The following is a 113,636-nucleotide window of genomic DNA, read 5'->3' as shown; positions in this document are numbered from 1 at the left end:
GGTGGCTCACTCCTCCGGCGCAGCGCACGAAGAGCATGCCGATCTCGGTGAGGTGCGCCACGGCCATCGCGTCGTGTCCGGCCATCGAGAGCAGCTCCAGAGGCGCCGGCCCGTCGTCAGAGCGGTCCGCGGCACGGATGCCCGCGGCTATGACGCCGCGCAACCGGTCGCTGCAGTGCGCCGCCGGTGCCGCGTGCGTCTGGTGCACGGCGACGTGCAGTCCACGCGTGCTGCAGATCTCCTCGAGCAGGGCCTCGATCCGCTGCCAGGCCGCGTCGCGGTCCGCATCGAAGCGGCCACGCAGGTCGAGGCTGAATTCGGCCCGGCCGGCGATCACGTTGACGGCGTCCGGGAACACCTCGAGGTGCCCGACGGTGGCGATCAGGTCGGCATCGCGGGCGAGCCGTTCGATGGCCACGATGGCCTCGCTGGCCCCGGCGAGGGCGTCGCGGCGGTGCGTCCACGGGGTACCGGAGTGTCCGGCCTTGCCGGTGATGGTGATCTGAAAGCGCCGCGCGCCGGCAATCGACGAGACGATGCCCAGCGGCAGGTCGTTCTCCTCGAGCACCGGGCCCTGTTCGATGTGGGTCTCGAGGTAGCCGACGAAGTCGTTGGAGGTGCGGGCGGCGGCGGTGACGGCGGCCGGGTCGAGGCCGAAGGCCACGAACGCGTCGTGCAGGGTGGTTCCCGCCTCGTCGGTGAGCTCCCACCAGGCATCCAACCAGGTGCCGGCCAGCGCCCGGCTGCCCAGCAGCGCGGTGCCGAACCGGGTGCCCTCCTCGTCGCCGAAGGCCACGACCTCGAGGGCGAACGGCAGGCTGCGGCCGTCGGCGTTGATGCGCTCGACCACGGCGATGGCGGTGAGCACCCCGAGGATGCCGTCGTACCGGCCGGCCGAGGGCACCGTGTCCAGGTGAGAGCCGAGCAGGAGCGCGGGCAGGCCGGGGGTGGCTCCCTCGAGCCGGCCGCACTGGTTGCCCGCGGCGTCCTGCCAGGTGGCCATGCCGGCGTCCCGCATCCAGCCGGCGGCGAGAGCGTTCACCGCAGCGTGCTCCGGCGACAGGTAGACCCGTTCGATCAGGCCGTCGGGCAGGCTGGAGTGGCTGGCGAGTTCGTCGCAGCGTTCGAGCACGGCGGCGGCGGTGAGCGGTTTCGACGGATCAGGCGTCGTCATGCGCCCGCGGCATCCTGATAGACCTCGTAGGCGGCGCCGACGCCGCCCCCGCCGGTTACGCTCGCGCCGGCGCGACGCAGCACCTGCTCGAGGGCGGCCAGGGTGGTCAGCACGGTGTCCTTGCGGGCGTTGTAGCCCATGGTGCCGATGCGCCAGACCAAGCCGCGCAGCGGCCCGAACGAGGTGCCGATCTCGATGCCGAAGTCGTTCAGCAGCTCCCCGCGCACGGCGTCGTCGGTGACACCGTCGGGGATGTGCACGGCCACGACGTTGTTCATCCGGTGTTCCAGGTCGCCGAAGACGTTCAGGCCCAGGCCCTGCACGCCGGCCAGCATCGCCGCGCCGTGCAGCCGGTGCCGTTCCACGGCCGTGTCCATACCTTCGTCAACGAGCAGCCGGGCGCATTCGCGGGCCCCGTAGAGCATGGTGGTGGCCTCGGTGTGGTGGTTCAGGCGTTTGGGTCCCCAGTAGTCGAAGACCATCGACAGGTCGAAGTAGTTGGAGCGGATCGGGTGGGCGTTCACGGCGTCGCCGGCCTCGCGGATGCCCGCTTCGATGCTCTTGCGGGCATTGATCACCTCGACGGCCCGCGGGGAGAAGGTGGCCGGTGCCGAGCCGGAGGGGCCGCCCAGGCACTTCTGCAGGCCGGCGGTCACGGCGTCCAGCCCCCAGGCATCCGCCTGGAAGGTGTTGCCGGCCAGCGACGCGGTCACGTCGGTGTAGAACAGCACGCCGTGCCTGGCGCAGATGTCGCCGAGCTCGTCGAGCGGCTGGGCCACGGTGGTGGAGGTGTCGCCGTGCACGATCGCCAGCAGCGCCGGCTTGGTCTCGCGGATGGCCTGCTCGATCTGGGCGGGGGTGAACACGGTGCCCCACTCGATCTCCCGCGCGTGCACCTCGGCGCCGGCGCGCTCGGCGATCTCGCGCAACAGGTGGCCGAACCGGCCGAAGATGGGCACCAGCACCCGGTCACCGGGGCTGATCAGCGAAACCAACGCCGCCTCTATCCCGGCGCGGGAGGTGCCGTCGATGAGCAGGGTCTGCTCATTCGTGGTCTTGAAGACGCCGCGGTAGAGCGCCATGGTCTCGTTCATGTACGCCGTCATGGACGGGTCGTACTGGCCGACGAGCTGGGCGGACATGGCACGCAGCACCCGGGGGTCGGCGTTCACCGGGCCGGGGCCCATCAGCAGGCGGGGCGGCGGATTGATCGGCAGACTGGAAATGACTGTTTCACCCTTCGGCAATTCTGAATCATCTGTTTCAGATGCCCAGTCTACGCAACAGGTGTTTCAGTCGTGTTTCGAGTGATTACCTCCCGGCGGCCAGCTTCGCCCCGATGTCGATGAGGGCGAGGTCGGTGTGCCGCGGTCCCACCAGGCAGAGCCCCACCGGTTTGCCTCGCGACTCGAACAGCGGCACGGACAGCGCCGGGTAGCCGCCGATCCCGGCCAGGCTGGTCAGGGTGAGCGTGGCTGTGCGGGTCGCATCGATCGCGGCCGGGTTCGCGTGCCGCGACGGGGCGGTCGACGACGCCGAGGGCAGCAGCAGGATGCGTCCGTCCAGCACAGCGTCCAACCGCTCGCGGGCGGCGGCCAGCGCGACGCGAGCCTTGGCCTCGGCGGCCGGGTCGGTGCGGGACGCGATCTCGAACCGGCCCGCGACGGCGGCACCGAGGGCACCGGGGTGAGCGGTGACCCAGTCCCCGTTGGACTTCCACGCCTCGGCCATCTGAATCGCGCGGAAGATGCGCAGCGCCTCGGCGAGGTCGCCGACATCGACGAGGTCGGGTGCGGGCAGCAGCCCGGCCCGGGTGAGCCTGTCGAGTCCGGCCACGAATACGTCTTGCACGTCGTCGTCGCAGGCGAAGACCAGCGCGCTCGACACGGCGAAACGGGTGGGGGCATCCGCCTGGGCAGCGCTGGTCTGTTGCGAGGGGTCGAGCGAGGCGGCAGCGGCGGCCCGCAGCACGCCCGGTGTGCGGGTGAGCCAGCCGACGGTGTCGAACGAGGGCGCCAGCGGCAGCAGACCGGCCCTGTCGACGGCGCCGTGCGTGCTGCGCAGTCCCCAGAGGCCCTGGTACGAGGCGGGCACCCGGATGGACCCCGCCGTGTCGGTGGCCAGGCCGATGCTGGCCTGACCCAGCGCCACGGCGGCGGCCGGTCCGCTCGACGAGCCACCGGGCAGCCCGCCGGGCACCCGCACGTTCGGCGGGGTGCCGTAGTGCTCGTTGTCGCCGGCGATACTGTAGGCGAACTCATCGGTCTGGGCGATACCGCGCACGCTCGCGCCGGCGCCCAGCAGCGCGGCGACGGCAGCAGCCGTCTCGGTGGCGGCAGTGGCCTCGCGCAGGTAGGCGGGGTTTCCGGCGCCGACGGTGAAGCCGATGATGTCGTAGAGGTCCTTCACGGCGATGGTCTCGCCGGCCAGAGCACCCGAGGCGGCCGCGGCCATCAGTGGGTTGCCCACCAGACGCCACACCGTGGGATTGATCGCGGCCGGCGGCGCGGCCACCTGGGCTACCTCCACCTGCCAATCCCCCGCCGCCGAAAGCGACCAGAGCTGGGTGAGAAGGCCGGCGCCGCCGGCATCCGGGGCGTTCACCGACACGATCACGGCGTGCCGCGGGTCGATCACGCGTACGTGCAGCGACCGGATGCCCCTGGCCACCGTGCCGCTGCGGGCGCCGCGGAAGCCGCTGATCGCGTCGTGGCCCACCAGCAGACCTGCGGCGTCGCCGCGCAAGGTGTTCTCGCCGGGCGCGAACCAGGCGTCGAGCGCCGCGAGGTCGTTGGTGGCCAGCGCGTCCTCATAGCCGGCGAAGGCGGTCAGGAGCCCATCGGGCAGCGCGCCCGTGACCGACGTGGGTGTCGGGACAACCAGCGGCTCAGGCATTGAAGTCCGCCACCCGGATGCGGGCGTGCACGCCGGCGACGAGGTCGACCACCTGGGAGATGTTGAAGTCGGTCGCGGCGCTCAGGTAGGCGTAGGCGAGGGTGCGGTCCATGCCGTACCGGGCGGCGAGCAGGTCGATGGCGGCGCGCACGCACTTGCGCACGGCCTCGTCGAGGTCGGCGTCCAGGCCGGTCGGTACCAGGAATTCGCCGGTCTCGGCGAGAGGTCCGACCAGTTCGCCGAAGGCCGCGATAGCGTCGGCCTGGCTCACCACGTCGAAGCGGATGGTCACCCGCAGGGACGCCTCCATGGCCGTGAGCGCCACCTCGCCGTCGCCCTGCGCGAAGTGCGGGTCGCCCACGTAGGCCAGCGCGCCGTCCACCTGCACCGGCAGGTAGAGGGCCGAGCCCACCGTGAGCAGGTTGATGTCGATGTTGCCGCCGTGCGCGCCGGGCGGCACCGAGTGCGGGCGGGTGTCACCGGCGACGGCGACGCCCATGATGCCCAGGAACGGCCGGAGCGGAAAGTGCACGCTCCGCGCCCCGCCCGGCACCAGCGGCAGGGTGCCGACCTGGCCGGTCTCGGTGTCCGCCAGCGCGGCGAACACACTCACATTGCCCTCGCCGAGCGGGTACTCGCCGGGCAGGGCGCCGCGGCCGTGCCGGTTGGAGATCACGCCGTACGGCACCCGCGGGGTGGCCTCGATCACGGTCATCTTGAGCAGGTCGCCCGGCCGGGCGCCGCGCACGTGGATCGGGCCGGTGACCAGGTGTGGTCCGTCCACGCCGGGGTCCCGGGTCGTGTTCGAGGCGGCCAGCAGCACGGCGTCGTCGAGCACCAAGGCGCGGTCGACACCGTGGCCGGCGAAAAAGGCCGCCGGGTCGCGGCCCTGGTCTTCGAGCACGCCCTCGTGGCTGATCGTGTCGATGGTGACCTCGGTGCCGGCATCGATCACGAGCACCGGCGCATCCGTGGCACAGGGCAGCCGGCCCCAGAGCACGGTGGCCGGGGTGGCGGCCAGGTACTGCGCGGCGCGGATGGGCCCGGTGCCGGGCTGCAGGATGTCGAATGGCGTGACGTCGAATGGCATGGATGCGCCTTTTCCGTTGTGGGTCGGGAGCCGGCTCGACGCCGGCCGGCGCATCCCCGTTGGTCGAGAGTAGCGCCAGTTTTGCGGCTGGGACGACCAGCCACTACCGTGACAATTCCGAGCCGATAGGACACCCGTGCCCTCCACCCCAGTCATCCACCGTCTGCGCAGCAAGCCCGACCACCTGCACCTCGGCCTGATGCTGGCCCTCACTTTCTCCACCGGGGTGGCGGATGCGGTGGGTTACCTCGGCCTGGACAAGGTGTTCACCGGCAACATGACCGGCAACGTCGTCATCCTGGGCATGGCCATCGCCGGCGCCGACGACCTGCCCGTGGTGGGCCCGCTGATCGCGCTGTTCACCTTCATGGTCGGTGCCGCGATCGGCGGCCGGGTGCTGCGCCACGTCAAGGTCGGCTGGACAACCGAGTCGACGGTGCTGTTCGGCGCGGTCGGCGTGGTGATGGCCGCGCTGTCGATCGTCCTGTTCGTGGTGGACGGCACTCCCCCGGCCCCGTTCGACCTGATCGTGACCGGGCTGCTGGCGGCCGTGATGGGCCTGCAGGCCGCGGTGGCCCGGCACATCGCCGTGAAGGATGTCACCACCGTCGTCGTCACCTCCACCATTACCGGCTTCGCCGCCGATTCCCGTTTCGGCGGCGCCAAGAACCAGCCCTGGTTCCGCCGCTTCGCCGCGATCGTGCTGATCCTGGCCGGAGCCGGCGTCGGCGCCCTGCTGCTCATGGTGCACATCGGCTGGGGCATCGCCCTCACAGCCGTGATCACCCTCGTGGTGACCGCCATCGGCCATGCCGCGGGCCGCCCGCACCACGCCCCCGTGCCCCAGGCCTGATCCTCTGGCCCGCGGTCAGCACTGGGCTGAACGGAATCGCGGCTGTCAGGCTCAGGCGTCGCAGGTGCTGAGCACGGCCGTCATCGCCGCGCGGTCCTCCGGGGTGAGCCCGAGGTCGTAGGCGACGAAGACCGGCACCAGTTTGTCGATGTACCAGCACTGCAGGCCGGTGTCCTCCGGCAGGTCGTCCCAGACCACGCGCTGGCCCAGGTCGTGCCGGTCGGATACGTCGGGGTAGAAACCGGGCAGCCATTCACTCGGCAGCGAATCGGACTTGGAGGAGTTCTCGGTGCCCTTCACCGCCAGCAGGTTGACCGGGTCGTTGGCCAGCGCCTCCCGCTTCTCGGCCGGCCAGGCCTCTCCGCCGGTGGCGTACACGGCCTTCAGCGGCAGCAGGTGGTCGATCTGCACGTCGGCCGAGGTGTCCTGCCCGCGCACAAAATCGATGGTCTCGCCCGTGTACGGGTCGGTGAGGATGCCCGTGTACACCCGGCAGGTTGCCGGATCGATGTCGGTGCCGGTGAGGTCCCGGGTGAGGATGTCGTTGCGGGTGTCGCAGCCGTTCTGGTCGAAATCGAAGGCCCAGGCATCGCCGAACAGCTCTTCCCGGTTGCCGGCATAGCTGCCGTTGTCGGTGTAGACGGCGTCGGGCAGCGCGGCGACCAGCGCGAGCGCCTCTGCGCTGGTGAGCCCGGAGGGCGGGACAGGTATCGGCGCGGTCGACGAGGCGCCGGGTGGGACCGTCGCCTGGGTCGTGGGCCGGTCGACCAGGTCGGTGGAGAAGTAGCTGACGCCCGCGACGATACCGCCGATCACGAGCAGGGTCAGCAGGAGGCGTGGGCTCTGGCCCCGGGTGCCCCGTCGACGGGGGAAGAGGGACGGATCGGGTCGGCGGCGGCTCATGCGGGTGTCTCAGGGTGCTGGTGTCTCACGATCTCCCCATCTTGCCATGCGCCGCTTCTCCCCCGGTGGTGGCAGGATCGGCGCGGGCGTGTGAGGCTTAACCGGTGCCCCAGATCGATGAATCCACCCGAGTCCGAGAGGCGATCTCCCTCGACCGCCCCTGGGTGACCGTGGTGTGGGACGACCCGGTGAACCTGATGTCCTATGTGGCCTACGTGTTCCGCAGCTACTTCGGCGTGACCGCGGCAGAGGCCGAGCGCCTCATGCTGCAGGTGCACAACAACGGCCGCGCGATTGTGGCCACTGGTGACCGCGAGTCGATGGAACGGCACGTCGAGGCGATGCACGGCTACGGGCTCTGGGCCACCCTGGACCGTGCCGAAGAATGAGCGCCGAAGCGTGATGGAATTCCGCCGTGAAGACTCCGGCACGGTCTCGGCCATGTTCGAACCCATCGAGGTCGACCTGCTGCGCAACGTGACGTCCCAGCTGCTGCAGATGCTCGGCTCCGTCGACGCCGACGGCGCGGCCATGCTCGCCCAACCGGCGATCCGGCGACTACTGCCCGACGCCTACCCGAACGACCCGGAGGCCGCCGAGGAGTTCCGCCGCTTCACGGCCGACGGGCTGCTCGAGGGCAAGCTCGCCAACGCCACCACGGTGCTCGCCGCCCTCGGCGACGACGAGCCGGCGGATGCCTCAGCGGACGCCTCCCTGGACGCCCCGGCGCACGACCCGCTGCCGGTGCCGATCGTGCTCACCGAGCAGCAGGTGCAGTCCTGGCTCCGCACCCTCACGGACCTGCGCCTGGTCCTGGCGGACCGCCTGCAGATCGACCCGAACGGCACTCCGCAGCTCGTCGACGAACAGGCGCACGTGGTCAACGACGTCTACAACTGGCTGGGCATGATGCAGGAGTCGCTGGTCTACGCGATCGACGCGTAGCCGCGCCGTGCGGCGGGTCAGGCCGCCGGTCGGGCGTCGCTGGACTCCCCCTGCAGTGCCGCGTAGGCCCGCTGCGGCCCCGCGCCGTCGGCGAGCGACGCGCTGAGCGCCCGCAGCCGTTGGCGCGGTTCATCGCTCAACCCGAGCAGCGTCGCGGCGGCCTGCCGCAGCGCATCCGCACCCGCCGTGTTGGGGTCAAGGGAGATGCCGAAGCCGGCTTCGTCGAGTGCTGCGGCGCCGGCGAACTGGTCCGTCGAGAACGGCAGCACCAGCAGAGGCACCCCGGCCGTCATGGCCTCGGTGACCGAGTTGTTGCCGCCATGGGTGACGGCCAGGGCCGCGTGGCCGAGTACCGTCACCTGGGGCAGGAACGATCGCACCAGCCAGGACTCCGGGATGGGCCCGAGCTCGGCGGCGTCGGTGGACCCGACCGCGATCGCCACCCGCACGTCGAGGCCGCGCAGGGCCTCGGCCACCCGGGCGAGTACATCGCCGCGCACCGACAGGAAGCTGCCGAAGCTCACGTAGACGAGGGGACGCTCGTCGGCGTCGGCCAGCCAGCGGGTCACCTGGGGGTCGTCGGCCTCGCTCCGCACCGCCGAACCGAGGAAGGCGTGCTCGGGCAGTAGCGCCGTGCGCGCCACCGGGTGCAGCTCGGCCGGGTAGTTGAGCAGCAGCACGTCGCCGGTCTCGGTGAAGGCGTCGCCGCTGGGCGGCGCGGTCGGATCCAGCTGCAGCAGCGCATCGTTCCACGCCAGGGTGAAGTCGTCCCGTACCCGCTCGCAGAGCAGTCGCAGCTGCACCAGTTCCTGGGGGTCAGGGGTGAACGCGGCGGGCCAGGCGCCCGGGTACCCGTAGACCTCGTCGCCAACGGGCAGTGCCGACGGATGCCCGAGAACCACATCCGCGTGCCGCACCCCGGCGCTGATCAGGGCCAGGCGGGCGCTGAAGGCGAGGTGGTCGACGATCACCTGGTCCGGCCGGATCTCGGCGACGATGCGCTGCACCTCGCGGGCCACGATCACGGGGTTCCAGAGCAGGTCGGTGCTGCGCGCCTCGGCCTGGAACCTCAGCGTTTCGACGAGGCCGACCCTGGTGGCGTCGAAAAAGCCGCGCAGGGCGTCGTCCTCGCCGGTGGGCTGGTCTTCGGCGCGGATGGTGCCGGGGTTGGACCCGCGGCCGAGCTGCAGGTTCACCCGTTCGAAGCCGAAGTCGGCGACGATGCCGGCCGTGGCCGGTCCGCTGGCCACGACGACCCGTTCGCCGGCGGCCTGCCAGGCACTGCCGAGGGTCGCGAGCGGGAACAGGTGGGAGGCGTAGTCCGGGCTGATGATCAGGAGGGTCATGAGACGCTCAACGCCCAGTTGAGTGCTTCCTGGGCCTCGGCGACGGAGGTGTAGACGCCCCCGAGGGTTCCGGCCATGGCCTGGATGGCGAAGGTCGACGAGACCATGTCGGCGGCGCGTTGGGCGAACTCGTCGCCGAACGGGCTGGAGGCCAGGTCGAGAGCCGCAGTGATCCCGCCGGCGAGGCTGCGGGCATCCGCCGTGTTCACCAGGAACCCCGTGGTGCCGTCCTCGACGTAGGTCGCCGGCCCGCCGGCGTCGGGGGCCACCACCGTGAGCCCGCTCGCCATGGCCTCGAGCAGGGCGATGCCGAATTCTTCCTTCATGCTTGCGCAGACGTACACGCCGCGCGGAGCGGCCAGGCCGGGCCGGCCGTGCCGGGCGGCGGCCAGCCAGCGGGCGACGGCGTCGTTGGCACGGTGGCCGGCCAGCAGCAGGCCGTGTTCGGCGGCGGCGTCCAGCGGCACCGCGGTGCCGATCAGGTCCAGCTGACGGCGTTCGTCGACCGACGGGGTGAGCAGGTCTCCCCCGACGATCAGCAGGTTGCACCGTTCCCGCAGGGCGGCGTCATCGGCCCAGGCGTGCACGAGCGTGGCCATGCCCTTCACCCTGTGCAACCGGCCCACCGTGACCGCCAGCGGCAGGTGGCGCCGGGACGCCGGCAGGGTCTCCAGCAGGGAGTCGAGGTCGGTGAAGTCGGCGGGGTCGGCCTGCAGCGCGGCCTGCGCGGAGCGTTCGATCACGGTCAGGTCGATGCCCTCCGCGACGACCGAGTGCCGCTCGGGGTGCGCGGTGATGTCGATACCGACGAGGTCGCGCATGTCCCGCTCCAGCTCGGGGCGGGGGAAGAGCACGGTGTGCGCGGCATCGGCCGCGATCCGCTGAACGAGTCGGGCCCGGAACCAGAAGTGCTCGACCTCGTCGACGGTGCCGAAGTTGGCCCGGGTGAGGGCGCCGGAGGCGTCCATGGCGTTGATGACGCTGTGCGGGTCTGGGGCGACGGTGAAGACGATGGGGATCTCGAGCTCGCGGGCGACGGTTGATGCCGCGAGGGTGCCGACGTCGGCCATCCGCAGGTGCATGACGTCGACGGTGCCTGCGGCTCGCAGAATCCGGCGGATGCCGCGCTGCACGGCCACCCGGCGGGGCCACGCGTCGGCGGAGGAGATCGGGGCGCCCAGGAACGGCACCGTCGCGAAGGCGTGCCCGGAGAGGGTCGAACTGACCTCCGGCAGGCAGGCCAGGGCGGCGGCGGGTCCGCCACGTGACAGGGTGAGCACCCTGTCGACGGCCGGTGAGCCGTCGTCACCGGCCACGAGGGCGTCGCCCAGCCGCACCAGGAGGGTGGCGATGCCGCCGTTGTCGCCGGACCCCACCTGGCTGAGCTCACGGTCGATGTCAGCGTGCAGGAACAGCTGGGCCACGGTCTGGCCCCGGCTCCACGGCGCACGCGGGTAGGCGGGCACGGTCAGGTCGAGCAGGGCGAGCCTGGCCACGTCGGCCAGGTCGTCGTCGCCGCGGGCGAGGACCGTCACCAGGCTGATGGCGGCGTCGGTGGCCGGTCGATCGCCGAGGGCGGCCACGGCCGCCGCCCGGGGGTCGAGGCCTTCGCCGGCGTCCCCGGCGATGCGTCGCAGCATCCGCTCCGGGATCCGCCCGGAGATCAGGCCCAGGGTTTCGACGAGGCGGGCGCGGGCGGCCGGGTCGGCAATGCCGAGCATGGCGCCTTCGGTGGCCAGTGCCACGTGTTCGGGGACGGATGCCGCCCACTGCTCGAGGGTGCGCTGGGCGATCATGCCGGAAAAGCCGCCGGCGACGACCATCTGCAACAGGCCTCCGATGGCATCGAAGCGCGGGAGCCTGGTGCCGAACGCCCAGGCGGCGTGTTCGCGCAGGTAGGCCGAGTCGTGCTCGAGCAGCGACACCAGGACGTCGTCGGCTGACTCGTCGAACACCTGGGCGAGCGAGTGCACGGCCGCTATGGCGGTGAGCTGGTCGGTGGGGTCGAGCGCGGCCTGGGTGAGCAGGCGAACGGCGCGGTTACCGCCGTCCCGGCTGGCGGCGATGGTCAGGTCGTCTGCAGAGCGGATGCCGGCCAGGATGCTGTCGGCCTGGCGCATCTCGTCCAGCGTCGTGTGAGTCCCCACGGTGTCTCCCTCGCGGCGGATGCGTCCGCCTCTCGTGGCGGAGCGGACTCCGCGCTGGTACTTCGGTGCCGATCCGGTAAGAGTTTGCCCCGGAGCGACATTCTGCCATGTGGATCATTCGCTCCGTGGGCCGCGGGTATTTGGTCAGGGCATTCGCAGGTTTGTCGGCCGCTCTCGCTTCAGAACACGAGCCCGGCGGATGCCGTCAGCCCGCCGTCGACGGCGAGGGTGGTGCCCGTCACATAGGACGCTGCCGGGGAGATCAGAAAAGCTATCACCGCCGCGATCTCCGATGGCTGGGCGAGCCTGAAGAGTGGGATCCGGCGGGAGAAATCCCGGCCGAAGGTCTGAGTAGCCGGGGTGTCATTCGGTTCGTCCGCCCGCATCAGGCCGGAGGCCACATTGTTCACCCGGATTCCCCTGGCCGCATAGGTCAGGGCTGTGGAGCGCACGAGGTCGATCATGGCGACCTTCGAGGCGTGGTAGGCCCAATTGCCAGGGTCGGCCAATAGTCCCGCTACGGACGCCGTCGCCACGATGCTCCGGTGCCCGTCGATCGAGAGTCCCTCGACAGCGGCCTGAATGCCCAGGGCGATGCTGTTCAGATTGCGGGCAAGGAGGCGCTCCCCCTCGGCCTCCGTTCCGGGCATGTGCAAAGTGCTGGACGCGCCGATATCGGCCAGCAACACGGCGGCGTCGAGCCGGCCGAAGGTGTCGATGGCTTGCGAGACCGCCAGCCTGGAACCGTGCTCGGTGCTCATGTCGCCGACGAGCACCAGGTGCTGATCGCCGGCGAGGTCGGTGGGTTTGGCGTCGACGCCGGCGACCGCGTAGCCGTTTTCCAGGAGTTTCCGGACGACCGCCCGCCCCATCGCCGAGCCGGCTCCGGTGACCAGCGCAACCGGGCTCGGGGCCTTCACGACCTCCGCGGCCTGGTCCTCAATCGTCTGGGGCCTCATGCCGTGAGACCGCGTCGCGGGAGGCTCCGTTTCCCGGGATTCCGATGTCCGAGTTTCCGTTCGAAGCGACTCCGCTTTCCGCGGCTCTGTCTTCAAAGACTCTGTTGTCAACGACTCTGCTTTTGGAGACTCCGCCGGCCGAACCTCCACCGATTCTTGAGACTCCACTTTGAGTGTCATGAGTACCTTCTAACGCGGGCGCCTATGTCAATGCGCCCCAAGCAAATGCTACGCTCGGCCGGCTCGGAATAGGGAGGATTGCCGGTCATTCCAATCGAGCACTCAGACCGGGCACTCAGACAGGGCACTCAGTTCGGGCGCTCAGTTCGGGCGCTCAGTGGGTGAAGCCCGGATGGTGTTTCTCCGCCGGCATCGCACCCTCCAGCCTGTCGAGGTATGCGGTCTCCTCGGTGATCGCGGTCAATAGCCGCGAGGCGAGATCAAGGCTGAGTCCGTTGCGCACCACGATCCTCTGCACCGTTTGGTCGGACAGGTTGTCCGGCATCGGATACGCCGGCACCAGCCAGCCCCTGGCCCGGAGGCGGTCGGACAGGTGGTACAGGTTCCACTTGTCGGTGTGCCCGGCCTTGAGACTCCAGGCGAACACCGGGATGTCGGATCCATCGCTGATGAGGGTGAAGGCGCCGTGTTCCGCGATGGCGCTGGACAGGAACAGCGCGACATTCTGCGAGGTCTGCTGCACGAGCCGATAGCCCTCGAAGCCGAGCCTGAGGAATAGGAAGTACTGCAGAAGCACCTGGGCGCCGGGCCTGGAGAAGTTCAGGGCCAGCGTCGGCATGTCTCCGCCGAGATAACTCACGTTGAAGACCAGCTCCTCTGGCATCAGGTCGCGGCTGCGCCAGACCACCCAGCCCAGCCCCGGGTAGACCAGGCCGTATTTGTGCGCCGAGGTGCTGATCGAATGCACCCGCTCCAATTTGAAGTCCCAGATCAGCTCGGGCTGCAGGAACGGCGCGACCATGCCGCCCGACGCCGCGTCGACGTGGATCGGAACATCCAACCCGGTCGCGGCCTGGATGGCGTCGAGTGCGGCGGCAATCTCCTGTACCGGCTCGTAGATCCCCGTGTAGGTGACGCCCATGATGGCCACGACACCGATGGTGTTCTCGTCGACGTAGGCGGCCAGGTCGTGCCCGTCCAGGCACGGATGTTCGTCGGTCACCGGCACCAGACGCGCCTCGACCTCCCAGTAGTTGCAGAACTTCTCCCAGCAGACCTGCACGGCGCTGCTCATCACCAGATTGGGCTTGTCGGTGGGCAGCCCGGCCGCGCGACGGGACTGCTGCCAGCGACGCTTGAAGGCCAGTCCGCCGAGCATGCAGGCTTCGGACGACCCGATGGTCGATGTGCCGATGGTCGCCCGCGGTTCCGGCGCGTGCCAGAGGTCGGCGATGATGTGCCAGCAGTAGTCCTCGATGGCCGCGGTCTGCGGGTACTCGTCCTTGTCGATCATGTTCTTGTCGAAGGACTCGGCGTAGAGCCTGCGGGCGTAGTCGTCCATCCAGGTGCCCACGAAGGTCGCCAGGTTGAGCCGGGAATTGCCGTCGAGCATGATCTCGTCGTGAATGATCTGGTAGGCCGTTTCCGGCCCCATCGGGCCGGCCGCCAACGTGTGGCGGGGGGCGCGGGAATCTTCACCGGGCCGGGCGAAGAGCGGATTGATCTGCGTGAATTCCGGATTCGTCGACATGGAACACCAGAGTGCCCCCGCGCCGGTCCGTGGGCTACCCCCGCGCGCCACCCACCGACCGCGCGCTCCATCCGCTGGCGTCTGTCGGAGGCGTGACGTACACTTTCGAATATCGAACATCTGTTCGAAGTAACGCGGAAGGTGGGCCCATGACCCAGATTGTCGACGCCCCTCAGTTCGAAGACACCGCCGTGATCATAGACAAAGCAGTGCAGGTCGAGCTTTCCGCCGACGGCGACCCCCGGGCCTTCGTGTGGGACCGATTCGAACACACTGTCATCGGGCAACCCCAGGCCGTCTTCACGCGCACCCGATGGTGGGAGCACAGCGGTACGCCCACCCGCATCGACACCGAACTGTGGCGGCTGGATGCCGCCAAGGGCGGCGAGGACCAGCACCGGTACGACCTGCGCCACGACGCCGACGGCACCTGGGTGCTCGCGCTCGACTGGGGGTGACGCCGCGATGAGTTTTCCGCACCTGCACGTCGCCAGCGCCTACTCGACCCACTATGGCGTGACCCTGCCGGAGGCCCTCGCCGGGCAGGCGGCCGCCGACGGGGCGACCTTCCTGGCTGTCACCGATCGGAACGGACTGTACGGGGCCGTCAAGCACGTGCGTGCCTGTGTGGCCGCCGGAATTCGCCCGGGGCTCGGCGCCGATCTCGAGGTGCACGACGGCGACACCCTCGCACCTCTCGGCCGGGTGGTGGTGCTGGCGCACGGCGGCAGTGCTGGTGAGGGCGGTGCCGGCCGCGGCTACGCGGCGCTCTGCCGGGCCGTCTCCAGCGCCCACGAGACCACGGTGCGCGTGCCCGGCCACCCGCCGAGCATCCCGCGCAGCCGCCTCGCCGAGCTGGCCGGCCTGAACTCGTTGACGGTGCTGCTCGGCCCGGCCTCCGATGTCGGCCACGCGATTGAGCGCCGGGACAACCCGCTGGCCCGCGCGACCCTCGCCGAGTGGCAACGGATCATGCCGCCCCAGTCGCTCGCTCTCGAGGTCGTCTGCCATCTCACCGAACCGGGCATGCCGGGCAGCGTCGCCCCGGCCACGCGCATGCTCGCCCTCGCCGAGTACGCCCGGCTGCCCGCCGTACTCAGCAACGCGGTGCGCTATGGCACCGCCGAGGAGGCGGTGACCGCCGACCTCGCCGATGCGGCCAGGCACCTCATGCCGCTCGCGCAGCTCGCCCAGCCAGCACAGGCCCAGCCGCCGAACACCCAAACCGAAGCCCGTCCCCTGCAGGTCAACGGCCAAGCGTGGTTGAAGCCGGCGGCCGCCATGCGGCAGGTGGCCCGCATGGTGGTCGACGCCGGGCAGCACAGCGACGGAGCGCTGGCCCGGCTGCTGCGCGACACCCACGACCTCGCGGAACGCTGTGCGCTCGACCCTGTCGGTGACATCGGGCTCGGCCGGCCGCGGATGCCGGAGGCGAGCGTGATCGGGGTCACCCGCGACCCGCTCGCCGAGCTGTGGGCCCGCGCCCGTCACGGCATCGACGAGCGCTACGCCGACGCCGGGCGCCGCGGGCTCACGGCGGCCCACGACAGGCTCGCCCACGAGATGGCGACGGTTGAATCGCTCGGCTTCGCCAGCTACTTCCTCACCGTGGCCACCGTCGCCGACCTCGTGCGCGACATGGGCATCCGCATCCAGGCCCGCGGCTCCGGGGTCGGTTCGGTGCTCAACTACGCCCTGCACACCTCGTCGGTGGAACCGATCGGCAACGGCCTGCTCTGGGAACGCTTCCTCTCCCCCGAACGACAGACTCTGCCTGACATCGACCTCGATGTGGAGTCGGCCAGGCGACACGACATCTATCGGAAGGTCTTCGAGACGTTCGGCGCCAGCCGGGTCTCGCTGATGTCGATGACCAACGCCTACCGGGGTCGGGGCGCCGTGCGGGACGCGGGCCTCGCCCTGGGCATGCCGGACGCCCAGGTCGCCACGATCGCCAAGCAGATGTGGCGGTTCAACGCCCGCGACTTTCGTGCGGCCCTGGCCGAGAAGCCGGAACTGGAGGAGCTGGCCGCCGAGGTGCGGGAGTCCTCGCAGCTCGACCTGCTCGTGGACCTCACCGCCAGGCTCGACAGGTTGCCCAGGCACATCTCGGTGCACCCCTGCGGCGTCATCCTCTCCGATGCCTCGTTGCTGGATCGCACCCCGGTGCAGGCCTCGGGGATGGGCCTGCCGATGTCCCAATTCGACAAGCACGACATGGACCCGATGGGCCTGATCAAGCTCGACATCCTCGGTGTGCGCATGCAGTCGGCCATGGCGCACGCCGTGGAGGAACACCACCGGCTCACCGGCGAACACATCGACCTGGACCGGGTGCCGTTGGATGACCCGGCCACTTTCGAGCTCATCCGCTCCACCCGCACCTTAGGCATCTTCCAGATCGAGTCCCCCGGCCAGATGGAGCTGGTGGGCAAGCTGCAGCCGGAGGTGTTCAACGACCTCACCGTGGAGATCTCGCTGTTCCGCCCCGGGCCGATGAAGAACAACATGCCGCTGCGCTACCTCGAGGCTCGGCACGGTGAGGTCGCACCCGACTACATCCATCCGCGATTCGAACCGATCCTGCGCGAGACCAATGGCGTCGTCATCTTCCACGAACAGGTGATGCGCCTCTTCGACGAGCTCACCGGCTGCGGTCTCGGTCACGCCGACGTGCTGCGCCGGCACTTGGGCCGGCCGGATCAGCTGAGCGTGATCGAGGCGTACGTGCGCGAGAACGCCCTCGGCCGTGGCTTCGATGCCGGCACCATCGACAGGGTCTGGACCGTGCTGGCCGGGTTCGGCAGCTTCGGCTTCGCCAAAGCGCACGGGGCGGCGTTCGCCCTGCCCACCTACCAGTCCGCCTGGTTGAAGACCCACCACCCGGCGGCGTTCCTGGCCGGACTGCTCACGCACGATCCGGGCATGTGGCCCAAAGACCTGCTCGTGGCCGAAGCCCGGGTGCTCGGCGTGCCGGTTCTGGGCCTCGACGTACAGCACAGCGCCCTCGACTACAGGGTGGAGTCCGTCGGTGAGGGCCAGGGCATCCGGATGCCGCTGCCGGAGCTCTCCGGATCGAGCGACGCCGAGCGCGCCCGCATCGTGCGGCACCAGCCGTTCACGTCGCTGCAGGACTTTCGGGACCGGGTGCACCCCCGTCGGCGTACCTTCGAGGCCCTCGCCCGCGTCGGCGCGTTGGACAGCTTCATCGATCACGATCGCACCCGCCGGCACGAGCTGCTCGCGCACATCCAGTCGCTGCGGGGCACGGCCATCACCATCGCCGATGACCAGCTCGCCTTCGAGGTTCCGTTGCCGGTGCTCGACTACGAGGGTGCGCGCTTCGACACCGTCACCTCGCTGCAGCTGCGCGGGCGCACCCAGTCCGACCTCGAGCTGCTCGACACCGGTCTGGCCGTCGCCGGCCACCGGATGCGCAAGTACTACCCGCTGTTCGCCGAACTCGGCGTCACCCCGGCCGCCCAGCTGGCCACCCTGCCCGGCGGCACCGATGTGCTCCTGGCCGGCGTGCGCCGGGCCACGAACACCCCGCCGATGCGTGACGGGCGCCGGGTGGTGTTCGTCAGCCTCGACGACGGCACCGGTCCGGTGGCCAACGTGGTGTTCTTCCACGACGCCCAGGAACGCATCGGCGGCGGCGTCTTCCAGACCGAACTGATGCTGGTGCGTGGCCGCACCCGGCGCTCGGGTGCCCGCGGGGTCTCGGTGACGGGTGAGGGCATGTGGGACCTCGTCACGGTGGCCAGGGACCGGGCCAGGGCACAGGCCAAGGCTCTCAAGGCGGCCAGGGCGGCGGCGCTGGACGCCGAACCGTCCGTCGCCGAGGCAACGGCGGCCGCGGCGGCCCGGCCGCCGATGCGGCGGGCGGCCGGCTCCGGTACGACTGAATTCGACCTGTGGTCGACGCAGAGCGCGTGATCTCTAGTCGGTCCCCTCGGGAACGTCAGGTGCCGGATCGTTCTGCTCGGTGTCGTCGCCCCCGAGATCCTGGTCTGCATCGACGTCTTCGTCGACGTCCACATCCACGTCTTCCTCCTCCGCGACCGCCGGTGGAGTGACGAACACCCCGGGGAACGGATCGCCACCGTACTTCGCGTTCGCCACCGACATCACGGCCGGCCACATCCGGTGCCGCGCGGTGGCGGCGGGCCCGCTCTCGAAGTTGATTGCGCGCTGATTGGCGTTCCCCGTGACGGTGACGACGCCGACGACGGTGGCCACCTTGCTGCTCGCTCCGCTCATCCAGGTGTCCTTGGCGTTGTCGGTGGTTCCGGTTTTGCCGAACATCGGCACCCAGGGCACCGTGCCGGTGTTCGACTGCACGGCGGTTCCCCTCGACATCACCTGACTGAGAGCGGCCACCATCTGACGTTGGGTTTCCGGCAGCACTGAGTCCTCGCACCGCGAGACGGGGATGGGCACCTCGGTGCCGTCGGCGCCGATCATCCGGTCGATCACGATCGAGCTGCAGGTTGTCCCGTCGTTGGCGATGCCGGCGAAGGCGACGGCCATGCTCAACGGGGCGATCTCGTTCGTGCCGATCACGGATGCCGCGCTCTGGCTCAGCGGTTCGCCGTCGGCGCGGTGCACTCCGAAGGCCTCGGCCATCTTCCGGATCCCGCAGAGGTCGAGCCGCTTGGCCATGGCGATGAACCCCGTGTTGATCGACCCGATGGTGGCCTCCAGCGCGCTGTAGTTGCGACCGGCTTCGTTGGCGTCGTTCTTGGGGCTCCAGCCCTCCGAATCGTAGTTCTGTGGGCCGAAACAGCTGTCGTTGAAGGTTCCCCATTGTGATCTGGGCGCGGAGTCGACGCGCTCGTCCAGGGAATGGCCGGTGTTCAGCCAGTCCGCGAGGGTGAAGACCTTGTAGGTGGAGCCGGGCTGGAACCCGCGGGATCCCCCGGCGACGAAGTCGGTGTTGTAGTTCACGCTGCTCCAGTTGCTCCCGGTGGCCTGCACCTCGGGGTCCTGGCTGTAGTCCTTGTTCTGCGTCATGGCGAGCACTCGGCCGGTGCCGACCTCGACGCTCGAGATGACACCGCCCACGTCCCAGCCGGCGCGGGTCTTCGGCACGTTCTCGTTCATCGTCGCGACTGCGGCGTTCTGAAGGTCGAGGTCGAGGGTGGTGTACACGTCGAAGCCGCCCCGGCGGATGTTCTTGATCCGCGCATCCTCGTCGTCGCCGAAGACCGGGTCGTTCGCCAGGACATGGATCACGTAGTCGCAGAAGTACGCGTTTGCCCCGGCGGTCTGGCATCCGGTGCTGGGCTCGTGGATGGTCGGTTCGATGGGGGCCGCCATGGCCTCATCGAACTCGACCTGGGTGATCTTGCCGTATCTGAGCATCTCCCCAAGGATGTAGTCGCGGCGCTGCCGGTTGTCCAGGTAGCCATTGGCCACGCCATTGGTCTCGCTCGCCGGCCGGTCGAGCCTGAACTTGCCGGGATTGTTGACGATGGCCACGAGGCTGGCCGCCTGCGCCACCGTGAGATCGGCCGCCGTGCTCCCGTAGTAATAGGCGGCCGCGGCCTCGATGCCGTACACGCGGCCGCCGAAGCCGGCGATATTGAGGTACTGGCGCAGGATGTCGTTTTTTGCGTATTTCTTTTCCACGCCGATCGCCAGTCGCATCTCCTTGAGCTTGCGCGATGCCGTCGTCACCGTGGCCGCCGCGTAGCAGTCCGAGATCTCCTCCTCGGTGGGGAGCATCTCGCACTTCTGCACGAGCACGTTCTTGACGTACTGCTGGGTGATCGACGATCCGCCCTGCACGCTTCCCCGGAACGCCGTCGTCAACGCGCCGCGCATGGTTCCCTGCAGGTCGACGCCGCCGTGGTCGTAGAAGCGCGGGTCTTCCCCGGCGATCGCGGCGTCCTTCACGTTCTGGCCGATGTCGTCCCAACCGACCTCGACCCGGTTTTGGTCGTACAGGGTCGCGAGCAGGATCGGCGTTCCGTCCGGGCCGGTGGCATAGATGTTGCTGCGTTGGGCGAGCGGCTCGATCTCGAGGTAGTTCGGCAGGGTCTCGAAGACGTTGATCGTGCTGGTCGCCGCCACGCCGGTGAGCGCAACGACCGGTGTCAGGCTCACAGTGACCAACAGCCCGGCAATGGCGCTCGTCCCGGCCAGACCGATCAGGCCGCCGACCACACCTCCGAAGGATCGCGGTGGGGTGACTCCGGTTCCGTTCATCCCGTTTGTGCCGTTGCTCACCATTCTGTGCTCACCATGGTTCCGCCGTCCGCCCCTCCACACACCAGGCACGCCCAATCGCGCCAGTAGTCATCCACTCAATGCCGCTCGGGATCGCTTCGCTAGGGGCTTGCCGAACCCCTCGAACAGGGGCAGTGCGCCGCTGGACGGACGGCGCGGGTTTCGGGCGGCGTTAGAGTTGCGTGTCACGTTCTCTGGAGGAAAGATGGCCGGACCGGCAATGCCCAATGTGCCCAGCAGGCGCAACGTCAAGGTGCTCACGGATGCGATCGCCGCCCTCGAATCCGGAACCGGCGTGTCCGCCAAGTTCCTGACCAAGCGCTACGGCGCCTTCACGATCGACGGCACCGCATTCATCTCCGCGTCGGTCAAGACGCTCACCGTCGGCGGCCGCTCCATCGAGCAGAATCTCAAGCCGCACAAGTCCCTGCAGGCACTGCGCGCCCTTGAGCCGAGCGACGGTGAGACGGCGGATGAGGCGCCGGGCATCGAACAGGACCTCACAGCACCCGCCGTGGCACACGGCGACCTGATCTCGGTGCTCTTCGTCGACCCGGCCTACGGGCCGTTCACCGTCACCGGGGTGGCTGTCGCGTCGACGGTGAGCGATGTGGTGCTCGTCGGCGGTTGGTTTGTGACCCGGGCCGGCACCACGGCTCCCCGCGTGGTGAGTGTTGAGGTGTTGGCCGCCAGCGGCACCCACGAGTACCCGTTGCCGGCGCGCATCGTGAGTTGGGGCGAAGACACCGAGGGCGCGACCGAGTACTGAGCTCCAGAGCGAGCCAACCCCCTTAAACCCGAAACGACCCGGCAGCGAAAGCTGCCGGGTCGTTCGTGAAGCGGGTACGACTACGCGCGAACGCCCGTGGCCGTGGTCTTCTTGGGCCAGGCCGGAGCGAGGGTCAGGATGGCCCAACCGAACAGGCCGGACAGGACGCCCATGCCGATGGCGAAGGCCGAGACACCGAACGACACCACGGAGGTGAAGAGCGAGGTGCGCAGGAACGACGCGTTCATGACCGTCGCACGCAGCGGGTCTTCCTTGTCGAGTTCGGCGTAGGTCTTGCCCTCGGCCATGTCCAGCGCGTGGTGGTTGATGATGTCGGCCTGGGCGAATGCGGAGAACGGTCCGACGACCGGGGCGCCGGCGAGGAACGCGGCGTCTTCGGAGACGGTGATCTTCTCGGCGGAGAGCTGCGAGCTGACAACGCCCCAGACCACACCTCCACCGATGATCATGACGACGGCGCCGAGAATTCCGGCCCAGCCGATGAGCTTGAGGACCTTGACCTTGGTGGCTCCCAGGGTGGTGGCCGGAACGGTTGCTGTTGACACGATGTTGCCTTTCGTTGCGATTCTGAAGATGCTCACAGTCTGGCAGCATCCGGTTTTCCCAGTCAGGGTACAAAGTCCCTGGCTTCAAATTCGTAACACTTAAGGTGCTGATCAGAGCGAAAAAAGGCCTTACACATTTATATGCGTAAGGCCGATATTCGTCGGTGTGTCAGATTTCTCGACTCCTAGAAGACCGTCAGTCCCCGTGCCTCGAACTGGCCGCGCACTCGGGTGAGCACGTCGTTCTCCGGCGGGTGCACGCCGTGCAGCGGGTACGGGATGCTCAGCCGGTCCCACTTGTCCTCGCCCATCTGGTGGAAGGGCAGGACCTCGACGCGCTGAACGTTGGGCCAGCTCGCGACGATGTCGACGACGGCTTCGACGTTGTCGACGGCGTCTGTGAGCCCGGGCACCAGCACGAAGCGCACCCAGACCGGGATGTTGCGCTCGGCGAGCCTGTCGCCGAAGGCGATCGTCGGTGCGAGTTCGCGGCCGGTGACCTTCTTGTAGGTGTCCGGCAGGCCCGACTTGACGTCGAGCAGAACCAGGTCGACATTGTCGAGAAGTTCGTCGGAGGCGCTCTTGCCGAGGTAGCCGGAGGTGTCCAGGGTGGTGTGCACGCCCAGGGCGTGCGCCTCCTTGAACATCCGCTTGACGAAAGCGGGCTGCATCAGCGGTTCGCCGCCGGAGATGGTGAGGCCACCGTTGGTGGCCTTGAAGACGCCCAGGTAGCGGGTCATGCGGGCGACCAGGTCGTCGATGGGCGTGACCAAGCCGTCGCGCATCTTCCAGGTGTCCGGGTTGTGGCAGTACTGGCAGCGCAGCAGGCAGCCGGAGAGGAACAGGGTCATGCGGGTGCCGGGGCCGTCAACGGCCGTCACGAGCTCCCAGGAGTGCACGCTGGCGACGGTGCCCTCGCGGATTGCCTTCATTTCAAGGGTGTGCAGTTCGGCCTTGCGGTCGACGTCGTTCAGGGCACTGATCTCGTCGGCCACGTCGACCGAAAGGTCGACGTGCTCGACGACTACAGGACAGGCAACGCTAGGGAAGCCGAGGTTGATTGCGGTCATGGTCTCGTCCTACCTAGCGTTGCCGGTCATCTGTAAGGGTGTTCTCTTAGTGCGAGTGGAACGTGCGGCTGATGACATCCATCTGCTGCTCGCGGGTGAGCCGGACGAAGTTCACCGCGTAGCCGGAGACGCGAATCGTCAGCTGCGGGTAGTTTTCCGGGTGCTCCATGGCGTCTTCGAGAGTCTCTTTGTTGAGCACGTTGACGTTGAGGTGGTATCCGCTGGCCGAGGTGAACGCGTCGAGCAGTCCGACCAGGCTGGTGACCTGCTCGTCCTTGGTGTGACCGAGGCCACTGGGAACGACGGTGTTGGTCAGCGAGATGCCGTCCTGCGCTTCACTGTACGGGAGCTTGGCGACACTGAGTGCCGACGCGAGCATGCCGTGGGTGTCGCGGCCGTTCATCGGGTTTGCACCCGGTGCGAACGGCTCACCCTTGCGACGGCCGTCCGGCGTGTTGCCGGTGGCCTTGCCGTAGACCACGTTGGACGTGATCGTCAGGATCGACTGGGTGTGGATGGCGTCGCGGTAGGTCGGGTGCTTGCGGATCATCGTCATGAAGCGTTCCATGACGTCGATCGCGATGGCGTCGACCCTGTCGTCGTCGTTACCGAAGGCGGGGAACTCGCCCTCGACGGTGTAATCGACAACCAGACCGGTCTCGTCGCGCACCGGACGGACCGTGGCGTACTTGATGGCGGACAGCGAGTCAGCGACCACGCTCAGGCCGGCGATGCCGCAGGCCAGGGTGCGGATGATCTTCTGGTCGTGCAGGGCCATCTCGAGGCGCTCGTACGCGTACTTGTCGTGCATGTAGTGGATGCAGTTCAGCGCGGTGACGTAGGTCTCGGCGAGCCATTCGAGGGTCTCGAGGTAGGCCGGGAAGACGGTGTCGTAGTCGAGGACCTCGTCGGTGTTCGCTGCGGTGGCCGGTGCGATCTGCTTGCCGGACACCTCGTCGCGGCCGCCGTTGATCGAGTACAGCAGCGCCTTGACAGCGTTGACGCGGGCTCCGAAGAACTGCATCTGCTTGCCGACACGCATCGGCGAGACGCAGCATGCGATCGCGGCGTCGTCACCCATCTCGTTGCGGATGAGGTCGTCGGACTCGTACTGGATGGCCGACGTGTCGATCGAGACCTGGGCGCAGAAGCGCTTGAAGCCCTCGGGCAGCTTGTCGCTCCACAGCACGGTCAGGTTCGGCTCGGGTGCGGGGCCCACGTTGTACAGGGTCTGCAGGAAGCGGAACGCGGTCTTGGTGACGAGCGGGCGACCGTCTTCACCGATGCCGGCGAGCGACTCGGTGACCCAGGTGGGGTCGCCGGCGAAGATGTCGTCGTACTCCGGGGTGCGGAGGAACCGGACGATGCGCAGCTTGATGACGAGGTCGTCGATGAGCTCCTGGGCGCCGGATTCGGTCAGGGTGCCGGCCTTGAGGTCGCGCTCGATGTAGGCGTCGAGGAAGGCCGCGTTGCGGCCGAACGACATTGCCGCACCGTTCTGCTCCTTGACCGCACCGAGGTACGCGAAGTACAGCCACTGAACGGCTTCCTTGGCGGTGGTGGCGGGCTTGGAGATGTCGGAGCCGTAGCTGGCTGCCATCTGCACGAGTTCCTTGAGGGCCCGGATCTGCTCCGAGTTCTCCTCGCGGGCACGGATGATGTCCTCGGTCGAGGGCTCCATGTCCAGCTCGGCGCGGTCGTTCTTCTTGCCGGCGATCAGCGCGTCGACACCGTAGAGGGCGACACGGCGGTAGTCACCGATGATGCGGCCGCGGCCGTAGGCATCCGGGAGTCCCGTGATCAGGTGGCTGCTGCGCGCACGACGCACACCGGGAGGGTAGACGTCGAAGACCGCGGTGTTGTGGGTCTTGCGGTAGTCGGTGAAGATCGTCTCGAGCTCGGGCGACACGGGGTAGCCATAGGTCTCGAGGGAGGTGGCGACCATGCGCCAGCCGCCGAACGGCATGATCGCACGCTTGAGCGGCGCATCCGTCTGGAGTCCGACGATGACCTCGTTGGCCTCGTCGATGTAGCCGGGCTTGTGCGCGGTGATGGACGACGGGGTCGTCGCGTCGATGTCGTAGACACCCTTTTCGCGCTCGACCGGGAACATCGCGGACAGTTTTGCCCAGATGCCGGTGGTGCGCTCGGTGGCGCCGGCGAGGAAGCTCGCGTCGCCGAGGTACGGCGTGTAGTTGCGCTGGATGAAGTCGCGCAGGTTGATCGAGTCCTGCCACGGGCCGCTGACGAATTCGGCGGCGCCGGTTTCTGCAAGACCCTGCTGGTCGCTTCGGATGCCATCTGTGACGGTCATATGGTGTGCTCTCCTTGTAGGATCGAGGCTTTCCCGCTGACTGGGTGTTTATCCCACCGTGCGGGCCATGAGAGCAGGACCACGAGGTACCAGCTAGTGCCACGGTGCCGGTGATTCGCCCTCTATTGGGAACACTACCCTCCGAGTGGGGCCCGAAACCGGGACCTTGGTCCCGTATTCACCTCCAGTTGGGGGGTGTCAGCCCGGGGTTATCGAGCGCAGTTCGAACTCCCGCACCGGCCGGGCAGTGCTGGCCGCACAGGTGCTGAGCAGCGGCGCCGACAGGCTCTCGGCGAGCTTCACCGCGAGCCGTTCATCGCCGTGGATGAAGCTCACGGTGTGCACTCCCCCTGATTCCGTCCAGGAGCTGTAGTCGAAGGCGTCGATGCGGTCGTCGCCCCGGTTCGCCCGCGCGAACGCGGCAGCCGCTTGCACCACATTGGGCAGCGAGCTGCGGCCCCGGAACCAGCGCGGTTCGATACGGCCGTCGAGGTAGGCGTCGACGAGGTCCGGGGCTTCGGCGCCGGTCACCCGGCCGTAGTACAACCCGTGCGGGAACAGGATCAGGGTGGCCGCGAACCTGTCTCCGCCCAGGTGCGAGCATTCCCAGGTGGCGGCCGGATAGGCCTGGGCGAGGGCGGTGACCACCGGCCGGCCCTTCACGGCGCAGCACTGGTCGTGCCGGGCATGGGTGCACACGCAGATGAGCGGCTCGGTCGACGGCGCACCGGTCGCACCGTCCAACGGCACCTGCAACAGATCGGCGGGATCGGTCACCACCCCCCAGTGCACCCGTTCGTGTCCGACCCTGGCGTCAACGGCCGCCCACCGCCATTCGGTCTGGGCGCGGCGCTGGTGCGCGGTGCGGCCGGTTCGACGAATGGCGAGCGGGCGGATGCCCGCGGATTCGATGCGGGTCACCAGGGCCCGGGCGAGTGCGGGGTCCAGCGGCGACTGCAGGAACGCGTGCGCGCCCCAGGCCCCGTCGATCTCGACGAGGAACCAGCGTTCGCCATAGCCGGCCGTACCCGGGAGCGGATCGCCGCGCTCCAGCGACCGATCGCTGCACGGCAGCCAGCCCGGGGCGGAGGGGAGGCTCATCGCACCACCAGGACACCCTCGCGCACCAGGCGCCGGGCCACCACGAGGGAGGACGCCGCATCCAGCCCGGCCAGGCCGCCGGCCTGCACGGGGTGCCCGGTGAGGATCTGGGTCAGGGCGTCGGCGGCCTCCCCCGGGAGCGTCACGGTCTTGTCCGGCAGCACGAGGGAGACGTCACCGGGGTTCGGGCCCTCCCGGAACCGGGCGCCGAGTCCCCGCCGCAGGCTCACGGTGGTGGCCTCGTGCAGTGCGGTGGCGGCCGCCGTGGTCGCCAGCGGGGCGATCGGCTCGGCCCGGGTGGACGCCCGAAGGCGCCCGGCCAGTCGCCGGGACACCGCCTCGGCCGGGGCCGCATCCGCGCCCGTGAACCGGCTGAAGTCGTCGACGGTGTCGGCCAACAGGGCGCCGACGGTCGCCGCATCCGTGAGGTCGACACCCAGGGGAAGGGCGGCGCGCAGGCTCTCGGCGGCCGCAGCGTGCGCGACGGCCTCGCGCAGCACATCGTGGCGGGTGAGGGCGGCGACGCCGATGGTCAGGTGGATCGAGGTGCCGCCCAGCGCCGTCGCCGAGTGGATCCAGCCTCTGGGCAGGTAGAGCACGTCGTTCGGCCTGAAGACCTCGTCGATGGCCAGCTCGTCCTCGGCCCATAGCTCCACCGCACGGCGATGATCGGTCCACGGCTGGTCGCGGAGTGGGCGCGGGTGCACCGGAGGGTGGATGCGCCAGCGCTTCTCCCCCGCAATCTGGAGAACAAACACATCGTGCACGTCGTAGTGCGGGTCAAAGCCACGCTCGGCGGCCGGGGTGACGTAGGCGTTCACCTGAACGGGGTGCCCGAGGTCTCTCGTGAGCTGCCGGGTGAATTCGGCCAGCGGCGGCCAGGTGCGGTGCAGCCCCTGGAGGACCAGGGTGGCTCCGTCGGTGAACTCGTCGAGCACCTTGTCGGCGCTGACCTGGTCGGCGATCTCAGCGCCCAGGCCGCCCGGTGCGGTGTACCGGCCGGGGTCGAGTACGGTGCCCTGCCGCGCCATGCGCACAAACGGCGTGCGCAGACCACGGTGGGTGACCAGCTCGTCGACGGCGTCTGCGGTGAAGAGGTCATCGAACCTGCCCCGCAGGGCGGCCGCGCGGGTGAAGAGCGGCCGACGGTCCCAGTAGTCCGTGGCGAACTCATCCGGCGTGACCTCGAGCAAGCGCGCGAGCGCGGGACGATCGCTCGCCCCGCGCCCCTCGCTCGTCATCAGGCGGTTCCGTCGGCGCCGCCGTCGTGACCTTCGGGGTTGGCGCCGCCGTCTGCGACGCCCTCGCTCGAGGCGGAGCCGTCAGCGCCACCGTCGTGGCCTGCCGGGTTGGCTCCGCCGTCCGCGGTGCCCTCTCCGGCGTCCGCGGTTCCGTCGGCACCGCCGTCGTGGCCCGCCGGGTTGGCGCCGCCATCGGCCGTGCCTTCGTTCGCATCCGCGCCGGATGTGGTGATGTCGTCGTCATTGATGCCCACTGCATACCTCCGTAGCCGTAACCGGGCGCCGGCTGACGCCCAAGGCGATAGTACGTCGCGGGCCGCCCCGATGGCAGGGCCAGCAACAAATCACCGTCGGTTGAGCCCGTCAGGCCTGGTGACCCAGAATCCGGACTCGGGCGCCCTCATGCCGCGGCTACTCGTCTTGCCGGCGGCATTTGGGGTCGTGCGCGCGGTGTTGGGGTGGTTTTCGCCAGGTGGCGGTGGGGTCGATCCAGTGTGGGGCTTTGACTTCGGGCATGCCTAGGACCATGCGGATGTGCCATCCGGAGGTGTCGATGTTGTGGTGGTGATACCAGCACAGCAAAACCCCGTTGCTGACGTTGGTGGGGCCGCCGTTTTGCCACGGTGTCACGTGGTGCACTTCGGTCCATTGGGGTGGGCAGGTGCAGCCGGGGATGATGCAGCCGCCGTCTCGGGCGGTGATCGCTGTGCGTTGCAGCGGGGTGAAGCAGCGGACTTTGTCGCCCAGGGCGAGGACGGCGCCGGTGCCGCCGAAGAAGATCGGCCGGAAGCCGCCGTTGTCGACCATCTGGTTGATCGTTTTCATCGAGACGGGGCCATCGACGCCGTCGATCCAACCGACGCCGACGCCGTTGACGAGGTCGGTTGCGTTCACGTGCACCATCACCGTCGGTGGCATCCCGCCCATGGTCGGGGTGCGGGGGTCTTGGGCGACCTGGACGAGGATGCCGCGGAGAATATCGGCACGTTTCTGACCGCCGTCGCGTTCATCGAGGATCTCGCCGGGCACGAGTTCGCCGGCCTCGATGCGCTGCTGCTCGTCCGCGGACGGGAACGCGGGTGCGCTGCGCGCGGACTGGAACGTGTTGAACAGGTTTTGCATGATGCCCTTGAGCTCCGGGGGCACCCCGCCGCGCAGCGGGTGCAGGCCTTGGCTGAGTTTGCCGAACGAGAACGTGGACTTGGCCTCGAGGATCTCCGCGGTGGGCGCGGCCCCGTCCGGGTTCAACACCGCCTGCCACGTCGCCGCCATCTCCCGAATCCGGTCCGCCGGGAAGGTGAACCCCGCCGACGCACCCAGACGCCGGACCGGCCCCGTGCAGACTATTCCGGCGCCGGCGCCGGCGCCGGCGTCATCGGCATCGGTGGCGGTGGCGATGTCGCCGGGGCCGGGGGTGCGGCCGAATACCGACCCGGTTGCCGATTCCACCAACTCGGCCTCACCACCGTCCACCAGCGACTGGTCGGCATCGAACCGGCCGTGCACCTTGTAGTCGGCCAAACCCTTCACAATGTTCTCGGCCGCATCGATGCCGATCTCCCCGGCGGTCAGTGCCGCGGCCACGAACGGGAACTCGGGCTCGAGGACCGTGCCGCCCAGCATCCGCGGTGCGACCTTCTCACCCAGGCTCACCCGCCGTTTCATCTCCGGCACCGACGTGCCGGTCAGCCCGATCAGCAGATCATTCTGGTGCGACGCCCCCAACCGCCAGGCCAACGACTCGGTGCCCAGCCCCGTGCGGGACCGGTAACCGACCACGGTCGCGGTGGCCACCCGGGCGGCGTCCAGCGGCCGGCCGGTGCGCTCGACCATCTGCGTCAACGCGACCACCTCCGGGTCACTCAACGCGTTCACGTCGATGGAGTCCATCACCGCCATCACCGTCCGCGCCGCGTCATCCAACGCCTGGAGCTTCTGACCGAAAGCGCCGGTGTGAGCGCGCTGCACCCCGGGCAGCTCGGCCGGGTCTCTCCACTCAGGCCGTGGCTTAGAGCGGCCCCGACCGGTCTGGCCGGGACGGGACGAGCCCGTGGCAGGGCCAGCCGCAGGACCGGCCGCAGTGTCGGCCTTCATGTCGGTCGTGTCGGCGAGGATGGCGGCATCCAGTGCCGTGAGGGGATCCGGGCCGGCCAGGCCCGTATTCCAGTCGTGCAGGTTCGACCCGGTGGGAGAAGATCCCATCGGTGCGGTGGAGCCACTATCCAGCTCGTCGTCCATACCCCCATTCTCTCACGAATCGCACCTATATGCGAGGAAATATCAGCAAGTTCTGGAACGGATATCGAAAATATTTCCGCACTGCAGAGGATGGCTCGGGGGTCTCGACAGGCTCGACTGACGGGACGGGCACGTTGTCGAAGACGGGTTGCGGGTTCGGATTCGGCATGGTCACCACGAAATCGACAGGCACGACAAGCGGGGATAGAACACTCCCGCGCCCGACCAGCGCTCGGACCTCGCGCGCGGGCCGACGCCCTAGAGCTTCTTGCCGGGGTTGAGGATCGAGTGCGGGTCGAAGGCCGCCTTCACCCGCAACTGCAGGTCGCGCAGCACCGGGCCGAGCTCGTCATCGAGGTGCGCCCGCTTGAGAACACCGATTCCGTGCTCCCCCGACGCCGACCCGTCGAGCGAGATCGCCAGGTCGATCACCCTGGCGAACGCCGCGTGCGCCTTGTCGATCTCACCGGGCACCTCGGGGTCGTAGCCGATCACCGGGTGCAGGTTGCCGTCGCCCACGTGGCCGCCGGTGCTGATGGGCACGTCGAGTTCCCGGGAGATCTCGGCCAGACCCTGCAGCAGGGCGCCGAGCTGGGAGCGTGGCACCGTGATGTCCTCGTTCAGGCAGCCGCCACGCACGGCCTGCACGGCCGGGTGCAGCAGACGCCGCGCGCTCATCAGCCGCTCGAGCGACTCGGCATCGTGCGCGATGGTGACCACGCCGGCTCCGGCGGTTCGCAGCACCTCGGCGTAGACCTCGACGTCGTCGTGGGCCTGGCCGATCTGGTCCGACTGCACAAGCAGCAGCGCGCCGGCCCCGGCCGGCAGAGTCGAGGCCGGATCGAACGCGTTGATCGCGGCGATGCAGGCACCGTCGAGGAATTCGACAACGCTCGGCCGGCGGTCACCGGCAACGATCGTATTGGCGGCCGCCAGCGCATCCGCGGTGTTGGCGAAGGTCGCCGCCACGCCGGAGGGGCTGCCGGGTTTGGGCAACAGGCCCACGGTGATCTCGGTGATGATGCCCAGGGTTCCTTCTGAGCCCACCAGCAACGCGGTGAGGTTGTAACCGGCGACGCCCTTGATGGTGCGCTGCCCGGTGCGCACGATCGACCCGTCGGCGAGCACCACCGTGAGTTGGCGCACGAAGTTGCCGGTGACGCCGTACTTGACACAGAGCATCCCGCCGGCGTTGGTGGCCACATTGCCGCCGATGGTCGAGGCGCGCCACGAGCCGGGGTCCGGCGGGTAGAACAGGTCAACGGCCTCGGCTGCGCGGGCCAGCGCGATGGTGCGCACGCCGGCCTGCACCGTGGCGGTCTGGTTTGCGGCATCGACGGCCAGGATCTTCTTGAGCCGGGTGGTGCTCAGCACGATGGCGCCGTCGATGGCGTTCGCCCCGCCGGCCAGCCCGGTGCGAGCTCCCTGCGGCACGATCGGGATGCGGTGGGCGGCTGCGATGGTGACGACCGCGGCGACCTCCTCGGTGCTGGCCGGAAAGACCACGGCCAGCGGCTCACCGCTGAAGGTTCCTTCGGACTGGTCCCGACGGTTGCTCTCGGTGCTGGGACCCGTCACGATCTGCGCGGCGGAGAGCACGGCGGAGAGCTCGGTGACAACTGTGGACGCGACGTGGGTCTCGGTCATGAATACCTCTGCTGGAATCGCACCGTCGACCGGTGCCTCATCGACGCGCTCACTCGTCAGACCGCGCCCGGGGCCACAATTCTATGCAGGTGATTTCACCGTGACCCGCGCTTTGGCAAGGCCGGCCCGGTAATTCTGGGCGTCCATACCGCTTTGCATATCTCACCCTCGCCGCGGGCGCTAGGGGCCTTGTGCGGGCATTGTGACCCGGGGAACCGTGTTCCGTCACACCCCGAGTTCCGCGCGCAGCGCCCAGGCATTCCGCACCGCGTTGCCGTCGCCATCGTTGTTGAAGTAGGCGAACACCTCCCGGCCCTGGGCCGACCACTCTCGAATGCGGCCTGCCCACCACCGCAGGTCGGCATCGGAATACGACCCCGCGTAGAGGGAGTCATGCGCAGGGCCGTGCAGCCGGAGATAGACGAAGGGCGCGGTCGCGCGCAGCACACAGGGCAGCCCCGCCCCGCTCATCACGCAATAGGCGGCTCCGTGCCGCTCCAGCAGGGCGAAGACCTCGTCGTCGAGCCAGCTCTCGTGCCGAAACTCCACCGCCACCGGGATCCAGCACGGAAGGGAGCCGAGGAAGTAGTCCAGGCGTGCGTCGTCGCGGGTCTGGCCTGGGCCCAGTTGCACCAGAAGAACGCCGCGCCGATCGCCCAGCTCGTGCCAGCCCGCGCCGATCCGCTCTGCCCAGACCTCCGGCGCGTAGAGCGTTTTCGCGTGGGTCAGGCCCCGGGGTGCCTTCACCGACATCTGAAAGCCCGGGGGCAACCGTCGGTGCCAGCCCGCGAACACCGTCGTGCGGGGCCACCGGTAGAAGCTCGCATTGAGCTCGACGGTGTCGAAGGCCGCCACGTAGTACGCCAACCGCTTCGCTGCGGGCAGGCCGATGGGATAGAGCACGTTCTCCCAGTGGTCGTAGCTCCAGCCCGAGGTACCGATGTGAATCATCGGTCCGGTCATAACACCGGGTCTGTAGTATTTCAAGTCACGGTCCGGCGACATGACCGGCACGTCTACGCAGCGGGGGTGGCACGGATTTCAGGGGATGTTCGACACAGGTCTCGCCCACGCCTGCCACCGGCGCGTTGGGCGACGGGCCACCGCGCCCGGATGATCGTGGCCGCGATCACCCTCGTACTGGTTGTGGCTGTCGTCCTGGTCGTACGGGCGGTTTCCCTGGCGGCGGCCCAGAGCGAATACGATGCCGCCGCTGCCGCCTTCCAGAGTGATCAGGCCGCGGCCGCGCGAACCGTCACCGATGGCGAGACCGCGCTCGACGATGCCATCGCCACCCTGGCCGCGAGCGAGGGCAAGGTCTTCACCGAGCAACCCAGACTCGAGCTGGCCGACGCCATCGATACCGCGACCAGGCGCCTGAGCGCGGCCGCCCAGGAGCTCACGTCGGCGGAGAGCACCGCTGCATCGTCGGCCGCCTCGACCACCCTCTTCGAGATGGGCGTCGGGGTGCGCGATGACGCCCGCACCCTCTCCGCGTTCGACTTCGGTGCCGCGAACGGCGTCGTCGGCGTCGCCGAGGACCTCGCCGTGCCGGTGGCGGCCGTCAACGCAGCCATGGCCGAGTGGCAGGCCGAGCAAGACCGGATCCTGCGCGAGAGGTATACCAACAATGTGCACGCCACGGGCTGGACGCCGGAGCTCGACCAGTGCATCGGCTCCGTGGACGTGACCGCGCACTATCAGGACGTTCCGACCATCGCCGAGCACTGGTCGTGCGGCGGCAAGGACTTTCCGGACGACGCCGGCACCGTGATCACCCTCACCGGGGTGCACGCCGGAACCTACCGGGTGGACGGCATCGTGGTCATGCTCAACGCCGACCGGGACAGCACCGCTGACATTCCGCGGGGCTACGACCTGCTCTACCAGACCTGCCAGAACGGGCAATCCTCAACCATGTCGTTCACGGCCCTGACCAAGATCGCCTAGGCCGAACAGGTATCGGTCGGGCTCAGCTGCCCTGTGGAAGCAGGTCGGTGGCGACCATGTCGATGCTGCGTTCCCAGAGCGCCGTCGCGAGGCCGGCATCCGTCGCCTGATGGTTCGTGGAGTGCACCTTGCGCTTCTCGTAGTACTCGCCCGACTGCCAGTCGACGCCGGCGGCCGTGCTCGCCAGCCAGACCAGGGTGTCCGCGCCCTTCTCCGGCGTGATGAGCATGCGCTTGAGTGCGGTCTGGTAGACCAGCCGCATGATGCTTGTGGAGTCGGTGGAGAAGCTCGTGGCGACCACACCCGGGTGGAACGCCGCCGTGACCAGGCCGCGCGAATTGTAGCGCCGGTGCAGTTCGCGGGTGAAGAGGATGTTGGCGAGCTTCGCATCGCCGTAAGCGTTGTTGGGCGAGTACTTGCGGTCGTTCTCGAGGTCGTCGAGGTCGATTCGACCGAACCGGTTGGCGGTGCTCGACGTGTTGATCACCGACGCCCGGCTGGAGAGCAGGCGATCCATCAACAGGGTGGTCAGCAGGAACGGCGCCAGGTGGTTCACCTGGAAGGTCTTCTCGTGGCCGTCGACGGTGATCTCGCGGTTGCCCATGATGCCGCCGGCGTTGTTGGCGAGCACGTCGATGCGCGGATAGCGCTGCAGGAGTTCGGCGGCCAGGGTGCGCACCTCGGCGAGCCGGCCGAAGTCGGCGATGAAGTGGTCTGCACCGAGCTCGGCGGCGATGGCCTCGGTCTTCTGCGGCGAGCGCCCGACAATCACGATGCGCTCACCGGTCGCTGCCAAGGCTCGGGCGGCTGCCGCACCGATGCCGTCGCTGGCGCCGGTGATCACAATGGTTCGGTCGGTCATCTGGTGCTCTTCCGCTCATTTCGGGGCGAGGCATCGTCGACTCACAGTGCCTGAACTCTACTGCGGGCGGCCGGGACGCCGTCAAACGGGCCGCAGCCGAACCGCCGCCGAACCCTGTTGAGGTTATTGATGCATTTATCAGCCCGGTTTTTCGGTACGATGAAGGAATGCAGTTATCGGCACGCTCCCACCCGGCCGGCTCCTCGGCCGTGGACCGCGCGTACACCCACGTGGCCGAGGCGATCATCTCCGGCGAGCTCGCGGCGAGCGCCCTGATCACCGAGGGTGATGTCGCTGCCTCCCTCGGACTCAGCCGCACCCCGGTCCGGGAGGCCTTTCTCGCACTGGAGTCGGCTGGCCTGCTGCGGCTCTTCCCCAAGAAGGGCGCCATCGTCACCGCGGCCGACGACACCGAGACCGCCGAGCTCCTGCAGGTGCGCATCCTGCTCGAGACCAAGGCCGTGCAGGTCCTCGGCGAGCGCCCCAGCCAGATCGACGCCGTCGAGGCCGAGTTGACTGCCCTGATCCAGACACAAACGGATGCCGCCGCCGCCGGCGACCTCCTGGCCTACGCCCGCGCCGATCACCGCTTCCACGCGCGGATCGTCGACGAGACCCACAACAGTGTCATCGACGGGATCTACGCCCGCCTCGGCCCCCGGCTCGAACGCCTGGTGCACAGGGTGGCCGCCCGTGACCCCGACAGCATCGACAGGCTCATCGCGGAACACCGCCTCCTGGCCGAGCACCTACGGGCAGGCGACACCGTCGCCTACGACCAGGCGCTGCGGGCCCACCTGGAATCCGGGCACCGCCTGCCCCGGATGCTCTAGCAACCAGAAAGAACCATGACCAGCCGCCGCACTCCCCGCTCTACTCCCCCGTGGCACCTCGCCGCACCCGCCCTGTTCGTCATGGCCTGGGGCGGAAACCACTTCACCCCGCTCCTGCACATGTACGAGACCCTCGGCAACTACTCCACGGTGACCGCCGATCTGTTCCTCGGCTTCTACGTCGTCGGCCTGGTTCCCGGTCTCCTGCTGGCCGGGGCCCTCTCCGACCGCCACGGACGCAAGCCCCTCATGGTTGCCGGGGTCCTCGCCGGCATCACCGCGAGCATCCTGCTGGGGCTCGGGTTCTCCAGCGAGGTCGTCATCTGCCTGGGCCGGTTCCTCGCCGGCCTGAGCGTGGGCGTGGCAATGTCGGTCGGCACCGCGTGGATCAAGGAACTCTCGAGCGCCCCGTTCGACCTCGTGGCCCGACCGACCGCCGGCGCCCGGCGTCCCGCGCTCACCCTGACCGTCGGCTTCGGCCTGGGCGCCGGGGTGTCCGGCCTCCTGGCACAGTGGGGGCCGATGCCGACGCTGCTCCCCTACGTCGTGCATATCGTGCTGAGCCTGCTGATCCTGCCCCGCCTGCTGCGCACCCCGGAGACCGTGCCGCGCAGCCGGGCACACGGGTCGCTGTGGCTCGACCTGCAGGTGCCGCTGGCCGGCCACCGCCGCTTCCTGCGGGTGGTGCTGCCGACGGCGCCGTGGGTGTTCGGCGCCGCCGGCATCGCCTACGCCATGATGCCCAAGCTCGTGGAGTCGCAGCTCGGCGAGCTCAACCTGGCCTTCGCCACCCTCCTGACCGTGGTCACCCTGGGCACCGGAGCCCTGGTGCAGCCTCAGGTCTCCAGGCTCAACTCGATCACCAACGGCCGGGCTCTCCTGGTGGGCATGGGCCTCATGCTCACGGGCATCCTCAGTGCCGTGGGAACAGCAGTCACCCTCTCCCCGCTACTTGCGCTGATCACGGGCATCGTGCTGGGCGCGGCCTACGGCATCACGGTCGTCGCCGGCCTCGTCGAGATCCAGCGGATCTCCACCGCCACCGACCTGGCCGGCATCACCGGCGTCTACTACAGCCTCACCTACCTGGGCTTCCTGCTCCCGGTGGCCTTCGCCAGCCTGACCGAGTTCGCGAACTACCCGACCATGCTCTCGCTGCTCGCCGCCGCGTGCGCCGGCTGCCTGGCGCTGACCGCGGTGGGACTGCGCCGCGCGTAACCGGTGAGCGCCGGCTTCAGGATGCTGTCAGGGCGTCGGGCGCGCGGTCGTGCCTCGCTTGTCCATCGCCTCACGCAGGAACACCAGCGGAAGCAGGAGAGTCGCCACGGCCGTGATCAGCCAGACCACCAGCGCGGCCAGGATCCAGGTCTGCCAGCCCTCGATGGTGAGGCCGCCCGGGAACAGCGAGGCGATCCACAGCGCGACGAACGTCGACAGCAGGCCGATGCCGCCCAGGAACGCCGGCGCTCCCCGCGCGACGACCTTGGCCAGGAATGGCGAGAGCACGCTTTGGGTCACCGCGAACACGACCACCGCGGTCACGAATCCGCTCGGGGTGACGGTGAGGTCGGGCAGCACCAGGGACGCCACCCACAGGCCCAGGGCCGCCGAAAGCAGAAAGACCAGCGCGCGCAGCAGGATGCGAATCATGCCGCGATGGTAGCGCCGCCACGGGTCCGCGTCATCCCCGGCCGCCCTGTGGCTGCTCCACCCGCTGTGGGAGGCTCCGCACCGCGAGACGGCCGGCCCGTCGGGGCCGGCCGTCGCACTGCGGTGAGAGTCTCGGTCAGCGGGGTCCGCCGACGCCGCCGCCGCCCATGGTGCCCGTCGCGGCCTCGCCGGCCGTGACAGTGGTCGTGTTCGTCGCCGACGCGTAATCACCGTCGGCATAAACGCCTGGGGCGATCTCGCCGGACGCCGTGCCTCCCACGTAGACGCTGTAGGTCTCGCCCGCGACCAGTTCCTCGGAGGAGAACACCACGGACTGGAAGTCCTTGGCCGACTCGTAGGCCATCACCACGTCGCCGGCGCTGTCCACGAGCTGCACGACAGTGCCGGCAGCCGGCGTCGAGTCGAGGGCGATCGCCACGAAGGTCTGCTCTGACCCGGCTTCCGGCGACACCGCCATTCCTGCACTGCCCGCGGCCAGCAGGGTGCCGCCGGTGACGGTGAAGCTGCCGTTCACGTCGAGTGCCCCGTTGCCGTTGTCGGTCGGCCCGTTCACGACGAGGATGCCGTCGCTCATGGTCGCCGACCCGTTGGAGTCGAACCCGTCTCCGCCGGCGTCGATCGTGGTGGTGCCGCCGGTGATGGTGATGGTCTCCCCGCCGTCGGCGTCCATACCGCCACCGCCGCCGCCCTGTGCCTCGGTGCCGGTCTCAGCACCGGTCTCGGTGCCACTGGACGCGTTGATGCCGTCGTCACTGGCGGTGATCGAGACCGTGCCGCCGCCGATGCTGATGGCGGTGCTCTCCAGGCCCTCATCCGAGGTCGTGATGGTGGTGTCACCGCCGATGACGTCCAGCGCCGTGTCTGCGTGCACGCCGTCGTCACCGGCCGCGAGTCTCACCGTTCCGGAGGCGATCCGCACGGTGCCGTCCGAGTGCAGCGCGTCGTCCGCCGCGTCGACGGTGAGGGTGCCGCCGTCGACGACAGTGACTACCCCAGACTTGACGCCCTTCGCCGACGCGTCCTCCGACACCGCGGTGGTGTGGCCGCCGCCGGATTCGACCGTGACGGTGGCCCCGGCGAACACGACATCGGTGAACGCCTGCAGGCCGTCGCCGCCGGCGATCACCTCCACGTCGCCGCCGATGAGAGCGAGGTAGCCGCGGGTGTCGTCCTCGTCGTTGTCGGATTTGAGGCCATCGCCGCCGGCGGTCACCCTGACGGTGCCACCGTCAACCACCAGATAGTCCTTGCCCCGGATGCCGTCGTCCACCGCCGTCACAGTGACGGTGCCCGAGCTGATGATCAGGCCATCCGTGCTCGTGATGCCGTCGTTGCCGTTGCCGGTCACCTCGAGCGACCCACTGCCCGTGATCGTGAGATCGGCCGCGCTGTAGAGCGCCGCGTTCGCGTCGGTGTCCTCCGCATAGGAGTCGGTGTCGGCCAGGGTATTGGCAGACCCGTCGGCGAGAACGATCATCGCTTCGTCGGCCTCGGTCACCACGAGTGCTGCCCCGGTGGAGTTACTGACCTCGACGCCGTTGAGGATCAGGCGCACGGTGCCCTCGCCCGAGGAGGCGACGACGATCTGACCGTCCTCCAGAGTGCCGTTCAGTTCGTAGGTGCCGGCCGCGGTGATGGTGACCGTGCTGCCGGCGACGGTCACGGCGCCGCCTTCTGCCGACGCGCCGCCTTCTGCCGACACGCTGTCGCCGGCCAGGGTGATCTGCACCACGTCGGCGGCGTCCCACTCGTCGTCGTCGGCGTCGGCGTGGGTCGCCTGGTTGGCGGCCAGCACTTCGGCGGCCGTGGTGGACTCGTCGATCGCGACCGCGGCGGTGCCGGCGGACGTGGTTCCCGTCGAGTCCGTGGTCGCGGTGACGGCCGTGCAGCCGGTCAGCAGTGCGGCGGTGACGAGGAACGGCAGCACCCGGTGGGCGGTCCGGGGAGAGGGGGTCTGGGGAGATTTCTTCATGGGGTACTCACAATCGGTGGGGTCGAACAGGATCAAGGAGTGCGGGGCCGGCTAGCGGAAGTACCGGCGAAGCACCGGCGCCCATTTGTTGTCGGGCAGGTCACTGCGGAGGGCGGCCAGGCCGGTGCCGTACTTCGAGATGGTGGCCGGGCGATGGCCGTGGGCCCAGAGAATCCGGTCAACGGCGGATGCCCGGGAGCCGGACTTGGTCTCTACTATCGACAGCCCCGGCCGGTCCAGCCGGAGCTGCGGGGTGCTCCCCCGGCGAACCGTCGACCACGACAGTCCGGTGTCGATGGTGGCGCGACTGCTGGATTCCGGGAGGAACAGGGTCGTCCGCCGGTACCTGGTCGTGAGGGTCGGCACGAGGTCCTGCCCCTCGGCGCCGGTGATGTCGGCCTCGTCGAGCACGGTGTCGGTGTACCGGCGCCCCTCGGTGGTGAGCGTTGCCCTGTCGTCGATCGGATACGGCAGGCGGTCCTTGACCGTCACGCCCCGGCCGCCGCGGGTCTTCACCTCGAGGTAGCTCTGAGCCGAGTCGACGTAGGTGCGGGTGCGGATCTTGAAGCGGCGCCGGCGCGGATGCGCCGCCATCAGGAAGCTGGTGAGCTCGGGGGTGTCGAAGTACACCGACTCGTAGGCGCCAGAGCGCACCCCGTCGATGTCGAGCACCCGCACACCGGGGTCCAGGTCGCCCAGGACAGCGTCCAGCTCCGAGCGGGGCACCACGTACTTGCGGTCGATGCGGGTGAGCAGACCGGCCCGGTCGGTGAGCTCGGCCAGGCCGATGGTGCCCAGGCCCGCGAGCGGCACGTCCAGCACCACGCCGGTCGGCACGGCACTCATCGGTACGGCACTCATCGGCTCGTCTCCTGCAGAACCGGCGCCGGCGTGGCAGTCGGGGCACGCCCCGCACCCACCTGGTACCGCACGTCGACGAGGGTGGTGTCGTTCACCAGGTCGAGACTGCGTACGTGCACCCCGTGCACCCGGGCGCCGAGCAGCCCCTCGAGGTGAGCGATGAGAGCGGATTCCTCGGCGAACGCGGCATCCAGCACCACGCTCTGCTGCCGGTAGCTGCGGAACAGGCGCGGGTTGTCGCCGACGTAGACCACGGCGAGGATCAGGGTCATCAACACCACGGTGAGCACCGTCGGTTCGGCGCTGAGGCCGGCGAGCAGGCCCAGGGCCAGCGCCGCGAAGTAGTAGGCCACCTCGTGCTGCTCGATCTCGCTCGAGCGCAGCCGGATGATCGACAGTACGCCGAACAGGCCGAGGCCGAGGCCGACGCCGACGGTGCTGGACGCGAGCACCTGGGCCACGGCCAGCACGCCGACATTGACCACGAGGTACGCGACAACGAGGTCCCGGCGCCGGTGACGCGGAAAATACAGCCCGAACGTGAGCAGGCTGATGAAGAGCAGATCGATCAGGATGATCGTGGCCTGCAGCATGGTGTCCTCCAAATGAACAATCGGTAACGCAACGTTGTCCATCTAGCCGGACATCCCTATGAGTCGGCTATGCGGCGGTTATGAGCCGCAGTTGAGTCGGCCTGCCGTGTCGGTGATCACCCGAAGCGTCATTCGCACCGGAGGCAACCCGATCTCGCATTGTCAGACCCCGAGGGGTAAACTTCGAACATATGTTCTAACTGTTGAGGTGATGTGCCATGAGTCTGATTAACGAAACCGTCGCGGTCTGGGTATCGCCGGAGGGTTCTCCGGTTCGCCTGGTCTGGCGTGCCCGCCGGTTCAGGGTGACCGACACCCCCACGCCGTTGACGGCGTCGGTGTCGCTGCCCGACGAGCTGCTGTACTTCCTCACCCATCCGCCCAAACCGGTGGCCGCCTGGCGCTGCCAGGGCACCGCCGAGGACGGCACCTCGCTCGTCTTCGACATCCAGCACGACGACGGCGGCGGCCGCTGGCAGCTGCTGCGTGCCTATGACTGAGGGTCCGGTCCGGTTTGACGGTCCATTCCGCAGGCCGGATTGCGGCGCTAGGCTCCCACCGACAAGGGAGGCGCCGTGAGCGACAACAACAGCGAAAACCCGGACCCAGGACCCAAGCCGAGCCTGACCGACAGCCGGTGGGAGGCGCGGATCACCTTCCTGCGCAGCCGGGCGGCGGTGGCTCGTGCCGAGGTGTCCGCGATCGAGGCCATGCATCGCGATCCCGACGTTCTCGAGGACCTACTGGCCAACGCCTCCCCGGACGAGGTGGCGATGGCCGAGGCCGTCGAACACCGGATCAGCGAGCGTGTGATCGCGGCCCGGCAGGTCGCCGACGCCGCAGAGGCCGACTACGAACGTGCCGTGCTCGACGGTGCGGATCTGCGTGGCAACGAGGACCTGGACTAGGTTCGCCGCCTGGCCTCGTCAGCCTGGCTTCGTCACCCTGGCGGGTTGGGGCCATTCGCCGGCCGCCCCCGCCGTCTCGGCCTCCTTGATGCGGTGCACGGTCTTGAGGAATGAATCCGGGTTGAGCGAGATCGAGTCGATACCCTCGCCCACCAGGAACTCGGCGAAATCGGGGTAGTTGCTCGGTCCCTGCCCGCAAATACCGATCTTGATGCCGGCCGCGTGTGCCTTGTCTATGGCCTCGCTGATCATCCGCAGCACCGCCTCATTGCGTTCATCGAAGAGCGCCGCCAGGTCGCCGGAGTCCCGGTCGACACCGAGCACCAGCTGGGTGAGGTCGTTGGAGCCGATCGAGAAGCCGTCGAACCTGGTGGCGAACTGCTCGGCCAGAATGACGTTCGCCGGGATCTCGCACATCATGTACACCTGCAGCCCGTCCTCGCCGCGCACCAAGCCGTTCCCCGCCATCACCGCGAGCACCCTGTCGGCCTCGGTGGTGGTGCGGCAGAACGGCACCATCACGATCACATTGCTGAAGCCGATCCGCTCGCGCACGCGCTTGAGCGCCCGGCACTCCAGCGCAAAACCCTCGGCGTACTTGGCGTCGTAGTACCTTGATGCGCCGCGGAAGCCCAGCATCGGGTTCTCCTCCGCCTGCTCGAAGACGTCGCCACCGATGAGGTGCGCGTACTCGTTCGACTTGAAGTCGCTCAGCCGCACGATCACCGGATGCGGGTAGTACGGCGCTCCCAGCTTCGCGATACCCAGAGCCAGGGTGTTCACGAAGTACTCGCCGAGGTCCGCGTAACCGCGGGTGAGCTCGGTGATCTGGCGGAGCACGGCCGGGTCGGTGACCCGCTCCGGATGCACCAGCGCCATCGGGTGGATCTTAATGAGGTTGTTGATGATGAATTCCATCCGCGCCAGCCCCACACCGGCGGTGGGCAGTCTCCACCATTCGAAGGCCGCCGCCGGGCTGGCGATGTTCACCATCACCTGGGTGCGGGTGATCGGCACGGCGCCCAGGTCGATCTGTTCGGTCTCAGAAGCCAGGATGCCGGCGTAGACAAATCCTTCGTCGCCCTCGGCGCAGGAGATGGTGATGGGCGAATCCTCGGTGAGTACCTCGGTCGCATTGCGGGTGCCGACCACCGCGGGCACGCCGAGTTCGCGGCTGACGATGGCGGCGTGGCTGGTGGGACCGCCGTGATCGGTGATGATGCCGGCCGCCCTGGTCATGATCGGCACCCAGTCCGGGTCGGTCATCTCGGTGACAAGGATGGCGCCGTCGCGGAAGTTCTCGATGTCGGCGGGGTCCCGGATAACGCAGGCCGTACCCGACGCGATGCTGTCGCCGATGGCCACGCCGGAGACCAGGAGCGGTCCGGTCTCGGTGAGGCGGCTGACCGAGAACCGGGTCAGGCTCTTCTGCGAGTGCACGGTCTCCGGCCGAGCCTGCACCAGGAACAGCTCACCCGTGAGGCCGTCCTTGGCCCATTCCATGTCCATCGCCCGGCCGTAGTGGTCTTCGACGATGGTCGCCCACCTCCCGAGCTGCACGATCTCGGTGTTGCTGAGCACAAACGCCCGGCGTTCCCGCTCCGGGGTGTCGATGACCCGGGTGCGTGCGCTGCCGCCCTCCGCGTAGGTCATCTTGCGGTCCTTCCGGCCCAGGGTCTTCTCGATGATGGGCTCGTAGTCTTCTTCGTCCAGCAGCGCCTTGAAGACCAGGTACTTGTCGGGGTCGACGGCGCCCTGCACCACCGTTTCGCCCAGGCCCCACGCCGCGCTGATCACGGCGGCGCCGGGAAAACCGGTGTCGGTGTCGATGGAGAACATCACGCCGGAGCCGGCGAGGTCGCTGCGCACCATCCGCTGCACCCCGATCGACAGGGCCACGTCGAGATGGTCGAACTTCTTCACCTCGCGGTAGCTGATGGCCCGGTCGGTGAACAGCGACGCGTAGCAGCGGCGGCAGGCGTCGAGCAGGTCGCGTTCGCCGCTCACGTTCAGGAAGGTCTCCTGCTGGCCCGCGAAGCTGGCGTCGGGCAGGTCCTCGGCGGTGGCGCTGCTGCGCACGGCGACGGGCAGGTTGGGCACCTCGGCGTCCTTGGACAGAGTGCGGTAGTACACCCGGATGTCCTCAGCGATGGCCGCTGGGAACTCGCCGGCCAGGAAGGCCTCGCGCAGGTTCTGGCCGGTTTCGCGGAGCGACGCGGCGCCGGAGTGATAGCGGTCCAGCTGCTCACGGATCACCGGTTCCAGGCCGTTGGCCTCGATGAACGCGCGGTAGGCATCCGCAGTGGTGGCGAAGCCGTTGGGTACCCGCACGCCGCGCGCCGAGAGCGAGCGCACCATCTCTCCCAGGGAGGCGTTCTTGCCGCCGACCTGCGGGATGTCCGTCAGGCCGATGGAATTGAACCAGACCACTTCGCGACCACGCATGATTCCTCCTGGCATTGGTGCAGCGCCGCACTCCCCAGCCGCAACTTACTGCTCTGCGGCGGATGCGGCTAGAGTGCCGCGGCCTGCGGGGCCGGGCTCAGCGGCACGTACCGGCGACGGCGATCTGCTCGTTGGTGGGGCGGCCGTAGGCCTCGATGCCCGACCCAGGTTCGTCGAAGCCCTGGCTGATCGACCAGGCCGTGGCCCAGGCCTCCTGATCCTGGCTGAAGGCGGAGCCCGAGAAGAGCGGCCAGCAGTTCTCCCGGTAGACCTGGGTGTGCCCCACCTCGTGGGCGACGACCGCGTGGGCGTCCGAGCCCTCGTACCAGACATTCTCGATGGTGTAGTTGAGGCTGATGATCGACCAGCCGCCATCGGAATCGTAGGTCTCTGCGGTGCCGGAGAGCCAGTCCGCGCCGAGACCGGATACCTCGGGTGCCCAGATGAACTCCAGGGCGATGCCGTTGCTGAGCGAGCGGGCGTACGCTTCGATCTCCCGTCGCACCGCCCAGGCCGGATCGTGGGCCTCGGCCTGGTGGATGGCCTCCGAGGAACGCACCTGCGCCTCGGCATCCGTCATCGAGGTCAGGAACACGGCGTCCCTGGCGCTCGACATGGCGGGATCCCGCGCGTATTCGATCAGACGGATGAGCGGAACCTGTACCGAACGATTCGAGAGTCGGTTGTCGACGATCGTCTGCTCGGCCCGGGTCGCCGCCGCGGTGAAATATGCCGCCTCCGCCGCATCGAGGTCGTCCCGGCCGGTCGTCGCCGCCTGAGCCGACGCGCGAAGCCGGTCTTCGGCACTCTGTGATTGACCGGTCAGGCCCTCGATGCGCTCGGCCTCGGCCATGGCCTGCCAGGGCAGGCTGTGGTCGTTGTCGCTGACGGGCTCGTCGTTTGCCGGGGGTCTGATCGCTTCGGCGGTGCCGGATGCCTCGATGACGGGTTCGAGCTCGGCCAGGATCTCGCGAAGCGCGTCGGCTTCGGGGAGTGCGTCGGCGGCGAAGGCGGGAGTGGCGGCCACAGCGCGGATTCGCTCGGCGAGCCAGACCAGGTTGCGTGACCTGGCGTCGGAGGCGTTCCTGGCGTCGGTCTCCTCGCCGACTTGGGCGGTGAGCGCAGAGGTTGCCGTCTCGTAGCGGTCCTGGGCGGCTGCGCCCCAACCCCAGAATCCGCCACCGCCCACGGCCACGGCGAGCAGCACGGCCAGCGTCGTCAGGATGGTGCGGCGCGTTCTGGGACGGGGCGTGGGGACGGACGACGATTCGACGGCGGGCGCCGCGAGCGTCGGGTCCTGCGTCACGGCTCCCCCTCACGTCGGGATCAGCGTAGCGCCCCCGCCCCCGTGCCCAGCGATACACCGGAGCAAACATCGATTATCGTCAGAGAATGACCGCAACGCTGCCTCAGGTGTCCCTGCGTCCTTTCCTCGACACCGATTCCGCGCAGGTGCTCGCGCTCAACAGCGCCGCCGTGCCCGCCGTCAACGACCTCGACGCCGACGCCCTGGCGGCGCTGATCATTGCGAGCCACAGCGCGATCGTCGTCGTGGCGGAGGCCGAGCCGGACACTGTGCTCGGCTTCGCGATCCTGTTCGCGGCCGGCGCCGACTATGCCAGTGAGAATTACCGATATTTCTCCGGCCGCGCCCGCACCTTCCTCTACGTGGACCGCATCGTCGTGGCGGCCGGCCATCGCGGCAGGGGCCTCGGCGCCAGGCTCTACGCGGCGGTCTTCGACACCGCGCGTGCCCTGCCCACCGATGTGGTGTTCTGCGAGGTAAACCTACGGCCGGCCAATCCCGAGTCGCTGGCCTTTCACGGCCGGCTGGGCTTCACCGAGATCGGGCAGCAGGCCACCAAAAACGACACCGTAGTCGTGTCGCTGCTGAGCGCAGCCGTTCCGAAGGTTCGTTCGGCGTCTGGGCGGTAGCGGGTCCGGCTACGCTGAACCACATGAAGCACGCCAGCGCCGGCACCGGCATCGACCTCACCCCGGCCATCGACGGCTGGGTGGGCGCGCAGCGCTGGTTTGCCGGCAAGGCGCACAGCCCGGTGCTGCGCAGCATCGGCCAGTGGGCGCTGCCGACCGACGAGGCGGGGGTGCGCATCGCCTGCCACCTGGTGCTCGACACGGCCAGCAGGTTCTCCACGCTTTACCAGCTGCCGCTGACCGAGCGCACGGCGCCGTTGCCTGAGTCGTCGGCTCTCATCGCCCAGACGGTGGGTCGCGACGGGCTCCCCCGCTACGTGTACGACGCCCCGCACGATCCCGTCTACGCCGCGGCGCTGCTCAGGTTCATCACCTCGGCCGCGTCGCTATCGTCCGACGAGCCGGGCGGTGTCACCGCGCGGGGTGAGCTGTTGCGGGCGGGAATGGGGCCCGATGACTCGACCCCGTACAGCGTCACGGCCAGCCGGGTCATCAGCGGCGAACAGTCGAACACCTCGATCATCCTCGATGTCGCCGACGAGGCCGGCCGGCCCGGCCGCCCGGTGATCTGCAAGGTGTTCAGGGTGGTCGCAGCCGGGTCGAACCCGGATGTCTCGGTGCAGTCGGCCCTGGCCGGCGCCGGATCCAGGTTTGTTCCCGAGCCGATCGGAGCCGTGTCGGGCGAGTGGACGAACCCGCTCTCTGCCGCCCGGCACAGCGGTCACCTCGTGTTCGCTCAGGAGTTCCTGCCCGGGGTCGACGACGCCTGGCGGGTCGCCCTGGCTGCTGCCGCGGCCGGTGACGACTTCAGCATCCCCGCCCACGCCCTCGGAGTCGCGACCGCCGCGGTACACCGGGACCTCGACAGGGTGTTCCCCACCGTGGCGTCCACCCCGGATGTGATCAACCAGTTGTGCCTGACCATGCGGGAACGGTACCGTCTGGCCGCCCGCGAGGTACCGGAGCTGGCCGCGCACCGCGAGGCCATCGAGGCCGTCTTCGCCAGGGCCAAGGCGGCGCCGTGGCCGCGGCTGCAGCGCATCCACGGCGACTACCACCTCGGCCAGGTGCTTGATGTGCCCGGGCGCGGTTGGGTGCTGATCGACTTCGAGGGCGAACCTCTGCGCCCGCTCGCCGAACGCTCGCTGCCGGACATCCCGCTGCGCGACGTGGCCGGCATGCTCCGCTCGTTCGACTACGTGGGCGCGACCATCGCCATGCGGGACCCCGCTGCAGCGCCCGCCGCGATCGAGTGGGCGATGACCGCCAGGGCGGCCTTCCTGCTGGGCTACCACGCCGGGGACGGCGACTCCCAGGCCGGGACCGCCCATGCCGGGCAGGAGGCCCTGTTGGCCGCGTTCGAACTCGACAAGGCCGTCTACGAGAGCATCTACGAGATCCGCAACCGGCCCACCTGGTTGCCGATTCCGCTGCGTGCGGTGCGGCGCCTCGCCCAGGATGCCCATGCCGCCGCCCACAGCCCGGGCTGACCCCCGCGAGTTTCCCCGCTAGGACCGCTGTTTCAGCTCGGGGAACTGGTCGTCGCGCCACTCATCGGCCAGGCGCACGTTCGCTGCCGCAGCCTCGGTCTCCCGCGCCCGCAGCTCCACCCGGCGGATCTTGCCCGAGTTGGTCTTGGGCAGCTCGAAGAACTCCACCCGGCGCACCCGCATGTACGGCGGCAGGCCGTTGCGGGCGTGCCGCAGCACCGCCAGGGCCGTCTCCGCATCCGGCGCCCAGCCCGCCGCAAGGGCCACATAGGCCTTGGCGATGTTCAGCCGGGTGTCGTCGGGGGCGGGCACAACGGCGGCCTCCATCACGGCAGGGTGCTCGATCAGCACGCTCTCCACCTCGAACGGCGAGACCTTGTAGTCGGAGGACTTGAAGATGTCGTCGGTGCGACCGATGAAGGTGAGGTAGCCGTTTTCGTCGCGGATGGCGACGTCGCCGGTGTGGAAGTACCCGTCGCGCAGCACCTCGGCGCTCCGCCGGGTGTCGCCGTGGTAGCCGGACATCAGGTTCGCCGCGGGCGTGCTGAGGTCCAGGCAGATCTCGCCCTCCTCGGTGAGGGCCCCGGTGACCGGGTCGACGAGCACCACGGCAACACCGGGCAGCGGCAGCCCCATCGAACCGGCCTTGAGGACCGAGCCGGGCACGTTGCCCACGATCGCGGTGGTCTCGGTCTGGCCGTAGCCGTCGCGGATGGTCAGACCCCAGGCGCGCTGAATCTGGTTGATGACCTCGGGGTTGAGCGGTTCACCCGCCGAGAGGATCTCGCGCAGACTCGCCGGCTTGGCGCCGACATCCGCCTGGATCAGCATGCGCCACACCGTCGGCGGCGCGCAGAAGGTGCTGACGGCGGCGCGGTGCAGCTGGTGGGCCAGCGCGGCGGGGTTGAATCGCGAGTAGTTGTAGATGAACACCGTGGCCTCGGCGATCCACGGCGAGAAGAAGCAGCTCCAGGCGTGCTTGCCCCAGCCCGGTGAGCTGATTGCCAGGTGTACGTCATCGGGGCGGAGGCCCAGCCAGTACATCGTGGTGAGGTGCCCGACCGGGTACGAGGTCTGGCTGTGCACCACCATCTTGGGCTTGCTCGTGGTGCCGGAGGTGAAGTAGATCAGCGACGGGTCGGTGGAGGATACCGCGACGTCGACCTTGTCGGCTTCGGCGCGGTGCGACTCGGCGTAGTCGGTCCAGCCCGCTGCCGGCTCGCCGACGCAGATACGCGAGTACTCCCCGGGCACGTCGGCGAACTTGGCGGTGTCCGGGGTGTTGGCGATCACGTGCTGCACGCCGGCGCGCAGCACCCTGTCGGCCAGGTCGTGGCTGCCGAGCACCGTGGAGGTGGGCAGGATGACCGCGCCGACCTTCAGGATGGCGAGCATGGTCTCCCACAGCTCCACCTGGTTGCCGAGCATGAGCATGACGTGGTCGCCCCGGGTGACGCCGTGCTGCACGAGCCAGGTGGCGACCTGGTCGGAGCGGGTGACCATCGCGTCGAAGCTGACCTTCAGTTCGCGGCCGTCTTCCTCGACGATCCACAGGGCGGTCTTGTGGTTGCCGGTGGCGATCACGTCGAACCAGTCGGTGGCCCAGTTGAAGCTGTCGCCCACGTCCGGCCAGACGAAGGCGGCGGCGGCGCCCTGGTGGTCGGCCCGCAGCTCGAGGAGCTGGTCGCGGGCGCGGCGGAAGTTGGTCGTACTCGGGCGCTCAGTCATGGTTCCATCTTCCTCACCCTGGATGCCTCCACGGGCATGGACACCCATCTGGCTGGGAATATGTGCACGAAGGGGTGTTCGGCCAGGCCGAAGCGGGCCAGACTGCGGGCATGGCAGTCGCAACAGCCGTCTCCCCCATGCTCGCCAGGGCCGTCGCCACGGTTCCCGAACCGGACAGTGTGCCCGGCGGGTTGAGCTACGAGCCCAAGTGGGACGGCTTCCGCAGCATTGTCACCTTCGACGGCACCAGCAGCACGATCGCCAGCCGCGGATCCAAGATGCTCACCCGGTACTTCCCCGAACTCACCTACGCGTTCGAAGACCTGCTGCCGGAGCCCTGCGTCCTCGACGGCGAGATCGTGCTGCGCACCGGGGACCCGGGCAGCGAACACCTCTCCTGGGAGCAGCTGTCGCAGCGCATCCACCCGGCGGCCAGCCGGGTGCGCCGGCTCGCCGACGAGACCCCGGCCACCTTCGTCGCCTTCGACCTGCTCTCTCGCAATGGTCACAGCCTGCTCGACACCCCGTTCGTCGACCGCCGGGCGGCCCTCGAAGACCTGATCGGCGACCTCGGCGACCCCATCCACCTCACCCGAACCACGCGGGATGTCGCCCTGGCCCGAAGGTGGCTGATCGAGTTCGAGGGCGCGGGCCTTGACGGCATCGTCGCCAAGCCGCTCGCGGCCGTGTACGCGCCGGGCAAGCGGTCGATGTTCAAGGTGAAACACCACCGCTCGGCCGATGTCGTGCTGTTGGGCTACCGCACGCACGTGAGCGGCAGCGGTGTGGGATCGCTGCTACTCGGCCTCTACGGCGACGACGGTGAACTGCACAGCGTCGGCGGCGCATCCGCGTTCAGCGATGCCTGGCGGCTGCGGCTGATCGACGAGTTGGAACCGCTGGTGCTCCGCGACGAGGAGGGCGCCGTGGTCACCGGGGAGACCGAGCGCAACCGGTTCTCGGCGAACAAGGACACCTCCTTCGTGCGGTTGCAGCCCAGCCGCGTGCTCGAGGTGCGGTACGACCACATGGAGGGCGAGAGGTTTCGGCACACCGTGCAGTTCGAGCGGTGGCGCCCGGACCGGGACGCCCGGTCCTGCACCTTCGACCAGCTGGAACGGCCGATCGACTATGACCTCGGCGAGGTGCTGGACTGACCGGCCGGATGACCGGGTGTGACGTCTGGCGCACCCCCAACCAAAGGAGAGCCCCGTGAGCACGGTGGTCATGTACAGCTCGGTGTCGGTGGACGGCTTCATCGCGGACGAGAACGACCAGCCCGGACCGCTGTTCGACTGGCTGTCCGGCGGTGACGTCCCGGTGGACGAGAGCGGCGCGGTGACGGTGTCGCAGACGTCCTACGACTACATCCGGCCCTACTGGGACCAGATCGGTGTGACGATCGTCGGCCGTCACGTCTTCGACATCACGGACGGCTGGGACGGGATGCCTCCGGGCGGGGTCGACCACGTGGTCGTGGTGACGCACCGGCCGAAGCCAGAGGGCTGGGCTGCCGAGGCGCCGTTTCACTTCGTCGACGGGGTCGAGGCAGCCGTGGCCACGGCGCGGGAGCTCGCGGGTGACCGCATCGTCGAGGTCGCCGCCGGCGATGTCGGTGGCCAGGTGCTCGCCGCGGGCCTGGTCGACGAGGTGCGCATGGACGTCGTCCCCGTCGTGTTCGGGTCCGGCAAGCGCTACTTCGGGTCGGTGCACGCACAGCACCTGTTGGAGGATCCGGACGTGGTGATTCAGGGCACCCGGGTGCTCCACCTGCGCTTTCGGATGCGCCGCTGACCGATCACCGGCACCGCGGGGTCACGATCGTTCGGTGGCTAGTCCTTGCGGCCGGCGATGAAGTAGGCGATCGGGCCGGCGTAGTTGATCGAGATCACGGCGGCCCAGACACCCTTGGGTCCGTTGACCTTCTTTGCCGGCCGGTGCGCCAGGTCGCTCCAGGCGAGTCCGGCCAGAACCAGCTGCACGAGACCGCCGGCGATGACGCCGGATTTCTGGCCTCCGGTCATCTCGCTCCACTTCCGTGATGCCATGGTTTTCTCCCATCGTTGCCGCGCAGGCACCGGAACTGGCGGAGCGCGTTAGTCGCATCATGCCACCGGCGCACCGCTCGCGCGACGCGCCGGGACATTGAGCTGTCAGTGCCGCTTATGCTGGTGTTCCCCTCTCGCGCGCGTAGACGCGGGCGCCCGCGCAAGAAAGCCACCATGATCGCCGATATCGACACCCTTCCCCCGCTCGTGTTCGGTGAACCGAGCGAGTTCCGCGAACTGATGGTGGCCCTGGTCATGACCGGGGCGAAGACCGGCTCCTCCAACCTGCGGGTCGCCTACGAGATGACCGATGAGGCGCTGCCCACCGTGGGCTCGCTCTACGCCCTGGTCGACTCCGCCAACACCCGCGTCGCCGTGCTCGAGATCCTCGAGGTGGTGGAGACCACGGTTCGTGAGGTCACCCTCGAGCAGGCGCAGCACGAAGCGCCGACGCTCGAGCACTGGCGCACCGTGCACCGCGACTACTGGGAGACCCTGGTTCCCGCCGTCCGCAAGCACCTCGGCGAGCCCGACTGGCAGTTGACGGATGATGAACCCGTGATCAGCAAGGTGTTCAGGGTCGTTTAGCTCGTCGGGGCTGGAAATGCGCGCGGTCCTGGGGCATCATCAGCCGGCGCGACGGGAGGCGGCGATTATACCGGCCACCACGAGCAGGAGCCCAATGCCCACGACAGCCGTGAGAAGCCAGGTGACCAGGTCGAACCCACCCGGCACCAACTCACGGGCCGCCATGAACGCCGCGAGCGCGAGCATCAGGGCGCCCCAGAGGATGGTCGCGAAGAGCGGTCGTTGTCTGGGCAGCCGGTCAGGCGTCGGGGAGGAAGTCTCTGACGCCGGTGAGGTCTTCAGCGGCGTGGTTTCGGTGGGGCTGTTCGGGTCGGTCATGGTGTTCTCCTACGAGCTCAGTGCCGGCTACCGCAGTGCCGGTTGGTTGATGGTGACCTGGCCGAAGAGCGTCCAGACCCGGACTGTCGTGACGCCGGTGCCGCGGCCCTCGGCCACGACGCGGGAGTCGTGGAACAGCACGCCGCCCCTGTCGAGATCGTCCATTCCCGTGTAATCCACCCCGCCGGCGAGGCTGCTGGCCTCGACGGCCACGGTGCGGTTGTCGGGCAGCAGCAGCTCAACGTCGCCGAACGCGATCCAGACATCGACGGTGTGGTCGGCGCCGGCCGGCGCGGTGTCGACATCCGTCAGATCGATCACGGGTGCGCCGGCGAACATCGCGAAGCCGTTGGGGCTGCTGGTGCTGTACTGCCAGGTGGGATCGCCGACGGGGACCACATCGGTTCCCACCGGGATGACGGCGGTCCAGGCCATGGCGCCGGCCAGGACGATGCTGAAGAAGTTCAGCCAGCCGCCCTCCTTGCCCCGCACTCCGGCGACGACGATGCCCAGGGCGATCACGGCGAGCGCGGCGGAGGCACCCACCAGGAAGGCGCTGTTCGACCAGGCCCCGTCGGCAACGAAGGATGCCGCAACGGCTCCCGCGCTGAGGGCGAGACCGGCGACGACGGAGATGAAGCCGGCGCCGAGGTGCTTGCGGCGCTGGATCGCCCGGTAGCTGTGCGGGTCGAAGGTGGACGCCGGAGCAGACTGGCCGGGGTCCGTCCCGTACGGGGCGGCGGACCCATAGGGCGCAGAGCCGTACGGCGCTGATCCGTACGGCGCTGAACCGGCCGCGCTGGTTTTGCCCGTCAGGTCGTCCCAGAGTGACGGGCCGGCGGCGGGCGGCTCCGGCACCGGCGGAATCGGCGGGATGAAGGTCGCGGTGGGGGTCGGCTGGGACGCACCAGCTGACTCGGACTGAGCGGTCGGCTGAGCCGCGCTCGGCTGAGCCGCGCCAGGCTGCGCTGTGCCCGGCTGCGGCGCGGTGCTGGGCTGGTACACCCCGGCGCCCTTGCCGCCAGCCGGCTGGTTACGCGGCGACGGCACTCGCTTGGCGATGTAGATCACCAGCACGATGATGCCCGCGGTGAGTCCGATGGCCCAGCTGGTGCGCAGCAGCACCTCCAGCCAGCCGGGCATCCCCCAGACCTCTGGCGGTCCCTGCCACCAGATTCCCTGCATCCACGGGACGAAGGTGAGAAACAGCAGCACACCGACGGCGATCATGGCAGGTTCGAAGATCTGCCGGGCGGCTTGCTCCACCAGGCTGCGACCGGACTCATCGGGCATCAACGCCCAGCCCACCGCGTACAGGAAGAAGATCGGGCCACCGAGGATGGCGACCACGACGGCGATGCCGCGCACGATCAACGGGTCGAGACCGGTGCGTGCCGCGACGGCCCCGCAGACGCCGGCCAGCCAACGATCCTGTCCACGCACGAAGCCGAGGCCACGCACCCAGTCGAAGAACGCGGCGCCGCCAGGGGCCTGGGGCGGCCGGGTGGCGCTTGGAGCGCCGTACGGGGTCGGCGGCGGGTTGTAGGACGGTGTCTCGGTCATGACTCCATCTTGCTGCCGTGCGGCGCGGCCGACCATGGGGGAAGACCCTGATTGCACCCTGACGAAGCGGTTCGGGGTGCGAGCGAGCAGCCCATGGGTGCTTGGATGGTGCTGTGACCGACCTGCGTCCCACCGACACCCGTTTCACCGGGCACCTCGTGCGGCCACGCCTGCGCATCGTGGCCGGCGTGTGCGCGGGGTTCGCCCGGCACTCCGGCCTGCCCGTCACCTTTGTACGCACCGTGACCTTCGTACTGGCCCTCTGCGGCGGCGCCGGGGTGCTGCTCTACGGCTGGCTGTGGGCCACGACCCCCGACGAATCGGCGGATGGCGCGGCCGGCAGCGCCCCGCGCCGGGACCTCCTGCCCAAGGCCGCGCTCACCGGCTCCACCGTGACCCTGCCCGATGCGCGCACCCCGCCGGGCGCCCCGTCCGCCGGTGCGACGTCGGGTCCGGCCGTCGGAACGGCGGGGCCGGAGGCGGATGCCGGCTCCGCGGAGCCCCGTCGCGCGCCGGTCACCGAGATCCTGCTGGGGCTCGCGCTGGTCGGTACGGCCGGCGCGTTGATCGCCAACCGGCTCGGCGCCGACCTGCCGCTGGACGCCATCATCCCCGCGATCGTGGCACTGGCGGGCACCGGGCTGGCCTGGCGCCAGTTCGCCGAGCTGCGCAGCGGCGCCGGTCCCCGCAGCTCCGGCATGCTGGTGCGAGCCCTCGGGGCGCTGGTCCTGGTGGCGCTGGGCATCCTGCTGTTCTTCGTCACCAGCGAGAACCCCAACGTCTGGACCGTCGTCGTGGCGGCCATGTCGGTGCTCGTCGGGGTCGCCGTGGTCGTGGCCCCCTGGGCGGTGCGGCTCACCCGCGACCTCTCCGACGAGCGGGCGGCACGCGAGAGGGAGGCCGGCCGGGCCGAGATGGCCGCGCACCTGCACGATTCGGTGCTGCAGACCCTTGCTCTCATCCAGCAGAAGGCGGGCCCGCACTCGGATGCCGCCAGGCTCGCCCGCGCCCAGGAACGCGATCTGCGGGACTGGCCGTTCACCGGGGCCGCGAACGGTCCGGTCGACCTGGCCGCGGAGCTGCGCGGTATCGCGACCACCGTCGAACGCGACTATGCGGTACACGTGGACGTCGTCGCGGTCGGCTCCGTCGACCGGGAGGTGCCCGAGGCCCTGCTCGCGGCCGCACGCGAAGCAATCCTCAACGCCGCAAGGCACGCCGGCGGCAGTGTGTCGGTGTACGTGGAGTCGTCGCCGACCGCCATCGAGGTCAGTGTCACCGACCGCGGGCCGGGCTTCACGATCGGTGACATCCCAGCCGACCGCATGGGCGTGCGCGAGTCGATCCTGGCCCGCATGCAGCGGGCCGGCGGCACCGCCTCGGTAAGCCCCGGCCCGGGTGGCACCGGCACCGAGATCCGGCTCTCCCTCCCCCTCGACATCCAGGAAGACACCCCATGAATGACCTCACCGTCGTGATCGTTGACGACCACTCGATCTTCCGGTCCGGGCTGCGCTCGGAGCTGGACCCGGCGCTGCGGGTGCTCGGCGAGGCGGCGACGGTCGACGAGGCCATCGCGGTGGTCGTCGCCACCCAGCCGCGGGTGGTGCTGCTCGACGTGCACCTGCCCGGTGGCACCGGCGGTGGCGGCGCCGAAGTGATCCGGGCCGCCGCGCCGCTGGCTCCGTCGACGCTGTTCCTGGCCCTGAGCGTGTCGGATGCGGCCGACGACGTCGTCACGGTCATCCGTGCCGGTGCCCGCGGATACATCACCAAGAGCGCGTCAGGGGCCGAGGTGTCGGAAGCCGCCCGCCGGGTGGCCGGCGGGGACGCCGTCTTCTCGCCGCGCCTGGCCGGTTTTGTGCTGGATGCCTTCGGCGCGGTCGCCGGCGAGACCGCGGCGACCACCGACGAGCTCGACAGGCTTTCGGCCAGAGAGCAAGAGGTGATGCGGCTGATCGCCCGCGGTTACGCCTACAAGGAGGTCGCCAGTGCGCTCTTCATCTCCCCCAAGACCGTGGAGACCCACGTGTCAGCGGTGCTCCGCAAGCTGCAGCTCTCCAGCCGGCACGAGCTCACGGCGTGGGCCACGGCGCGCAAACTGCTCTAGAGGGTTAGGCCGTGCCGAACCGCTCCACGAAGGCCTTCATGATGGTGGCCGGCTCGGTCACCGTCGAGGCATCGATGGCGGCGATGACCTCGTCATAGGCATCCGGCTCGAAGTAGCCGTTGTCGTGGTAGACCCGCAGCCTGGTGAGGATGCCGGCCTGGGTGAGTTCTGGGTGGAACTGGGTGGCGTAGACGTTCCGGCCGATCCTGAACGCCTGAACCGGGCAGTCCTTCCCCGTGGCCAGCAGCGTTGCACCGGTCGGCAGCACCGTGCAGGCCTCCTTGTGGCCGACGAAGGCTTCGAAGGTCGGGGTGATCCGGCCGAAGAGCTGGTCGGCGCTGCCCTCGGGCGTGAGGCTCACCACGATGGGTCCGGCCACCTCCGACCAGGTGTCGTCGACGACGCCGTCGAGGTAGCTGGTGAGCAGGCCGATGCCGTAGCAGGCGCCGAGGAATGGGAAGTCCTGGGCCACCACGTCGTCGAGTAGGCCGGCGAGTTCGCCTTCGACGCGGTGCTGCACCGCCGACTTGGTCTCGTCGGCGTCGCTCGCGTTGAACGGGCTGCCGCCCACGATCACGCCGGAGTAGTCGGCGAGGGTGATCGGCGGCATCGGGGCGGCCTCGAGGCGTACCCTGTGCAGCTGCTCGGGCAGCAGGCCGCCGGCGGCCAGGAAGCCGGCGTACTCGTCGTCGGCGGCTTCATCCTCGGAACGGGTCGCCAGCAGCAGAAAGGGCTTCACCGCCCCATGCTACCGAGTCTGGCGGCCAGGGCACCGGATGTGACTCCCGTCTTCTGGCATCGCCCTGTAGATTTGAGTCGATGAACACTCGAGCCCAGACCAGCCCGATCGCCACCCCGTACGAAGACCTGTTGCGTTTGGTTCTGGAAACCGGCGCCACCAAGGCCGACCGCACCGGCACCGGCACGCTGAGTGTGTTCGGCGCCCAGCTGCGCTTCGACCTCAGCCAGGGCTTCCCGCTGATCACCACCAAGCGGGTGCACTTCCCGTCGCTGGCCTACGAGCTGCTCTGGTTCCTGCGCGGTGAGAGCAATGTGGGCTGGCTCAAGGAGCACGGCGTGCGCATCTGGAACGAGTGGGCCGACGAGCAGGGTGAACTCGGCCCGGTCTACGGCGTGCAGTGGCGCTCCTGGCCCACCCCGGCCGGCGGCCACATCGATCAGATCGCCCAGGTCATCGAGACCCTCAAGACCGACCCGGACTCCCGTCGGATCATCGTCTCGGCCTGGAACGTCGCCGACATCCCCGAGATGGCCCTGGCACCGTGCCACGCCCTGTTCCAGTTTTATGTGGCCGACGGCAAGCTCTCCTGCCAGCTCTACCAGCGCAGCGCCGACCTGTTCCTCGGCGTGCCGTTCAACATCGCCAGCTACGCGCTGCTCACCCACCTCGTCGCCGCGCAGACCGGCCTCGAGGTCGGCGACTTCATCTGGACCGGCGGCGACTGCCATATCTACTCCAACCACCTCGAACAGGTCACCGAGCAGCTGCGCCGCGCCCCGTTCCCGGCGCCCCAGCTGAAGATCACCACCGAGCGCGACAGCATCTTGGACTACGAGTTCGAGGACCTCGAGGTCGTCGACTACGTGCACCACCCCGCGATCAAGGCTCCAGTTGCCGTCTGAGGACGCCCGGATCGGGTTGATCTGGGCGCAGGCGGTCAACGGGGTCATCGGCGACGCCGGCAGCATCCCCTGGCGACTGCCCGAGGACCTCATCCGGTTCAAGGAGCTCACCCTCGGCGGCGCCGTGATCATGGGCCGCCGCACCTGGGACTCGCTGCCGGAACGGTTCCGCCCGCTGGCCGGGCGCGACAATATCGTCGTCACCCGCCAGGAGGACTGGGTCGCCGAAGGCGCCACCGTGCTGCACTCCCTGACGGCCGCGCTGGACTGGGCCGCCCAGGAGTCCGCTGCCGCCCCCCAGCGCGTCTGGATCATCGGTGGCGGCGAGATCTATCGCCAGGCCATGCCGCTGGCCGATCATCTCGAGGTCACCGAGGTCGACGCCGAACCCGTCGGAGACACCCTGGCTCCGGTGATCGACGCCGCGTTCACGCAGACCGCCGTCACCGAGTGGCAGACCTCCCGCACAGACCTCCGCTACCGCTTCGTGAGCTACCATCGCGAACCCGCCTAGCCACCGCCAGGGCGCCGCAACACACGCCCGGTGAACGTGCGCCTAGCGGTCGGCCGGCGCCAGCTGACGCGCCCGACGCTGCAGGGCCGGCTGAATCCGGAACTGTCCGGTGAGCGCGAGCACCGCGACGACAACGGCCATCACGATCCAGGCCACCCAGCCCAGAGGGCCGAGCACCACAGGGTCGGCGGAGGTGCCGTCAACGGCCACCAGGAACAGGAAGCCCGCGGCGGCATTGAATGCGCCGTGTGCGAAGACCGCCGGCCACACCGAGCCGGTGCGGAGCCGCAGCCAGCCGATCAGGACGCCATAGAACATGCAGCCCCCGATCATGAGGGCGACGCCGAGCAGGTTGGGCTGGGCGAAGTTGTAGCCGAGCAGGATCACCGGGCTGTGCCAGAACCCCCAGACTGCCCCGCTGATCAGCAAGGCCGGCCAGGTGCCCAGCGGGCGCAGGGACGGCAGCAGCCAGCCGCGCCAGCCGATCTCTTCGCCCAGCGCGAAGAGACCGTTGAAGATCGCGGCCACCGGGAGCGTCAGCAATTGCAGGAGCACGATGACCCCAACCGGAACCGAGGACGGTGCGGCCGTCCCGGCGGGATCGGCGTCCTGCAGCACCTGCGCGAAGCCGGAGAAGGTCACAAGATCAAGCTGCACGAGCCCGAGCGCCGCGGCGAGGAATACGCCCGTGATCACCAGCAGGGCACTGCCGAGAAGGCCGAACACGGTCATCCAGAGAGTGCGTTTGAGCGGGCGCAACGGCCACAGGCCGAGGTACTCCGGGATGGATCGGGGGCGGGGGCGCTGCACCACGAGCACCACGAAGAGCGCGGCGATGCCGGGGGTGAACATCATGACCGGCAGCAGGAGTGCGGCGAGCGGGTTGGCCAGTCCGCTGCCGTCCAGCCAGAGCGGGAGGGCCACCAGCCAGGCGAGGCCGCACGCCAGAATCACGAACACCGCCACCGCGGTCCACGGCACCCGATCCGGAAACGGCACCGCCGCCGCGGTGGTCGAGGGTTGTGGATCGCTGAGGGTTGGTGTGCTCATGGCTGCAACGCTAGTCAGCAACCGACCGGCCGACATCCGTCGCTCGGCGGAGATGCCGGGAGCCGCGCTACGGGTCGTGGCGGGCCCGGCTGGGTTGTACCCGCGGGGGTTCGCCGGGCATCTTGGGATAGTCCGGCGGGAAGGGCAGCTCGCCCAGCCCGGCGGCCAGGTCGCGTTCCCACCACTCAAGCAATACGTCGATACGGCCCGGCTTCTCGTGCATCTGCGCCCAGGGATCGCCGGTGCTCTGCAGGCGCTTCGGCACGGTCAGGATGGTGTGCACCTTGGGGTCGGTGCTCCCCAGTTCGTCCCAGGTGATCGGGCACGACACCGGCGCATGGGCGAGCGCCCGCGGGCTGTAGGCACCGGCCATGGTGCGGTCCCGGTTCGCCTGGTTGAAGTCCACGAAGATGCGGGCCCCGCGCTCTTCCTTCCACCAGTTCGTGGTGACAGTCGTCGGCATCCGCCGTTCGACCTCGCGGGCGGCCGCGATCACCGCGTGCCGCACCACCTGGAACTCGCGGGTCGGCTCGATGGGCGCGAAGACGTGCAGGCCGCGGTTGCCGGAGGTCTTGACGAACGCGGTGAGGCCCGCCTCGGCGAGCACGGCACGCAGCTCGATGGCCACCGGGATGGCGTCGTCGAAGTCGGTGCCTGGCTGCGGGTCGAGGTCGATGCGCAGCTGGTCGGGGTTGTCGGTGTCCTCTGCCCGCGATGGCCAGGGGTGAAAGACCACGGTGTTCATCTGCACCGCCCAGACGGCACCGGCCGGTTCGTCGATCACGAGCTGCGGATGGGTGCGCCCGCTCGGATAGACCACCGGCACCGCCCGCACGAACTCGGGGGCGCCCTTGGGCGGGTTCTTCGAGAAGAACTGTTCGCCGTCGATGCCGCCCGGAAACCGTTGCAGCGACACCGGGCGGTCGCCGTTCGCGGCGACGAAGGACTCCCCCACCGCCACGAGGTACTCGGCCAGGTCGAGTTTGGTGATGCCGACCTCCGGCCAGAGCACCCGGCTCGGGCTGGAGACGCGCACGACTCTTTCGCCGTGTGGCCCTTGGACAACAAGCTCCGTCGCTTCACTCGCCATGCGCCCAACCTAACCCGGATCTCCCCCGCGAACCGTGAGTCAAGCCTCAGAAATTCGCGATTTCTGGGGCTTGTCTCCCAGCTCGCGGATGTCTTCGCGCAGCGCCGAATCCGACCTGATGCCCGGCGTCGACCTCGGCGGCGTCACAATGTTGCTCGGCGAACCCTCGGAGCCGACCACGACACTGTTCATCTGAGCGAGGTCAGACGCCGTAGTCCTCGGCCGGCGAGGAGATGCTGGTGATCGTGCGCTCGGGATTGTCGGTCGACACCCACACCGAGATCGACGAGTTGTCTCGTGGATTCGCGTCGCTTCTGGGGATAGCGACCCCGCCGACGAACACGGTGAAGCTGGCCTCGTCGGTCAAGGTGTGCGGATACTGGTCGGCGAGGGTAAGCGCCGAATCGCCGATCTGGATACCGTCTATCGTCGCCAGTGACACGCCGTTCAGTTCCGGCGCCTCGAGAACGACGTAGTAGTTCGAGTCCAGCGGCGCGGCGGCCGGCCAGTCCTCGTCCACTATCCGCAGCCCCGGCCACTCGTAGCGGGTCTGGGGGCCGGGCTCGACAGTCGGATACTCCCGGCCCACGACCGGGTCGGCGCCGAAGGCCGCGGTCAGGGCGGCGACGACGTCCTCGATCGGATCGTAGTAGCTGAAGGACACCACGCTGTCGTCGCTCGAGGTCACCTGCATGGCCTCGGGCGTCAGCACGATTCCGGTGACAGCGGCAGCCGCCGCGGGTGCGGGTGTTTCCGTCGGCACCGGCGTTGCGGTCGGGCTGGCGACGGATGTCTGTGACGGCTCTGGCGAGGCCGCGGTGCCTGCCGATCCCTCCCCGGCGCAGCCCGTGAGTGCCACCGCCAAGGCCCCGATCAGCAAGAATGACCGTGCACGAACCATTGATCTCCCCCGAGATGTTCTCATGTGCTCATGCTAGTGACGGCACCCCCAGAACAACCAGAACCGACCACCCCAGTCCCGGGGTGGTCGGATCGGTCGGGCCTATCGCGCAGCCTCTTGCGCAGCCCCCGCGATGTTGACCATCCAGGCCACTCCGAACCTGTCGACGCACATGCCGAAACTGTCGCCCCACGGCGCGACCTCCAGCGGCATCGTCACCGTTCCGCCGTCGACAAGCCGGTCCCAGTAGCCGCGCAAGACTGCGGCGTCGTCACTGTCGCCGCTCAGCGAGACCGAATAGTTGTTGCCGGGCGTGTACTCCATGGCGTTCGGGGTGTCTGCCGCCATCAACGACAGGCCGTTCGGGGTGGTGAGCGCCGCGTGCATGGTCTTGTCCTGCTCGCTCGGGTCCTCGCTGGCCTGGTATTCCGCGAACGTGCTGCGCGTCAATTCGCCGCCGAAGATCGAGTGGTAGAACTCCATCGCCTCCTTGGCGTTGTCACGAAATCCGAGATAGGGGTTGAGCTTCGTGCTCATGATGTCTCCTCGCTGCCCGGACCTCGCTGCCCGTGCCATCGGTGGTGGAAGGTGCGTCTGCGTACGCTGCCGATTATCAACCGGACGGCGCAGATGCGCGAGGTGTGCGCCGGCTCAGGCCGTTCGGGTCAGCACGGCTGCGCCACCGGCAGCAGCTCGGCGGGCACGGGCCGCGAGATCAGGTAGCCCTGTGCGGTGTCGCAGCCCATGGCCCGAAGCAGGTGCAACTGGCCGGGACGTTCCACCCCCTCAGCGGTCACCCGCAGGCCCAGCGCGTGGGCCGTGTCGATGACCCCACCCACCAGAAGCGCGTCCTGGGGCGAGTCCTCGATCGTGTCGATGAAGGTCTTGTCGATCTTCACGGTTGTCAGTGGGAGGTCACGCAACATCGCCAGCGACGAGTACCCGGTTCCGTAGTCGTCGAGCGCGATGCTCAGGCCCGCGTCCCGCAACGCCTGCAGCTGGCCGATCGCCCGCGGCAGGTCGGTGATCGCGGACCCCTCGGTGATCTCAATCTGCAGCAGCTCCGCGGGCACCCCATGGGCGGCGAGTGCCGCGAGCACCTGCGGAACCAGGGTGCGGGCGGCCAGCTGCAGCGGCGACACATTGATCGCGATGCTGCGTGGCTCACCCGCATCCAGCCACTGGCGCGCCTGGGCGCACGCCTGGTCGATCACCCACTCACCGATGCGGTGGATGTCGCCGGACAGCTCCGTGATCGGGATGAACTCGGCCGGCGACACCTCACCCAGCACCCTGTCGTTCCAGCGCAGCAGAGCCTCGACGGCGGAGCAGTCTCCCGTGACCAGGTCCAGTTGCGGTTGATAGTTCAGTGCGAAGGTGCGGGATTCGAACGCCGCCGTGAGCCGACGGCGGATGAGCGCGTTCCGGGTGATCGGCGCGGCGCCCTGTCCGTCGAGCCTTGCCACTTGGCGTTTGCCGGACTGTTTGGCCTTGATCATTGCTCCGTCGGCGTGTCTGAGCAGCGCGTCGAGCTGGTTCAGCTCCAGTTCGTCGACCACGTCGACGGCCATCGAGACACCTACCGACGCGGATACGTGCAGCAGGTGGCCGTCGCTCGGGAACGGTGCGGTGGCACTGATCAGCACTCGGTCCGCGACGTCGAGGGCCTGGGCCTCCGTCACGTTCACCAGAAGCGCCGCGAATTCGTCCCCACCCAACCGGGCCAGAACATCCGTGGGACGCACCAGCCTGCGCAGCCGGTCGGCGAATTCGACGAGGACCTCGTCGCCGGCCCGATGTCCGAAGGTGTCGTTCACGGCCTTGAACCCGTCAAGGTCGATGAACAACACGGCCACGCCGGCCAGGTCATCCGCGGTGAACGTCGAGCCCCGCTCCTCAAGCTGGCGCCGGTTGGCCAGTCCGGTGAGGGAATCGTGCAGTGCGGCGTAGCGGAAGTCGGACGACAGCCGCTCGAACAGCTGGGACACCGCGACAACACCGGGCCCGGCATCGGTGAGTACCAGCACGTCCCGATATCGGGACTCCTCCGGCAGGGCGAGGATGCGCTGGGCGGCGTGGCCGAGTTCGAGGTTTCCCGGCAGCGAGAAGGAATTCTCCGACACCATCTGCGCCGCGGTTGACCTCACGTGCAACCCCCGTCCGTAGCCGAGTCGCCCGGTGAGCGTGTACTCCACGTGCTCGCGCGACAACAGCGCGTATCGTTCACCGTCGTGCACGACCAGGGAGCGGAGCTGGCGCTCGGCCCGGAAAGTCCGGTCGATGTCGGCCAGCGGGGTGTCTCCCGGTACCAGTCGGGCGGGTGTGGCCAGTTCGCCGACGCTGACGGGCCGGTCAGCATGCAGTTCCCGGGCTACAGGCGGAAATTCTAAGCTCATACAAAATCAATACCGGAGCGACTGGGTGTCACAAAACCCGCTCGCCGCCGTTTGCCGCGCGTTAAGGTTCCGCGCACCCCCAAAACGGCCACATCGAGGTGCAGGTCACCGGGCCGCTGAGCGATGACCAGGGAGGGACACCGACATCCACAGCTACCGAAGGTCGGTTAAGCTGACGCTGAGCAGGCAGCGCCTGTGCGTGTCGATATCGAAGGACCCCAATGGACCACGTCGCCAGTATCGTCGCCGATATTCACCTGACCAAGCCCGAGGCGCTGGCCGTAATCGCCGCGACGCTGGATGCCCCGGTGCAGGGGGCGCGGACGGCCTCCGCTTTCGTGGGGCTACCGCAGGGCGGCTGGGTGGAAGTGGATATCCCGAAATTCGGTGAGGCCCCGCCCCTCACCCTCGATGTGCACGATCCCCGCGGCCAGGCTGAGGCCCGCGCCTCCGCCCAGTCGCTGCTGGACCTGCTCGCCCACGTCGCCGGCTGGCCGGTGCACCACCTGCACGAATGAGGGCAACTCTATGCGTACGCACGGGTTCTTTCCCGTAGCGTGGAGCCATGAGCAACGAGACCCTCACTCCCAGCACGCTGCGTCCCAGTTACGTGGAGCCCGGCAAGGACTTCGATCGCGACACCAATTACATCGAAGACCGCATCACCCTCGACGGCCGCGACGGCTGGCCGGTGGAACCCGGCCGCTACCGCCTGGTGGCCGCCCGCGCCTGCCCGTGGGCGAACCGCACCGCCATCGTGCGCCGGTTGCTCGGCTTGGAGCTGGTCATCTCCCTTGGCATGCCCGGCCCCACCCACGACAAAAACAGCTGGACCTTCGACCTCGACCCGAACGGAGTAGACCCGGTGCTGGGCATCGAGCGCATCCAGCAGGCCTACTTCGCGCGCTTTCCCGACTACCCCCGCGGCATCACGGTGCCGGCGATCGTGGATGTACCCTCCGGTAAGGTCGTGACCAACAACTATCCCCAGATCACCCTGGACTTCGAGACCGAGTGGGCGGACTACCACCGGCCCGGCGCGCCCGACCTCTATCCGGTGGCCCTCCGCGCCGAGATCGACGAGGTCGCCAACCTGATCTTCCACGACGTCAACAACGGCGTCTACAAGTGTGGCTTCGCCGGCAGCCAGAAGTCCTACGAGCGGGCCTACGGCACCCTCTTCTCGAGGCTCGACTGGCTCGAAGAACGCCTGACGAACCAGCGCTACCTCGTGGGAGATACCATCACCGAGGCCGACATCCGCCTGTTCACCACGCTCGCCCGGTTCGACGCGGTCTATCACGGTCACTTCAAGTGCAACCGCAACAAGCTCAGCGAGATGCCGGTGCTCTGGGCCTACGCCCGCGACCTGTTCCAGACCCCGGGCTTCGGCGACACTATCGACTTCGAGCAGATCAAGAAGCACTACTACGTGACGCACAGCGACATCAACCCCACCGGCATCGTGCCCGCTGGGCCGGATGCGTCGGGGTGGCTGACCGCGCACGGCCGCGAGGCCCTGGGCGGCCGCCCGTTCGGCGACGGCACCCCGCCGGAGGCGCCGCTCGAAAGCGAGCGGGTGCCGGCGCTCTAGGCTGCACTGAGGTGCGGAGATCCCCCCTTACCTGGCAACAGGAAGGGGGGATTTCTGCAATTCAGTCGCGCCTAGCGGGCGAGCCAGCCACCGTCGACCGGCAGGGTGATTCCGTTGATGTAGTCGGATGCGTTGCTGGAGAGGAAGACGGCGGCACCGACGAGGTCGGAGGCCTCGCCCCAGCGTCCGGCGGGGATGCGATCGAGAATCGCCTTGGACCTGTCGGCGTCCGCCCGCAGATCCTTCGTGTTGGCGGTGGCGATGTAACCGGGTGCAATGGCGTTCACGTTGACGCCGGACGCGGCCCATTCGTTCGCCAGTGCCTTGGCCAGGCCCACGATAGCCGACTTGGATGCCGTGTAGCCGGGCACGTTCACGCCGCCCTGGAAGCTCAATAGGGAGGCGGTGAAGATGATCTTGCCGTGGCCGCGAGCCACCATGTTGGCGCCGACGGCGCGACTCAGCACGAACTGCGACGACAGGTTCACGGCGATCACTTCGTCCCAGAACTCGTCAGAGTGCACGGCGGCCGGGGCCCGGCGGATGGTGCCGGCGTTGTTGACGAGGATGTCGGCGTTCAGGGCGGCCAGCTCGGTGCCGAGGGCGGTGATCACTGCACGGTCGGCGTAGTCGGCGTCGTAGGGGGTGAAGGTGCGGCCCAGTGCCTCAACCCGCTGGGAGACCTCGCTGCCGGTCATCGGCATGTTGACGCTCACGCCGACGATGTCGGCTCCGGCGGCCGCGAGTCCCTCGGCCATGGCGAGCCCGATGCCGCTGCTGGCGCCCGTGACGATGGCCACCTTGCCGGTGAGGTCGAAGGGGTTCGCGGTCATGTTGGTGCTCCTCTGTGAGTGTGCCGGGTCGCGCTGGATGTTCTGCTGGACGGAACATCGTTCCGCCTAGTGACTACTCTACGGGGTGATCACGCTGGCGGGCGACCCGACCTGCAGATTGGACGGGCCCCGCACGGCCGCGAGTACCCTCGTATGGTGCACATCTCTCCCGCGACCGCCCTCACAGCGCTCACCGCCGGCGAGTGGCGCGAACTGGAACGGCGGCACCAGGATCGGGCCGACGCCGCCACGCTGGGACGCCGGCAACGCGCCGGCACCGCACACACGCATCCGGTGGACGACTTTCTGTTCACCTACTACCCGTTCCGTCCAGGGTTGCTGCGGCGGTGGCATCCCGGTGCGAACGTGGTCCTGCAGGGCGCGGCGACCGAGGAGCGGGCCGGGTGGAAATGGTACCGCTCCGAGCGGGACGACCTGGTCGTCGACCACGCCGCCTTCATCGAGAAGAACGCGCGGAGCATCCGCTTCATCGTGACACTGCTGGGCCGCACCGCACAGCGAGCCGGCAATTTCGGCTGCTTCGGCCTGCACGAATGGGCCATGGTGTACAAACAGGGCGAGCACCGCCATGAATCTCCGCTGCGGCTCAGCCAGGGCGACACCGACACCGTGGTGGAATCCCACCGGATCGCCTGTACGCATTTCGACGCGTTCCGATTCTTCACCCCCGCCGCCGTGGACCTCAACTCGGAGCAGGCCCGCCCCGTACTGCCGACCCGGGAGAACCAGCCGCGTCTGGAGCAGCCCGGCTGTCTGCACGCGGGCATGGACGTCTACAAGTGGGCCATCAAGCTCGGCCCCCTGATTCCCGGGGACCTGCTGCTGGACTGCTTCGACCTCGCCCGCGACATCAGGGAACTCGACATGCAGGCATCCCCCTACGACCTCTCCGAGTGGGGCTACTCCCCTGTCGCCATCGAGACCCCGGCCGGCAAGGCCGAGTACGTGCGGCGGCAACGCGGGTTCACCGAACGGAGCAACGGCCTGCGCGCCCGGGTGATCGCCGCGGTCGGCGCGCTGTCGGAGCCCGTGCCCCCGGCGCGTTAGCCCAGGTCACGTCGGCGGATGCGCTCCAGCTCGACACCGATACCGATGTCGGCCACGACGACCCGGCCGACATAGTCGGCGGCCGGGCGCGTGATGAGCCCGGTCTTGCAACCGCCGAAGGTCACCGTCAGGTCGGCCGGCAGCACCGTGGGGTCGGGCACGCTGCCATCGTCCACACCAATGCCGCTGGGCAGGTCCACGGCCACGACCAGGGGCGGATGCTCACCGGCGAGGGCCGGCAGAATAGCCGCCACAGTGCCGCGCGCCACTCCACGCAAGGCGGGATTGCCGGTGGTCCCGGTGCCCAGGATGCCGTCGAGGATCAGGTCGGCCGAACGAGCGAGGCCTGTGACGACCTCGGGTGGTTCGCCCACCGGGCGCAGGTCAGCTCCGTGCGCGAGGGCCGCCTCGAGCGCTTCCCGGTGTGGGCGGTCGCTGGTAGGCAGGATACAGAGGGTGGCGCCCCAGCCGGCCAGCAGCTCCGCGGCGTACAAGGCGTCTGCCCCGTTGTTGCCCGACCCGGCCAGAACCAGCACGCGCGCACCCTCAACCGCTCCGCCATCCGATCCGCCGCGCCGCGCCGCGAGAAGGGCCGCTGCCTCGGTTGCGAGTGCCCGGGCCGCCCGGGCCATGAGGGGCACTCCCTGCTCGAGGAAGGGTGCTTCGGCCTCGCGCACCTGGGCTGCGGTGTAGGTCGGCACGGGTGAGGGATGCACGCCGCCACCCTACGCCGCCTGGGCGGCCCGACCCCGCGACGCTCAGCATCCGGTCAGAGAATTGGATACCCCATGGGGTATTGTTGAGTCCTCCAGGCCGCCCGGCCTGGCCAACCAGAAGGAGTCCTCCGTGTGCCGAGCCGTGACCTGTAGAACCTGCGGAAAGACCACCTGGGCGGGCTGTGGTCAACACGTCGACCAGGTCATGCGGGGCGTCCCCCGAATCGATCGCTGCGCCGGACACCAGAAGGAGCCCTCCGGGGGAGGCTTCTTCACCAGGCTGTTCTCCCGCGGCTGAACGGCGAAAAGCGCTCACAGTCCTACGCTGGGGTCATGGATGCTCCCAGGCCGACAACGCTGCGACCGATACTCACTCTCACGGTCAACCCCGCCCTCGACGTCAGCACCTCGACAGAAAACGTGGTCGGTGAGCACAAGATGCGCTGCGGACTCTCCAGGCTCGACCCGGGTGGCGGCGGCATCAACGTCTCCCGCGTCATCCAGCGTCTCGGTGGCCAAACCCTGGCCATATATGCAGCCGGCGGGCCGACCGGCGACGCCTACCGCAAGCTCATCGAAGCCGAAGGCCTCCCCACCGTGGTGGTGCCTATCGCGGGCAGCACCCGGGAGAGCTTCACGGTTGACGAGACGACCACCGGCAAACAGTTCCGCTTCGTGTTGCAGGGTCCGGAAATCACCGAACCCGAGTGGCGTGCCTGCCTCGCCCGGGTGGCGGAGTCGATCCCGCACGGCGGCTACGTGGTGGCCAGCGGCAGCCTGCCGCCGGGCGCGCCCGACGACTTCTACGCCAGGGTCGCCCGCCTGGCCCGCGCGCACGACGCGCGCTGCATAGTGGATGCGTCCGGGCCGGCCCTGGCCGCAGCCCTCGCGGAAGGGGTCTTCCTGGTCAAACCCAGCGGACGTGAACTGGGCGAGCTGGTGGGCTCGACGCTCGACACCGAAGAGAGCCAGATCGCCGCGGCAAGCACCCTCGTCTCCCGGGGATCCGCCGAGTTCGTGGCCCTCACGCTCGGCGGCAAGGGTGCCGTGCTCGCCTCGGCGGCCGGCGTGATGCGCTTGGCCGTTCCGCAGGTCACGGTGCAGAGCACTGTCGGCGCCGGCGACAGTTTCCTCGGCGCGTTCGTGCTGCGCATCGCACAGGGCCACGACCCTGCCGCGGCCTTCAGAGCGGCGGTCGCGGCCGGCAGCGCCACCGCGATGACACCGGCCACCGAGCTCTGCCACCGGGCCGACGTGGAACGACTGGAAGCCGAACTCGCCCTGGTCCCGGCCTAAGCGCCTCGGGCGGCGAGATTAGTGTTGTTCCCATGAAGCTGACCAGAATCGACCCGCCCGGTCGGAGCTTTTCCCGCTGGCTGACCGACGAAGAGGTGGGCCAGGTGCTGGCCGCGAGCCGCGGCTGGCGACTCGGGAGCGACGGCAGCGTCGTGGCCGGCACTCTGCGCAAGACCGTCATCGCCCCTTCCTTAGTCTCCCTGGGCGCCGCGGCAACCGCCAATCGGTGGATCAGCCGCCCCGCCAGGGCGGGTAGCGATGGCAGCGGGCCGACCCACATGATGTGGGGCGTGTTCGAGGCCCGCACCGACGCCGAAGTGGCCGAACTGGTGGCCGCCGCCCCGCGGTAGGCCGAGTCATTGACCCAGTGATCAATGTAGGGTGGGAGCCATGACCCTCCTCGCCCCGCAGAAGACCCGCACCACGCTTGTCCGCACAGTGTTGCGCCTGGTGCTCGGCGCTTTCCTACTGCTCGCCGGCATCAGCCACCTCACCGTCAACCGCGAGGCGTTCCTCGCCCAGGTACCTACCTGGCTGCCGCTGGAGGGCGACTTCGTGGTCGTGGCCTCGGGCGTCGTCGAGATCATCCTGGGTGCGGCGCTGCTGGCGCTGGGCCGGTTCCGTGTGCAGGTCGGCTGGATCGTGGCCGCGTTTTTCGTCGCGATCTTTCCCGGCAACATCTCCCAGCTCGTCACCCAGACCGACTCATTCGGGCTGAACACCGACCTCGACCGCACCATCCGGCTGCTCTTCCAGCCCGTGCTTGTGCTCTGGGCGCTCTGGTCAACGGGCGCCTGGAAGGCGTGGCGCGAGTATCGCACCGGCCGGCGCGCCGACGGCGGCAACTGACCCATGGGCGGACCCAAACTGCCCGAACAGGAACGCTGCGACGCCATCCTGACCGCCGCCTACCAGATCGCCCTCACCGACGGTCTCGATGCCGTCACCGCCCGACGCGTCGCCACCGCAGCGGGTATCTCCCCTGGCCTGGTGTTCTTCCACTTCCAGTCCAAGGACGGCCTGCTCCAGGCCCTGCTCGCGCTGCTGCTCGACGGCACCCTCGACGCGCTCACCGACCCGAGCCTGGCCGCCCTGGCACCGTGGGACCGCCTCGAACGGATGGTCAGGGTCGAGCTCGAACGCCTGGTCGAGCACCACGCGGGCGTGGAGTTACTCTTCGCGTTCTACTTCTCCCGCCACGCCGACCTGTTTCGCGACCGCATCGAGGCCTCATTCGGGCGCTACCTGGAGGCGTTCCTGCCGGTCTGCCGCGCGGCGGTCGGCGCGGCCGGGTCCCCTGCCGGCGGGGAGGGCGTCTCGGGCGCCGACCTCGCGGCCACAGTCGTGGCGCTCATTCAGGGCGCCTCCATCCAGGCGATCCGCAACTCGGCCTTGATCAATTCCGAAGCGCTGCTCGCGACCATCAGGGCCCTGCGGCCGCGCGCCGCCTGACCGCCGTCACCCCATCACCCGCCGGCACCGCCCGCATCGAGTTGCCAGTTTTAGCCCATTGGCGCGCAACGAGGGGGCGCCAGACGAAGAGTCGGCACGGCCCGACTCGGTGAGTTGCCAGGTGAGGCCCTGTCACCGTCGAGCAATGGGCGCGAAGTGGCAAGTCGTCCTGAGGAGGCCGGCGCCGAGACAGGCAGAGGGGCCCGAGACAGGTCTCCCCCGACTTGCCGCAAAAACCCCTTTCAGCGCCCGTGAAGCGGATTTCTTGCCGAAGTCGGCGAATCTGCCCCCGCCGACTTGCCGCAAATACCTCCTTCTGCACGCGTGAAGGGGACTATTGCCCGAAGTGGCGACGTCGGTGCGGCGAGGCAGCGCAGCCGGACGTTAGGGCAGGTCGCTCAGCCCGGCGGGCAGCGGACCGTCGCTCACGAGGTACAGGCGCTGGGTCGCGCGGGTCATGGCCACGTAGAGCGCTCCGGCTCCGCGTTCGGACGCCGCCACGATGGCGGTGGGGTCGACGACGATCACGGCGTCGAATTCGAGACCCTTGGAGTCGTGCGGGGTGAGCAACGCCACATCCCGCAGCAGACCGAGCGCCCCGCGGCCGACGATGTCGCCGAACTCGGCGTCGAGAGCCTCGGCGAGGGCATCGATGTGCTCCTCCACCACGATCACCGCGACAGTGCCGCCCACGCCCAGGGCGCGCTCCCGCCGCAGGGCGTCCACGGCGTCCGTCACGATAACGACCGGCCAGTCGCTGGCGCGCACCGTGCGTGACGCCGTGATCGGCAGGCCGTGCGCCACCGCCATCTCCTCGGCGGCCTCGGCGATCTGGCTGGGGGTGCGGTAGTTCACCGTCAGCTCCTCCAGGCGCCACCTGTCGGCTTCGAACGAGGCCTCGAGCACGGGTGCGAGGGCCTCCCGCCAGCTGTCCGCCGCGGCGGCCGCGGCGGCCTGGGCGATGTCGCCGACGATGGTGAACGAGCGGCGCGGGCCGCGGCGCATGAGCAGCCGCCACTGCATGGGCGAGAGCTCCTGCGCCTCATCCACGATCACGTGCCCGTAGGTCCAGCTGCGATCCAGCGCCGCCCGTTCGGCCGTGGTGGCGCGGTCGCCGAGTTCGGCGAAGTTGTCGGCGAGGGCCTTCGCATTCACGAGTCCCTTGACGTCCATGTTCTTGATCGCCAGCTCGGCGTTCTCAATGTCGCGCTTGCGCTGTTCCTTGGCCTCACGTTTCTGGGCCGCGTCGACGGCGCTGTACTCGCCGAGGTGCTCGGCCGCCTCATCGAGCAGCGGGATGTCGGCGATGGTGAACTCGGCGTCACGCGGTCGGTGGAGCAGCGCGCGCTGCGCGGCCCGCCAGCGCGGCGTGAGCTCTTCCAGCCACTGCGGCCGGGCGTAGAGGTCCTGCACAAGCTTCTGCGGGGTGAGTGGCAGCCACGCGGTGTTCAGCGCCACCCGTACATCGTCGGCCAGCCGGAGGTCTTCGCGCAGCATCGGAAGGTCGGTGTCGTCCATCGACCGGCCCTGGCGCTGGAGCTGCTCGAGCCACTCGCGGGCCAGCGCGTTCAGGGCGTGCTTGACGAAGACGACGCGGGCTTCGTTGTGCGGCTTGCCGCCGGAGCGGGCGCGGTGGATGGCTGCCTCGATCAGCTGGGGCTTGAGCACCAGGGTGTCGCCGTTCACGAGCAGCTTTTGGGCGGCGGCCGGCACCTTCTGCCTGCTCTTCACGGCCCGAGCGATCAGGTCGGCCATGAACGTCTGGCCCTTGAGCGCGGCGACGGCGGGCGCGTCCTCGTGGCCGGCCTCGACGCCGGGGAACAGCTGGCCTACCGAGGCGAGCACCACCCCGGTCTCACCGAGTGACGGCAGCACCGCCTCGATGTACTGCAGGAACGACGTGGACGGTCCGACGATGAGCACACCGGCGTTCTGCAGCCTGTCGCGGTGCGTGTAGAGCAGGTAGGCGGCGCGGTGCAGGGCCACGGCGGTCTTGCCGGTACCGGGGCCGCCCTGCACGACAAGCACACCGTTCAGCTCCGAGCGGATGATGCGGTCCTGTTCGGCCTGGATCGTCGAGACGATGTCGGACATGTGCCCGGTGCGCTGGGCGGTCAGCGCCGAGAGCAGCGCCCCCTCGCCCTGATGCAGGTTGGCGGTGTCGCCCTCCAGCAGCGCCGCATCCAGAATCTCGTCTTCGATGCGGATGATGCGCCGGCCGCTGGAGAGCAGGTGCCGGCGGGAGCGGGCACCGAGCGGCGTCGCGGCGGTGGCCTGATAAAAGGCGCTGGCCTGCGGTACCCGCCAGTCGAGCAGGATCGGCTGCAGGTTCTCGTCGCGGAGGCCCACCCGGCCGATGTACCTGTAGACGGGTGCGCCGTCCTCTTCCGGGGCGGTCTCCAGCCGGCCGAAGGCCAGGCGGTCGTCCACCTCGCGCAGCTGCACGATGCGGTCCTCGTAGGTGCGGGCAAAGGTGTCGCGCTCGGACCGGGACTGGTGGTTACCACCGACGTCGAGAATCCGCACGGCCTTCAGCTGGGCCTCGGCCTCCCGCTGCAGCGCGTCGAGGCGCGCGTACAGCGTGGCGACATAGTCCTGTTCGCGCGCGAGCTCCGTATCAACCACTCAAACACCCCTCAAATCAAACGACCAGTTTAGCCGCTGACGATGCTGCTGGGTTTCGACCCCCAACCGGGAGCACCGGCAGAGCGAATCCGTCACGCGGCCGAAATGTCCCCGGCATACACGCTCCCTAGGTTTGGGCTACCGGATTCCGCACCCCGTCGCGGACAGAGCCCGAAAAGACCCGAATAGAGGGGTAAACCATGAGTGGAAATGCCATGCGCCTGCAGGCGATCAGGGATGTCGAGGCCTATGTGCCCCCGGCCGTCAGCTTCACCGACGCCGAAACCCCTGGCCAGATCTTCGGTGAGAACGTGTTCAGCAGCGTCGTCATGCAGAAGCGGCTGCCCAAGCTCGTCTACAAGTCGGTCATGGCCACCATCGAGCACGGTGCGATGCTGGATCCCCTGGTCGCCGACGCCGTCGCCTCCGCCATGAAGGACTGGGCGATGGAAAAGGGCGCATCGCACTACGCGCACGTGTTCTACCCGCTCACCGGCCTCACCGCCGAAAAGCACGACAGCTTCCTCGAACCCGTCGGCGACGGCACCGCGCTGGCCGAGTTCGCCGGCAAGACCCTCGTGCAGGGCGAGCCCGACGCGTCCAGTTTCCCCAACGGCGGCCTGCGCAACACCTTCGAGGCCCGCGGCTACACCGGATGGGACGTCACCAGCCCCGCCTACGTTCTGGAGAACCCGAACGGCAACACCCTGTGCATTCCCACGGTTTTCGTCTCGATGACCGGCGAAGCCCTCGACCACAAGACGCCGCTGCTGCGCTCGCAGCAGGCGATGGGCGAACACGCTGAGCGCATCCTGCGCCTGTTCGGCCACGTCAAGCCGGCCAAGGTCGTCGCGTTCTGCGGCCCTGAGCAGGAGTACTTCCTCGTGGACCGGCATTTCTTCCTGGCCCGCCCCGATCTGCTCAACTCCGGCCGCACCCTGTTCGGCGCCAAGCCGCCCAAGGGCCAGGAATTCGACGACCACTACTTCGGTGCCATCCCCGAGCGGGTGCTCGGTTTCATGATGGACACCGAGCGGGAGCTGTTCAAGCTCGGCATCCCCGCCAAGACCCGGCACAACGAAGTCGCGCCCGGCCAGTTCGAGATCGCGCCGATGTTCGAACGCGGCAACATCGCCGCCGACCACCAGCAGCTGCTGATGACCACGTTCAAGACCATCGCCAAGAAACACGGCATGGAGTGCCTCTTCCACGAGAAGCCCTTCCAGGGAGTCAACGGCTCAGGCAAGCACGTCAACTTCTCGCTGGGCAACAACCAGCTCGGCAGCCTGCTCGTCCCCGGCGACAACCCGCACGACAACGCCCAGTTCCTGGTTTTCTGCGCCGCGGTCATCCGTGCCGTGCACAAGTACGCCGGTTTGCTGCGGGTCTCCGTCGCCTCGGCGACCAACGACCACCGTCTGGGCGCCAACGAGGCCCCGCCGGCGATCATCTCGATCTTCCTCGGCGACCAGCTGGCGGATGTCTTCGAGCAGATCGCCAAGGGTCCCGCGACCTCCTCGAAGGACAAGGGCACCATGATCATCGGCGTCGACACGCTGCCCCAGCTGCCGACCGATCCCGGCGACCGTAACCGCACCAGCCCGTTCGCCTTCACCGGCAACCGGTTCGAGTTCCGCGCGCCGGGCTCGATGCAGACCGTGAGCGGCCCGATGGTGACGATCAACACGATCATGGCGGAGTCGCTGGACTACATCGCCACCGACCTTGAGGCGGCCGTCGCGGCCGGCACCGACTTCGACACCGCCGTGCAGGCCCTGCTGACCCAGATCATCACCGAGCACGGCGCCATCGTGTTCAACGGCGACGGCTACGCGGACTCCTGGCCCATCGAGGCCGAAAAGCGGGGGTTGGCGAACCTGCGGACGACGCTGGACGCCCTGCCGGAGCTGATCACCGAGTCCGCCCTGGAGCTGTTCGAGAAGTACCGGGTGTTCAACCACCGGGAGATGCACAGCCGCTATGAGATCGGTCTGGAGCAGTACGCGCTCACCATCGGCGTCGAGGCCCGGCTCACCCTCGAGATCGGCTCGACGCAGATCCTGCCGGCCGCGATGCGGCACCAGACCGAGGTGGCACTCAACATCGGCGCCGTCAGGGCCGCCGGCGGGGATGCCGACATAGCCGCCCTGTTGGAGGTGAGCGCTCCGATCGCCAAGCTGCGCACCGCCCTGGCCGTGCTCAAAGATGCCCTGGCTGCCGAGTCCGGCAGCGCGCTGGCCGAGGCCGAGCACGCCAGGGATGACCTGCTGCCGGCCATGAGCGCCGTGCGCGCGGCGGCCGACGTGCTGGAGGGCATCGTGGCCGATGACCTGTGGCCGCTGCCGACCTACCAGGAGATGCTCTTCATTCTGTAGCTTCCACGAACAGGCCGAACGCAGAAACGCCCCGGCCGGACCCGTCAAGGTCCGGTCGGGGCGTTCTCATCCGCGGTTACGCCGCCAGCGGCATCCGTGCCGGTTCGGACGCCACGTGCAGGGCACCGTCGGCCACGGTCACGGCCACCACTCCCCCGGCGCCGAGCTCTGAAGCCACCAGCAGATCGGCGATTCTGTCGTCGAGCTGACGCTGGATGACCCTGCGGAGCGGCCGCGCGCCGTACTCGGGCTCGTAGCCGTTCTCGGCGATCCAGTCCACGGCCGCGTCGCTCACGGTGAGCGCGTGTCCCTGGGCGTGCAGCCTGGCCTCGGTCTGGTTCAGCAGCAGCCGCACAATCTGGCGGAGCTGGGGCTGATCGAGCTTCCGGAACAGCACGACCTCGTCGATGCGGTTGAGGAACTCGGGCCGCATGGCCTCACGGAGCTTGGCCATCACCCGGTCCCGCAGGGCCTTCTCCGACCCGAAGCCGTTGTGCGCTCCGTCGAGGTCGGCGGTGAAGCCGAGCGCGCCGCTGCGGCTGGCGAGCACCTCGGAGCCGATGTTGGACGTCATGATGATCACGGTGTTGCGGAAGTCCACAGTGCGGCCCTGGCCGTCAGTGAGGCGGCCGTCGTCGAGCACCTGCAGGAGCAGGTTGAAGACGTCGGGGTGCGCCTTCTCGATCTCGTCCAGCAGCACCACCGAGTAGGGGTTCCGCCGCACGTGTTCGGTCAGCTGGCCGGCCTCGTCGTAGCCGACGTACCCCGGAGGAGCACCGACCAGGCGGCTCACGGTGTGACGTTCACCGAACTCGCTCATGTCGAAGCGCAGCATCGCCTTCTCGTCACCGAACAGTGACTCGGCCAACGATTTGGCGAGCTCGGTCTTGCCCACCCCGGTGGGGCCGAGGAACAGGAAGCTGCCGACAGGCCGGGAGGCATCGCCCATTCCGGTGCGGTTGCGCCGTACGGCCTTGGCGATCACGGTCACCGCGTCCTCCTGCCCGATGACCCGCTGGTGCAGGTCGTCCTCGAGCGTGGCAAGGCGTTCGCGGTCGCCCGCGGTGAGGCGGCTGGCCGGGATGCCGGTGGCGCGGGCGATGATCGCGGCGATCTCGGCCTCGTCCACCACGGCGGACGGTGCCGGCTGTGACGCATCCTGGGCGGCCTCGGCCGCGGTGATCTGCTCCGCCAGCTGCTCGGTCTCGTCCCGCAGGCGGGACGCCTCCTCGTAGGCCTCGGCGGCGACCGCGATGGTCTTGGCCGTTTCGAGGCCGGCCTGCTGTTCGCGCAGGCCTTCGATGTCGACCCTCGAGCCGAGCGCTAGACGCGCTCGGGCCCCGGCCTGGTCGATCAGGTCGATGGCCTTGTCGGGCAGGAACCGGTCTGGAACGTACCTGGCGCTCATTTCGACGGCCGCGCGGATCGCGGCATCCGTGTAACGCACCGAGTGGTGCTCGGCGTAGCGGCCCTGCAGGCCGGCGAGGATCTGCACCGCGTCGTCGATACTGGGCTCATTCACCCGCACGGGCTGGAAGCGCCGTTCGAGGGCGGGGTCCTTCTCGACCTTGCGGTATTCGTTGAGGGTGGTGGCGCCCACGACGTGCAGCTCACCGCGCGCCAGGCGCGGCTTGAGGATGTTGCCGGCGTCCATTCCGCCCTCGCCGGCCCCGCCGGCCCCGACCACGGTGTGCAGTTCGTCGATGAAGACGATGATCTGATCGCTGCGCTCGCTGATCTCGTCCATGGTCTTGGTCAGGCGTTCTTCGAAGTCGCCGCGGTAGCGGGTGCCGGCGAGCATGGCGGGCAGGTCGAGCGCGATGACGCGCTTGCTGCGCAGCTGTTCGGGCACCAGGCCGTCGACGATGGCCTGGGCCAGGCCCTCGACCACGGCGGTCTTGCCCACCCCGGCTTCGCCGATCAGCACCGGGTTGTTCTTGGTGCGGCGGGAGAGGATCTCGACGGTCTGTTCGATCTCGTCGCTACGGCCGATCACCGGGTCGAGCTTGCCGGAGCGGGCACGCTCGGTGAGGTCGATGCCGTATGTGTCGAGCATCGGGGTGTCTGAGGCGCTGTCGGCGGCCGAGCTGCCGGCCTGGGCCTCGTCGTCCTCGGCCTGCTGGGCGCCGGCCTGCAGTGACTCGGCCGTGACGCCGGACTCTGCCAGCACCCGGGCGGCGGGTGAGTCCTGGTTCACCACGAAGGCGAAGAACAGGTGCTCCGGGTCGATGTAGGTGGAGCCGAAGGCGCGGGCCACCTGGTGAGCATCCAGCAGGGCGCGCTGTGCCGAGGGCGTCAGACCGGGCGCGGACTGGGACTCACGGTCGCCGGACTCCGGCAGGCGTTGGTCGGCGGCGGCCGCGATGGCGGCGGGGTCACCACCGGCACGGCGGATGGCCGAGGCGGCGGGTTCCTGTTCGACCATCACCCGCAGCAGGTGCAGGGCGTCAACGTGGGCGTGACCGTGGGCGACGGCGAACTGGGCCGCCTGCACGAGGATCTCGTGGGTGCGGCGGCTGAGGAGCCGGGTGATCTCGATGGGGCGGCCGGACTGCGCGGCGCGCTGGCCCTGCAGGTAGCGGGCCAGGAACTCGTCGAACGAACCGTTGTCGGAACCGGTCGGGCCGAAGTATGTAGGCAAGGAAACCTCCTGGGAATCTGAACGAGGAGGAAACCCAAAACTTGAGTGACCTCGACTCAAGTCAACGTTTGGGCGCGCGTTTCATTCCCGCGGCATCCTGAGATTTCCCTGAATCCGCGCTCGCACTGCGTCCGGCGGACGCCGAAGTCACTGCCACCGGGCGCACGACACACAGGCCGGGTCACCGGGTCTTAGGAGGTGAGGTCGGCGCACTCGGGTGCAGCTCGGAAGGCCTGGCCGAGGGTGCTGGAGGTGTCCTGGGTTGCCGTGGTGATGGTCTGAGCGGCGGCACCCACGTCGGAGAGCACTGTACCGGTGTCACCGACGAGCGTCGCCAGCGCATCGACCAGGGTGGCCCCGCTGGTGCCCTCCACCGCGCTGGCGCTCGCCCGCAAGGTCGTGAACGACTGATCGACGGTGTCGATCGACTCCTGCACGGCCAGGAGCTCCGGGTCGTCCCCGAGATTCTCCGGTGGCGACTTCACAGTGTCGACCAGGGCGCTCACCGAGGCCGACACGGTATCCATCTGGTTGGACACCGCGGTACCCACCGAATCGCCCCCGGTGACCGCCGCCGTCGCCAGCCCCTGAACGTCGGTCTGCACGGTCGATACGTCGCTGCAGACCGTGCCCGCCCAGGTGATCTGTGCATCTGTCGGAGGTGACGCCGTCTGACCGGGTGACGGGGTGGCCGTTGCGGCCGATGGCGACGAACTGCTCGGTGTCGGATCGGTGCCGTCAGCGGGCGCGCATCCGGCAAGGAGCACCAGCAGGGCCATGAAAACGATGGGCTTTCTCACTGGGGGTGCTCCTCACTGGATCTGCCGCACGACGCGGCTGCGGTGGACTCTGGGCGTTACTGGGTGTCGCCCTCGGAGTCAAGTTGGATCGCGAGGTCGAAGGCCTCGACGATCTTGCGAGCCGATGACAGCAACCGTGGCGTGCCCACGATCGGGGCAACGGCGATGAGAACGTCCTCGATGTCGTCGGCGGTCAGCCCGACCTCCGCTGCCGGTCCGACGTGCATGAGGTACGAACCGACCGGTGCATCCACGGCCACCAGGGCCGCGATCCGGGCGATCATCAGCGTGCGCGGATCGAGGTCGGTGCGGGACAGCGAGACAGCGTTGATCTCGGCCGCCGCATCCAGTACCGGGGTTGTTCCTGTGGCCATGGGTATCGCTCCATTTCCAGGGTTGGACCCTGTTGGTGTTCGCGTTTTCCGGATTCTTCGGTGTTCGACGGGCGCACCACGACGGCACGCCGGCCTCACGCCGCAGACGGTAGCAACCAATCCGCGTCCCGCCGATGGCGCCGTTCCGGAATCGTCCGAAACGGATGAGGCGTGCCCGACCCCGCGCTGGCCTGGCGGGATCAGTCCCGCTCGAGCTCCCGGGCCAGGGACTCCAGTTCGGCCCCGCCGGCCATCAGCCGGGTCAGCTCGTCGATGGTGATGCCTTTCCGGTCGAACTCGCCCAGGCTGGCCCCGCGGTTGAGCACCAGGAACCTGTCCCCCACCGGGTACGCGTGGTGCGGGTTGTGGGTGACGAACACCACGCCGAGGCCGTGGTCCCTGGCCTGCGCCACGTAGCGCAGCACCACCCCGGCCTGCTTGACGCCCAACGCCGAGGTGGGCTCGTCGAGGATGACGACCCTGGCACCGAAGTAAATGGCCCTGGCGATGGCGACGGATTGCCGTTCTCCGCCGGACAGGGTGCCGATGGGCTGGTCCACGTCACGCAGGTCGATGCCCATCCGGCCCAGCTGCGCGAGCGTGATCGCGCGCATCTCGGCAACCTTGAGGCGGGAGAACGGGCCGATCCCGGCGCTGAGTTCGGCGCCGAGGAAGAAGTTGCGCCACACCGGCATCAGCGGCACGATCGCCAAGTCCTGGTAGACCGTGGCGATACCGGCGTCGAGAGCGAGGCGCGGCCCGGTGAAGCGCACCGCGGCCCCGTCGAGCAGGAGTTCGCCGGAGGAGTGCGGGTACACACCGGCGAGGACCTTGAGCAGGGTCGACTTGCCCGCGCCGTTGTCGCCCAGCACGCAAAGCACCTCACCGGCGCCGACCGAGGTGGAGATGTCGCTGAGCGCGATGACCGACCCGTAGACCTTGCCGATGCCGCGCACCTCGAGGATGGGCGTTGGCCGGGTTGCTCCTGCGGCGCTCATGCGCGTACCCCGGCTTGGCGACGCACCGAGAGGTTCACCAGCACGGCGAGCAGCAGCATCCCGCCCAGGAAGGCCTTGAGCCAGTTGTTGTCCCACTGGGCGAACACGATGCCCTGCAGGATCATGCCGTAGATCAGCGCGCCGAGGGCGGCGCCGATCGCGGACCCGTAACCGCCGGTGAGCAGGCACCCGCCGACGACGGCGCAGATGATGTAAATGAACTCCTGGCCGATGCCCGTGGTGGCTTGCACCGTGGCCACGTCGAAGAGCGAGAGCATGCCTACCAGCCAGCCGGCCGCCGCCGTGCCCATGAACAGGCCGATGCGGGTGCGCTTGACCGGCACGCCGGTCTGAACGGCGCTCTGCAACTGCCCGCCGATGGCGAAGATCCAGTTGCCGTACCGGGTGCGCAGCAGCAGCCAACTGGCCACGGCGGTGATGCCGAGCCACCAGAAGACCGACACCTTGAGGTTGACCCCGAAGACCGGGATCGTCGAGCCGAAGATCGCCTTGCCGGCGTCGAAGCCGGGCACCAGGGTCATGCCCTGGATGGCGACCTGGCCGGTGACGAGCTTGGTGCCGGCGAGGTTGAGCCCTTGCAGGATGAAGAAGGTGCCCAGCGTGACGATGAAGCTGGGGATGGCGGTCTTGACGACCAGGAACCCGTTGAAGGCGCCGACGGCGAGGGCGATCAGTAGGGCGAGCAGCATCGCGAACCACAGGTTCATGCCCCATTGGGTGGTGAACGCGCCGACGAGCAGCCCGGTGGTGCCGGTCATGGCTCCGGCCGAGAGGTCGAACTCGCCGCCGATCATGAGCATCGCCACGGCGACGGCCATGATGCCGAACAGCGACGCGGAGTAGAGCCAGGTGGCCACGCCCGCCGTCGACAGGAAGGATGTCGTCGCAACGGAGAAGTACCCGAAGATCGCCAGGGCGGCGACGAGGGCGCCGATCTCCGGCCGACGCAGCAGCCGCACCATCGGATGCGTGCGCGTCAGGCGCTCGTCCGGCGACGCATCCGGCGCGGCGCCCGGTGCGGTCAGCATCGTCATCGGGTGCCGTTGCCGGCGAACGTCGCCACCTGCTCGGCGTTCTCCTTCGTCACGAAGCCCGGCCCGGAGTAAACCGGCTGGCTGCCGCCGACGACGTTGCCGTTGGTGTAGAACAGCTCGAAGAAGTCCACCGGCAGGTAGCCCTGCAGGTAGGGCTGCTGGTCGACGGCGAAGAGGATGCTGCCGTCCGTGATGAGGCTGGTGACGTCGGCGGAGACATCGAAGGTACCGATCTGGGCGTCGCTGCCGGCCTCGGCCACGGCCTGCGCGGCGGCCACACCCACCGCGGAGTTGAGGGTGAGCACGCCGTCGATGCCGGGGTCGGCCAGCAGGGCGCTCGTGATGGTGCTCTGGGCCTCGGCGACGTTGGCGATGTCGACCTGCACGTTGGTCAGGCTGCCGGCGAGGGTGTCCGCGGCCCCTCGGCAGCGGTCCTCGAGCCCGGCGTTTCCGGCCTCGTGGATGACGCAGATGACTTTTTTCGCCGACGCCTCGGCGAGCTGGCGGCCGGCGCCCTGACCGGCCAGGTACTCGCCCTGGCCGATGTGGGTCATGGCGCCGAGCGCGGCGGACTCCTCGGCTCCGGAGTTGATGGTGATCACGGGAATGTCGGCGGCCACGGCAGCCGTGACGGCACCGCGCAGGCCCTCGGGGTTGGCCATGGACACGATGATGCCGTCGACCTTGGCGGCGATCGCCGTCTCGATCAGCTGGCTCTGCTTCTGCACATCGGGGTCACCCTGGTAGGTGACGGTGGCGCCGTAGCGGTTTCCGGCGGCCTCGGCGCCGGTCTTCACGACGTCCCAGAACGCGTCGCCGGGAACCGAGTGCACCACGAGAGCGTACGTGCGGCCGGAGTCGTCGGCCGGGGCTGCGCCGGCTCCCGAGCCGGCTCCGGCGACGGGCTGGCCGGTGCAGGCGGTGAGGGCGAGCAGGGCGAAGCCGGCGCTCGCGCCCAGGAGGGTCCGGCGGGCAGAGATTCTCGACACGAGTGGCATCGTCCTTCGGGTTCGGGCGCGTAAACAGCTTGGCCTTTTCAGGCGCAGTCCACTTTAGGCGTCCGAACCGCGAACACCGCAGTCGGGCTGCAGCCCGACGGCCTCAGGCCGGGCGGGCGGACTGCTCCACCCGGTCCCGGTAGCCGGCCCACCAGCCGGCGTCTCCCGACGGCAGGTTCTCGTTTCCGGCCCGCAGCCCGGCAGCCCCGTCGATCAGTTCGCGCACGATATCGGCGTGGCCGGCATGCCGGTGGGTTTCGGCGATCAGGTGCAGCAGGATGCGGTGGAGCGTGACCACATTGCGGTCGGCGGGCCACCAGGCCACCCGGCCGGTGGCATCCAGCGGCACCTCGGTGATCGTGGTCTCCGAGTGCGCCCAGACCCGCCGGTACAGGTCGACGATCGCGTCACGGGACTCATCCGGGGTCGCCCACATGTCGGCGTTGTCCTCGGCGTCGTCGCCCATCCACGACAGCTCTTCCGGGAAGGTGCGGCCGAAGGTCTCACCGAGGTACCCGGCCTCGACCCCGGCCATGTGCTTGACCAGGCCCAGCAGGTTGGTGCCGGTGGGCACCAGGGGCCGGCGAATGTCGTACTCGCCGAGACCCTCGAGCTTCCAGACCAGGGCTTCCCGGGCCTCCTGCAGGTAGCGGCGGAGATCTGCGGTCATGTCGGCGTCGGTCATGCCGACCAGCCTTGCAGATCGGCGAGAATGGAGCCATGAGTGCTGCCGGCGAGTTCATCGACGCCACCCTGCAGCGGGAGAGCTCCTGGGAGCGCGCCGACGCCGATCGGGCCCGGCTGGGCGGCAGCCTCACCTTCTACGGCGCATCCGTCGGCGCGATACGCGGCACGATCCGCGATGCCGGGCGGCGCTACCCCGGCCTTGGCCACGACGAGATCACGGCCCTGAGCTCCGAACTGTGGGCGGTGCCGGTCTACGAGCGCCGGCTGGCGGCCGTGGTGCTGCTGCAATCCCACGTGCGAATGCTGCGCGCCTCCGACCTCACCCGCATCGAGGGTTTCCTGCGGACCGCACAGCTGCCCGCTCTCCTGGACCCGCTCACAGCGGATGTGGTGCGGCCGCTGGTCGATGCCCTGACCGGTCCGGCGCGCAGCCGGGCGCAGATCGTGCTCGACCGGTGGGCCCAGGATCCCAGCGCCGAACTGCGCCGTGCCGCCGGGCTGCTCGGCGTCTCCGGCGGCGCGGCCCAGCGTCAGGAGCACTAGTCATCAGGAGCGCGGGCGTCAGGGTATGACGACGACCTTGCCCCGGATGCTTCCATCGGTGAGACGGCGCATGGCTGTCGCGGCCTCGGCGAGCGGATACACCCGATCGATGACGGGCCTGATCGCGCCGCTCTCGAGAAGGCCCGCGAGGGTGTGCAGGTCATCCTGACGTACGACCGAGACCAGACCGGTGAGCTTCTGGGAGACGAACGGCGACAGCAGCAGGGCCCGCAGGGCCCTCTCGAAACCGCCGGTCACCCGGCCGCCGCCTTCGCCGCCGACGAGTACCAGGGTGCCGCGGGGCGCGAGCAGTCTGCGCAGCGAGGAGACCGACCGGTTGCCGCCGGTTTCGAGCACGAGGTCGTAGCGCTCGCCCGACCGGGTGATGTCGCCGCGGGTGTAGTCGACGGCCGCATCCGCCCCGAGCGAGAGAACGTAGTCGAGCTTCGCGGTGCTGGCGACGCCCGTCACGTGCGCTCCGAAGGTCTTGGCCAGCTGCACGGCATAGCCGCCGACGGCGCCGGAGGCCCCGATTACGAGCACCCGCTCCCCAGGGCCGGCGTCCCGCAGCGGGGCGAGGGCCTGCAGGGCGGTGACGGCCGAGGTCGGCACGGCCGCGGCCTGCTCGAAGCTCAGGGCCGCCGGCTTGGGCTCGAGTTTGTCGGCCCGGGCGGTCGTGTATTCGGCCAAGGAGCCCTCACCGACACCGAACACCTCATCGCCCGGTGTGAACCGGGTGACGTTGGCGCCGACGGCCTCGACGCGACCCGCGACATCCATGCCCCGCACCCGGCTTTTCGGGGCGCGCAGGCCGACGGCGGGCCGCACGAGGTAGGGAAGCCCCGCCATCAGGTGCCAGTCACCGATATTGAGGCTCGCGGCCTCGACGCGCAGGAGAACGTCGTCGGCGCCGACGGCCGGCCGCTCGATCTCGGCGGGGTGTAGAACGTCGGCCGAGCCGTAGCTGTCGTGGACGATGGCCCTCATGATGTGCCTCCAGGTCGAGTGAGGATGGGAGTTGCCGGGTACTGGAACACGTCGTCGAGTGGTCGATTGAACACCCGGGCGATCTGGAACGCCACCTCGAGAGAGGGCGAATAGCGGCCCTGCTCGATGGCGATGATGGTCTGCCGGGTCACGCCCACCCGGTCGGCCAGCGCGGCCTGGGTCATCTCTCCGTGCGCGAAGCGGAGCCCGCGGATGTTGTTGGTCACGCTCGTCGCCTTCACCATGACTGGAATCCCCGGCGGTACGCGATGATCTTGGCGATGGAGGCCAGGATCGACGAGAGCACGAAGGCCAGGTAGATCACGTTGGCGATCCAGAACGCGTCCAGCCCGGTGATGGCGAAGACCAGCGCGAGTAAGGCCCCGAGAATCACGAAGGACTGGCCGATGTGTTCGCCGAGCCGGTTGATCTCCTTGTCGCGCTGGTCCTTCCGGCCGGCCTCGTGGGGCGACAGGATGGCCGCGATGATGTTCAGCAGGATCCCCGCGACGATCGAGCCGACGATGGTCCACAGCATCGCGGGAATGTAAGCCGCCTGCTCGAGGGGGGCGCCGCCTGCGCCACCCAGCACCAGAACCAGATAGATGCCGTACGCCACTATCGCGACGACGACCATGATCCAGGCGCGTTGTTCTTCGCGTGCCATCTGCGGCTCCCTGCCTCGATGCCGGTCCGTGCCGGCGTGTAAAAGATTGTTGACACGATGAATGTATGCCCGACCAGACATCGTGTCAAGTATTTTTTACTTACCTTTTCGCGACTTGCCGAGAAATGCCCCTTGTCGGGTCGTGAAGGAGTCTTGTGCGGCAAGTCGGCGAGCTGAGCGGCTGGTGATGGTGCCGGCGGCTACGGCGAGCCGCGCTAGAGCCGGCGGGCCCAGTCGACGATCAGGCGGATGCCCGCGGCGAAGTCCGGTGACTTCGGCCGGTTGAGAAAGGCGTGGGCGGCATCCGTCAGTACGTGGTACTCGACGGGCACCCGGGCCGCGGCGAGTTCCTTGGCGAACTGCTCGCCGGAGGACCGCATCGAATCGCTGTCCGCGTCGATGAGTAGCGCGGGGGGAAAGTCGGGCAGCGAGTGGCCGCCGGGGAACGCGGACGGATCGGCCAGTGCGGCCCGGCTCCCGGCGTAGATGCGGTTCACCCCGTTGAGCAGCAGGGGGGTGTGCGTGAATCTGCGCCGGCCGCGCAGTCGGCTGCGCAGCTCGCGCGAGCGCTCGGGCAGGCTCGCATGGAAGAGGCCGTAGGCGAAGAAGACCCCGCGCAGGGGCTCGGCGCCACCGTGGGCCAGCCGGAGCACGGCTCCCGCCGACAGGCAGGCGCCCGCACTCGCTCCGCCCAGGATCACCCCGTCGCCGAACTCGCCCTGCACCGCCCGCACCACCGCGACAACGTCATCGACCGGCACCGGAAAGTGGATGCGTCCGGTCGACGCTGCCGTCCGCCCGAATCTGCGCAGCCCCGGGATCGACGTGAGCCTGTAGTCGACGGTGATCACGGTGAATCCGGCTGCGGCCAGCGCCAGGGCCACCTCGTGGGTTTCCGGCAGGCCGAGGCCGCCCTTGACGAAGGCGCCACCATGCACCCAGACGATCGGCGCCGGCTCGAGCGACACCGATCCGACCAGCGCCGTGCCGACCGGCGGGGCATACCGGCGCACCGGAACAAGGCCGTGCGGACCCTGAATGACAGCGTCAACACCGACATCCGCGTTCTCGGTCTCAGATGCACCGCGAGTTCTCCCGATCATCTGCACAGGCTACGGCCTGTGGACCCGCGCCGGGCTCAGGAGTGCGCGAGCAGCCAGTCCAGCGCCGGCGCGCACTCGGTGAGGATCGAGATGTGGCCGTCATCGGCACAATCCCAGAGCTCGGCGTTCGGGATGGCGTGGGCCAGCCAGGCCCCATGCGCGGGCGGCACCACCCGGTCGCGGCCGCCCTGCGCGATGAGCACGGGCACCGAGATCGCCGTCACGTCGAATCCCCACGGCACCACGAACGCCATATCGTCGTCGATGAGCCCGTCGGGGCCGGCCGCCGAGGCCTCCCCCACGTCCGCTCCCAGCGGCGCCCAGTCACCCTTCAGGGCGGCGTAGTCCCGCTCGACGAAGCTCGCCGGATCGAACTCCGCGGTCGCCTGGTAGTGCTCGCGGGCGGGCCGGCCTGAGCAGGCGGCGCGCAACGCGCCATCCGACGCCATGCCGGCGAAGAAGTCGAGGCCGTCGGCGTCGAAGGGCGCGATCGCGGCCAGGCACGCGGCGGCGGTCACCCGCTCGGGCAGCAGTGCTGCGCAGGCCAGAGCGTGCGGGCCGCCTCCGGAGGCGCCCATCACCGCGAACCGGTCCAGCTGCAGGGCGTCGGCAATGGCCGCCACATCCGTCGCCGCCGACCCGACGGAGCGGCCGGGCAGCGGCGTCGACCCGCCGTAGCTGGGCCGTCCGTACGAGATCAGCCGGATGCGCCGCTGGGCCGCCGCCGCGAGCAACGGTTCGAGCAGGGCCCCGGTCTGTGGCGAACCGTGGTGCCACAGCACGGTGAGCCGGGCCGGGCCAGGTTCGCCGACGGGGTCGTAACCGTCCAGACCGCCGTATTCAGCCGTCCCAGCGGACTCCCCGGCGACGCCGGTACTCCCAGCACTGTCGTGCACCCTGAGCACACGTCCGTCGGAGCGCCGCAGATCCTGCACTGACACCATCGGGCCAGCGTAAGCCGGATTCATGCGCCCGGCCGGCACGGCGCGCGGGTCAGGCCAGGCTTCGGTCAGATACCGCCTGGTCCGGTTCGGCGTGCTCGGCGTCCCTCGGTTCCGGCGACATCAGCGGGGTGATGTAGGAGAAGCCCGTCGCGGTGTTCTTGGTCATCGACAGGACGAGGTCCATGTACGGTTCGAGCGCGGTGACCTTGTCGAGCGGCGATCCCACGATGAGCTGGAAGCCGAGGCCCTTCCAGGCCGCGACGGCCCGGCCGGCGAACTCGGAGTCCGACTTCACGAAGCCCTCGTCGAGGAAGACCGGGGCGAACCGTGGCCGGGTGCGGCTTTCATCGCCGAGCTGGAACCGCAGGGCGGCGCCGACGACGAACGCGACGAGCTCCTGAGATTCGCCACCGCTCTTGCCGCCGAGCGACGAATAGGTGCTCACTTCCACCCCGTCCGGTGTGGTGCGCACGGCGGTGATCTCCACGTGCCTGCGCACGTCCAGGAGCAGGTCGCGGTCCGAGTCGGCCCTGGCGGCGTGGCGGGCGGCGCCGGCACGCCCCGGGCCGGCGATGTCGAGCTCGTCCGGCCGGCGGATGAGATTCATGAACGCCTGCAGCCTGGTGAACCGGCTCTCGGTCTGCTCGTCGGTGAATTCCTCGGTCGACCCCGATGAGAGCAGCTTGAGCTCCTTGCGGAACGCCGAGGCATCGTCACGGTGCAGCCGGCGCAGTGAGATCTGCAGCCGGTCGCGGCCGGCGCCGAACGGCAGCGTCCGCAGGATGTCGTTGATCGGCCGCAACCGGTCTTCGATCTCCTCGATCGAGGTGGTGAAGGCGCCGACGAGAGGAACGAGGTCCTGTCCGCTCCACGCGGAGAGGCGCCGCTTCCATTCCTGTCGGCGCTCGTAGAGGCCGAGCGTGTAGACGGCGTCGAGGATGTCGCTGTAGCTGGAGTATGACTCCATCGCCACGCCGATGTTGGGGTCGGGCCAGCGACTCTGGAAGGTCTCGAAGATACCGATCAGGGTGTCCCTGGCACTGCGGGCGGTGTCACGGTCCTGGCTGGACTGCTCGGTGAGCCGCTCGCGGAGGCGCTTCACGCCGTTGGCGAAGGTGGCCAGCTCGGCGCTGTCGCTCACGGCGGCGAACTGCGCGTCGAGGACGGCGGCGTGTTCGTCCGGCAGACTGACCGACTCGTCGGCGGTGATGCGCTCGAGCCTGTCGTTCACGATGTCCTGGCGGTCCACGATCGCGGCGTGCTCCTCACCGAGCACCGCGGCCTCCCGCTCGGTCTCGTGCTTGTGCTTCTGGGCGGTCTCCAGTTCGGCGGACAGCCGCGCCTCTTCGTCCTGGAGCCCGCGCAGCACGTCGCTGCCGGCGAGCAGACGTTCCCGCTCGGCCTCCTTGGCGCCGATGCGTGCCTGGGCGCCGGCCACGTCGATGGCCGCCCACACGGTGTCGAGCACGTGCTGGTGGGCATCCTTGAGGCGCCGCAGGGCGATGATCCGGCCGGCCATGGCGGAGGCCTGCCCCGCCAGGTCGTCGGCACGTTCCTTGAGCGCGGCGAGCTCGTCGGCGATCTCGGCCAGGCGCACCCCGCTGGAGAAGCCGATGATCGAGCGCTGGTCCTTGTTCCAACCGTGTGCGCCGCGCTTGCCGTTGCGGGTCTGTCCGCTCTGGGTGACCCTGGACCCCTCACCGGCGAGGTCGGCGGGGCCGGTGACGCAGAGTGCGTCCAGGCTCGGTGTCTGCACGCGGTCCTGCACCCAGCGGCTGAACAGGGAGTCCTTGAAGACCAGCTTGCCGGAGACGTAGCGGGGGTCGGGGTGTACCTGCTGGTGCGGGTGCAGCGGTACGCCTTCGAAGTGGATGCGCACGGGAATGTGCAAAGGGTCGATGGCTGCGCCGAGGGCGGCGAGGCGCGTCTCATCAACGAGCAGCACCCGGACGACAGAGGCGAGGGTGACCTCGGCGGCCTGTCGCCAGGCGTCCTCGCCGGGAGCGATGTCGATGAGCTCGGCCACGAACGGCAGCTCCTCGGCGGGGATCCCGGCGGCCTCGGCGATCATCAGGCGGGCGTTGTGCAGGTGCTGGGGAACCAGGCTGGCCCGGCCCTTGAGAAAGCTGTGCTCCTGCTTGAGGGTGCGGATCTGTTCTTCGAGGGGGTAGGCGGTGCGCTGCAGGCCGACCCTCTGCAGGTCGAGTTCCTGCTCGGTGGCGGTGAACCCGGCGAGGAACGACTCAGCCTGTTCTTGCGCGGCGGAGAAGGCATCCGCCGACTCGATGGGCGTGTCGATCAGCGCGATGCGCTCATCGAACCTGGCGCGTTCGGCGGCCACGTCGTCGCGCTTGCTGGCGAGCACGTCGAGGTCGTTCTGCAGGCCGGCGAGGGCGTCGCCGCCGTTGTCGCGCTGCTGGTGCACCAGGTCGGCGATCCGCACCTTCAGGTCGGTCTCGGCATCCCGGGCGGCACTGTGCTTGGCCTGGTTGTCGCGCCGGCGGGCGCGGTTGGTGTCGGCGGCGGTATCGAGCAGACCGTGCTCGGTGAGCAGCTGCCAGAGCACGAAGGGGGTGTCACCGTCGCGGTGCACGCCGAAACGGTCGATGAGGTCGGCCTTCTCGGTCGCGGTCTCGTAGTCGCGGTGCAGTTCGGGGAGGCGTTCGAGGACCTTGGCCTTCTGCGCCTCGGTGACCATGGCGCCGTAGGAGCGTTCGAGGTCTTCGAAGTGGTCGACGGCTTTGTCGGCGGCGGCGTAGGTGGCGGGCTCTTCGAGCACCATCGACTTGTACAGGCCGTCGACGGTCTTCACCTGCTGGCCGGCCTGGATGCGGGCCAGCAGTCGCAGCGCCTTGCCGCCCTCACCGTTGGCGCCGATGCCGAGCCGCGTGTACAGGGTCTGCGAGAACGCGGCATAGGTGTCGAACACGTCGAGGTCGGCGAACCGGTTTTTCAGGGCGCGCTTGTCGAAGCGGGCCTCGGTGACGTCGGCGAGGTCGCGCAGGTCGAGCCGGCCGTCACGGGTGGCCATCTTCATGGTCACGTCGGCGAACTTGGTGGCGCCGCGCGGCACGAAGTAGGCGCGCAGCACCGTGAACCGGCGCTGGTTGTCGTCGATGAAGGTCATCGCTATCGCACCCCAGGTGGCCGAGTCGGCGCCGCGCAGCACCTGATCGTGCATCTGCCCGGTTTCGGCCTCGCGACTGGAGTCGGTCTTGCCGCGCAGGTACGTCATCAGGTTGCGCTGGTCGACGCTGCGGGCCCGCCCGGAACCAGCGTCGTTGGACGCACCGTTGAACGGGGTGTCCGAGGGCATCATCAACGCCAGGTAGGCGTCGAGCAGGCTCGACTTGCCGGTGCCGGATGCGCCGGAGACCAGGGTGGCGCTGGCGGCGAAGTCCACCTCGTGGTGACCCTGGAAGCCACCCCAGTTGACCATCTGGAAGGACTCGGCACGCCACTGGGTGGTTCCCTCTGTGGCACCGTCCATGTGGAACAGCGGGGAATCGGTCATGAGACGGCCTCCAGGGCGGGGTCGGCAGGGTCGGATGTCCCGGGTTCGGGCTCACGGAATTCCTGGCCGTTCTGCTCCATCAGCCATTCCCACAGCTCGCCGAGTCGCTCGATGGGCAGCAGCACCTCGATCACGGCCGAGATGCGGAACCGGTCCGGATCGCTGGTCTTGAGCAACACCCGCGCCTTCGCCAGGCTGTCCACGGCCGCGGCGGCGCGACGAGCGTCACCGAACCTGTCGGTGGCGTGCTCCGGCCGGAAGTGCGCAACGTTCTCGACCAGGTTGTCCCGGTCGACGATGACGATGTCGACGCCGCTGGCGCGTTCGCTGCGGAACCGCTGGCGCAACAGCACCAGCAGGATGGTCTCCTCCCGGGTGTACGCCACGTCGTGCAGCAGGGTCGGGAATCTGTCGCCGCCCTCGCCGACGGCCTGGCGTTTGAAGGCCACCTCGTAGTGCAGGTCGACGTGCAGATCGAGGAACAGATCGTTGAGCCGCGACTTGAGCAGGCTCTGCGAGGCGAGCAGGGTGCGCCACTCGGCCGGCTGCAGGGCGGCGGAGATGTAGCGGTGCTTGAGCAGCAGCACCAGGGTGCGGCGCTGCTCAACGGTCAGGCCGCCCTCGTCCCCCTCGAACAAAGAGAAGCTCTGGGCGCCGTCCTGTTCCTCGGTGGTCTCGGCGCCTTCGACAGTGTCGTCGGTCAGGTCGTCGGTCACGTCAGCGGTCACGTTGTCAGTCATGATCAGATCCATAGTTCAGGGCAGCCAGGGCCGCGGTGTCGTCGTCGGTCAAGATGATGCGCGGCACCCTGAAGGTGCGGCGGGAGCCGTCGGGCCGCACGGTTTCGAAGGCCTCGGTGTCTGACCCCGCTGTCGCGGCCGCGGCATCCGTGCGGTCGATGGCGTCGACCTGGGTGGCGATCTGCAGCAGCCCGAGGATCTCGACAGGCCGGCGCATCGCCGGGTCGAGGTTGTTGAACGCGTCACCGACGGAGGCGGCGCCGTCGATGCTGAAGGCCGTCACCATGGCATCGCGAAGCTCGGCCAGCAGCGGGCCGCCCTGGGTGCGCATCGCATCGAGGGTAGGCGGCTCCGGAGCGAACGCCGAGACGTCCTCCAGCGGCGGCGGCGCCTTGTGGGCGCCGGGGTCGTAGAACCGTTCGCGCAGGTGCTCGAGCTCCAGGGTGCCGGGCATCAGCTCGGCGGTCACCGTGGAGCGGGGCCCGGCGGTCTCCATCCAGATCGCGAGTTCCTTGTTGATCTCCCGCAGCAACCGTTCCAGTTCGCGGTCCTTGACAACGTCGTGGTTCACGATGTGCTCGCGCAGGGTGGTGGTCAGGCCGTTGCGCTGGGTGAGCACGTCGTCCACACCCTTGCGGATCAGGCTGACGGTGCCCATGAAGCTGCGCCGGTCGGCGGCGCTGAGCTGGAGGGCGAACGGGTGCAGCATGATCGACTCGAGGTCGTTCTTGAGTTCGGCAAGCAGGGCGTCGTTGCGCAACAGCACGAACGCGCCCTCGAATGCGCGGCCCTCCGCGGTCGACGACATCAGTGTGTCGGTCTTGGAAAGATACTCGTCGAGCACCTCGCTGATCGGCCGCTCCTCGGCGCGGAAGTCGTTCACGATCTGCCGGTGCATGCCGGCGACGGACTCCTCGACACGCTTGAAATCACTGGGCAGCTGAGTGATCAGGTCGATCAGGTTGGCGTAGCCCTCGTGCATCGCATCGTTCGAGGCCGCGGCGATCTCCCCGCCGGTGGCGAGTCGGTCACGCTCGGCGGTCTTCTGGGCGATCTCCAGGTCGAGCCGGCGGATGCGTTCGTCCCGGTCCGGATTCGCCTGGGTGGCGCGGTGCCGCACGGTGTCGACGATGGTGGTGAGGCGGGATTCGCTGATCAGCGCCCGGTCGCGGGAGAGCCCGTCCACGAGTAGCAGGGCCTCGAGGGCGTGTGAGGTGAGCGAGTACTGCTCCTCACCGTCCTCCCCGGTCTCGCGGTAGAGCCACTGGTCGTTCATCCACTGCACGCACAGGGCGCGACCGTTTTTGCCGGGTACATCGCTGCCCACGGAGCGGAGGTCGGCGAGGTAGGCATCCACCTGGGTGTGCAGCCTGTCGGCCTGAACGCTGCGGCGGTCCCGGCTGAACGAGGACTTGAACACCGCGAGCACAAACGGCGCCCACTTGCGGTCGAGCAGCCGCAGGGTGGGTCGGTCGAAGGCGCTGTGCACCCGCGCTAATTCGGCCGCTATGTCGCTCACTCGTGCCCGATCCTTTCTCACCGGTCCGTCCCCGGACCTCCTCAACCGTAGTCGCCCCGGCGACCGCGAATCGGCGGCGTAGGTGTGCCGTGCGGTCGCCTGGCCCGGCCGGCCGACACGCTCAGTAGTCGCTGAGGCCCTGACCGGCTGCTTCGTCGGCCTTGAGCTTGAGCAGGGCCAGATCGACGAGAACGAACATTTCGGTGCGTTCGGCCCGGCGGAGCTGATACTCCGGGTCGAGTGCGTCGATCGACAGGCGCATCAGGCGGGTGTGCATGGCGTCCTGAAGCTCATCACTGGCCGCGTGCTGGGCGTCGCGCACGAGGCGGGCCACCTGGTCCTCGTCGTCGGCCACGGCGACCAGGGCGAGGGCGAGGAGTTTGTGCACCTTCCGGCGCAGCTTGAGCTTGTGGAGGTCCATCAGCTGGTCCTGGGTGAGGTCGTACCGCCAGGTCGACGAGGTCAGTTCCTTGCGCTGCGCTCGCACCCTCTCGCCGGACTCCTGGTTCTCCCGGGAGAGGGCGAGCATCTCCCGGCGGGCCGAATCGGCGAACCTGGCCAGGTCGTAGTCGGCATGCTCGGCCAGGCCCGCGACGATGATGTCGTTCTTGACGGCCATCCGGACCGAGGACAGCGCGATGAGCAGCCCCTCATCGACGATGCGGGATATCGGCACCCTGGCGTGCTGCGTCGCATCCGTCACAGGCCCATTTTAGTAAGTGAGAGCCACTTAGACTGCGGCCATGGGGAAAATCTGGAACGATGCTGCCGTTCGATATCTGCAGGACCGGCGGATTTGCCCCCGATGTGACGCGCGACTGACCGGCGAATGGTGCCCGGGCTGCGGGGCGGACCTGAGCGGTCCGCTCGGCGGTGAGATGGTCTCGGCCACCGGACGGGTGGTCAAGGCGTTGCAGGCGCGGGACCGCCTGATCGAGCGGATACCGACGGTGTGGCCGGCGGGCACGACGGATGGCACCGCGCCGGCACGTACAGCTCCGGCACGTACGGCGTCGGCTGTTGCTCCGTCACAACCGAAACCGACAGACTCGCCACGGGTCCCCGCGGACCCGGCCCGTGCCACGGCCGTCCCGGATGCGGGCGCCCAGGTGAGCGTGCAGTCGGTGCTCGCCTTCGCCGGCGCGGCCCTGCTCGCCGTGGCCGCCCTCGTCTTCACCTTCTTCAATCCCGACCTCACGAGCTTCGCCGTGCGCACGAGTATCGTCGCCGTCATCACGGTGGTCTTCCTCGGCGGCGCCTGGCTGTTCGCCCGGCGGGGCCTGCGCTTCTCGGCCGAGTCCGTGGCGGCCCTTGGCGTGGTGTTCATCGCCCTCGATGTCTGGGCTTTCGTGCAGCTGGCGCCGGTGTCCGCGAGCGGCTGGACCTTCGCCGCGCTCGGCACCCTGCTCGGCTCCGCGCTGCTGTTCGGGCTGGGCGCCCGCTCCGGCGTGCGGGTGTGGCTGTGGGCGGCGGTCGTGGGCCTGGCCCTGTCCCCCGGGCTGTTGGGCAGCGGCGGCGGCACCTGGAGCGCGATCCTCGGCAGCCTGGGCGTGGCCGTCGTGGCGCTCGGCCTGCACCCCGTGCTCGCGCGCCTTTCCTCCGGGCTGGGCTCCGCGCTGGGGTTCGAACGCAACACGATGACCACTCTGCAGGCGGTGGCGGTGCTCGCCGCCTTGCTGCAGTTACCGCTGCTGTCGCTGACCACGATCACCTCGCAGATCCTGGGTTATGCGGGCGTCCTGGCGGTGCTGGCCGTGGTGGCGGCGCTGGGCAGCCGCAATGGGCTGCCCCGGCTCTGGAGCTTCGCGGCGGGCGCCTTCGCGGTGGCCGCGGTGGCGATCTTGCCGCTGGCCGTGCCCTTCGGCGATTCCGCCTGGTACCTGGCGTTGATCCCGGTGGCGGCCGGGGTCGCCCTGGTGGGGCTGGCCGCGTTGCGCTCGAGCCCGGTCGCCCGCCGCAGCGCTCTGACGTCCGGCGCCGTCACGGTGCTGGCGTTGGGCGCGAGCCCCGCCCTGGTGACCGCGGTCACGCAGCTGTCCGGCGCGCTGTTCGCGCCCCTGCGCTGGGCCGGCTACCGCACCGGCGGCTACCCGGGCAACGCGTCGCCCTACCCGGCCAGCGGTGACTTCGCCTTCGTCGCAGGCTCGGCCACCCCCTCTGGATACGGGGCGGGCCTCGTCGCCCAGAACCTCGGCCTGGCCTCGATTGCCGCGCTGGCCGCCCTCGCGCTGACGGCCTGGGCGGTCGCGCTGGTGAGCCGCGAGAGCGTCGCAACCGAGGCGTCCGTGCCCGCAGCGGCCCAGACGCCGGCGCCCGCGCCCACAAGTGCGCCGTCGACGCCGATCCGCCTGGCACTGTGGATGGGCGTTTTCACCCTGCTCACCGTCGCCGGCTGGGCCGGCTTCTCGCTGACCGGCCAGGCCGTCGTCGGCCTCGTTCTCGCCGGCCTGCTCATCGCAGGTCTGCTGTTCGTCCCCGCGCTCGCCGCGGCACCGGCGACGATCAGGAGTGTGCCGGTCATCGGCGCCCATCTGCTGTTGCTGCTGTCGGCGGTCACCGGCTGGCTGCAGGAGTCGACCACCGTGTGGGTCGGCGCGGCCGCCGTGCTCACCCTGGCCGCGCTCGCCCACACCCTGCCCGCACGGTGGCGCCCGGTGTACCTCGGTCTCGGCTACGCGTACGCGTTGGTGATCGTGGCCACCGCGCTCACTCTCGCCCGCGTCGACGGCATCGCGGTGCTCTGCCTCACCGCCACCCTCGGCCTGCTCTGCGCCCTCGCCGCCACCGTCACCACCTGGCTCACCCCGCGCAGCTGGTACGCGGTCCTCCTGGTGAGCGCGGTGCCGTTCGTCGCCGGGGTGGTGGGAGTGCTGCTGGTGCGCAGCGGCTGGACGGCGCTGTCGACCGGCGTGGCCTTCGCCCTGGCCCTGACCCTGATGACCAGCCGGCGGCCGGGTCTGACGTTGCCGCTGCGATCCTTCGCGGCCGGCCTGCTGGTGCCCTCGCTCGCGGTCGTCGTGGTCTGTCTCGGCGCGCAGCTGTTGGCCACCAGCGGTTCACCGGTGGTCCTGCCGCTGATCGCACTGATCGTCGCCGGCACCTTCGCGGCCACCGGCCCGATCACGCAGGCGCTCGAGAGGCGCGGCCTGGCGACCCTCGAAGCGGATGCCTGCCGCCGCTGGATCGAGGCCTCCGCCGCGGTCACCGGTGTGCTGGCCGTGCTGCTCGCCCTCGTGCGCACCGCTGCGGGCCTGTCCACCACGGTGCTCGTGCTCGTGATCCTCGGCATTGGGGCGGCCGTCAATGCGCTGCAGACCGGCCGCCGGTCCGCCTGGTGGGCGGCCGGCGCCAGCTGGACCGGCGCCCTCTGGTGCATCTGGGCCATCCGTGGCATCGAGGTGATCGAACCGTACGTGCTGCCGCCGGCGCTCGCGCTGGTGATCGTCGGCGCGATCCTCGTGACCAGGGGGCGGGCCGGCCAGACGCTGGCCACCACCGGTCTGGCCCTGGCCGTGGTGCCGAGCCTGCTGGTGCTCAGCACCAACGGGTCCGAGGGTTTCGGGGCGGCCGGTTTCGGGGCCGCCGCGTTCGGGCCGGTCACGCCGTGGCGGGCATACGGCCTGCTGGCCGCTGCCCTGGTACTCGTGGTGATCGGGTACACGATTGTCCGCGCCACCGCAGTGAGCGGAGCGGCTTCGACCGCAACGACTCCCGCTGGCCAGGCACAGACAGGCCCGGCCCCGACAGGTCTGATCGGGCTCCGCAGCCTCATCGGCGCCACTGCGGTGGTGGCCACCCTGGCCGCGGCGGCGGGCGCCGTGCAGGCCATGCGCTGGGGCCTCGGTCTCGACGACCTCACCGCCACCGCCCAGACCGGTGTCATGGTGCCCGTGCTGTTGGCCAGTGCCACGGCCACCCTGCTCGCGGTCTTCTCCGGACTCCTGGCCCAGGGAGACGCGGCACCGCGCCCGAACGCCCCGTCGCGGTGGCGCTACGCCGCGGCCACGGCGTTCCTGGTCGCCGGCCCGATCACGGCCATCCGGCCGGACGCCTTCTCGATCGGCACCCTGGTGCTGCTCATGGTGATGATGCTGGGCTTCATGCTCGTGGTGTCGGCCAGGGCCCGCACCCGTGCGGTGTCGTTGCCGCCGGTGTGGTTCCTGTTCGTGCTGGCCTGGTGCACCGCCGTGGCGGGCTGGAGCGAACGGGAGCTGCGCGTCGAGGCATTCTCGATCCCCCTGGGCCTGGCCCTGCTCGGTGCCGGCGTCATCGGGATGCGCTCGGGCGCACGCGCCGTGCCGGCCACCCTCGGCTCCTGGCCGGCCGGTTTCGCCGGCTCGTGGCGGCTGCTGGCTCCGGGCATCATCGTCACGTTCCTACCGTCGGTCCTGGCCACCGGCACCGACCCGCAGACCTGGCGCGCCATCCTGGTGATGTCCCTCGCGCTCACCGCGATCCTGATCGGCTCGACCCGGCGCCTGGCCGCCCCGTTCGTGATCAGCCTGGCCGTGCTGCCCATCGAGGTCATCGTGGTGTTCACGGTGCAGATCGGGCAGACGATCAACCCGCTGCTGTGGTGGATCACCCTGGCCACCATCGGTGCGGTGATGCTCGTGATCGCGATCACTTCCGAGCGGAAGGGTGCCGCGGGAGGCGGCCTCTCGGCGCGCCTGCGCGACCTCACCTAACTCCCCGCGAACTGTGACTCAAGCACCAGGAACTCCGGGTTTTTGGGGCCTTTATTGCCGGCGGTGGGGGTGGTCAGGCCTTGAGTATGGCGGCGGCGCTGTCGCGGGCGGTGCGCGCCGCATCCGTGCCCGCGGCCCAGGTGAGGTAGCCGCCGTCGAGATTCACGGCGTCTCGGCCCAGCTGGGCGAGCAGCCGCACGGCGGTGTGTCCGCGCTGGCCAACCTTGCAGTGCACGATCAGCCGACCCTCGGGCAGCTCCGCCTGGCGGGCGCGGATGTCGTCGAGCGGGATGTTGACCGAGCCGGGGATGGCGGCCTCGGCGTACTCCCCCGCCGTGCGCACGTCGATCAGGGTGGCACCGGCCGCGCGGGCCGCGTCGAGTTCGTGCCACTGCACCGACGTGGTCAGCCCTTCTGCGGCGTTGAGGGCCACGTAGCCGAGCATGTTCACCGGATCCTTGGCCGAGGAGAACTGCGGTGCGTAGGCCAGTTCGAGGTCGGCGAGTTCGGATGCCGTGATGCCGCCGGCCATGGCGGTCGCGATCACGTCAATGCGCTTGTCAACACCGTCGCCGCCCACACCCTGGGCGCCGAGGATCGCGTCGGTGTCGGCGTCGACGACGAGCTTGAGCGCCATCGGCTTCGCCCCGGGGTAGTAGCCGGTGTGCGAGGCCGGGTGGGTGTGCATCACCCGGATGTTCCGGCCGCGGGCCGCGAGCAGCTTCTCGTTCCAGCCGGTGGCGGCGATGGTGAGTCCCATCATGCCCACGACGGCGGTACCGAGGGCCGGGCGCACCCGAATTCTCTTGCCGGTGATCACGTCGGCGACCAGGCGGCCGTGGCGGTTGGCCAGGCCGGCGAGGGCCACCAGGCGCTGCTCGCCCGAGATCGCGTCGGTCTTCTCCACGGCGTCGCCGATGGCGTAGATGTCGGGGTCGCTGGTGCGCAACTGGTCGTCCACCGCGATGCCGCCACGTTCGCCGATCGTGAGGCCGGCGGCCTGGGCCAGCGCGGTGTCCGGCCGCACACCGATGGCAGCGAGCACGAACTCGGCCGCCACGACGCTGCCGTCGTTGAGAGTGGCGGTGTCCGCGCCGATCTCGGCGACCTGGGTGCCCAGACGCACGCTGACACCCGCGGCGCGCAGCCGCTCGGCCACCGGGCCGGCCATCTCGGGGTCCAGCGGCGGCAGAACCTGGTCACCGAGCTCCACCAGGGTGACGTCCAGGCCCCGGTGCACGAGGTTCTCCACCATCTCGAGGCCGATGAAGCCGGCGCCGATGACGAGGGCGCTTCGCGGCACCACGGACAGGGCCGACATAGCCGCGTCGACGTCGTCGATGTCGCGCAGGGTCAGCATCCGCTCGCCACCGGGCAGCGGCGGGCGCACGGGCGAAGCGCCGGGCGAGAGCACGAGGGCGTCGTAGCCCTCGGTCGACTCCCGGCCGGTGGCGAGGTCGCGTACGGTGACGGTCTTGGCCGCGCTGTCGATGCCGATGACCTCCGTGCGCACGCGCACGTCAAGGTTGAAGCGGCTGGCGAGCGAGGCCGGCGTCTGCAACAGCAGGCTGGCGCGCTCTTCGATGACACCGCCGAGATAGTACGGCAGGCCGCAGTTGGCGAACGAGACATGGCCGCCCCGTTCGAACACCGTGATCTGGGCGTTCTCGTCGAGGCGACGGAGGCGGGTGGCAGCGGACATGCCGCCGGCGACGCCGCCGATGATGAGATATCGCTTCTGGGTCATGATTCCAGTGTGCTATACCCCATGGGGTATGTGCAAGTTGGGGGTTGAGGGTCGCGCCGCCGCCGGCACGAAAGCGTCCGGCGGCCGCACCTCATGGGTGCGGCCGCCGGACGGATGTCTCTGCTCTGCCCGGTCTGACCGGCCGCCGTCAGCGGAGGTTCGCTCCGCGCACCGTCGTTACGCCGCCACACCGCGCCGGCGCAGCACCAGAACGGCGCCGCCGGCAAGCACGAGGAGTAGCGCGAGCAGTCCCGGCAGGGCGGGGTTCACGCCCGTGCTCGCCAGGGCGCCCGGCGCGGCCTGCGACGACGTCGCCGCAGCGCTGACGAGGATGTCGTCCCAACCGATCAGCGTGCCGTCCTCGGCCACCACAACCACGCGGTGCACGCCGGGCTCCGTGCCGTTCGGGATGACGACCTGCACGGTGCCCGCGGCGGTGACCGTCGTGGATGCCAGCAGCGTCGGAGTCGAGTGCAGCCACACGTTCACCGCGTCACCCGCGAACGCGCGGCCGACGGTGACCGTGATGGTGTCCCCCGGCTTCGCGGTGGTGGGCACCGATACCGGTCCGCGCGCGGACTCGACCAGAGCGGCCGTCGCCACCGGAGCCGGTGCGGCCGGCCCGGTCGGGGCCGCGGTGGGCTGGGTCGTCGGAACCGGAGTCGGCTCAACCGTCGGAACCGGAGTCGGCTCAACCGTCGGAACCGGAGTCGGCTCAACCGTCGGAACCGGAGTCGGCTCAACCGTCGGAACCGGAGTCGGCTCAACCGTCGGAACCGGAGTCGGCTCGGTCGGTGTCAGCGGGGTGCACTCGATGCTGCCCACCCGGATCGCGTGGCCGCCGGTGTTGGAGTCGTCGGCCCAGAAGACGGGCTTGGCTCCGGCGACGCAGGCACTCTGCGGGGCCAGGGCGAAGCCCTCGTTGTTGAGGTTGGGCATCGACGCCGGTCGCTCGTACACCGTCGTGACTCCGAATCGCCCGTCGGAGGCGCCGGACTGCGCGATCTCCAGGACCGCGGAACGGCCCGTGCAGGTGTCATCGCAGACGGCCCAGAACCGGCCGGTCGAGGCCTCGAACTCCAGGTCCATCACACCGGTGAATCCGCTCGCGATGGTGGCGACGCGGGTGTATCCGCCGCTGGCCTGGTCCAGCGCGTAGGCGTAGATGGCTCCGTTGGCTTCCAGTCCGACGAAGAACAGGCCGGTGCCGTGACCGGCGTAGAGAGCCGGGTCGTAGGCGGCGTTGGTGCGCTCGTCGAGCATCCCCTGGGCCACCAGAAAGCTGTCCGGCACCCAGGCGATGGCCTCGAGGCCGGCGTTGGCGCCCACAACGGGCACGTCGGCGGTGAGGTTCCATTCCATGCTCGCGGTGAGCTGGGTTCCGGTGGCGGATGCGTCATAGCGCAGCACCGCGGGCCGGCTGACGCCGCTCACGGCGTTGTTGCGCTCGCTGGCGATGAACAGCCCGCCGTCGGCGCCTGCCGAGGTCAGAGTGACGCCCTCGGCGTCCACGTCGCCGGTGCCGTCGGTGTAGTGCAGCGGCTTGCCCGCGCCCCAGCCGGCGGTGGTGTCCGGCACCCAGCCGGCGCCGTCGGCGACGAGCTTGTAGAGCGCTCCGGTGCCGTTCTTGGCGGCCCAGAGCACGTCACCGGCGGTGCCGGCAGCGCCGGCAGCCTCGTAGGCCAGCCCGCTCATGTTGCCGCCGAGCACGCCGGCCGGGTCCACGGTGCGAACCTCGGCCGAGCCGGGCCAGGCCGCGGTGACCAGGTCGCCGGCGCAGCTGTTCGCGGCGCCCTTGGTGCTGGCGGTCGTCGCGGCGAAGTCGCCCGTGCCGTCGGCGCAGCGGCCGTAGCTGGTCGCAGCGTGCGCGGTCCACGCGTAGCTGTCCAGCAGGGTGCTGCCGTCGGCGGCGAAGAGGCGGGCGGTGTCGGCGCCGCCCAGTCCGAATCCGCCGGCCGCGTCGACGTCGATGGCGAGGTATCCCCCGGCCGCAATGCTCGTGCCGGTCGGGAGGATGACCGAGTGCGTGTCGTCGTTGTCCTTCAGGACGAAGCCGGAGACATCCGCGGCGGTCGAACCATTGTTGATCAGCTCGAGCCAGTCGCCAGGCGTGCCGCCGTTCGACTCGATCTCGTTGAGGCGCACGGGCGAGCCACAGTCGTTCGCGGCGCCCTTGGTCGTGGAGGTCATCTGGGTCAGCAGAGTGCCGCCGGGGCAGATGCCCCAGGTCGTGACCGCGTGGCTGGTCCAGCTCACCGAGCTGACCAGGGTGAAGCCGTCCGGGGCGAACAGGCGGGCGGAGTCGGCCGAGCCCAGGCCGAAGCCGAGCAGACCCTCCTCGACCACGAAGTAGCCGCCGGCGACAATCACGGAGCCGGACGGCAGCACGGCCGTGTGGGTGTCGTCGTTGTCGCGCACGATCCAGCCGGTGAGGTCGACATCATTCGCGCCGGGGTTGAACAGCTCAACCCAGTCGCCGGGCGTGCCGCCGGTGGACTCGGTCTCGGTGATGCGCACATCCGCTGTCTCGGGCACGACGCAGTCGTTGGCCGCTCCCTTCGTTGCGGTGGCCGTGTCGGCGAATTCGCCGACGCCGTCGGGGCAGCGGCCGTAGCTGGATGCGGCGTGCGCGGTCCACGCGTAGGAGTCGATCAAGGTGACCCCGTCGGTGTCGAACAGTCGGGCGGCGTCTCCGCCGCCGAGGCCGTAGTCCATGGTGGGTGCCTCGACGACGAGGTAGCCGCCGCCGGCGATGGTCGAGCCGACGGGCAGCACGGCCGCGTGCGTGTCGTCACTGTCCTTGAGCACCAGTCCGGAGGCGTCGACGGGAGCCGTGCCCAGGTTGACGAGCTCGATCCAGTCACCGGGGGTGCCACCGTTGGACTCGACCTCGTTGAGGCGCACGTTGTCGGCGACGGACACGTCGCAGTCGTTCGCCGCACCGCGGGTGGCTGCCGTGGTCTCACGGAACTCTCCGGTGCCGTCGGGGCATCGGCCCCAGCTGGTGGTCGCGTGGGCGGCCCAGGCATAGGAGTCGACCAGGGTGGTGCCGTCAGCCAGGAACAGGCGGGCGATGTCGGCCTTTCCGAGGCCGAAGCTGGTGGCGCCGGCGCCGTCCACATCAACGGCCAGGAACGCGCCGGGTTCGAGAACCGTGTTCGCCGGCAGCGCGAAGGTGCGCTCGTCCTTGTCGTCCTTGACGACCCAGCCGGAGACATCCGCCGCCACCTGGCCGATGTTGGTCAGTTCGATCCAGTCGCCGGGCGTGCCGCCGTCGGACTCGACTTCGTTGATACGAACCGAGGGTGCCGGGGCCGCCATGGCCGGGCTCAGGGTGGCGGCGAGTGGAACCGCCAAGGCGAGGGTGAGGATGGCGGCCAGGCTTGGCCGACGCCAGTGAGTGCGCACAGGAATGCCCCTTCGAGGCTGTGGGTGACGAGCCTCGGATGGGCCCGATCCACTGTGGCGATGCCAGGAAAACTTCCGGTGAACGGCGAGCGAACGCTCCTACCCGGCACTCTGCCGGAGCACCCGGCGGAACGGGATCGACGATGCGAGGACCAGCACGAGAAGCAGCGAACCGGCGAGCACGGACACCCAGGCGCCGCGTGGCTCGGTGACGGTCAGCCTGGCGCCGCCGATCGCGGCCGGCATGAGCGCTATCGCCGCCAGCGACGCACCGCTGAGCACACCGGCTACGATCCGGCCCCACAGCCGCCCGCGTCCGGAGATGGCGTAGCCACCGCCGATGCCGATCAGGGCCACGCCCACCGCAGCACCGCCGATCCCCGTCGTCACCAGCTCCACGACCGCTCCCGGCCTCAGCAATGGCGCCACCGCGAACGCGAGCGGCGCCAGGGCGAGCCACCGCCAGCCTCGGACTCCCCCGGACCGCCGCAGCGCTTCCGCCCAGCCGAGCAGCGCGCCGGCGATGGCGCCGGGCAGCAGGATGGCGCCGAAGGTGCCGTCCCATTCGAAGGTCGAGGCGATCCCGACCAGCTCGACCATGTAGGCGCGGAACCCTGCCGCCCACGCGATCCCGCAGATCGCACCGATCACGATGAGGGACACGGCCGCCGGTTCGGCGCTCTTGTCGTCCACGCTCGCCTCCACCCAGGTTGCCCCGGTCAGGTGTTCGCCGCCGACTCTAAGAGGCTTCCGGGCAATCGGCAAGGCCGACCGGCTATTGCTCCGTGCGCCTCGTGCCTATGCTGGAACGACCATGCGACTCCTCCTGATCCGTCACGGCCAGACGCCCGCCAATGTGCTCGGCCAACTCGACACCGCTCACCCGGGCCCGGGCCTGACCGAGCTCGGCGAACGACAGGCGGCCGTCATCCCCGAGGCCCTCAGGTTCGATTCCATTGACACCATATTTGCGTCGACACTGCATCGCACCCAGCTCACCGCCCGTCCCCTCGCGCTCGACCGCGGCCTGGACATCCAGGTGGCCGACGGCCTGCACGAGATCGAAGCCGGCGCGCTCGAGCGACGCAGCGATCACGCCTCCATCCGCACCTACATGGAGACAGTGTTCGCCTGGGGAGCCGGCAACCTCGATGTGGGCATGCCCGGCGGGCCGGATGGCCACGCGTTCTTCGCCCGGTTCGACGCCGACATCGCCGTGGCGGCCGCCAGCGGAGCGACGGCGGCGGTGTTCAGCCACGGCGCCGCGATCCGGGTCTGGGCGGCGGCTCGGGCCACCAACGTGCCGCCGATGTTCGCCGGGCTGCACGACCTGGACAACACCGGCGTGGTCGAGCTGATCGGCTCACCCGACGAGGGCTGGACGCTGCTTTCCTGGGCGGGGGTGCCGCTGGGCGGGATGCCGCTGGTCGACACGACCGCCGTGGATCCGACCGGCGAAGCGCTCGACGCCTCCTAGCGGGCGCCCTACTCCGCGCTATCCCGGGGAGCCTTGGGAACCTTTGGCCGCACGAGAGCATGGCTGTCGCGCAGAAGCTGCTCCACGAGCTCGTCCTCCACGAACCCGTCGAGCACGATGGTGATCCAGTGCTTCTTATTGAGGTGGTAGCCGGGGTGGATGTGCCCGGGAAATTCCTCCCGCAGCGCGCGCCCTTCTTCGGGGTCGCACTTCAGCGACACGCTGAACGGGTCACCGGCCAGCGCGCTGAGGGCGAAGATCTTGCCGTTGCCGCTGGTCTTGAAGACGCTGATCTCGTCGCCGAACGGAAACGTCTCGGTGGCCTGGGGCAGGCTGAGGCAGAACTCAACGAGGGCGTCCGGGGTCATGTCTGTGACACTAGCGACTTCTCCCGGACTAGTCAGCACTCGGCGAGGCCTCAGGCCGGAACGCCGACCATCGCGCCGGCGGTCAGCTCCACCGACCGCAGCCGGTCACCGATCTGCTGCGACGCGTGGGCGAGGATCAGTTCGTCGGCCTGGGTGGAGGTGGTCAGCTCCTCGAGGAACGTGCGCACGTCCGTGGGGGTACCCACGGCCGTGTACCGCATCATGTCGGCCAGGCGGCGCCCCTCCGTGGTGGTGAGGAAGGCATCGATCTGGTCGTCGGAGTACTCCGGCGATGCCGGTCCGCGGGCGATCATGCTGCGCACCCTGGAGCGACGCATGATCTCGAACTGCTGCGTGGCATGCGCCCCGTCGTCTGCCGCGATCACGTTGGCGGCCACCATCAGGTAGGGCTCGGCGAGCTGCGCCGACGGTCTGAAGTCGCGCCGGTAGGTGGCGACGGCCTCAAACAGCGAGTCGGGTGCGAAGTGCGATGCGAACGCGTACGGCAGGCCCAGCGCGGCCGCGAGGCCGGCGCCGAAGAGGGAGGACCCCAGGATGTAGAGCGGAACGTTGGTACCGGCTCCCGGCACCGCCCGCACCCCGGGGATGATCGATTCATCGCGCAGGTACGCGGCCAGCTCCATCACGTCCTGCGGAAACTGGTCGGAGGCGCGCGGGTCGCGGCGCATCGCCCTGGCGGTGGTCTGGTCGCTGCCGGGAGCCCGGCCCAGGCCCAGGTCGATGCGGCCGGGGTACAGCTCCGCGAGGGTGCCGTACTGCTCCGCGATGGTGAGCGGCGAGTGGTTGGGCAGCATCACGCCGCCGGATCCGAGCCGGATGGTGGAGGTCTGGGAGGCAACGTGACCGACGAGCACGCTGGTGGCCGACGACGCGATCGTTGGCATGTTGTGGTGCTCGGCGTACCAGACCCGCTGGTACCCGTGCTTTTCGGCGGTCTGGGCGAGCGCGACACTGGCGGCGAAGCTTTCCCTGACGGTCTGCCCGGGGGCGATAGGGGCGAGGTCAAGTATGGAGAGCGGTGTCGTCATGTTGGGGGTAACGGTTTTCGGGGCCGAATCGATACCCGCATTCACCGAATCCGACCGACACCCGGCAGGAACCGACCGACCCTGGCCGCGTAGTCCGAGTAGGCGGGATGCTCTTCGAAGAGCATTTGCTCCTCCCATCGGGTCTTTCCGGCCAGGAGCCCGATCAGCGCCACCCACACCACGACGTGCATGAGGGAAGAGCCGATCACGACCAGTCCCAACCCTCCCGACATCAGCCCTGTGTAGATGGGATTGCGCACCACCGCGTAGACCCCGTTGGTGGCCAGCGGGGCGTCGTCGCGCGGTATCGGGCTTGCCGTCATGGCGGGGCCGAGCGTTGTGGATCCCTGCACCGCGAGAGCCACCCCCACCGCGATAAGCGCGATCGCTGTGGCGACGACAAACCCGTTCACCGGCCACACTGTGCCATGCGGCAGGACGAGAAGGCCTACCAGCAGCACGATCTGCACAAAGACGAGGCCGGAGGCGAGCGCACGTTTCATGCACCGAGAGTACGCCCGCCGACCCGTGCTGGGCAGGGCACCCGACGCATCCCGCCCGCACGAGAAACGGCCCGCGGATCAGATTCAGGGAGCAGTGCTCCCCAACCTGGCCCGCGGGCCGTTCACGTGATAATTGAGCTTGGTCGGTTAGTACCAGCCCACAGACTCGGACTTGGACCAGGCCGCGCACGGCGTGCCGTAGGTACCTGAGATGTAGCCCAGGCCCCAGGAGATCTGGGTGGAGGCGTTCGTCGCCCAGTCCGATCCGGCCGAGGCCATCTTGCTGCCGGGCAGCGCCTGCGGAATGCCGGTGGCACCGCTCGAGGCGTTGTACGCGTTCACGTTCCAGCCGGACTCCTTGTCCCACAGGCTGACGAGGCAGCCGAACTGGTCGGCGCCCCAGCCGTACTTGGCGCTCATCATGTCGCGGGCGACGGCCTGAGCGCCGCTCGGGTTGGTCGGCGCCGACGGAGCGGGAGCGGTGTTGGCCTTCGGGGCGGCCTTGGCGGCCTGGGCAGCCTTTGCGGCGGCGGCGGCCTCAGCGTCGGCGGCCTCCTGGGCGGCAGCGGCGGCAGCGGCCTCCGCGGCAGCGGCAGCGGCGGCCTCAGCGGCAGCCTGCTCGGCGGCGATACGGTCGAACTCTGCTGTTGCGGCCTGCAGGGGCGGCAGCTCTGCGTTAGTTTGCTCGACGAGCTCGTAGATGCGCTCTGGTGCGAGGTACTTGAAGTTGGTGAGCATCGCCACCGGAGTCGCCACCTGTGTGGCATCGGCCTTGTTCTCGGCCGCGGTGATCACGGTGCTCGCGCCGGTGATGGTGTCGGTGGCGGCCTTCTCGGCCCGGGCCTGCTTGATCTCGCTGTAGGCCTCGAGCTGCTCCACGTGCGCGGCCGAGACGGCCGCGGTTTTGACTGCACGATCGTTCTGGGCGGCCATCGCCGGCTCCAGCACAAATCCCGTGCCGACCATGGCACCGATGGAGAGCACCGCGAGCGCGGCGGCGGAGCGACGGGTGACGCGCGTGCGATGGGTCTTCGACGCGCGGGTCTCAAGGGGCGTTGCGGGGATCACGGCTGTTGCGGATGTAGCGGGTGTCTCGGGTGTTGCTGGAGTGCTGGAAGTCACAGTTATGTATGTCTCTCACTGAGCGAATCGCATGTACGAGGGCGCAAAGCGGTTCTTATTCGACGTTCCACAGGCGGGGGCCCGCCCGGGCGAAGTCACTACCCTGCAATATGTTTCTGCATGGATCCTCACTTTTTGCCGGGAAGTTCCCCCCAATCCGGGTACCCCTATTGTGTCCCGGGCGGTGCACTGGATCACTTCTCGATACCTGATGAGGACCCGATTCGGGCCTCAGAAAGCCGGTCAATCCGGTCGAAGGAGGGGCCCACCGCGACCCAGAAACCCGTTAAAGATTTTTCGCAACCCCCTTGAAATATCAGCCGCTAGGTGGATAAAAGTCACGATTCGTGGGAGAAAACAGGCCGCAGCACGAACAGACGCACCACTCGTGGGGACTCGCGCTCATAGGCGCGGTAGCCCGGCCAGACCGCTTCGATGCGGCGCCAAGCCGCGTCGCGGGACTCGGGGCCGATGAGGGTGGCCCGCACGCGAAGCCGGCGACCGCGGACGACGATGTCGGCCTCGGGATGCGCAAGCAGATTGTGTGTCCAGGCCGGATGTCGATCGCGCGCGAAGCTCGTGCCGGCCACGATGGCCCGGCCGTGGCCGTCCGGCGTGTACATCAGGGCTGACTCGCGCGGAAGGCCGGATTTTGCGCCGGTGGAGTGCAATACGAGCGAAGGGACGAGCAGCGCGCTCAGCTGCACCCGTCCGCCGCTGAGCCTGTGCAGGACTCGTTCGATCGGCGGCAGGACCGACGGCGCGAGGACCCTGAATAGTCGGGTACGGGTGAGCGGCGCGGCGAGCGAGCGAACCAGGTGCACGACGGTGGACATGCGGCCAGTCTGGCCCTGTTGCCCCTGAGCCGCCGGCGACCCGCGTCCGGTATCGGTCATCGGCGTCACTAGAGGCTTTGGACTCCCCCGAACGGGGGTAGCGATTGTTAGCGTGAGACTCCCCGTCCACCCCGTACTACGTCCCCACCCACCAGGAGCCTGCATGCTGTCCCCCCAGTCCCACCCCCTCATCGAAGCAACGCTCCCCCTGGTCGGCGAACGGCTGCCCGCCATCGCCACCGGGTTCTATGCCCGAATGTTCACCGCGCATCCCGAACTCTTCGACGGCTTGTTCAGCCGCTCGAATCAGAAGAGCGGTGTGCAGCAGCAGGCCCTCGCGGGCAGCATCGCCGCGTTCGCCGCGCATCTCGTGAAGGACCCCACCAGTGCGCCGGAGATCATGCTCTCCCGCATCGCGCACAAGCACGTCTCCCTCGGCATCCTGCCCGAGCAGTATGACGTGGTCTACACCTACCTCTTCGAGTCCATCGCCGCCGAGCTCAGCGACGTCATCACGGCCGAGATCGCGGATGCCTGGACCGAGGTCTACTGGCTGATGGCGCACGCCCTGATCAAGCAGGAGACCGGCCTGTACGCCGCCGCGGCCAGTGACAAGCCGCTGGCGCCGTGGACGGTCACACACCGGGAGCCCGCCGGCAGCGACGCCGTGACGTTCACGCTCGTGCCGTCCGATGACACCCCGGCGTCCGCCTCCCGGCCCGGCCAGTACGTGGGGGTCACGGTGCGGATGCCCGACGGGATCCGCCAGGTGCGCCAGTACTCGCTCTCGGCCGGCACCGGCACCACGACCCGGGTGTTCACGGTGAAGCTGGACAACGACGGGGAGGTCTCCCCCGTCCTGCACCGTGACGTGCGAGTCGGCGACCAACTGACCCTCTCCAACCCGTGCGGCGACATCACCCTGAGCACGGGCAACGGCCCCCTGGTGCTGGCGTCGGCCGGCATCGGCTGCACCCCGCTGGCGTCGATCCTGCGCTCGCTGGTGGAGACCGGGTCGGACCGGAAGGTGCTGGTGCTGCACGCCGAGAGCACCATCGAACGCTGGGCTCTGCGCGAACAGATGCGCGCCGACGTCGCCATCCTGGAAACGGCCGAGCTCGAGCTCTGGCTCGAAGCGCCGAGCGCCCTGGACACCGCTCACGACGGCTTCATGTCGCTGGATTCGGTGACCATCCCGGACGACGCCTCGGTCTACCTGTGCGGCCCGCTGCCGTTCATGCGGGCGATACGCGCCCAGGCACTGGCGTCCGGGGTCCCGGCCGCCCGCATCCACTACGAGGTCTTCGGCCCCGACCTCTGGCTCGCGAGCGCCTAGCCACCGTTGTGCCGGCGCGGCGCCATGGTGAGGGCAGCAATCTCCTTCACCCGGGGCCGCGCCCGGCCGTCTCCCCGAACGACGCCCGTGATCCAGCGGAACCGCAGCCCCGCCGGCGTCGCGGAGACGCTGGCGAGGCAGTTCTCGAACCACGGTCCCCGGATCCCCCACCACCGAAGCGGCGACACGGGCACCCCGGCCGACCGGGCAAGCATCTCACTGGGCCGGTTCGCGATGGCGTAGGACAGCACGGCCGAGAACGACCGGAGTGGCAGGGCCAACGGGTTGCGGATCGGCGAACAGACGGCCTGGATGATGCGGCTGCCCGAGCTGCGCTCCACCTCGGCGACATAGGAGTAGTGCACGTCGCCGGAGAGGAACGTGATGGTGTCGGGGGCCGGGCCACGTTTGCCGTCGGCCAGGTCGGTGGCCATCTGCGCCACCCGGCGAAAGCTCGACTGGAAGGCCGCCCAGTGTTCGAGGTCGAGGGCCTGGCGGAGCTTCTCGCTGACGGCGGCCATCGGAGCACCCCAGGCGCCCTCGGCGGTCGCCTCGTTCCAGGCCTCCAGATTGTGCAGCCCCGTCGGCAGCAGGAAGGGCAACGACGTGCCCACCAGCAGATGGCGGAACCCGCCGCGCATCCGCTCGTCTAGCCAGCCGGATTCGTCGTCGTCGATCAGGGCCCGGTCTGCGGGGTCGAGCCGCCGCGCAATGCGGGAATCGATCACGATCAGGCGGCTGTCGCCGTAGTCCCGGCAGTAGCTCCAGCGATAGCAGGCCGGCTCGGCGGCGGCGCGCTCGACAAAAGCGTCGAGCCTCTCACTGAGGTCGAGCTCGGCGTCGCCGTCGTGGCTGGCGAGGAACCGCCAGATCTCGTCGACCTCCCGGTCGGCGGGCGACAGGTTGCCCAGGTGCTGGTACACCCAATACGAGGCCAGCCCGGAAACCAGCCTCCCGTGCCACCAGGAGGTCTGTTCCATCTCGCGCTTCCAACTGAGCGACGCGTTCCAGTCGTCGCGGATATCGTGGTCGTCGAAGATCATCGCTGTGGGCACCGTCGACAGCAGCCACCGGTTCGCCGGGTCGGACCAGGCCAGGCCGTAGAGGTGCGCGTACTCCTCGAAGTCGGCCAGCTCCTCGCCAGGCGGCTCGGTGAGGTCTCGCCGGGCGCGGATGAACTCCTGCATCTGCTCGCTCGTGGTGTCGGCGTAGACCTGGTCGCCCAGGAAGAGCACGAGGTCGGGCCAGGAGAATTGGCCGGGCAGCGCGGCCATCTGCAGCGCGTAGCTGCGAAGGGCATCCACACCGTGGCTGCGATTGCCTTTCTCGTCGTGCGGCACGCTGGTGCGGCAGGAGCCGAATGCCAGCTTCAGGGGCGCGCCTGGCGTGAGCGTGCTGATGACGGATGCAGGAAAACGTGACGGCAACGGCGGCCAGACCTGCACGCCGTCGATGTCGACCGCATATGGAGAGGTTGTGCCCGGTGCCAGGTCGTCGACCTGCACCAGAGCGTAGTGATGCCCGTGCACGGCGAAGGTTCGCGCCGACCACATCCTGGCATCGGCCCGCACCGTGACCTGCCCGGCCCGCGCGGTCTCGACCCACACACTGGCGGAGTCGGTATCGACGTAGCGCAGCATCGGACCGAGGATCAGCGCCGAGGTCGTCATGGCAGAGGCGTAAATCGCCGAGTGTAGCTCTCGGCCAGAGCGGTGAAGAAGGCCGATCGCGCCGGGTAGTAGTCCGCGAACGCGGGCGCGGTGCGGGGCCCTGCAGCCGCCTGCACAGCCGTACCCCGCACAGCCGCAGCGAAGAGGTCCAGGTAGTACTCCCAGCCCGGCCCGATCTCACCCAAGCTGTCCACCCCACTGAGATGGTGGATCAGGCTCAGGCGGGTCGACCCGGCCTTCTCGGCGAGGACCAGTTCCAGCCGCCAGTCACCCTGGTCCTCGAGCATCGACAGGGCCAGGCGGGTGGGCCGCTCGCACGCATCGACGCGCATCGGTAACCACGGTTCGCCGTCTTCGAAGCGCATCTGCACGCGGATGGTGTGGCCTGCGGCACCCTTCCCCTCCCAGGGGCCGTACCACTCCGTCGTTCGGGCGGGGTCGGTCAGGGTCGCCCAGACGCCATCGATGTCGACCGCGAAGCTGCGGCTCAAGACGAGATCCGGGCCGCTGTCCCCGCGCACCAAACGCGGATCGTCCGGGCCCGCCTGCGCCCTGTCCACGTCGTCGGTTGTCATGTCGTCAGGCCTTCCTCATTCAGTCGGCGAGGATCAGGTACAGCGCGCGGCGCACCTCATCGAGCTTCTCGGTGGCGGCGGCACGCTGGGTGTCGGTCGCCGAGGAGCGGAACTGGTGCACAACACCGAAGAGCTTGCCGACGCTCTCGTGGAAGGCGGCGTCGGAATCCGACTGCCCGGGGGTGGCCTCCCACGCCTTCTTGAGGTCGTCGGCGTGTTCGGCCAGGTAGGCCCGGCCGGCTTCAGTGAGCTCATAGTCCGTGCGGCGCTCGGTGCCCGTCGGTGAGATGAGCTCCTCGTCGACGAGCTGCTGGAGGGTCGGGTAGATGGAGCCTGGGCTGGGGCGCCAGGCGCCGCCGGTCTTCTCCTCGATGGCCCTGATGAGCCCGTAGCCGTTGGAGGGACCGTCGGCCAGCAGCGAGAGGATCGCGGAGCGGACGTCGCCCTTGTTGGCGCGACGTGAGCCACGGGGACCGCCGGGGCCGAATCCCGGGCCGAAACCGCCGAAGCCGGGCCCGCCGGGCCCGAATCCCCGGCCGAAACCACGACCGTGGCCCTGGGGCGAGTCGTGGTGGGCGCGGCTCATCCCCGGGCCGCAATCAGGGGCACCGAACTCGGGGCTGCCGGACTCCGGCTGGTGGTTGTGGTGAAAGCGCTTCATGATCGTTTTCATCCTTTCGCGAGGTCGTGCTTCGCGGGTGTCGCGAGCACGCGTCGCGGAACTTCCACGACACTCAACGATATATCGCTGAGTGTCGCGGAGTCAAGGAACTCAGCGGATCAACGGTCGCGCCTGTCGTCGCGCCGGTCATCCCGACGATCGCCGCGGCGGCGTACTCCGTGGGCGACGACGGCCGCCGTTCCCACTGTGGCTGCGGTGCGGGCCACGGGTGCCCCGATCACCCCTGGGCGACCGACCCGTCTGCGTGCGAGTGGCATGTCAGGCTCCTTCCGTGTCATCGGCTTCAATGGCGGCGAGCAGAGCCTGCACCGGAATGCGCCCGCTGGCCACCAGCTGACCGCCGGCGTGACGCACCGACGCGCCGAACGGGGCGGCCCAGAGGTTCTCCCAAACCAGGAGCGCCGCGGTGCTGCCTGGCTCAATGGCCTCGGCCGCGGAGATCACGTCCTCCTCGCTGAGGAGGGTGGCCAGTTCTGTTTCGAAGGCGCGGAGTTCACCGAGTTGGCCGTCCTCGAGATCCGAGAGTTCAGCGATTTCCAGTGCGCCGTCCGCGTCCTTCGTCAGGATCAGCAGGTCCAGGATCTTCACCAGGCCCCGGTCCACGAGCGACGTGATCTCCGGCGCAATCGACCCGTTGAAGGTGCTGCCCGGAAACTCCACGACGATCCAGTCCACCGGCCCGAGTTCATCGATGGTGTCAGTCATAACCCACTCCATTTCGCTTGGATGATGCGAACGATGAGCACAGCCGGGCAAGGAACCGGTGTGCGCCGTCGTCTCCGGCTGCCGGAGGTGTCAGTGTCCAGCCCTCCGGCAGCGCTCGCGTCACCCGCGATGGGTGAAGGTGGGTCAGAGGGTGGGCAGCACCTGCTCGCGCACCTTGCGGCGCAGCACCTTGCCGAGCATCGTGCGCGGGGTGTCGGTGATCTGCACGATCCGGCGGGGAATCTTGTATGCGGCCAGGTGCTCCCGGCAGTGGTCCTGCAGGGCCTTTTCGTCCAGCGTCGCGCCGGGTTCGAGCTCGACCGCGGCGACGACCATTTCACCGCCACGTTCCAGCGGCTTGCCGAACACGGCGGCATCCGTCACCGACGCGTGCAAACGCAGTACAGTCTCTACCTCGGTGGGCGCCACGTTGAAGCCGCCGGTGATGATCAGGTCCTTGGCCCGGTCGACGATGGTGGAGAACCCGTCTTCGTCCACGGTCACGATGTCCCCGGTCCGCAGCCAGCCGTCCGGCGTCAGGGTCTTGGCGGTCTCCTCAGGGTTGTTCCAGTAGCCCTTGAACACCTGCGGACCCTTGAGCAGCAACTCTCCGGGCTGGCCCTGCTCCACCTCAACGGTCGGGTCATCGGGGTCGGTGACCTTCATCAGGGTCGAGGAGAACGGGATGCCGACAGTACCGGGGCGGCGGGTCGGGTGGAACGGGTTGCCCATCGCCACCGGCGATGCCTCGGTCATGCCGAAGCCCTCCACCAGCAGTCCGCCCGACACCGATTCCCACAGCTCCACGACATGGTCGGGCAGGTTCATCGCTCCCGAGATGCAGAAGCGGCAGGAGCGCAGCGAGATGCCACGTTCCTTCGCGGCGAGCGCGGTGCGCTCGTAGATCGGCGGCACCGCGCAGTACACAGTTGCGGGGGTCTTCTTCATGGTGTCGAGCACGGTCTTCGGATCGAACTTTGGGAACAACACGATCAGGGCCTGCTTGTGGATGCCGTAGGTCAGATACAACGTGAGGCCGAACGAGTGGAACATCGGCAGGATCGCGTAGAAGACCTCCTTGCGGTACTCGGCGCCGTGCATCCAGGCCTCGCCCTGCAGCGCGTTGCAGTGCAGGTTGTAGTGGGTCAGCATCGCACCCTTGGGGCGACCGGTGGTGCCGGAGGTGTACTGGATGGCCGCCAGGTCGTGCAGCGCCGGACGGGGGTGGGTCGGGTCGATGCGGCCGTGGCTGAACAGGTCCTTCCACG

101 protein-coding genes (2 of these 101 cut by a window edge) are annotated in these 113,636 nt (G+C 69.2%); 32 read left to right on the top strand and 69 right to left on the bottom strand.

Annotated elements, in window-relative coordinates; all coding sequences use genetic code 11:
* The 4 genes from E3O57_RS03400 to E3O57_RS03385 all read right to left on the bottom strand — a co-directional run.
* Positions 1–1,174 carry the 5' portion of an allantoate amidohydrolase gene (locus E3O57_RS03400; protein ID WP_103461926.1) on the bottom strand. The gene continues 107 nt to the left of window position 1, outside the view, so only the first 1,174 of its 1,281 coding nucleotides appear in the window; the start codon lies at positions 1,172–1,174; the stop codon falls past the left edge of the window.
* Positions 1,171–2,361 (bottom strand): alanine--glyoxylate aminotransferase family protein, encoded by a 1,191-nt coding sequence (locus E3O57_RS03395; RefSeq protein ID WP_103461946.1) that lies wholly within the window; start codon positions 2,359–2,361, stop codon positions 1,171–1,173. Before E3O57_RS03395 ends, E3O57_RS03400 begins: the two co-directional genes overlap by 4 nt.
* A 124-nt stretch (positions 2,362–2,485) precedes the next feature.
* Positions 2,486–4,069, bottom strand: a complete 1,584-nt coding sequence (locus E3O57_RS03390; protein ID WP_103479101.1) for an AtzH-like domain-containing protein — start codon at positions 4,067–4,069, stop codon at positions 2,486–2,488.
* Positions 4,062–5,159, bottom strand: coding sequence for an acetamidase/formamidase family protein (locus tag E3O57_RS03385; protein ID WP_103461928.1), 1,098 nt, complete (start codon positions 5,157–5,159; stop codon positions 4,062–4,064). The genes E3O57_RS03390 and E3O57_RS03385 overlap by 8 nt, the downstream gene beginning before the upstream one ends.
* 136 nt (positions 5,160–5,295) lie before the next feature.
* Between E3O57_RS03385 and E3O57_RS03380 the strand changes: the two genes are divergently transcribed.
* A complete protein-coding gene (locus E3O57_RS03380) occupies positions 5,296–6,012 on the top strand; it encodes a YoaK family protein (RefSeq protein ID WP_341476132.1) in 717 nt (238 codons plus the stop codon).
* 51 nt (positions 6,013–6,063) lie between these two features.
* On the opposite strand, the gene E3O57_RS03375 is transcribed toward E3O57_RS03380, so the two are convergent.
* Complete coding sequence (locus E3O57_RS03375) at positions 6,064–6,915, bottom strand: HNH endonuclease family protein (RefSeq protein WP_103479100.1); 852 nt, start codon at positions 6,913–6,915, stop codon at positions 6,064–6,066.
* A 104-nt stretch (positions 6,916–7,019) separates the two neighbouring features.
* Here E3O57_RS03375 and clpS point away from each other — a divergent pair, with 104 nt between their 5' ends.
* Both clpS and E3O57_RS03365 read left to right on the top strand, forming a co-directional pair.
* Positions 7,020–7,304, top strand: coding sequence for an ATP-dependent Clp protease adapter ClpS (gene clpS / locus E3O57_RS03370; RefSeq protein WP_088455946.1), 285 nt, complete (start codon positions 7,020–7,022; stop codon positions 7,302–7,304).
* 13 nt (positions 7,305–7,317) lie between these two features.
* Positions 7,318–7,860, top strand: a complete 543-nt coding sequence (locus E3O57_RS03365) for a DUF2017 domain-containing protein (protein ID WP_103479099.1) — start codon at positions 7,318–7,320, stop codon at positions 7,858–7,860.
* 17 nt (positions 7,861–7,877) lie between these two features.
* Here E3O57_RS03365 and E3O57_RS03360 read toward each other — a convergent pair whose 3' ends face one another.
* From E3O57_RS03360 to E3O57_RS03345, 4 genes are all read right to left on the bottom strand, one after another.
* Entirely contained in the window at positions 7,878–9,206 is a 1,329-nt protein-coding gene (locus E3O57_RS03360) for a glycosyltransferase (RefSeq protein ID WP_103479098.1), read from the bottom strand.
* The gene (locus E3O57_RS03355) at positions 9,203–11,353 is read right to left on the bottom strand and encodes a glycosyltransferase (protein ID WP_103479097.1); all 2,151 of its coding nucleotides are present in this window, start codon (positions 11,351–11,353) and stop codon (positions 9,203–9,205) included. Before E3O57_RS03355 ends, E3O57_RS03360 begins: the two co-directional genes overlap by 4 nt.
* Before the next feature lie 179 nt (positions 11,354–11,532).
* Entirely contained in the window at positions 11,533–12,312 is a 780-nt protein-coding gene (locus E3O57_RS03350) for an SDR family NAD(P)-dependent oxidoreductase (RefSeq protein WP_165787915.1), read from the bottom strand.
* A gap of 334 nt (positions 12,313–12,646) precedes the next feature.
* Positions 12,647–14,023: a glutamate decarboxylase gene (locus E3O57_RS03345; protein ID WP_103461934.1), complete on the bottom strand. Its 1,377-nt coding sequence runs from the start codon at positions 14,021–14,023 to the stop codon at positions 12,647–12,649.
* A gap of 149 nt (positions 14,024–14,172) precedes the next feature.
* On the opposite strand from E3O57_RS03345, the gene E3O57_RS03340 reads away from it, so the two are divergent.
* On the top strand, positions 14,173–14,481 hold the full coding sequence (locus E3O57_RS03340; RefSeq protein WP_088455940.1) for a hypothetical protein: 309 nt from the start codon (positions 14,173–14,175) through the stop codon (positions 14,479–14,481).
* Positions 14,482–14,488: 7 nt separating this feature from the next.
* Positions 14,489–17,962: a DNA polymerase III subunit alpha gene (locus E3O57_RS03335; RefSeq protein ID WP_165787914.1), complete on the top strand. Its 3,474-nt coding sequence runs from the start codon at positions 14,489–14,491 to the stop codon at positions 17,960–17,962.
* A 3-nt stretch (positions 17,963–17,965) separates the two neighbouring features.
* Here E3O57_RS03335 and E3O57_RS03330 read toward each other — a convergent pair whose 3' ends face one another.
* Entirely contained in the window at positions 17,966–20,236 is a 2,271-nt protein-coding gene (locus E3O57_RS03330) for a transglycosylase domain-containing protein (RefSeq protein ID WP_165787913.1), read from the bottom strand.
* 226 nt (positions 20,237–20,462) lie between these two features.
* On the opposite strand from E3O57_RS03330, the gene E3O57_RS03325 reads away from it, so the two are divergent.
* Positions 20,463–21,026 carry a hypothetical protein gene (locus E3O57_RS03325; RefSeq protein ID WP_133159753.1) on the top strand — a complete coding sequence of 188 codons (564 nt, stop codon included), beginning with the start codon at positions 20,463–20,465 and terminating at the stop codon, positions 21,024–21,026.
* Between the two features lie 80 nt (positions 21,027–21,106).
* Here E3O57_RS03325 and E3O57_RS03320 read toward each other — a convergent pair whose 3' ends face one another.
* The 9 genes from E3O57_RS03320 to E3O57_RS03280 all read right to left on the bottom strand — a co-directional run bounded on the left by E3O57_RS03320 (position 21,107) and on the right by E3O57_RS03280 (position 32,166).
* Positions 21,107–21,592 carry an aromatic ring-opening dioxygenase LigA gene (locus E3O57_RS03320; RefSeq protein WP_088457954.1) on the bottom strand — a complete coding sequence of 162 codons (486 nt, stop codon included), beginning with the start codon at positions 21,590–21,592 and terminating at the stop codon, positions 21,107–21,109.
* Between the two features lie 185 nt (positions 21,593–21,777).
* Positions 21,778–22,662, bottom strand: coding sequence for a pyruvate formate-lyase-activating protein (gene pflA, locus E3O57_RS03315; protein WP_088455936.1), 885 nt, complete (start codon positions 22,660–22,662; stop codon positions 21,778–21,780).
* Positions 22,663–22,708: 46 nt separating this feature from the next.
* Complete coding sequence (gene pflB, locus E3O57_RS03310) at positions 22,709–24,976, bottom strand: formate C-acetyltransferase (RefSeq protein WP_088455935.1); 2,268 nt, start codon at positions 24,974–24,976, stop codon at positions 22,709–22,711.
* A gap of 198 nt (positions 24,977–25,174) precedes the next feature.
* The gene (locus E3O57_RS03305; protein ID WP_103461938.1) at positions 25,175–26,077 is read right to left on the bottom strand and encodes a sucrase ferredoxin; all 903 of its coding nucleotides are present in this window, start codon (positions 26,075–26,077) and stop codon (positions 25,175–25,177) included.
* Positions 26,074–27,318 carry a cupin domain-containing protein gene (locus tag E3O57_RS03300; protein WP_103479092.1) on the bottom strand — a complete coding sequence of 415 codons (1,245 nt, stop codon included), beginning with the start codon at positions 27,316–27,318 and terminating at the stop codon, positions 26,074–26,076. Before E3O57_RS03300 ends, E3O57_RS03305 begins: the two co-directional genes overlap by 4 nt.
* Positions 27,318–27,572: a BatC protein gene (locus E3O57_RS03295; RefSeq protein WP_088455932.1), complete on the bottom strand. Its 255-nt coding sequence runs from the start codon at positions 27,570–27,572 to the stop codon at positions 27,318–27,320. Before E3O57_RS03295 ends, E3O57_RS03300 begins: the two co-directional genes overlap by 1 nt.
* Before the next feature lie 157 nt (positions 27,573–27,729).
* Positions 27,730–29,556: an HNH endonuclease signature motif containing protein gene (locus tag E3O57_RS03290; RefSeq protein ID WP_103479091.1), complete on the bottom strand. Its 1,827-nt coding sequence runs from the start codon at positions 29,554–29,556 to the stop codon at positions 27,730–27,732.
* Positions 29,557–29,814: 258 nt separating this feature from the next.
* Positions 29,815–31,203: an FAD-binding oxidoreductase gene (locus E3O57_RS03285; RefSeq protein ID WP_088455930.1), complete on the bottom strand. Its 1,389-nt coding sequence runs from the start codon at positions 31,201–31,203 to the stop codon at positions 29,815–29,817.
* Between the two features lie 225 nt (positions 31,204–31,428).
* Entirely contained in the window at positions 31,429–32,166 is a 738-nt protein-coding gene (locus E3O57_RS03280; RefSeq protein WP_241990286.1) for a DUF72 domain-containing protein, read from the bottom strand.
* Positions 32,167–32,322: 156 nt separating this feature from the next.
* On the opposite strand from E3O57_RS03280, the gene E3O57_RS03275 reads away from it, so the two are divergent.
* Positions 32,323–33,153, top strand: a complete 831-nt coding sequence (locus tag E3O57_RS03275; protein ID WP_133159752.1) for a hypothetical protein — start codon at positions 32,323–32,325, stop codon at positions 33,151–33,153.
* Between the two features lie 22 nt (positions 33,154–33,175).
* Here the strand turns inward: E3O57_RS03275 and E3O57_RS03270 are convergent, their stop codons facing one another.
* Complete coding sequence (locus E3O57_RS03270) at positions 33,176–34,015, bottom strand: SDR family NAD(P)-dependent oxidoreductase (protein ID WP_088455928.1); 840 nt, start codon at positions 34,013–34,015, stop codon at positions 33,176–33,178.
* Positions 34,016–34,182: 167 nt separating this feature from the next.
* Between E3O57_RS03270 and E3O57_RS03265 the strand changes: the two genes are divergently transcribed.
* On the top strand, positions 34,183–34,848 hold the full coding sequence (locus E3O57_RS03265; RefSeq protein WP_103460985.1) for a GntR family transcriptional regulator: 666 nt from the start codon (positions 34,183–34,185) through the stop codon (positions 34,846–34,848).
* 15 nt (positions 34,849–34,863) lie between these two features.
* Positions 34,864–36,066, top strand: coding sequence for an MFS transporter (locus E3O57_RS03260; protein ID WP_103479089.1), 1,203 nt, complete (start codon positions 34,864–34,866; stop codon positions 36,064–36,066).
* Positions 36,067–36,093: 27 nt separating this feature from the next.
* Here the strand turns inward: E3O57_RS03260 and E3O57_RS03255 are convergent, their stop codons facing one another.
* The 4 genes from E3O57_RS03255 to E3O57_RS03240 form a co-directional block, all read right to left on the bottom strand.
* The gene (locus E3O57_RS03255; protein WP_103479088.1) at positions 36,094–36,498 is read right to left on the bottom strand and encodes a phage holin family protein; all 405 of its coding nucleotides are present in this window, start codon (positions 36,496–36,498) and stop codon (positions 36,094–36,096) included.
* Between the two features lie 136 nt (positions 36,499–36,634).
* Positions 36,635–38,491 carry a carbohydrate-binding domain-containing protein gene (locus tag E3O57_RS03250; RefSeq protein WP_103479087.1) on the bottom strand — a complete coding sequence of 619 codons (1,857 nt, stop codon included), beginning with the start codon at positions 38,489–38,491 and terminating at the stop codon, positions 36,635–36,637.
* A gap of 51 nt (positions 38,492–38,542) precedes the next feature.
* Entirely contained in the window at positions 38,543–39,352 is an 810-nt protein-coding gene (locus tag E3O57_RS03245; protein ID WP_241990285.1) for a VTC domain-containing protein, read from the bottom strand.
* Positions 39,349–39,945, bottom strand: coding sequence for a DUF4956 domain-containing protein (locus E3O57_RS03240; protein WP_088457951.1), 597 nt, complete (start codon positions 39,943–39,945; stop codon positions 39,349–39,351). Before E3O57_RS03240 ends, E3O57_RS03245 begins: the two co-directional genes overlap by 4 nt.
* Positions 39,946–40,163: 218 nt before the next feature.
* Between E3O57_RS03240 and E3O57_RS03235 the strand changes: the two genes are divergently transcribed.
* Positions 40,164–40,445 carry a hypothetical protein gene (locus E3O57_RS03235; protein ID WP_088455923.1) on the top strand — a complete coding sequence of 94 codons (282 nt, stop codon included), beginning with the start codon at positions 40,164–40,166 and terminating at the stop codon, positions 40,443–40,445.
* 75 nt (positions 40,446–40,520) lie between these two features.
* Entirely contained in the window at positions 40,521–40,853 is a 333-nt protein-coding gene (locus E3O57_RS03230; protein ID WP_088455922.1) for a hypothetical protein, read from the top strand.
* 18 nt (positions 40,854–40,871) lie between these two features.
* Here the strand turns inward: E3O57_RS03230 and ppsA are convergent, their stop codons facing one another.
* Both ppsA and E3O57_RS03220 read right to left on the bottom strand, forming a co-directional pair.
* Positions 40,872–43,298: a phosphoenolpyruvate synthase gene (gene ppsA, locus E3O57_RS03225; RefSeq protein WP_103479086.1), complete on the bottom strand. Its 2,427-nt coding sequence runs from the start codon at positions 43,296–43,298 to the stop codon at positions 40,872–40,874.
* Positions 43,299–43,395: 97 nt separating this feature from the next.
* The gene (locus E3O57_RS03220) at positions 43,396–44,604 is read right to left on the bottom strand and encodes a hypothetical protein (protein ID WP_103479085.1); all 1,209 of its coding nucleotides are present in this window, start codon (positions 44,602–44,604) and stop codon (positions 43,396–43,398) included.
* A gap of 86 nt (positions 44,605–44,690) precedes the next feature.
* Between E3O57_RS03220 and E3O57_RS03215 the strand changes: the two genes are divergently transcribed.
* Together E3O57_RS03215 and E3O57_RS03210 are read left to right on the top strand one after the other, a co-directional pair.
* Positions 44,691–45,233, top strand: coding sequence for a GNAT family N-acetyltransferase (locus tag E3O57_RS03215; RefSeq protein ID WP_103479084.1), 543 nt, complete (start codon positions 44,691–44,693; stop codon positions 45,231–45,233).
* Between the two features lie 23 nt (positions 45,234–45,256).
* The gene (locus E3O57_RS03210) at positions 45,257–46,723 is read left to right on the top strand and encodes a phosphotransferase (protein ID WP_103479083.1); all 1,467 of its coding nucleotides are present in this window, start codon (positions 45,257–45,259) and stop codon (positions 46,721–46,723) included.
* A gap of 18 nt (positions 46,724–46,741) precedes the next feature.
* Here E3O57_RS03210 and E3O57_RS03205 read toward each other — a convergent pair whose 3' ends face one another.
* The gene (locus E3O57_RS03205) at positions 46,742–48,451 is read right to left on the bottom strand and encodes an AMP-binding protein (RefSeq protein ID WP_103479082.1); all 1,710 of its coding nucleotides are present in this window, start codon (positions 48,449–48,451) and stop codon (positions 46,742–46,744) included.
* A gap of 110 nt (positions 48,452–48,561) precedes the next feature.
* Here E3O57_RS03205 and E3O57_RS03200 point away from each other — a divergent pair, with 110 nt between their 5' ends.
* Together E3O57_RS03200 and E3O57_RS03195 are read left to right on the top strand one after the other, a co-directional pair.
* Positions 48,562–49,608, top strand: a complete 1,047-nt coding sequence (locus tag E3O57_RS03200) for an ATP-dependent DNA ligase (protein WP_103479196.1) — start codon at positions 48,562–48,564, stop codon at positions 49,606–49,608.
* A gap of 55 nt (positions 49,609–49,663) precedes the next feature.
* Complete coding sequence (locus E3O57_RS03195) at positions 49,664–50,245, top strand: dihydrofolate reductase family protein (protein WP_103460995.1); 582 nt, start codon at positions 49,664–49,666, stop codon at positions 50,243–50,245.
* Positions 50,246–50,283: 38 nt separating this feature from the next.
* Here the strand turns inward: E3O57_RS03195 and E3O57_RS03190 are convergent, their stop codons facing one another.
* Positions 50,284–50,499 carry a PLDc N-terminal domain-containing protein gene (locus tag E3O57_RS03190; RefSeq protein ID WP_088455915.1) on the bottom strand — a complete coding sequence of 72 codons (216 nt, stop codon included), beginning with the start codon at positions 50,497–50,499 and terminating at the stop codon, positions 50,284–50,286.
* Between the two features lie 174 nt (positions 50,500–50,673).
* Here E3O57_RS03190 and E3O57_RS03185 point away from each other — a divergent pair, with 174 nt between their 5' ends.
* Positions 50,674–51,087 (top strand): ASCH domain-containing protein, encoded by a 414-nt coding sequence (locus E3O57_RS03185; protein ID WP_165787912.1) that lies wholly within the window; start codon positions 50,674–50,676, stop codon positions 51,085–51,087.
* 39 nt (positions 51,088–51,126) lie between these two features.
* Here the strand turns inward: E3O57_RS03185 and E3O57_RS03180 are convergent, their stop codons facing one another.
* On the bottom strand, positions 51,127–51,405 hold the full coding sequence (locus E3O57_RS03180; RefSeq protein WP_103460997.1) for a hypothetical protein: 279 nt from the start codon (positions 51,403–51,405) through the stop codon (positions 51,127–51,129).
* 27 nt (positions 51,406–51,432) lie between these two features.
* The gene (locus E3O57_RS03175; RefSeq protein ID WP_165787911.1) at positions 51,433–52,968 is read right to left on the bottom strand and encodes a PspC domain-containing protein; all 1,536 of its coding nucleotides are present in this window, start codon (positions 52,966–52,968) and stop codon (positions 51,433–51,435) included.
* A gap of 113 nt (positions 52,969–53,081) precedes the next feature.
* Between E3O57_RS03175 and E3O57_RS03170 the strand changes: the two genes are divergently transcribed.
* Positions 53,082–54,428 carry an ATP-binding protein gene (locus E3O57_RS03170; protein ID WP_241990284.1) on the top strand — a complete coding sequence of 449 codons (1,347 nt, stop codon included), beginning with the start codon at positions 53,082–53,084 and terminating at the stop codon, positions 54,426–54,428.
* Positions 54,425–55,078: a response regulator transcription factor gene (locus E3O57_RS03165; RefSeq protein ID WP_103460999.1), complete on the top strand. Its 654-nt coding sequence runs from the start codon at positions 54,425–54,427 to the stop codon at positions 55,076–55,078. The genes E3O57_RS03170 and E3O57_RS03165 overlap by 4 nt, the downstream gene beginning before the upstream one ends.
* 4 nt (positions 55,079–55,082) lie before the next feature.
* On the opposite strand, the gene E3O57_RS03160 is transcribed toward E3O57_RS03165, so the two are convergent.
* Positions 55,083–55,817, bottom strand: a complete 735-nt coding sequence (locus E3O57_RS03160) for a glutamine amidotransferase (protein WP_103479080.1) — start codon at positions 55,815–55,817, stop codon at positions 55,083–55,085.
* Between the two features lie 80 nt (positions 55,818–55,897).
* On the opposite strand from E3O57_RS03160, the gene E3O57_RS03155 reads away from it, so the two are divergent.
* Positions 55,898–56,722 (top strand): thymidylate synthase, encoded by an 825-nt coding sequence (locus tag E3O57_RS03155; protein ID WP_103479079.1) that lies wholly within the window; start codon positions 55,898–55,900, stop codon positions 56,720–56,722.
* Positions 56,712–57,236 carry a dihydrofolate reductase gene (locus E3O57_RS03150; RefSeq protein WP_240632434.1) on the top strand — a complete coding sequence of 175 codons (525 nt, stop codon included), beginning with the start codon at positions 56,712–56,714 and terminating at the stop codon, positions 57,234–57,236. The genes E3O57_RS03155 and E3O57_RS03150 overlap by 11 nt, the downstream gene beginning before the upstream one ends.
* A gap of 42 nt (positions 57,237–57,278) precedes the next feature.
* Here E3O57_RS03150 and E3O57_RS03145 read toward each other — a convergent pair whose 3' ends face one another.
* The 5 genes from E3O57_RS03145 to E3O57_RS03125 form a co-directional block, all read right to left on the bottom strand.
* Positions 57,279–58,286 carry a CPBP family intramembrane glutamic endopeptidase gene (locus E3O57_RS03145; RefSeq protein WP_103479078.1) on the bottom strand — a complete coding sequence of 336 codons (1,008 nt, stop codon included), beginning with the start codon at positions 58,284–58,286 and terminating at the stop codon, positions 57,279–57,281.
* A 67-nt stretch (positions 58,287–58,353) separates the two neighbouring features.
* Positions 58,354–59,376 (bottom strand): non-homologous end-joining DNA ligase, encoded by a 1,023-nt coding sequence (gene ligD, locus E3O57_RS03140; RefSeq protein WP_103479077.1) that lies wholly within the window; start codon positions 59,374–59,376, stop codon positions 58,354–58,356.
* Positions 59,377–59,578: 202 nt separating this feature from the next.
* Positions 59,579–60,139, bottom strand: coding sequence for a hypothetical protein (locus tag E3O57_RS03135; protein WP_133159750.1), 561 nt, complete (start codon positions 60,137–60,139; stop codon positions 59,579–59,581).
* A 240-nt stretch (positions 60,140–60,379) separates the two neighbouring features.
* A complete protein-coding gene (locus E3O57_RS03130) occupies positions 60,380–60,814 on the bottom strand; it encodes a VOC family protein (protein WP_103479074.1) in 435 nt (144 codons plus the stop codon).
* A gap of 128 nt (positions 60,815–60,942) precedes the next feature.
* Positions 60,943–62,673, bottom strand: coding sequence for a bifunctional diguanylate cyclase/phosphodiesterase (locus tag E3O57_RS03125; protein WP_103461005.1), 1,731 nt, complete (start codon positions 62,671–62,673; stop codon positions 60,943–60,945).
* A 221-nt stretch (positions 62,674–62,894) separates the two neighbouring features.
* On the opposite strand from E3O57_RS03125, the gene E3O57_RS03120 reads away from it, so the two are divergent.
* The gene (locus E3O57_RS03120) at positions 62,895–63,191 is read left to right on the top strand and encodes a hypothetical protein (protein ID WP_088455902.1); all 297 of its coding nucleotides are present in this window, start codon (positions 62,895–62,897) and stop codon (positions 63,189–63,191) included.
* A gap of 47 nt (positions 63,192–63,238) precedes the next feature.
* A complete protein-coding gene (locus E3O57_RS03115) occupies positions 63,239–64,267 on the top strand; it encodes a glutathione S-transferase family protein (protein WP_103479073.1) in 1,029 nt (342 codons plus the stop codon).
* A 71-nt stretch (positions 64,268–64,338) separates the two neighbouring features.
* Here the strand turns inward: E3O57_RS03115 and E3O57_RS03110 are convergent, their stop codons facing one another.
* A complete protein-coding gene (locus E3O57_RS03110; protein WP_103461007.1) occupies positions 64,339–65,100 on the bottom strand; it encodes an SDR family oxidoreductase in 762 nt (253 codons plus the stop codon).
* A gap of 153 nt (positions 65,101–65,253) precedes the next feature.
* On the opposite strand from E3O57_RS03110, the gene E3O57_RS03105 reads away from it, so the two are divergent.
* Positions 65,254–66,168 carry a 3-methyladenine DNA glycosylase gene (locus E3O57_RS03105; protein ID WP_103479072.1) on the top strand — a complete coding sequence of 305 codons (915 nt, stop codon included), beginning with the start codon at positions 65,254–65,256 and terminating at the stop codon, positions 66,166–66,168.
* Here E3O57_RS03105 and E3O57_RS03100 read toward each other — a convergent pair.
* Entirely contained in the window at positions 66,165–66,884 is a 720-nt protein-coding gene (locus E3O57_RS03100; RefSeq protein WP_241990283.1) for an NAD(P)H-hydrate epimerase, read from the bottom strand. The two genes, E3O57_RS03105 and E3O57_RS03100, sit on opposite strands and share 4 nt — an antisense overlap.
* A gap of 333 nt (positions 66,885–67,217) precedes the next feature.
* On the opposite strand from E3O57_RS03100, the gene E3O57_RS03095 reads away from it, so the two are divergent.
* The 4 genes from E3O57_RS03095 to E3O57_RS03080 are packed head-to-tail and all read left to right on the top strand — an operon-like array spanning position 67,218 to position 69,632.
* Entirely contained in the window at positions 67,218–68,180 is a 963-nt protein-coding gene (locus E3O57_RS03095) for a 1-phosphofructokinase family hexose kinase (protein ID WP_174776302.1), read from the top strand.
* A 32-nt stretch (positions 68,181–68,212) separates the two neighbouring features.
* Positions 68,213–68,530 (top strand): hypothetical protein, encoded by a 318-nt coding sequence (locus tag E3O57_RS03090; RefSeq protein ID WP_103479071.1) that lies wholly within the window; start codon positions 68,213–68,215, stop codon positions 68,528–68,530.
* 40 nt (positions 68,531–68,570) lie between these two features.
* Complete coding sequence (locus E3O57_RS03085; protein WP_103479070.1) at positions 68,571–69,029, top strand: hypothetical protein; 459 nt, start codon at positions 68,571–68,573, stop codon at positions 69,027–69,029.
* A 3-nt stretch (positions 69,030–69,032) separates the two neighbouring features.
* Positions 69,033–69,632 (top strand): TetR/AcrR family transcriptional regulator, encoded by a 600-nt coding sequence (locus tag E3O57_RS03080; protein WP_103479069.1) that lies wholly within the window; start codon positions 69,033–69,035, stop codon positions 69,630–69,632.
* 384 nt (positions 69,633–70,016) lie between these two features.
* On the opposite strand, the gene E3O57_RS03075 is transcribed toward E3O57_RS03080, so the two are convergent.
* Positions 70,017–72,257, bottom strand: coding sequence for a UvrD-helicase domain-containing protein (locus E3O57_RS03075; RefSeq protein ID WP_103461011.1), 2,241 nt, complete (start codon positions 72,255–72,257; stop codon positions 70,017–70,019).
* A 200-nt stretch (positions 72,258–72,457) separates the two neighbouring features.
* On the opposite strand from E3O57_RS03075, the gene E3O57_RS03070 reads away from it, so the two are divergent.
* A complete protein-coding gene (locus E3O57_RS03070) occupies positions 72,458–74,632 on the top strand; it encodes a glutamine synthetase III (protein ID WP_103461012.1) in 2,175 nt (724 codons plus the stop codon).
* A gap of 76 nt (positions 74,633–74,708) precedes the next feature.
* On the opposite strand, the gene E3O57_RS03065 is transcribed toward E3O57_RS03070, so the two are convergent.
* The 7 genes from E3O57_RS03065 to E3O57_RS03035 form a co-directional block, all read right to left on the bottom strand.
* Entirely contained in the window at positions 74,709–77,273 is a 2,565-nt protein-coding gene (locus E3O57_RS03065; RefSeq protein WP_103479068.1) for an ATP-dependent Clp protease ATP-binding subunit, read from the bottom strand.
* Between the two features lie 191 nt (positions 77,274–77,464).
* On the bottom strand, positions 77,465–78,073 hold the full coding sequence (locus tag E3O57_RS03060; protein ID WP_088455891.1) for a hypothetical protein: 609 nt from the start codon (positions 78,071–78,073) through the stop codon (positions 77,465–77,467).
* Positions 78,074–78,129: 56 nt separating this feature from the next.
* Positions 78,130–78,447, bottom strand: coding sequence for a carboxymuconolactone decarboxylase family protein (locus tag E3O57_RS03055; protein ID WP_103461015.1), 318 nt, complete (start codon positions 78,445–78,447; stop codon positions 78,130–78,132).
* Positions 78,448–78,647: 200 nt separating this feature from the next.
* Positions 78,648–79,445, bottom strand: a complete 798-nt coding sequence (locus tag E3O57_RS03050) for an ATP-binding cassette domain-containing protein (protein WP_103461016.1) — start codon at positions 79,443–79,445, stop codon at positions 78,648–78,650.
* Positions 79,442–80,500 carry an ABC transporter permease gene (locus E3O57_RS03045; RefSeq protein ID WP_240632432.1) on the bottom strand — a complete coding sequence of 353 codons (1,059 nt, stop codon included), beginning with the start codon at positions 80,498–80,500 and terminating at the stop codon, positions 79,442–79,444. The genes E3O57_RS03050 and E3O57_RS03045 overlap by 4 nt, the downstream gene beginning before the upstream one ends.
* Entirely contained in the window at positions 80,497–81,498 is a 1,002-nt protein-coding gene (locus E3O57_RS03040) for a sugar ABC transporter substrate-binding protein (RefSeq protein ID WP_103461017.1), read from the bottom strand. Before E3O57_RS03040 ends, E3O57_RS03045 begins: the two co-directional genes overlap by 4 nt.
* Positions 81,499–81,601: 103 nt before the next feature.
* Complete coding sequence (locus E3O57_RS03035; protein ID WP_103461018.1) at positions 81,602–82,183, bottom strand: DinB family protein; 582 nt, start codon at positions 82,181–82,183, stop codon at positions 81,602–81,604.
* A 35-nt stretch (positions 82,184–82,218) separates the two neighbouring features.
* Here E3O57_RS03035 and E3O57_RS03030 point away from each other — a divergent pair, with 35 nt between their 5' ends.
* Positions 82,219–82,728: a DNA alkylation repair protein gene (locus E3O57_RS03030; RefSeq protein WP_103479067.1), complete on the top strand. Its 510-nt coding sequence runs from the start codon at positions 82,219–82,221 to the stop codon at positions 82,726–82,728.
* A gap of 18 nt (positions 82,729–82,746) precedes the next feature.
* Here the strand turns inward: E3O57_RS03030 and E3O57_RS03025 are convergent, their stop codons facing one another.
* From E3O57_RS03025 to E3O57_RS02985, 9 genes are all read right to left on the bottom strand, one after another.
* Positions 82,747–83,715 carry an NAD(P)-dependent alcohol dehydrogenase gene (locus E3O57_RS03025; RefSeq protein ID WP_103461020.1) on the bottom strand — a complete coding sequence of 323 codons (969 nt, stop codon included), beginning with the start codon at positions 83,713–83,715 and terminating at the stop codon, positions 82,747–82,749.
* Positions 83,712–83,960, bottom strand: a complete 249-nt coding sequence (locus E3O57_RS03020) for a helix-turn-helix transcriptional regulator (protein WP_103431556.1) — start codon at positions 83,958–83,960, stop codon at positions 83,712–83,714. Before E3O57_RS03020 ends, E3O57_RS03025 begins: the two co-directional genes overlap by 4 nt.
* Positions 83,954–84,382, bottom strand: coding sequence for a hypothetical protein (locus E3O57_RS03015; protein ID WP_103461021.1), 429 nt, complete (start codon positions 84,380–84,382; stop codon positions 83,954–83,956). Before E3O57_RS03015 ends, E3O57_RS03020 begins: the two co-directional genes overlap by 7 nt.
* Before the next feature lie 215 nt (positions 84,383–84,597).
* Entirely contained in the window at positions 84,598–85,485 is an 888-nt protein-coding gene (locus tag E3O57_RS03010; RefSeq protein WP_103479066.1) for an alpha/beta hydrolase, read from the bottom strand.
* 35 nt (positions 85,486–85,520) lie between these two features.
* A complete protein-coding gene (locus tag E3O57_RS03005) occupies positions 85,521–86,429 on the bottom strand; it encodes an alpha/beta fold hydrolase (RefSeq protein ID WP_103461023.1) in 909 nt (302 codons plus the stop codon).
* Between the two features lie 49 nt (positions 86,430–86,478).
* A complete protein-coding gene (locus E3O57_RS03000; protein WP_103479065.1) occupies positions 86,479–89,943 on the bottom strand; it encodes an ATP-binding protein in 3,465 nt (1,154 codons plus the stop codon).
* Positions 89,940–90,683 (bottom strand): DUF4194 domain-containing protein, encoded by a 744-nt coding sequence (locus tag E3O57_RS02995; protein ID WP_165787910.1) that lies wholly within the window; start codon positions 90,681–90,683, stop codon positions 89,940–89,942. Before E3O57_RS02995 ends, E3O57_RS03000 begins: the two co-directional genes overlap by 4 nt.
* A complete protein-coding gene (locus E3O57_RS02990; RefSeq protein WP_165787909.1) occupies positions 90,676–92,202 on the bottom strand; it encodes a DUF3375 domain-containing protein in 1,527 nt (508 codons plus the stop codon). The genes E3O57_RS02995 and E3O57_RS02990 overlap by 8 nt, the downstream gene beginning before the upstream one ends.
* Before the next feature lie 121 nt (positions 92,203–92,323).
* Positions 92,324–92,905: a hypothetical protein gene (locus E3O57_RS02985; RefSeq protein WP_133159749.1), complete on the bottom strand. Its 582-nt coding sequence runs from the start codon at positions 92,903–92,905 to the stop codon at positions 92,324–92,326.
* Between the two features lie 40 nt (positions 92,906–92,945).
* Between E3O57_RS02985 and E3O57_RS02980 the strand changes: the two genes are divergently transcribed.
* Positions 92,946–96,890 carry an SCO7613 C-terminal domain-containing membrane protein gene (locus E3O57_RS02980; RefSeq protein WP_133159748.1) on the top strand — a complete coding sequence of 1,315 codons (3,945 nt, stop codon included), beginning with the start codon at positions 92,946–92,948 and terminating at the stop codon, positions 96,888–96,890.
* Between the two features lie 73 nt (positions 96,891–96,963).
* Here the strand turns inward: E3O57_RS02980 and E3O57_RS02975 are convergent, their stop codons facing one another.
* The 3 genes from E3O57_RS02975 to E3O57_RS02955 all read right to left on the bottom strand — a co-directional run bounded on the left by E3O57_RS02975 (position 96,964) and on the right by E3O57_RS02955 (position 102,738).
* Positions 96,964–98,637: an FAD-dependent oxidoreductase gene (locus E3O57_RS02975; RefSeq protein ID WP_103479062.1), complete on the bottom strand. Its 1,674-nt coding sequence runs from the start codon at positions 98,635–98,637 to the stop codon at positions 96,964–96,966.
* A 177-nt stretch (positions 98,638–98,814) separates the two neighbouring features.
* A complete protein-coding gene (locus tag E3O57_RS18930; protein ID WP_198416789.1) occupies positions 98,815–102,045 on the bottom strand; it encodes a lamin tail domain-containing protein in 3,231 nt (1,076 codons plus the stop codon).
* A gap of 99 nt (positions 102,046–102,144) precedes the next feature.
* Positions 102,145–102,738, bottom strand: a complete 594-nt coding sequence (locus E3O57_RS02955) for a hypothetical protein (protein ID WP_103479061.1) — start codon at positions 102,736–102,738, stop codon at positions 102,145–102,147.
* Positions 102,739–102,859: 121 nt separating this feature from the next.
* On the opposite strand from E3O57_RS02955, the gene E3O57_RS02950 reads away from it, so the two are divergent.
* Positions 102,860–103,522 carry a histidine phosphatase family protein gene (locus tag E3O57_RS02950; protein ID WP_103479060.1) on the top strand — a complete coding sequence of 221 codons (663 nt, stop codon included), beginning with the start codon at positions 102,860–102,862 and terminating at the stop codon, positions 103,520–103,522.
* A gap of 8 nt (positions 103,523–103,530) precedes the next feature.
* Here E3O57_RS02950 and E3O57_RS02945 read toward each other — a convergent pair whose 3' ends face one another.
* From E3O57_RS02945 to E3O57_RS02925, 5 genes are all read right to left on the bottom strand, one after another.
* On the bottom strand, positions 103,531–103,890 hold the full coding sequence (locus E3O57_RS02945; protein WP_103461032.1) for an MmcQ/YjbR family DNA-binding protein: 360 nt from the start codon (positions 103,888–103,890) through the stop codon (positions 103,531–103,533).
* A gap of 50 nt (positions 103,891–103,940) precedes the next feature.
* Positions 103,941–104,939, bottom strand: a complete 999-nt coding sequence (locus tag E3O57_RS02940; protein ID WP_103479193.1) for an LLM class flavin-dependent oxidoreductase — start codon at positions 104,937–104,939, stop codon at positions 103,941–103,943.
* A 41-nt stretch (positions 104,940–104,980) separates the two neighbouring features.
* The gene (locus tag E3O57_RS02935; protein ID WP_103461034.1) at positions 104,981–105,442 is read right to left on the bottom strand and encodes an isoprenylcysteine carboxylmethyltransferase family protein; all 462 of its coding nucleotides are present in this window, start codon (positions 105,440–105,442) and stop codon (positions 104,981–104,983) included.
* A gap of 147 nt (positions 105,443–105,589) precedes the next feature.
* A complete protein-coding gene (locus E3O57_RS18870; protein WP_174776301.1) occupies positions 105,590–106,510 on the bottom strand; it encodes a lytic transglycosylase domain-containing protein in 921 nt (306 codons plus the stop codon).
* 392 nt (positions 106,511–106,902) lie between these two features.
* Positions 106,903–107,400, bottom strand: a complete 498-nt coding sequence (locus tag E3O57_RS02925) for a nitroreductase family deazaflavin-dependent oxidoreductase (protein WP_103479059.1) — start codon at positions 107,398–107,400, stop codon at positions 106,903–106,905.
* Between the two features lie 163 nt (positions 107,401–107,563).
* Here E3O57_RS02925 and E3O57_RS02920 point away from each other — a divergent pair, with 163 nt between their 5' ends.
* On the top strand, positions 107,564–108,736 hold the full coding sequence (locus tag E3O57_RS02920) for a globin domain-containing protein (protein WP_103461036.1): 1,173 nt from the start codon (positions 107,564–107,566) through the stop codon (positions 108,734–108,736).
* Here the strand turns inward: E3O57_RS02920 and E3O57_RS02915 are convergent.
* The 6 genes from E3O57_RS02915 to E3O57_RS02895 all read right to left on the bottom strand — a co-directional run.
* Positions 108,733–110,406, bottom strand: coding sequence for an alkaline phosphatase D family protein (locus tag E3O57_RS02915; protein ID WP_103479058.1), 1,674 nt, complete (start codon positions 110,404–110,406; stop codon positions 108,733–108,735). The two genes, E3O57_RS02920 and E3O57_RS02915, sit on opposite strands and share 4 nt — an antisense overlap.
* Entirely contained in the window at positions 110,403–110,981 is a 579-nt protein-coding gene (locus E3O57_RS02910; protein ID WP_103461038.1) for an SRPBCC domain-containing protein, read from the bottom strand. Before E3O57_RS02910 ends, E3O57_RS02915 begins: the two co-directional genes overlap by 4 nt.
* A 19-nt stretch (positions 110,982–111,000) precedes the next feature.
* Positions 111,001–111,642 carry a PadR family transcriptional regulator gene (locus E3O57_RS02905; RefSeq protein WP_103461039.1) on the bottom strand — a complete coding sequence of 214 codons (642 nt, stop codon included), beginning with the start codon at positions 111,640–111,642 and terminating at the stop codon, positions 111,001–111,003.
* 119 nt (positions 111,643–111,761) lie between these two features.
* Complete coding sequence (locus E3O57_RS18605) at positions 111,762–111,920, bottom strand: hypothetical protein (RefSeq protein WP_165787908.1); 159 nt, start codon at positions 111,918–111,920, stop codon at positions 111,762–111,764.
* A gap of 1 nt (position 111,921) precedes the next feature.
* On the bottom strand, positions 111,922–112,368 hold the full coding sequence (locus E3O57_RS02900; RefSeq protein ID WP_088455864.1) for a DUF6325 family protein: 447 nt from the start codon (positions 112,366–112,368) through the stop codon (positions 111,922–111,924).
* A gap of 144 nt (positions 112,369–112,512) precedes the next feature.
* A protein-coding gene (locus tag E3O57_RS02895; RefSeq protein ID WP_103461040.1) for a long-chain-fatty-acid--CoA ligase crosses the window boundary here: on the bottom strand, positions 112,513–113,636 show its 3' portion. It continues 565 nt past the right edge of the window; only the last 1,124 of its 1,689 coding nucleotides appear in the window; its start codon lies beyond the right edge, outside the window — the gene reads right to left on this strand; its stop codon occupies positions 112,513–112,515.

Source organism: Cryobacterium sp. TMN-39-2 (assembly GCF_004402745.1).
Classification (GTDB): domain Bacteria; phylum Actinomycetota; class Actinomycetes; order Actinomycetales; family Microbacteriaceae; genus Cryobacterium; species Cryobacterium zongtaii.
The sequence above is the reverse complement of the archived record's forward strand: the minus strand, read 5'-3'. Positions and strand labels throughout refer to the sequence as shown.

Excerpts from the sequence above, each read along its gene's own strand:
- E3O57_RS03290 (WP_103479091.1), bottom strand. The coding sequence starts at position 29,556 with ATGGACGACGAGCTGGATAGTGGCTCCACCGCACCGATGGGATCTTCT.
- E3O57_RS03085 (WP_103479070.1), top strand. The coding sequence starts at position 68,571 with ATGACCCTCCTCGCCCCGCAGAAGACCCGCACCACGCTTGTCCGCACA.
- E3O57_RS03335 (WP_165787914.1), top strand. The coding sequence starts at position 14,489 with ATGAGTTTTCCGCACCTGCACGTCGCCAGCGCCTACTCGACCCACTAT.
- E3O57_RS03155 (WP_103479079.1), top strand. The coding sequence starts at position 55,898 with ATGAACACTCGAGCCCAGACCAGCCCGATCGCCACCCCGTACGAAGAC.
- E3O57_RS02940 (WP_103479193.1), bottom strand. The coding sequence starts at position 104,939 with ATGACGACACCGCTCTCCATACTTGACCTCGCCCCTATCGCCCCCGGG.
- E3O57_RS02995 (WP_165787910.1), bottom strand. The coding sequence starts at position 90,683 with ATGACTGACAACGTGACCGCTGACGTGACCGACGACCTGACCGACGAC.
- E3O57_RS03000 (WP_103479065.1), bottom strand. The coding sequence starts at position 89,943 with ATGACCGATTCCCCGCTGTTCCACATGGACGGTGCCACAGAGGGAACC.
- pflB (WP_088455935.1), bottom strand. The coding sequence starts at position 24,976 with ATGACCGTCACAGATGGCATCCGAAGCGACCAGCAGGGTCTTGCAGAA.
- E3O57_RS03270 (WP_088455928.1), bottom strand. The coding sequence starts at position 34,015 with ATGACCGACCGAACCATTGTGATCACCGGCGCCAGCGACGGCATCGGT.
- E3O57_RS03005 (WP_103461023.1), bottom strand. The coding sequence starts at position 86,429 with ATGGTGTCAGTGCAGGATCTGCGGCGCTCCGACGGACGTGTGCTCAGG.
- E3O57_RS03260 (WP_103479089.1), top strand. The coding sequence starts at position 34,864 with ATGACCAGCCGCCGCACTCCCCGCTCTACTCCCCCGTGGCACCTCGCC.
- E3O57_RS03070 (WP_103461012.1), top strand. The coding sequence starts at position 72,458 with ATGAGTGGAAATGCCATGCGCCTGCAGGCGATCAGGGATGTCGAGGCC.
- E3O57_RS03280 (WP_241990286.1), bottom strand. The coding sequence starts at position 32,166 with ATGACCGGACCGATGATTCACATCGGTACCTCGGGCTGGAGCTACGAC.
- E3O57_RS03325 (WP_133159753.1), top strand. The coding sequence starts at position 20,463 with ATGGCCGGACCGGCAATGCCCAATGTGCCCAGCAGGCGCAACGTCAAG.
- E3O57_RS03180 (WP_103460997.1), bottom strand. The coding sequence starts at position 51,405 with ATGACCGACCCGAACAGCCCCACCGAAACCACGCCGCTGAAGACCTCA.
- E3O57_RS02935 (WP_103461034.1), bottom strand. The coding sequence starts at position 105,442 with ATGAAACGTGCGCTCGCCTCCGGCCTCGTCTTTGTGCAGATCGTGCTG.
- E3O57_RS03185 (WP_165787912.1), top strand. The coding sequence starts at position 50,674 with ATGATCGCCGATATCGACACCCTTCCCCCGCTCGTGTTCGGTGAACCG.
- E3O57_RS03345 (WP_103461934.1), bottom strand. The coding sequence starts at position 14,023 with ATGTCGACGAATCCGGAATTCACGCAGATCAATCCGCTCTTCGCCCGG.
- E3O57_RS03120 (WP_088455902.1), top strand. The coding sequence starts at position 62,895 with ATGGACCACGTCGCCAGTATCGTCGCCGATATTCACCTGACCAAGCCC.
- E3O57_RS03350 (WP_165787915.1), bottom strand. The coding sequence starts at position 12,312 with ATGAGGCCCCAGACGATTGAGGACCAGGCCGCGGAGGTCGTGAAGGCC.
- E3O57_RS02925 (WP_103479059.1), bottom strand. The coding sequence starts at position 107,400 with ATGTCCACCGTCGTGCACCTGGTTCGCTCGCTCGCCGCGCCGCTCACC.
- ligD (WP_103479077.1), bottom strand. The coding sequence starts at position 59,376 with ATGGCGAGTGAAGCGACGGAGCTTGTTGTCCAAGGGCCACACGGCGAA.
- E3O57_RS03125 (WP_103461005.1), bottom strand. The coding sequence starts at position 62,673 with ATGAGCTTAGAATTTCCGCCTGTAGCCCGGGAACTGCATGCTGACCGG.
- E3O57_RS03340 (WP_088455940.1), top strand. The coding sequence starts at position 14,173 with ATGACCCAGATTGTCGACGCCCCTCAGTTCGAAGACACCGCCGTGATC.
- E3O57_RS03255 (WP_103479088.1), bottom strand. The coding sequence starts at position 36,498 with ATGATTCGCATCCTGCTGCGCGCGCTGGTCTTTCTGCTTTCGGCGGCC.
- E3O57_RS02905 (WP_103461039.1), bottom strand. The coding sequence starts at position 111,642 with ATGAAGCGCTTTCACCACAACCACCAGCCGGAGTCCGGCAGCCCCGAG.
- E3O57_RS03250 (WP_103479087.1), bottom strand. The coding sequence starts at position 38,491 with ATGAAGAAATCTCCCCAGACCCCCTCTCCCCGGACCGCCCACCGGGTG.
- E3O57_RS03130 (WP_103479074.1), bottom strand. The coding sequence starts at position 60,814 with ATGAGCACGAAGCTCAACCCCTATCTCGGATTTCGTGACAACGCCAAG.
- E3O57_RS02910 (WP_103461038.1), bottom strand. The coding sequence starts at position 110,981 with ATGACAACCGACGACGTGGACAGGGCGCAGGCGGGCCCGGACGATCCG.
- E3O57_RS03300 (WP_103479092.1), bottom strand. The coding sequence starts at position 27,318 with ATGACGAGCGAGGGGCGCGGGGCGAGCGATCGTCCCGCGCTCGCGCGC.
- E3O57_RS02975 (WP_103479062.1), bottom strand. The coding sequence starts at position 98,637 with ATGACCCAGAAGCGATATCTCATCATCGGCGGCGTCGCCGGCGGCATG.
- E3O57_RS03375 (WP_103479100.1), bottom strand. The coding sequence starts at position 6,915 with ATGAGCCGCCGCCGACCCGATCCGTCCCTCTTCCCCCGTCGACGGGGC.
- E3O57_RS03110 (WP_103461007.1), bottom strand. The coding sequence starts at position 65,100 with ATGACCGCGAACCCCTTCGACCTCACCGGCAAGGTGGCCATCGTCACG.
- E3O57_RS03285 (WP_088455930.1), bottom strand. The coding sequence starts at position 31,203 with ATGACCGAGACCCACGTCGCGTCCACAGTTGTCACCGAGCTCTCCGCC.
- E3O57_RS03265 (WP_103460985.1), top strand. The coding sequence starts at position 34,183 with ATGCAGTTATCGGCACGCTCCCACCCGGCCGGCTCCTCGGCCGTGGAC.
- E3O57_RS03205 (WP_103479082.1), bottom strand. The coding sequence starts at position 48,451 with ATGACTGAGCGCCCGAGTACGACCAACTTCCGCCGCGCCCGCGACCAG.
- E3O57_RS02900 (WP_088455864.1), bottom strand. The coding sequence starts at position 112,368 with ATGACTGACACCATCGATGAACTCGGGCCGGTGGACTGGATCGTCGTG.
- E3O57_RS03385 (WP_103461928.1), bottom strand. The coding sequence starts at position 5,159 with ATGCCATTCGACGTCACGCCATTCGACATCCTGCAGCCCGGCACCGGG.
- E3O57_RS18605 (WP_165787908.1), bottom strand. The coding sequence starts at position 111,920 with ATGCCACTCGCACGCAGACGGGTCGGTCGCCCAGGGGTGATCGGGGCA.
- E3O57_RS02945 (WP_103461032.1), bottom strand. The coding sequence starts at position 103,890 with ATGACCCCGGACGCCCTCGTTGAGTTCTGCCTCAGCCTGCCCCAGGCC.
- E3O57_RS03080 (WP_103479069.1), top strand. The coding sequence starts at position 69,033 with ATGGGCGGACCCAAACTGCCCGAACAGGAACGCTGCGACGCCATCCTG.
- E3O57_RS03360 (WP_103479098.1), bottom strand. The coding sequence starts at position 9,206 with ATGACCCTCCTGATCATCAGCCCGGACTACGCCTCCCACCTGTTCCCG.
- E3O57_RS03330 (WP_165787913.1), bottom strand. The coding sequence starts at position 20,236 with ATGAACGGAACCGGAGTCACCCCACCGCGATCCTTCGGAGGTGTGGTC.
- E3O57_RS03245 (WP_241990285.1), bottom strand. The coding sequence starts at position 39,352 with ATGAGTGCCGTACCGATGAGTGCCGTGCCGACCGGCGTGGTGCTGGAC.
- E3O57_RS03030 (WP_103479067.1), top strand. The coding sequence starts at position 82,219 with ATGAGTGCTGCCGGCGAGTTCATCGACGCCACCCTGCAGCGGGAGAGC.
- E3O57_RS03145 (WP_103479078.1), bottom strand. The coding sequence starts at position 58,286 with ATGAGCACACCAACCCTCAGCGATCCACAACCCTCGACCACCGCGGCG.
- E3O57_RS03215 (WP_103479084.1), top strand. The coding sequence starts at position 44,691 with ATGACCGCAACGCTGCCTCAGGTGTCCCTGCGTCCTTTCCTCGACACC.
- E3O57_RS03210 (WP_103479083.1), top strand. The coding sequence starts at position 45,257 with ATGAAGCACGCCAGCGCCGGCACCGGCATCGACCTCACCCCGGCCATC.
- E3O57_RS03020 (WP_103431556.1), bottom strand. The coding sequence starts at position 83,960 with ATGGTGAAGGCGACGAGCGTGACCAACAACATCCGCGGGCTCCGCTTC.
- E3O57_RS03200 (WP_103479196.1), top strand. The coding sequence starts at position 48,562 with ATGGCAGTCGCAACAGCCGTCTCCCCCATGCTCGCCAGGGCCGTCGCC.
- E3O57_RS03175 (WP_165787911.1), bottom strand. The coding sequence starts at position 52,968 with ATGACCGAGACACCGTCCTACAACCCGCCGCCGACCCCGTACGGCGCT.
- E3O57_RS03040 (WP_103461017.1), bottom strand. The coding sequence starts at position 81,498 with ATGCCACTCGTGTCGAGAATCTCTGCCCGCCGGACCCTCCTGGGCGCG.
- E3O57_RS03305 (WP_103461938.1), bottom strand. The coding sequence starts at position 26,077 with ATGAGCCTCCCCTCCGCCCCGGGCTGGCTGCCGTGCAGCGATCGGTCG.
- E3O57_RS03055 (WP_103461015.1), bottom strand. The coding sequence starts at position 78,447 with ATGGCCACAGGAACAACCCCGGTACTGGATGCGGCGGCCGAGATCAAC.
- E3O57_RS03090 (WP_103479071.1), top strand. The coding sequence starts at position 68,213 with ATGAAGCTGACCAGAATCGACCCGCCCGGTCGGAGCTTTTCCCGCTGG.
- E3O57_RS03190 (WP_088455915.1), bottom strand. The coding sequence starts at position 50,499 with ATGGCATCACGGAAGTGGAGCGAGATGACCGGAGGCCAGAAATCCGGC.
- E3O57_RS03240 (WP_088457951.1), bottom strand. The coding sequence starts at position 39,945 with ATGCTGCAGGCCACGATCATCCTGATCGATCTGCTCTTCATCAGCCTG.
- E3O57_RS03035 (WP_103461018.1), bottom strand. The coding sequence starts at position 82,183 with ATGACCGACGCCGACATGACCGCAGATCTCCGCCGCTACCTGCAGGAG.
- E3O57_RS03365 (WP_103479099.1), top strand. The coding sequence starts at position 7,318 with ATGGAATTCCGCCGTGAAGACTCCGGCACGGTCTCGGCCATGTTCGAA.
- E3O57_RS03015 (WP_103461021.1), bottom strand. The coding sequence starts at position 84,382 with ATGGCACGCGAAGAACAACGCGCCTGGATCATGGTCGTCGTCGCGATA.
- E3O57_RS03105 (WP_103479072.1), top strand. The coding sequence starts at position 65,254 with ATGGTGCACATCTCTCCCGCGACCGCCCTCACAGCGCTCACCGCCGGC.
- E3O57_RS03010 (WP_103479066.1), bottom strand. The coding sequence starts at position 85,485 with ATGATCGGGAGAACTCGCGGTGCATCTGAGACCGAGAACGCGGATGTC.
- E3O57_RS03050 (WP_103461016.1), bottom strand. The coding sequence starts at position 79,445 with ATGAGCGCCGCAGGAGCAACCCGGCCAACGCCCATCCTCGAGGTGCGC.
- E3O57_RS03390 (WP_103479101.1), bottom strand. The coding sequence starts at position 4,069 with ATGCCTGAGCCGCTGGTTGTCCCGACACCCACGTCGGTCACGGGCGCG.
- E3O57_RS03235 (WP_088455923.1), top strand. The coding sequence starts at position 40,164 with ATGAGTCTGATTAACGAAACCGTCGCGGTCTGGGTATCGCCGGAGGGT.
- E3O57_RS03165 (WP_103460999.1), top strand. The coding sequence starts at position 54,425 with ATGAATGACCTCACCGTCGTGATCGTTGACGACCACTCGATCTTCCGG.
- E3O57_RS02950 (WP_103479060.1), top strand. The coding sequence starts at position 102,860 with ATGCGACTCCTCCTGATCCGTCACGGCCAGACGCCCGCCAATGTGCTC.
- E3O57_RS03045 (WP_240632432.1), bottom strand. The coding sequence starts at position 80,500 with ATGACGATGCTGACCGCACCGGGCGCCGCGCCGGATGCGTCGCCGGAC.
- E3O57_RS02920 (WP_103461036.1), top strand. The coding sequence starts at position 107,564 with ATGCTGTCCCCCCAGTCCCACCCCCTCATCGAAGCAACGCTCCCCCTG.
- E3O57_RS03095 (WP_174776302.1), top strand. The coding sequence starts at position 67,218 with ATGGATGCTCCCAGGCCGACAACGCTGCGACCGATACTCACTCTCACG.
- E3O57_RS03395 (WP_103461946.1), bottom strand. The coding sequence starts at position 2,361 with ATGGGCCCCGGCCCGGTGAACGCCGACCCCCGGGTGCTGCGTGCCATG.
- E3O57_RS02915 (WP_103479058.1), bottom strand. The coding sequence starts at position 110,406 with ATGACGACCTCGGCGCTGATCCTCGGTCCGATGCTGCGCTACGTCGAT.
- ppsA (WP_103479086.1), bottom strand. The coding sequence starts at position 43,298 with ATGCGTGGTCGCGAAGTGGTCTGGTTCAATTCCATCGGCCTGACGGAC.
- E3O57_RS03115 (WP_103479073.1), top strand. The coding sequence starts at position 63,239 with ATGAGCAACGAGACCCTCACTCCCAGCACGCTGCGTCCCAGTTACGTG.
- E3O57_RS03025 (WP_103461020.1), bottom strand. The coding sequence starts at position 83,715 with ATGAGGGCCATCGTCCACGACAGCTACGGCTCGGCCGACGTTCTACAC.
- E3O57_RS02980 (WP_133159748.1), top strand. The coding sequence starts at position 92,946 with ATGGGGAAAATCTGGAACGATGCTGCCGTTCGATATCTGCAGGACCGG.
- pflA (WP_088455936.1), bottom strand. The coding sequence starts at position 22,662 with ATGACCGCAATCAACCTCGGCTTCCCTAGCGTTGCCTGTCCTGTAGTC.